Origin of the sequence: Streptomyces coerulescens (assembly GCF_042657965.1) — a bacterium.
Taxonomy (GTDB): Bacteria; Actinomycetota; Actinomycetes; order Streptomycetales; family Streptomycetaceae; genus Streptomyces; species Streptomyces coerulescens.
Genome location: NZ_JBHSKM010000046.1, coordinates 166243 through 269252, shown reverse-complemented (window position 1 = coordinate 269252; position 103010 = coordinate 166243). Strand labels below are relative to the sequence as shown.

The following is a 103010-nucleotide window of genomic DNA, read 5'->3' as shown; positions in this document are numbered from 1 at the left end:
CCCCACCCGCGCAGTCCCAGAGTCGCGAACTCACGGGACGCACTCAAGAAGGTAGGGCCGCGTGACCCGCCCCGGCACTGTTCTCGTCGCCAACCGCGGTGAGATGGCCCGCCGCGTCATCCGCACGGCCGGCCGGATGGGCCTGGCCACCGTCGCCGTCTTCTCCGACGCCGACCGGGCCGCCCCGCACGTCCGCGAGGCCGATCACGCGGTCCGTCTCGGTCCCGCGCCCGCCCGTGACTCGTATCTGCGCGGCGACGCGATCATCGGGGCGGCGCTCGAACACGGCGCCGGCATCATCCACCCGGGCTACGGCTTCCTCTCCGAGAACGCCGCCTTCGCCCGCGCCGTCGAGGAAGCCGGGCTGTCCTTCGCGGGCCCGACCGCCGACCAGATCACCGCCTTCGGTGAGAAGCACACCGCCCGCGCTCTGGCGAAGGCTGCCGGGGTGCCGCTGCTGGCCGGGACGGAACTGCTGGCGAGCGCCGAGGAGGCCGTCACCGCGGCCGAGTCGGTCGGGCTGCCCGTGATGGTCAAGGCCACCGGAGGTGGCGGCGGCATCGGCATGCAGGCCTGCGCCACCGCGGACGAGGTACGCGAGGCCTTCGCCCGCGTGGCCGCGCTCGCCGCGTCCCACTTCGGATCCGCCGGGGTGTTCCTGGAGCGCCTTGTGCGCCCGGCCCGGCACGTAGAGGTACAGGTCTTCGGTGACGGCGCCGGCCGGATCGCCGTCATCGGCGACCGTGACTGCTCGTTGCAGCGCCGCAACCAGAAGGTGGTCGAGGAGGCGCCGGCGCCGGCACTGCCCGACCGTGTCCGCGCACTGCTGCACGACTCCTCCCGCCGGCTGCTCGCATCGATCGGCTACCGAGGCGCGGGGACCGTGGAGTTCGTCTACGACCCCGTCCGCGAGGAGGCCGCCTTCCTGGAGGTCAACACCCGGCTCCAGGTCGAGCACCCGGTGACCGAGGAGGCGTACGGTGTCGACCTCGTCGCGCTCATGCTCACCCTGGCACGCGACGGCCGGGTCGACGACGCGGTGTTCGAGCGGGAGTGGACACCCACCGGACATGCCGTGCAGGCGCGGGTCTACGCCGAGGACCCCGGCAAGGACTCGCTGCCCTCGTCGGGCCTGATCACCCGGGCGGTCTTCCCCGGCCAGGGCACCGACACGATGCCCGGGGTCCGGGTCGACGGTTTCGCCGAGACCGGCCTGGACATCTCGCCGTACTACGACCCCATGCTCGCCAAGGTCATCGCACACGGCGCCGACCGCGACACCGCGTTCGACGTACTCGGGAAGGCCCTGAACGCGAGCCGGATCGACGGCATCGTCACCAATCTCGGCCTGCTGCGCTCACTGACCGTGCGCGGCGAGGTGCGCGAGGCCGTGCACAGCACCAGCACGCTCGCCACCACCGTCGACCCCGAGCCCCGCATCGACGTCCTGGTGCCGGGAGCGATGACCACCGTCCAGGACCGGCCCGGCCGGCTCGGCTACTGGCACGTCGGCGTGCCGCCGAGCGGCCCCTTCGACGCCGTCTCGTTCGCCGAGGCCAACCTGGCCGTCGGCAATCCGGCCGGGGCTCCCGCGCTCGAAGTCACCGCGGGCGGCCTGGCCCTGCGCTTCTCCGACGCCACCGTCGTCGCCGTCACCGGCGCCCCGGTCTCCGTCACCGTGGACGGCACCCTTGCGACCTTGTGGGAGCCGATACCGGTCCCCGCCGGCGCGACCCTGGTCCTCGGCAGCGCACAGGGCCCCGGTCTACGCAGCTACGTGGCCGTCCGGGGCGGCATCGACGTGCCCGAATACCTGGGCAGCGCCTCGACGTTCACCCTCGGCGGGTTCGGCGGCCACGGCGGCCGGGCGCTGCTCGCCGGTGACGTGCTGCGTCCCGCGGCGTCCATGGCCGGCCCCGGTGGCCCGACCCCGCCCGAGCGCCGTCCCGCGATCACGTCACACTGGCAGATCGGCGTGACCGAAGGGCCGCACGCCGCACCGGAGTTCTTCACCCGCGAGGACATCGACACCCTCTACGCCACCGACTACAAGGTGCACCACAACTCGGCCCGCACCGGCATCCGCCTGATCGGACCCCCACCGCGCTGGGCCCGCCAGGACGGCGGTGAGGCCGGACTGCACCCCTCCAACATCCACGACACGCCGTACGCCGTGGGCGCCCTGGACTTCACCGGCGACACGCCGATCATCCTCGGCCCCGACGGGCCGTCCCTCGGCGGGTTCGTCTGTCCCGCGGTGGTCGCCGGTGGCGAACTGTGGAAGCTCGGCCAGCTACGCCCCGGCGACACCGTCCGGTTCGTTCCGGTCAAAGAGGCCGAGGCGGCCGACCTCGACGCCCGTCGCGCCTCTCCCACGCTGATCAGCACAGGCGGCGACGGCGACGACGGCGTGCTGGGCCGTCTGGAGGCCACCGATGCCCGCCCGTCGGTCACCTACCGCCGAGACGGCGACGAGAACGTCCTCGTCGAGTACGGCCCCATGACGCTCGACCTCGGCCTGCGGATGCGGGTGCACGCCCTCCAGGAGACCTTGGCCGCGCACGCGCCCGACGGCATCGTCGACGTCACCCCCGGCATCCGGTCCCTGCAGATCCACACCGACGCCCGCCGGTTGAAGGCCCGCGACCTCACCGGCCTGCTGCGCGACCTGGAGGACGAGGTCCCACCCACCAACGAGCTGGTGGTTCCCTCCCGTACGGTACGGCTGCCGCTCAGCTGGGACGACCCGGCGACCCGCCTCGCCATCGAGCGGTACATGGCCGGTGTGCGCGACGATGCCCCGTGGTGCCCGTGGAACATCGAGTTCATCCGCCGCATCAACGGCCTGGGCAGCGCCGACGACGTCTACCGCACGGTCTTCGACGCCTCGTACCTGGTGCTCGGCCTCGGTGACGTCTACCTCGGAGCCCCCGTGGCCACCCCGCTCGACCCGCGGCACCGACTGGTCACCACCAAGTACAACCCGGCCCGCACCTGGACCGCGGAGAACTCCGTCGGCATCGGCGGTGCCTACCTGTGCATCTACGGCATGGAGGGCCCCGGCGGCTACCAGTTCGTCGGCCGCACCGTGCAGGTCTGGAACCGGTTCCGCAGGGGCGGCCTGTTCCAGGACTCCCCGTGGGCGCTGCGCTTCTTCGACCGCATCGAGTGGTACCCCGTCACGGCGGAGGAACTCCTCGAACTGCGCGCCGAGACCGACGCCGGCCGAGGCCCCTTCGACACGCGGGAGGGCACGTTCTCGATCGCCGACCACAACGCCTTCCTGACCGCGAACGCCGACTCGATCGCCGCCTTCCGGCAGCGGCAGAGCGCCGCGTTCGAGGCCGAGAAGGAACGCTGGCGGGCCGCAGGGGAGTTCGATCGCGACGACGACCCGCAGCCCCCGGCCGCCGACGCCGTTGTCGTCCCCGACGGCGCGATCCCGGTCACCGCGCCCTTCACCGCCACCGTGTGGCAGGCCGTGGCACAGCCGGGCGCCACTGTCGCCGAGGGCGACCCGATCCTCTCGTTGGAGGCGATGAAAATGGAGTCCAAAGTGAGCGCCCCAGTGGCCGGAACGCTCCTGGAGATCTACGTCAAGCCCGGTGAACAAGTCGCCCCGGGCCAGGTCCTCGCGGCGGTGCGGGCATGAGCGCGATGACCCCGGCCGAACGGGTCGAGGCCGCCTACGACCGTATCGGGTCCGTCGGCCGGCCTGAGATCTGGATCCACCTCAGGCGCCGGAACGAGGTGCTCGCCGAGGCCGCCCGAGTCGACCCGGAGCTTCCACTGGCCGGACTGGTCGCAGCCGTCAAGGACAACATCGACGTGGCAGGGCTGCCCACGACCGCCGGCGCACCGTCCTACGCCTACCGGCCGGACGCCGACGCGCCCGCGGTGGCCCGGCTGCGCGCGGCCGGCACGGTAATACTCGGCAAGACCAACCTGGATCAGTTCGCCACCGGCCTGGTCGGCACCCGCAGCCCCTACGGCGCGGTACGCAACGCATGGGATCCTGCCCGAATTTCCGGCGGCTCGTCCTCCGGCTCCGCCGTCGCCGTCGCGCTGGGCATCGCCGACATCGCGCTGGGCACCGACACGGCCGGCTCCGGGCGGGTGCCCGCCGCCCTCAACGGCATCGTCGGGGTCAAGCCCACCAAGGGCCTGGTGCCCGTGACCGGGGTGGTCCCCGCCTGCTACAGCCTCGACTGCGTGACCGTCTTCGCCCGCGACCTGCGGCTCGCCCGCACGGCCGCGGAGATCGTCGAGGGCCCCGACCCTGCCGACCCGCTCTCCCGCACCGGCAGTCAACTGCCGCCACCGCCCGCGCGCCCCAGGGTCGCCGTCCCGGCCGAGGAGAACCTGCGGGGCATGGCCGACGGCTGGCGCGAGGCCTTCGACACCACGGCCGTCCGACTGGCGAGCACCGGAGTGGAGATCGTCGAGGCCGATGTCACCCCGCTGCTGGAGGCCGCGCGACTGCTGTACGACGGCGCGTTCGTGGCCGAGCGGTACGCCGCCGTGGGCGGGCACCTCGACAAACACCGCGACCTGATCGGCACGGACCTCGACCCCACCGTCGCCTCCATCATCCTGGCCGGCCGGGAGAAGACCGCCGTCGACTGGGCCGTCGACACCGCCCGCCTCGCCACCCTGGGTGCCGCCGCACGCGCGGTTCTCGACGGCTGCGCCGCGCTCCTCACCCCCACCACCACCTGGCACCCCACGCTTGGCGAGGTGGCGGCCGACCCGGTGGGCGCCAACGCCCGCATGGGCCGCTTCACCAACTTCGCCAACCTGCTCGACTACGCCTCGCTCGCCGTTCCCGCAGGATTCGTGAACGGCCTGCCGTTCGGCGTGATGCTCACCGGTCCGGCCTTCTCCGACCGCGTCCTGACGGCCCTGGCCGAGCGGCTCGCCAATCCTGCGCTCGACCTGTTCGTGGTGGGTGCCCACCTCACCGGGCAGCCCCTCAATGCCCAGCTGGTCCAGGCGGGCGGCACGCTGGTGGGCCCGGCCCGCACCGCCGGCAACTACCGCCTGCACGCGCTGTCCACCGAGCCGCCCAAGCCGGGCCTGGTGCGGATCGCCGACGGTGGCCCGGGCACCGGTCCCGGAGCACACGGAAGTGCGGCGGCTGAGGGCGGCCCAGGCATCGAGGGCGAGATCTGGCGGCTACCGGCAGCAGGGTTCGGGGCACTGACAGCCGCCGTTCCCGCGCCGATGACCATCGGCACCGTCGAACTGGCCGACGGACGGCGCGTCAGCGGCTTCCTGGTCGAGCCGTACGCCGTCGAGAACGCGCCCGACATCACGCGCTTCGGAGGCTGGCGGGCCTATCTGGCGTCCCCGTGAGCCGATACGGAACCGGCGGGCTCCCGACGTCGGCGACAGCCGGGTGCCGACCACCCGGGTGGCAGGATGGGGGCATGAAGACCACGCGGCCGCGCCAAGGAAGACCCCGGCACACGCCGCCGTCCGACCCCAACGCCTCCGGTCGGGAACAGATCCTCGACGCCGCCGGTGCGCTCTTCGTCGAACACGGCATCGCCGCCACCAGCACCCGGATGATCGCCGAGCGGGTGGGCATCAGGCAGGCCTCGCTGTACTACCACTTCGCCACCAAGGACGAGATCCTCGCCGAACTGCTGGCCACCTCCGTCCGGCCGAGCCTGGAGATGGTGGACCGCATCCAGGCATGGGTCCCGGAGCGGGCGAGTGCGGCCGCGGCGCTCTACGCAGTGGCGGCGACGGACGTACGCACCCTGTCCCGCACCCCGTACAACATCGGCACGCTGTATCTGCTGCCGGAAGTGCGGGCCACACCGTTCGACGCCTTCCGCGCCGACCGGGGCCGACTGCAGCAGAGCTACGGGGCTCTGGGGTCCTTGGCGGCGACCGAGGCCGTCACCGGGAGCATGCAGCCCGACCGGATCGGGGAACTGCTGATCCAGTTGGTGGAAGTCGTCATCCAGATACGGCGTTCCCGTGATCCGGACGCGGCCGACACGGACGTCGTCGCGTCATCGTGTCTGCGCCTGTGCGGGCTCGACGAACCGACGGTGGCCGCCGCCAGGGACGAGGCACACGTCCTGCTGACCAGCCTGGCATGACCGGCGGCAGGCGATCACGAGCGGTGCGTACCCTCATGGATGAGGCCCGCGGTGAGTGCCCCGATGAGCAAGGCCCAGGCCGCCGCGGCAGGACCTATCTGGTGCCAGCCGAGCAGCACGGTGGCTGCTGCCACGATGACTCCGCCGGCCAGGGCGTTGCGATCGGTGGCAAAGGCCCAATGACGGCGGGCGCTGCCGGGACGGCGGAGTTCGCCGAACGCAACCTTGATCACCAGCGCGGCGATGACGATCGCCGGGACCAGCAGCGAGGTGCCGGTGTCCATCAGCCGGCCGTCCCGCGCCGCCGACCCGGCCGGTCTTCTCCGGCCGGGGTCGGAGCGGGTCGTTGGCAGATGTCGGGGATGACGTCCGCGTCCACGGTCTCCTCCTCGTACAGGCGTCGGTAAAGGCGTACACAGCGACGTAGCAACACGGTGGCCGGCAGTGCTGGCACCAGGAAGCCTACGAGTACGGCGGCGGCTCTGACGTGTCAGCCGAGTTCGGTGGCCCGGTGGGCGAGTCCGCCGATGGGCGAGGCGAGCGACGGTGAAGGCGATTCCGGCCGGGGGCGCCGGCAGCCGTATGCCTGGCGGCCGGCCACGTACCACGCACACGGGTTCCGGCACCGGCCGCCTGCCGACGTCCGGCACCGGAACCATCCGTGGTGCTCCCCGCAACCCATGATGCGCGCCCGGAGCCGCCCCGTGCATTGCCGCATCCCGGCAGCGTTGATTAGGGTCTGCATGCCGGTGTCCGTCAAGAAAGCGTCAACGGCACCGAGAACACACGGAGGGCACGGGTGAGCGAGCCGGACACGGCGACCCGCTATCTGGACGGGTACGCGGACATCCTGGCCGCCGTCGCCGCCACCGGACGTCGTCTGAGCCGGAACGAGCTGGCCACTCGCCGTGCACTCGGCGAGCAGGCGGCGGAGGACGGGCACAGCCTGCGCAGCCTCGTCCGCGACCACCTCGCGGCCACCCGGGCCGCCTGGCCCGGCACCGCGGGTTCGGCCGACGGCGTCCTGGCCGCGGTGGAGCAGGCCGTGGACGCCTTCGCCGAAGGGTACGAGCGGGCCCAGCGTCTGGCCGTACGCGAAGAGGAGGCCGCTCGGCGGGAGTTCATCGACGACCTGCTCTACGGTCGCAGTGATCTGGGGCGCCTGGCCGAACGAGCCGAACGCTTCGGCCTCGTGCTGTCCCACGCCCACGCCGTCGCCGTCGCCGAGGGGCCCGAGGCGTACGACGACACGGCGCCGGTGACCCGACAGGTGGAGGCGGCGCTGATAGCGCGCTTCGGCGACCGGCGCATACTGCTCGCCACCAAGAACGGACAGCTGGTCTGCATCGCGCCCGGCGACCAGGACGACGTCCTCACCTTCTTCGCCAAGCAGGCCCATGCCGCCACGGAAGGCAGCCGGGTCGCCGTCGGCCGGCCCCGGCCCGGCGCCGGCGGTGTGGTGCACTCCTATGAGGAGGCGCTGGGCACCCTCGAACTCGCGGACCGCCTGGAACTGGACGAGCCCGTCGTGCGCGCCGCCGACCTGCTGGTCTATCCGGTGCTGGCCCGGGACCGGCAGGCCATGGCCGATCTCGTGCTCAGCGCGCTCGGGCCGCTGAGGCACGCCCGCGGCGGGGCCGAACCGCTGCTGCGGACGCTTCAGGTGTACTTCGAGGCGGGCTGCACCGCGGCCGAAGCCGCCCGCCGGCTGGCGCTCAGTGTGCGCGCCGTGACCTATCGGCTGGAGCGCATCCACCAGCTGACCGGCGTCAACCCCGCCGACCCGATGCACCGGTACACGCTCCAGACCGCGGTCATCGGGGCACGGCTGCTGGACTGGCCCGCGCAGGAGATCTGAGCGCGTCAGGGGTGCTGCCGAGCCGGGTCAGGGGTGCTGAGCAGGGGGCGGCCCCGCCCACCGGACGAACCGTGAGCGGGGCCCTGGGAGTTCACCCAGTGATCTCGACCTTCCCGTTGTGCTGCGCCGCTTTCTCCGCGTCCGCCGCCGGCCGCCGCGTGACGCCCTTGAGCAGTTCGGCGAGATCGACGCCCGTGGTGGAGCCGAGGAGTTCCAGGCCCTGCGCGACGTTCTCCGCGACCGCGCGTGGGATCCGGCCGGCGCCGTCGGTGGAGATCACCGTCATCTTGTCCACCGCGCTCAGCGGCTCGGACGCCTTGGCCACGACCTGCGGCAGCACCTCGACGAGCATCTGCAGGATGGCCGCGTCGCCGTACTGCCCGAACGCGTCGGCCTTCTTCCGCATCGCCTCGGCCTCGGCCGCACCCTTCGCGCCGATCGCCGCCGCGTCGGCCTCGCCCTCCAGCCGTACCGCTTCCGCAATCGCCGCACGCCGGGACCGCTCGGCCTCACCCTGCTTCAGACCCTCGATGGCCTCCGCCTCGGCAAGCGCGCTACGGCGCTGCTTCTCGCCCTCACCGGTCAGCCGCGCCGTCTCGGCCTCCGCCTGCGCGGCCGCGATGCCCGCCGACTTCTCCGCCTCGGCCTGCTTGACCCGGGCCACCCGCCTGGCCTCGGCCTCCTGCTCGGCGGCGTAGCGCTGGGCGTCGGCCGGCTTGCGGCCTGTCGCTCGGCGACCTTCTCCTGCTCGGTGAGGATGTCCTGCTGCCGGGCCGCCTCGGCGAGCGGGCCCGCGGCGGCCGCGCGGGCCGCGGCCTCGTCGGTCTCGGCCTTGATCTCGGCCTGCTTGAGGTAGAAGGTCCGCTGGGCCACGGCGATCTCCTCCTCCGCCTTCAGCCGGGCCTGCTCGGCCGCCCGTCGCGCCACGGCCTCGGCGATGTCGGCCTCCTGCTTGGCCCGCGCGGCCTCTGGACGCCCGAGGTCCTCCAGGTAGGAGCCCTCGGTGGTGATGTCCTGGATCTGGAAGGCGTCCAGCACCAGGCCCTGCCCGGACAGGCTCGCCTCCGCCTCCTCGGCGACCTGCCCGGCGAACGCGGCCCGGTCACGGATGACGTCCTCCACCGACATCCGGCCGACGATCGCCCGCAGGGCGCCGGACAGCACCTCCTGGGTGAAGCCGACGATGCCGTCCTGCTGCATCAGGAACCGCTGCGCGGCGGCACGGATGGAGTCCTCGGTGCCGCCGACCTTGACGATGGCGACGCCGTCCAGGTTGGCCTTCACCCCGCGCAGGGTGACCGCGCCGCGCACCGCCACCGGGATGTGCCGGGAGGACAGGTCGAGGGTGAACTTCTGCTGTACGAACGGCACGACGAAGACACCGCCGCCGACCACGACCTTCTGGCCGCTGTTGTCGGTGAAGACCCGGCCGGTCTCCGGGTCGGTGGCCTTCTTGCCGCGCCGGCCGGTGACGATGAATGCCTCGCTCGGCCCGGCCACCTTGTAGCGAGTGACGACGACGAGCGCCAGCAGCACGAGGAGTACGACGACTCCCACGACAGCGATGACGACAGGACTCACGGCAGTGCCCCCGAATCACGTACGGAAATGAGCAGGAAAAGGTAGAGACAGCGGAAGAGAGAGCAGGAACAGAGCAGGAACTGAGCAGGAACTGAGCAGGATCAGAACAACGAGAGAGGCGGGCTCAGTGATCGACCGGGCGGACGACGACAGACGTGGGCGACAACGCCGCCTCCACCCACACCTCGGCGCTCCGTGCCACCGGCACCGCACTGCGGGCGGCGAACTTCACCGGCTGACCGGCGAGTCGTAGCAGCACCTCTCCATACCCGTCCGCGGGGATGGCCGTGACCACGTTGCCGGAGGTGCCCACCAGGTCGTCCCCGGTCGGAGTGAGGGCCGTCTGATCGCGCATCAGGGCGCGGCTGAAGCGATACGTCAGCCAGCCCGTGCCCGCTCCACACACCACTCCCACCGCGGTGGCGACCACGGGCCCCGCCCCCGCCGCTCCCATGGCGATGGCCCCGCCGAAGCCCGTCATCGCCAGGAACCCGGCGCCGACCGGCAGCGACAGCCACCCGTCGAGAACACCGTCCAGGGCACCGTCGAACACGCCCTCCAGCAGCCCGCCGAGGATCAGCGACAGGGCGAGCAGCACAACCCCCGTGATGCCGAGTCCGAGAAACCAGGCCATCCGTGCCGTCCCCCTCCCACCCGTCGCTGATCTCCGACGTGCCGGAATACTGACACGCGCGGGTGGACCCATTCATTGCCGTGTTCCGGCAATCTTTACGCGTCTTTGATGCCGCATCGGCCTCTCCTCGCCTCCAAGGTCACCGAGCCGCCGCGGATTCAACGGGGTGACCCCGGCAGTGTCGGGCGGATGGGAACGGATCATTCAGCCATGCTGAAGCGAGCGAGCGACACCCCTACCCGCGACAAGGAGCGCCGTATGACCACGGACCCGGTCGGACGATTCCTGACAGCGCTGTCTCCCGAGCAGCGCGAGGCTCTCTCTGCCCAGCCGCGCCAGGAGCTGGAACGCCTCGCGGCGGCCTGGGAACGGGAGCTGGAGGCGGATGACGAGCTCGACACGCTCGACGAGCTGTCACCGCCGGCCGCGGAGGCCGAGGCGGCCCGCCGCGTCCTGGACCGGGAGGCCGGTCAGTAGCCGCCCACGTGGTCGCCTACCGGAATGTCCCTGCCGGCCGGCGCGGTCCGCTGCCTGGGCCCTGGCACGTGGCTCCGTTACGGGCGGCGCCGCCCTGTAAAGGCCTTGGCGACGAGTTCGTAGGACCGTAGCCGGTCCCCCAGGGCGTAAACGGGTGTCACCAGCATCAACTCCTCGGCCCCTGTTGCCCCGACGAGTTCGGCGAGGCGCTGGGCGACGGCATCGGGAGTGCCGTAGGCCTGATGGGCGCGGAACCCGGCCAGGGCCTGAAGCTCCTGCTCGGTGAAGGTGTGTTCCGCGGCCTGTGTCGGGGTGGGGAAGGGAAGGTCGCCGCGGCCCTGCAGAAGCCCGGCCTTGACGACGTTCATCGGCCCCGCGAGCCACTCCGCGTCCTGCTGCGTGGGGGCACATACCGTCTCCACACACACGAGCACCCGCGGACCGGCGCACCAGCGCGACGGCTGGAAGCGGGCACGGTATTCGCCGATCGCGGCAGCGGTGTTGTCGGGTCGGATGTGGTGGGCGATCGCGACCGGCAGGCCCAGGTCCGCGGCCAGCGCGGCACCGGCGGTGCTGGAGGCGAGCAGCCAGACCTCGGGCAGGTCGTCGAGCGCCACCTCGTCCACGAGGAACCGCAACGTGGCCGCCACGTCGTCACGGTACTCGTCGCCGGTGGCCGGTCCCGCTCCGCGCCGCAGTGCCCGCGCCGTCGGCTCGTCCAGCGTTCCCGGGCCTCGTCCGATGCCGAGGTCGATGCGCTCCGGGTGCAGCCCGGCAAGCGTGCCGAACTGCTCGGCCAGCAGGATCGGACTGTGGTGGGGAGCGAGTACGCCTCCGGAGCCCACCCGGATCGATGACGTCGACGCGGCAGCGTGGGCGATCAGCACCACGGGTGGGAACGCACCGATGGCAGGTGAATGGTGATGCTCGGCGTACCACAGTCGCCGGTATCCCAAGGCCTCGACCTGTTGGGCGAAGGTGGTCGTGTCACGCAGGGTGTCGGCAGCACTGCTGCCGGCCTGAACCATCGCGACTTCCAGCACGGAGAGCGGCACAGCCATCATGTGATCATCATGGCTCAACCTTCCCGGCATGGCTGAGATTCTGAGCTTTCAAGCCACTTGCCCAGCGACAGTCAACGGCCGTCTCGCCCCAGGACCGAACACGCCCTACCGCCGCCTGACCCCTCCCGGCACAATGAGCGCGCCCGCCTTCGGATCCGCACCATCCGGCACGATCCGGCACGACACCAGCATCACGGCCCGCATCACGTCACGCAGCCCGGTACGCCCGGTGACCAGGAGGGCGTGCCCGAAAACCGACCGACCGTCCTCGGGGAGCATCGGGATGACGACACGCAGCAGAACGACCGGACGTTCTCAACTGATCTCCTACGCACTGAGTTTGCTCACCCTGGTCGCCCTCACGGTGTCCGGCACCAGCGCGACAGCGGCGCCCACCGCCCGGCCCGCACCGTCCTCGGTGTCCGGCCTCCCTTCGACCCTCGCGTCGCTGGCCGTCGAGGGGACGGCATGGGCCATGGACGAGCCCGGCGGGAAGCTACGAGTCCTCGCCGACTCGACCGTCACGGACACCGAACTGGCCCGACTTCGCCGCGTCACAGACCGGTTCGCCGGTGCCGTGACCGTTGAGCGGCTGAACGGCCGCCTGCGCACGCTCCTGTCCGGTGGCGACGGCGTCTACGCCGGAGGGCGGCGCTGCACGGCGGGCGTGAACGTGCAGAGCGGGTCCACGTACTACTTCGTCACCGCCGGACACTGCACCACGGACCTGCCCACCTGGTACACGGGCGCCACCATGGACACGGCCGTCGGCCCCACCACCGGCAGCAGCTTCCCCGGCAACGACTTCGGGGTCGTCCGCTACACCAACCCGGCCGTACCGCACCCCGGCACCATCGGAACGGTCGACGTGACGGGGACCGCGTCCGCCTACGTCGGCCAACGGGTCTGCACCCGGGGCGCGACGACCGGAGTCCGATGCGGCGTGGTCACCGCCCTGAACGCGTCCGTGAACTACGGCGGCGGCGATATCGTCCACGGGCTGATCCAGACCAACATCTGCGCCGAGCCCGGCGACAGCGGTGGTCCCCTCTATGCCGGCGACAAGGTCATCGGCATCCTCTCCGGCGGCTCCGGAAACTGCGCCACCGGAGGGACCACCTACTACCAGCCGATCGGGGAAGCGCTGAGCACCTACGGCCTCTCCGTCTACTAGCGGTCATTCGCCCTTTGTGGGTCCGCCGTTCGGGCTCTTGCCATCAGGTGGCCACGGCCGGTCAGCACTGTGCCTTCCTACGTCGACTTTTGTGACCTGGAGGGCAGATGAGCAACAGAGCAGAGCACCGGAGCCCGCTGGACAGACGCACACTGTTGCAGGCCGCGGTGACCATACCCGCGGCCGGCGCGGTGGTCACGGCGGCCGGAGCGGGCGCGGCGCGGGCCGACTCGACGACCGTGAGCGGCGGTCGGTCCGGGTTCGACGCCGAGAGTCCGCGGTTCGCGCTGGCCGTGCTTCCCGACACGCAGTATCTCTTCGACGCCGACAGCGCCGACCCGGCGCCGCTGCGTGCCACGTTCCGCTACCTCGTCGCGGAGCGGCAGGAGGCGAACATCGCCTTCATGACGCACCTCGGCGATGTCACGGAGCACGGCACCGAGGAGGAGATCGAGCTCGCCGCCGACACCTTCAGGGGCATCCACGGCAAGGTGCCGTACAGCGTCCTGGCGGGGAACCACGACATCCGCTCGTCCACGGACGACCAGCGTGGTGACTCCGCCTATCTGGCGGCGTTCGGCCCCGAGCGCTATGCGTCGATGCCGACGTTCCGCGGTGCGTCGCCCGACGGCTACAACAGCTACCACGTGCTGCGCGCGGCGGACCGCGGATGGCTCGTGCTCGCTCTCGACTGGCGGGTCTCGGACAAGGGGCTGCGGTGGGCGCAGGGCGTGCTCGACGCCCATCCGACACTGCCCGCCGTGCTCACCACACACGACATCGCCTGGTCGGACGACGAGGGCGCGGCGCAGCTGTCGGACCACGGCAAGCGGCTGTGGGAGGGGCTCATCCGCGGCAACGACCAGATCTTCCTCGCGCTGGGCGGCCACTACTGGCCGCCGGGGCGCACCGTTCTGACCAACGACGCCGACAACGATGTCCACGTCCACATCACCAACTATCAGGACCGCTACTACGGCGGCGCCGGCATGATCCGCCTCTACGGTTTCGACCTGGCGCGCGGGGTCATCGACGTCGAGACGTTCTCTCCGTGGTTCCTCGCCCGTGACCCCGAGCAGCGTTCGCCGCTGGAGGCCGAGACGATCGAACTGACCGGCCCCACCGACCGGTTCAGCCTCGGCATCGACTTCGACGACCGCTTCAAGGGCTTCGCGCCGGTCCCCGCGCCGAAGCCGCGCCCCGCATCCGCCGTCATGCCGCGCAGTACGGTCGCCTACTGGCGCTTCGACGCCTCCGGTACGACCGCCGCCGGCACCCCGGGAGCCCCCGTGGCCGACGGAGTGCGCGTACTTGACCTCACGGGCAACGGCAACGATCTGACGGTGAGCCGGCTGCACTCGAGCGGACCGGACGCCCTCACCTGGTCCGCCGACCACCACCCGGGCCAGCCTGCGCACGCCAGCCTCCGCTTCGACGGCGGAAAGAGCCCGGACCGCGGCGCCGTTCTCACGACCGCCGCGGGCGCTCCCGTCAACAGCGCCAGGTTCACCCGGGGTTACACCATCGAGACGCACATCAGGCTGCCCGAGCCCTTCGAGGGCGACCACGCCTGGATGGGCATCCTGAGCTGGGAGGGCCGCAACGGCGACGCCGGCAAGACCACCGGCTGGTCCCCGCTGGAGCCCACCTGCAGCCTCAATCTGTCCCCGGAGCGATTCCTCCAGTTCGTCGTCTATCCCTACGCGCAGGACGCCGACCCGACGTCCTGGAGCCACGCCGTGCCGGTCGGCCGCTGGATGCACATCGCGCTCGTCAACGACGGCCGACGCACCGTGATGTACGTCGACGGTTCGAAGATCGCCCGCAACCCGGCGCAGCCGTCGACCGGAATCACCACGCTGGGCAAGCCCTTCGTCATCGGCGCCACGCAGTTCGACGAGAAGTTCGGGCAGGGCTTCTACGGATGGGTCGGCGACACCCGCATCGTGAACCGGGCACTGGCCACGCATGACTTCCTGACGCCCTTCGAATGAGGGGAGGACCTGTATCCGGCTAGCGAGGGGAGAACCTGTATCCGGTGAAGTCCGCGACGTGGACGTATCCGATGCGCTGGTAGAGGGCGTTGCTGGTGCGGTTGGCCGGGTCCGTGAACAGGACGACGTCCGTCGCGCCCGCGGCCAGCGCGGCACGGCTCACCTCCACCGTCACGGCACCCGCGAAGCCCCGGCCCCGGAGGTGGGCCGGGGTGTAGACGGGGTCCACCCGGATCATGCCGGCGACGATCGAGGTGGCGGCCGCCATGGCGACGGGCGTGCCGTCCGGGGTCTCCCAGAACGTGAAGTGCCGGTCACCGAAGCGTGAGTCGGCCCAGGAGCCTGCGTCGATCAAGTCGATGGAGGACTCCTCCCCGACATCGACGCAGAACTGGCGGCACCAGCGCACCACTCGCGCATGGTCCGCCCTGCCCGCGATGCGCCCCCGGCCCGCTGGATGCGGCAGCGGTGGGGTGAGTGCGCCGAGACGGTGGAGATGAGTCCGCCAGAACGGTGTCGGCGCCTCGCCCGTGTGCCGCTGCCAGGTCTCGGCGAACGCGGTGGCGGTGTCGTGGTCCGCGATGACACCGGAGGGACGGTGGCCGAGGCCGGCCAACTGAGCGGCGAGGGTGCCGGCCTGGTCGGCGGAGAGGGGCGTAATACTCAGGTATCCGCGCGGGGTGCGATAGAAGACGGCACGGACCTCGCCGCCTGACTCCAGCCGGCCGAGGAGGGCGGCCGCGGCGCCGGGGGCGTCCGCCCCGCGCGTGCGCAGTTTCTCGATGTCGGTCAGTGGTGTGTTGTGCAGGGCGGGCCGCGAGCGCAGGAAGTCCCCCGCCCGCGCGACGAAGTCCTCGATGTCGTCGGTGAGTTGCCAGTCATCCGGGAGCATGGTTCATGGTCCCGGATGCGCTCGACTCCGTGCCCCCCGTCAGAGAGCCCCAGCCACCACCAACGAGCTGACGCGCGATTGAGGACGAGGATCCGGTATCGCTCGGCATCGGACGTGCTACGCCGAGGCGGGTTCGCGATCCGCCAGCGCGAGAGCAGGCGGCGACGGCTCGGACGGCGCTGCTCATGCGTTCCGCCACAACCGAAGCGGCTCGTCGGCCTTCATCAACTCTTGGCATCCCAACGGGCCATCGAACACCGCCTCGCGCCCGCTTAAAGAAGTCAGTGTCCTCCACCGCAAGGACAACGATTTCGACCTCAGTGCACGATTCCACCCGAGTCGGCGAAGGCGTCAACTTGTGGTGATATACGGCTTGTTGGCGACCCCGGCGCGGCACTGATCATCGCGGCCCCTCTTGCCACGGTGAGCGGGGCCGCCGCACAGGACATCACGCCGACCTCCGCGGCGACTGCCGCACACGGCACGGACTTCATCCCCAACCCTGACCCGAACGGTACGCCGTCGGCGAGGCCGGCAGCAGGACCGGAGAAGGGAACGCGTGCGGGGAGTCGTCCCGTGTCGGGCAAGACTCCCAAGCCGGCCCGGCCTCTACGCAGGTGAATGGGGCCAACCTGACCTTCGAGGTCTACACGACGGACGCCAACGGCAATCCGAAAACCCAGGTGAAGATCGCCGACAACGAGTTCGGCGTCTTGGTGTCCGACTACGTGGCATCTGGCAAGACCGCCGAGGTGAAGGTCGCGTACGACAAGCTGAAGCCGGGCACGACCTATGCCTTCCCCACCTCGGCCTACGACGGCAGCCTGTACGAGACCGAGTGGTCCCCCTGGGCCAAGTTCAAGATCCGTAGCCGGTCCGTCGACATCAAGCTGCCCGAGCCCAACAAGGACGCTCCGACCCTCAACCAGGACGGCCACCAGGAGCCCCAGAAGATCGCCCAGCCGTCACTGGCTCCGGTCGATCCGACCCAACCGCCCATCGGCCGCCGTGCTTCGGACGGGTGGAGCTGTGGCGAACTGAATGCGGGGACGGGGATCCAGCCGTGCTCGCGGCTGGTACCGGATGGCAGCAAGAAGACCCGCGACGCTCTCACCAAGGGGACAAGGGCGCTGCTGCCTCACTTGGTCGACTGGTGCGCCAACCTCGTCAACTCGCACATCATGCGGTACGAGGCGTGCATCGGCACCTTCAACTACGAGTACGAGGGCATCATCGTCAAGGACGGCAGGCCCACCGGTGAAGTCCTGAACGCCACCTGGGCGGTCGACCAAGAAGTGAAGCTGTCGGGTACCTGGGGGTCGTCGATGCCATCGCGGAGCCTGTACCAGGCTCGCAACGTGGGCGGAAACGTCACACCGATCGCCTCCTCGACGGCGGCGAGATCGGCGACACTGGCCGGAGGGCGCAGTAGTGCGGCGGACGCCGGCGCGTGAACACGCAGCCATTGCTCGATGCGCTCCCAGGCCACGGCCACCTGCTCGGCCGACTCATCTACGCTCCGTAGATCTGCCATACGGCCACCGTACAAGCGGGCACGAAGGCCCCTCTATGAGTCACGTCATGCTCACTCACCCACAGCCAGCATCGGCATCGCCGCCGCCGCATCGAACGGAGAGTATCCGGCGGCCCGGACCCCAACGAACTGCGGCAAGTGGGAATTGAAGGCGGAGTCAGGCAGGGGCCTGGGCAGGCCGTGACGACGGCCGAGGCAGGTGACGCGGCGCCACGCCGCCACGGACGCCTGTCGTGCGCGGCGGCGTGCCAGTGCGGACCCTCGTACGGGGGACTCCCGTGTTCGCATGACAGTGCGCGACCCCTCAGGGAGGGGTCGCGCACTAAGACAGGTCATTGCCGCACTGCAACGATGATGGCAAGTACGACGACCAAAGCGAAGGCAACTGTCTCCACCTTCCCACCTCCTCTCCCGGGGGTCCGAGCCCGGGCGCCCGATGGCGGGCACCCGGGCCCTCCCCACTGATCAGTGGAGGTGGTTCAGCACGAGTATCTATCAACTGCGCGCAGCGTGCAGGCGGTTCGGGGCAGTGCGGTGCTGTTGATGTACGCGGCTTTTGCCGAACCCACGGTGGGACTGGTCCAGGTTCCGTCCGGCGGATGATGAGGCCGTAGGGTCTGAGCATGATTGCAGGTCCGAGGCGAGAACGGAACGATCGAGGCCCGCGCGAAGCACGGTGTGGTCTGGGGTTCTGAGCTGGCTGGTCTTGATCAGTCAGTGTTTCCCATGCTCGGACACCTGCTGCCGTACGCGGACACCGTTTTCAACCACAGGCAGGTGTCCACCCTCTTGGAGGAGGTACCGCGGCTGCCTGCGGGCGTGCTCACTGATGAGTTCGCGCGCGAGTTGATCGAGCTGGGTCAGGTGGTTCTCGACGGACAGAGCCTCTACCTGTGGTTCCTCGGGGACTGAGACTGTAGGCCGGCTCAGCCACGGAGCCACAGTCGGACGGCCTCGGTGGTGACGGTGCCGTGGAGGACGTAAGCCGAGCGGCCGGGTGCGGGGGGCGACCGCCCTGGGGCCGGGGAACGCGGGTCCATTCGAGGACCTCGATCAGCCGCGGCGCGTCGCGTCACTGGCCGGGCGTGACGAGCCAGCGGCCTCATCACCGTGCGGCCCGCAAGGTGCGACGGCCCTCCCGCTCGCCTCCAACCCGGCCGAGCACCCCAGCTGTTCTGCGAACCGCAGCCCGTGCGGCATTGGTCCGAGGACCTCACCATCCTGGAAGAGGCCGGAGGTGTGGATCCGCGAGGCTCACGGGGTCGACGAGGTGCGGGCCGTGTCGCCGGCGCGTTGGTACAGCTCCCCCGCCGCCTCACCCAACCGTGGCCCCGCAAGCCAGGTGTTGTCGGCCGGGCCGATCGACGTGTTGCTCACCAGCGCGAGGTCGCCGTCCGGGTCTCGGGCGAACCAGCCTCCGCCGGAGGAGCCTCCGGTCATCGTGCAGCCGACGCGGTAGAGCACGGGTTGGTCGGAGCGGACCGACAGTCGGCCGGGCCTGTCCTGGCAGGAGAACATCCGCTCGCCGTCGAAGGGAGGCGCGGCCGGGTAGCCCCAGACCGCCATGACCGAGATGCGTGTCGCCGACGGTGCGCCGAACCAGACCGGGGCCGCCTGACCGATCGTCTCCTGCAGCGAGGCGCCGACCCCCGGGCGCTTCACATGCAGCACCGCGTAGTCGAACGGTGAGCCGGCACCGCCGGACGGTGCGCCTTCGGCAACCCATTCGGGCGCGACCTCCGCCCCGTCGGCCCACCAGGTTCCGAAGGGCGCGATCCGGTCCTGGTCCGCGGCCTGTCGGGCCCATCCGTCGAGGGCGAGATCGTTGTAGGAGGGCACGAAGACGATATTGCGGAACCAGTCGCCGCCGGCCCCGGCGTGCACGCAGTGACCCGCCGTCCAGACCAGCCCCGACTTGCCGGGGCGTGCCGGATCCTCGACCGCGGTGCCGGAGCAGACACTCGGCCCGTCGGGAGTGTCGAAGAAGATCTTCCCGATCACCGCCGCGTTGTCGCGGTAGGCCGCCTTCTCCGCCGTCGCGGGCACCGGATCGGGCTCGGGATCCGTGACGCCGACGTCCTCCCCGATGTCCTTCGGCACGGGGGTGTCCACGCTGCGCGCCCCCGCCATGCGCTCGGCGCTCCACAGCCCTTCGACAACGGGGTTGGAGAAGGCGGGCAGGAGCGGCGGACGGTCGCAGCCGGCGCCGGCGAGGACGAGCAGGATCGCGGTGACGCAGGCGGCGATCAGGGCGCGTTGTATCGGAGGCACCTCTGTTGTCCTTCGATTCGTAGGGAGTCCGGGGCGGACGGAGTGTGACGGGGGAAGTCCGCCCGCCCCGGAAATCAGGGGTCAGCCGCCGAAGCGGACCCGTTCGCGCTCAGTGAGCCGAAGGGGCTGCCCGCGGCTGACGTTCTGCCAGCCAGGGCCCGCGCCGCGGCGGCAGGAGCCTTGTCGCCGCCGGCGGCGCCGTTTCCGGTTCGCCACTGCAGGCAGACAGCAGAAGCATGCCGGCGGCAGTGGGCGCGCCGAGTACGGCGACACGTTGATGGTGGATGGGGAACCCCCGATGGAGAAGAGACGAACTGTTGCGGCGCGGGCCCCGAAGACGGGCCCGACAACCCCTGCTACGGCGCTGCTTCCGGCGGGGTTCTCCAGCAACGGCCCGAGACCCAACCGTGACATCCGCGGCCGCCCTGCCAGCGGTCCCGCCGACCCGTATGCCAGGGCGGGCCCCGCAACGCGGACGGCCGGAGAACCCGATCTGCCGAAGCTACGTAGGGAGGGATGTGACGGCCCTGCACGCCGTCGACCCGCACCCGCCAGGGATCCGAGCAGCGGAACCGTCCGGTACCGGGGGCAGGAGGCAGGACCTGACCGTCACCGCGATCGAGCCGGACGATCTGTGAATCCGGCGCCCCGGCAGCACCACTGACTGAGTATCAGAAAGCGATGGCGGGCCGATCGCTGGCCGCGAGCATGCGAGGCATTCGTTGTCGGGCGTCCCGACACGGCGGTCTCGCCGCAGACGTTCCCGGCTGTCATCTGTGCACCACCGCGGCCTTCGAGCCGAAGGTGTGCCCTGAAAGGCTCGGTCGATCCCTCATGCACATCACGTCGTCCTCGATCGCTGTGAGAGAAGACGAGAACCTGCCCGCGGTCGCCTCGCTGTCCGGCGGCGTCGCACACCCCGTCGCCGCCTGCTCGACGGCGACCCCGGACAGACGTCAGAGCTTCGTACGAGCCATCAGCACGACTCGGGAGGCCGAGTTGCTGCAGTTCGCGCGGACTCTCACCCTGGGCGACCTTCACAGCGCCGAGGACCTGGTCCAAGAGGCGCTGCTGCGCGCGTGGCGCCATGCGGACCGGCTCATCTCCACACCGGGACTGGCGCGTCCCTGGCTGTTCACCGTGGTGCGGCGGGTGGCCATCGACGGCTTCCGCGCCCGTGCTGCGCGTCCCCTCGAAGTGGGCTCGTCGGACCTCGACGTGGAGGTGGCGCCCGACGTCGACGAACGCACTCTCATGGCGCATGTGCTCAACAAGGCGATGGCGGACCTCGAGCAGCCCCACCGTGAGGTGCTCTTCCACCGGTACTACCTCGATCGGAGTGTCGAGGACACCGCGGCAGAACTGACGCTCCCGATCGGCACGGTGAAGTCCCGCACCAGCCATGCGCTGCGAGCACTGCGTCAAACCTTGAAGTCCCAAGGAATCCATACGTCGCGGCGCGCGTGACATCGGCCTCCAGGACACGGTGGCGTCCTGGAGGCCGATGTCGCCCCCGTAGGGCGAGCTTCACGTGCGAGATGGCGTATCCGCTGCCCCTTGCCCGGTCACCTTCCGTATGCCTGGCGGAACTTGCCGATGGTTTCCGCCGAGGCTGCGTTCGCACCGCACGGCGGGACGACACCGGCCGTGTCCGCGGCCACGAGGTAGTTCTCACCGTTCGAGAACCACAGCTGCTCCGGTCCGTCCGCGTTGCTGTCGAGCCGCACCTCGTCCTGGCCACCACCGCGCAGCCAGTGGGTGACGCGGAAGGTGACCGCGGAGCCCTTGACGGATGTGACCGTTCCGGCGAAGAGCGTCGGGTACTCGCGCAGATTCTCCGGGACGGGTTCGGCGCACTTGGCGACGGCCGCGCCCTTCGCCAGGGTGAGTTGCAGCGGGCCGGCCGCGGTCGCGGAGCCGTTGTCGTCGTTCGCCATGATTCCGGCGGTGAGTCCTCCGCCGAGCAGGAGCAGGCCCGCGGCCGCCGCGAGGGCGAAGCGACGACGGCGCCCACGACCCGGGGTCGTCTGTGCCCCGTACGTCGTCCTGTCAGGGGTGGTCGTAGCCGGATGGGACGTGGTGTCGGTGTGCACGGTGGCCTCCACGAGGTGGTCGATGTCGGGTGGCGGAGCACTCGCGGTCAGTGCCGGATCCGCGGCCTTCAGCCGGGCCAGCAACTCGTCGTCGTTCACTGACTGCTCCTTCCTTCATCGACTTCCTGTCCGGGCCTGGAGGGCTTCTTTCGTTCGAGGCGTGCGGCGAGCTTCTTCTTCGCCCGGTGGAGGCGAATGCTCACCGCGTTGGGGGTCGACTCGATCACGTCCGCGATCTGCCGCGGCGCGAGCCCCTCCCAGGCCCACAGCCGTACGATCTCGCGGTCCGGTGCCCCGAGGGCGTCCAGCGCGGCGTACAGGTCGCTGTGATCGGAGGGGTGCGCCGGAGGCCGCTGATGCTGGATCAGCCGCTCGACGAGGCGGAGCTTACGTCGGTCGGCCCGGTCCGCATTGGCCAGACAGCCGCGCGCCACCCCGTAGCACCATGGCAGCACGTCATCGGGGTCGGGTGCGTCCCCTGTGCCGAGTCCGGGGACATCGTCGATGCGCCGCCACAGCACCAGCATGGTCTCCGACAGGACGTCCTCGGCCATGCCGTCGTTCGTCCGTCGAAGCAGATACCGGTGCACCGGATCCGTCACCACGCGTGCCAGTCGTTCGAAACGCGCCTTCTGCTCCCGGCGCTGCTCCTGTTCACTCACGGATTCCACAAGCCTGTCCTGTCCGGCAGGGGGCCGGTCCTTTCGCTCAGAGCCAGTCGCCCGCGCAGGGGCTTCGTCCTCAGGCCAGGCTGAACTTCTCCGCGTGCACCTGCCGCTGGGGAACGTTCAGTTCTCGCAGCCCGCCCAGCACGGCCGAGGTCATGGCCGGCGGGCCGCACACATACACATCGCGTTCGGTGATGTCGGGGACCAGGGCCTGGAGGTTGTCCGGCTCGAACGGCCGTGTCCCGGCACTGGTCCGGCCGGTGAGCAGATGCAGTCGGCCGCCGCGTGCGGCGATCAGGTCTCGTACCTCGTCGATGAGCACGGCATCGTGTGCGCTGCGCACGCGATAGAGCACCACGACGTCACCGGTCGCTTCCTCCTCCAGCAGCGCCCGGATGGGTGTGATCCCGACTCCGCCCGCGATCAGCAGTGCATCCGGCCGCGTCCGCTGCAGTGAGGTGAAGGCTCCGTAGGGGCCTTCCATGAAGACGCGGGTCCCGACGGGAAGGTGCCGTAGTCCGGCGCTCGTGCTGCCGGCCGCGCGGACCGTCAGGCGCAGCGACTGGCCGTTGGGGGCCGCCGACAGCGAGAACGGGTTCGCCGGCCACCAGTGGTGGTGTCCGGGGAAACGCCAGATGGCGAACTGGCCTGCCCGAGCAGGCAGCCGGTCGAGGTGGCGGCCGGTGACGTGGATCGACACCACGTTGCCCGACTCGGGCACCACGGCCGCGACCTGGAACCGGTGGTGGACGTTGCGCCAGACCGGCACGACGACCCGCCCGGCCACGAAAGCGCCGAAGGTGAACAGCCACAGGGCCCACCAATAGATTCTCGCGAACCCGGAAGCCGTGAAGGTCGTGGTCTCCAGGAGCTGGTGGACGAACGACAGCCCTATGGCCAGATACAGCGTCAGATGCCCGCCGTGCCAGGTCTCGTACCGCAGCCGCCGGCGCAGGCTCCGGGTGGAGACCACCGCGACCACGATGACCAGCACGGCCGCGAGGATGCCCAGCAAGGAGGCCGGCACCCCACTCAGAGCGATGAGCGTTTTCAGCATCGACGCGTCATCGAGCCGGGCGTACCCGAGTACGACCAGCGTGCCGTGGGTGAGCAGGGTCCACACCAGCGTGAAGCCGACCCACCGGTGCCACCCCGTCAACCGGTCCATGCCGATACGGCGATCCAGCCACGGCAGCCGTGCCACCAGCAGCAGTTGGAAGAGCATCAGCAGCGCTGTGTGCAGGCCGAAGAACTTGGCGGCCGTGAGAGTGCCGTTCTTGCCGGCGCCGGCGGTGAGGAACAGGACCTCGACGATGACCACGTTGACGGTGACGAACGTCCACAGCGCCCGCTGCGCCACGACGTCTGGAAGTACGGTGCCTCGCCGCACCTGACAACTGTTCGCCATCCTCGCTGCCTCTCCTTCGCCGGTTACCGCGTTCCGCGCCCTGTCGCGGAACTCAATCGGGTCTACGGCAGCGGGCTCGGATCGGTTCTCGGCCGTGTCAGCGACGAGGTGGGTTCGTCACGAGGGTGTCGAGCTGGACTCGGACGGCGTGCCGGTCGGCATGGTCGAGTCGCTCCAGAACAGCGAGGGCCTGCGTCCATGCCGAGCGGGCCTGTTCCACGCGGCCTGAGGCGAGGTGGGTGTCCCCGAGGCGGCGCAGGGTGTCGGCCTCGGCCTGGGCGACACCGACTTCGCGGTAGAGAGCGAGGGCCTGTTCGTAGCCGGCGACGGCGTCGAGGTGTCGTCCCAGGTGGTGCTGGGCGAGGCCGATGCTGTCCCATATGTCTGCCGCGAGGTAGGGACGCCGGTGCACTTCAGGGATGGCCAGAGCTTCCTGGCAGTGGGCAAGGGCCTGTTGGTGGTGCCCGAGCAGGATGTGGCACCAGCCGACGGCGTTGAGTGCCGCGGCGATGCGGGGGCCCGGCTCGTCGGCGGCCCGATGCCGAGCGAGGGACTGCTCGGCGTGGGACAGCGCTGCCTCCAGGTCGCCCTGTTGCTCGGCCACCCAGCTCAGTTGCCGGTGGGCGTCGGCGCAGGCGGTGATCTCCCCTGCGGCGGTGAAGAGTTCCACGGCACGCTCCATGTGGGTGCGCGCCTGCACGACCCGGCCCAGACAGGTCGCGGCCCGTGCGAGGTTCTGGTGGACGTGCGCCTGGGCACTGGGGTCCTCGAGGCGCATGGCCGCCTCCATCGCCAGGTGCTGGGTCGCTTCGAGGTCGTGCCAGTGAGCCCTTCGGTCCAGGTGATGGCCGATCGCCCAGGCCAGTTGCCAGGTGTGCCGGTCACACCCGTGTGCGGCCGCTGTTCTGATGGCTGCCATCAGTACGGCTTGTTCGGTGTCGAGCCAGCCTGCCGCCGATCCGGTGCGTTCGGGGCCCGCGGGGAAATCCTCGGCTTGGACACCACAGGACGCGGCGGGCAGCGCGATGGCGTTTCGGTCAGGAGAGTACGCACGCCCTGCGCGGTGCGCACTGTGCAGATAGTGGTCCAGGACGCGCAGGCGGGTGGCGTGCCTCTCGTCCGGTGGGTCGGTGGCGTGGGTCAGCTCGTCGGCGTAGGCGCGCAGCAGGTCGTGGAGGGCGTACCGGCCGGGCACGGGTTCGTCCACGAGGTGAGCCTCGGTCAGTTCGGTCAGCAGCTGGTGGGTGTGCGGGACGGTGAGGCCGGCGAGGCTCGCTGCGGCGGCGAGCGAGGTGTCCGGGCCCGGGTGCAGGGCCATCAGCCGGAACAGGCGTGCGGCGGCGGGAGTGAGGGCGTGGTAGGACCATGAGAAGACGGCGCGGACGTCGGCCGCGGCGTCGCGGTCGCTCAGGGTGGTCAAGCGGCTTTGGTCCTGGGCCAGTTGGGCGGCCAGGGTCGCCAGGGGAAAGGCCGAGCGGGTCAGCGCGCGTGCGGCCACGATGGACAGGGCAAGGGGCAGGCGGGCGCAGTGCTCGATGATCTCGTCGACGGCCGCGGGCTCGGCGGCGGCCCGGTCGGCGCCCAGTCGGCGTGCCAGGACGTCACGTCCCTCGGCGATGCTGAGCGCGTCGAGGTGGACGGGGCGGGCGCCGTCGGTGGCGATCAGGCTGGACAGTCGGTTCCTGCTGGTGACGATCACCATGCAGCCGGGGTTCGCGGGCAGCAGCGGGCGCACTTGCCGGGCGTCGCGGGCGTTGTCCAGCAGGAGCAGCAGTCTCCGCCCGGCGAGGTGGGTGCGGTAGCAGGCCGCGAGTGCGTCGGAGTCCTGCGGCAGGCCGGTCGGTTCCGTGCCGAATGACTCGAGGACGGTGCGCAGTGCCTGGTCCGGGGAGACCGGAAGTCCGGACGGGTCGAAACCCCTGAGGTTGATGTACAGCTGGCCGTCGGGGAATCGTGCGGCGACGCGGTGGGCCCAGTGGACGGCGAACGTGCTCTTGCCGACCCCGGCCATACCGGTGATGACCGCGACGCCGACGTGGGCGGGTATTCCGTCGTCGCCGTCGAGCATCATGTCGACCTCGGTGAGCTCCGCCGCGCGCCCGGCGAAGGCCGGCAGATCGACGGGCAGTTGCGCCGGCGTCGTCGGGCGGGGCGTCTGTTGCGGTGGGTGTGCGGGTGCCGGTGGCGCGGTGAGTGCGTCGTCCGCCCGCAGGATGCGCTCGTACATGGTGCGCAGTTCAGGGCCTGGGTCGATCCCCAACTCTTCGGCGAGCAGCGAGCGGGCCTCGCTGTAGGTCATGAGCGCCTCGGCCTGGCGTCCCGACCGGTACAGGGCGAGCATCAGCAGCTCCCGGAAGCGTTCGTCCAGCGGGTGCTCGGCCACCAGCGCGGCCAGTTCCCCCGCGATGTCGGTGTGCTCTCCCAGGTCGAGCCGGACCGCGAAGCATGCCTCCAGGGCCGAAAGCCGCAGCCGTTCGAGCCGGTCGCGCTGTGCCTGGACGTACTCTCCGCGGAGGCCTGCCAGTGCTGTCCCCTGCCAGTGAGCGAGGGCGTCGTTCAAGTACCCGGCGGCGGACTTGCCGTCGTCGTCGCACCGGGCCTGCTCCGCCCGGCCGACGAGGTGCCGGAAGGCAGTCAGGTCGAGTGAGTCCGGACAGGTGGGGATCTGATAGCCGTCGCCCGCTGAAAGGATCGCGGGGGGACCGAGTTCCTGTCGCAGCCGGTACACGTAGGTGCGTAGGGAGCTCAGCGCGGATCCGGGTGACTCGGTCCCCCAGACGGCGTCGACCAGTGTCTGGACCGAGACCTGTGCGCCTTCGCCGAGCAGCAGCGTGGCGAGGACGGCACGCTGCTTCGGGGGGCCGAGATCAACCTCGTCCGGCCCCCGCCAGCCGCGGACAGGCCCCAGTACGGCGAAGCGAAGGTGCTCCCCCATTCACGTTCCCCCCTGCTCGTACCGCGTGCCGTGTCTTCCAACGGCGCGTGTTCCGGCCGTGGATGACGTCACTGCGGCCGTCGGCGCGGTCGACTGCGACGCTACGGCCCGCGGACCGGGTGGTCCATCGTCGGCCGTCCGGGAAATCTGCGCGATCGTCCACGGTGTCATCGGCCGCCTCGCAGCGCGGTGACAGCCTCGGCCGTGGACCAGGTGGCGCTCGCGAGGAAGCGGAAGTTGATGAGGGCGGCGAGATAGCCATCGCCTTCCGGCAGCCTCGGGCCGGCGGTGGCATCCCGCACGACGACCACTTCGAAGCCCTGCTCGACGAGTTCGCGCAGGTGGCTCTCGACGCAGAGATTGGCCGCCATGCCGGCGAGCAGGACCTGCGAGATACCGCGCTTGCGCAACTGCAGGGCGAGGTCGTTCGACTCGGGACCCACGATCTTGTGCGGCGAGGCGATGACGGTCGTGCCGTCGAGAATGAAGGGGCGGTAGGCGGGCAGGAAGTCGGCCCCTGAGCCGGCGAATCCGTCGAGTACCAGCGGGCCCTGGCGCCTGAACATGCCGACGCTGTGCATGTACTGCTCCAAAGGGCCGCCGAACTGCCAGGCGTCGTCGGACGGGTAGTAGTAGTGGGGCGAGATCGCCACGGTGACGCCGACGGTCTTGGCGGCCTCGAGAAGCTGTCCGATGTGAGCGACGGTGTCGTTGTCCCTGATGCTGGCGCCGAAGATCTCCCAGGTGACTCCTTGAGGACTGAGGAAGTCGATCTGCGGATCGGTGACGACCAGGGCCGTGCGAGCGAGGTCGAGCTGCAGACCGCTCGCCGGAAGAGCGGGCGTCGACGGTTCGGCGTAGAGGCTGGTCCGGGCGGACGTCATGGTCGGACTCCTGGTCAGGGATCGAAACGGGAGGGCGGCTGAAGCCTCTCAACAATAAGCGACCAGTCGTCTATTTATAAAGCCAACAAGGGAACGCGCCACGGCAGGGTGTCGGGCTGAACAGTGAAGGAGCAGGTCAATCGGCGGTCTCGGCGCGCGAATTGACGGCTGGACAGCGGTCTCGGCGCGCGAATTGACGGCTAGACAGCTACCCGGGCCATGTCCAGCAGGCGGGGCAGCGACACGGTGAGGAAGCGATCGAAGGGGACGCGGCTCCGGTCGACGCGACCACGCATGACCGCTCCCTCCCAGCACTCGATGATCATCGATGCCACTTCCGTCGCCTCCGCGGTCGCGATGGGGTCACCGGCGGTTCGTGACTGTGCCACACACGCGCCGATGAGCTCCGACCACTGGCCCATGATGTCCGCCAGCCGCTGCCGTGCTGCCCCGTTGTCGTCGGTCAGTTCGAGAGCGAGATTGCCGAGAAGACACCCGAGCTCGAATCCTCGCTCGGCATGCTCCTGGGTCAGGGACCCGAAGAACGCCACGAGACGGCTCACCGGCGGGGTCGACGTGTCGGTGAGGCGCAGACCGTGATCATGGATGACGGCGGACCAGTAGTGCTCGAGGACCGCTGCCACAAAGTCGTTCTTGCTGCTGTAGTAGCTGTAGAACGATCCCTTCGGGACGCCGGCCGAGTCCGTGATCTCCTTGATGCCCACCGCGTTGATGCCACGAGCATGGAAAAGGGTCAGTCCGGCGTCGAGGAGCCTCTCGCGGACGAGGGGATTGGCAGGTCGGGGCACACCCACAGCCTAACCCCAGGGCGCGGTCGGGCTGACTGGCCGGTCAGTTGAGGCAGTGCCGGGGCGGGTGGACGCCGCCCCGGCACCGACGTGTCACTCCTCGTCGCGCAGCCGCGCCGCCAGCGAGATCAACGCCTCGGCCTCCTCCTTGTGGCCCAAGGCCGTCAGGTGGGAGATCGCCGCGTCCAGGCGGATGAGGGCGGGGGCGGGGCGTTCCAGGTAGAGGCCCTCCACGGCGCCCGCGAGGCGGATGCACTCTGCCCACTCGCCGGCGTGGTCGTCGTCTCCGCCCGGCCGGCCGAGCAGAGTGAGGGCCTTGTCCAGGGCGGTGAGCGCGTCCTCGTACTCGCCGGCGTATGCGGCCACCCGGCCGTGTTCGTAGGCCAGCGCGGTGTCCAGGGAGCGGCCCTGCGCCTCGTATGCGGCGGTGCGGGCCTCGTCGGCGATCCGGCCGGCGTCGGTGAGGAAGGCGCGGGCGTCGTCGAGGCCTTCGCGACCCTGCTGCTGAGCCTGGAGGCGGGCGAGTTCGCGCAGGCAGTTGCTGAGCTGCTCGTAGCGCGGGGCCCGGGCGTGGGCGGCGAGTGCCTGGTCCGCGGCCTCGCGGGCCGGGCCGAACTCGCCGGACTCGCCGAGGAGTACGGCCGTCTCCGCGGCGATCATGGCATGGCTGCCCGGGTCGTCGTCCCAGTGGGCCGACTCGGCGGCGAGGGCGACGAACTCTGTCGTGGCGGCCTTGAGGTCCTCTCCCGCGTGCAGCGCGCGGGCACGGGTCAGACGCAGCTGCGCGACGACTCGGTCGTCCAACTTCCCCTCGACCACGTCCGGTTCGGCCAGGAGCGAGTCGAGCAGGGCTATGCAGTCCTCGATCCGGCCCAGGTCGAGGCTGAGCTGAGCGGCGTTGCTGTAGGTGCAGTACGCGTCCGTGCGGCTGCCGCGCCGGAGCTCCAGCTCAGCGGAGCGGGTCAGGTGGCGCAGGGCCTCGTCGGGGCGGCCCAGATGCATGACGGCTTCGGCCAGATCGCCGTGCAGGCGGGCGGTGTCGACCGCGTCGGCGGGCCAGTCGGCGGCCAGTCGCAGCCCCTCGGCCAGGTCCGCCTGCGCGGCCTGGGCATCGCGCAACGCGAGTTGGAGCCGGCCGCGCAGTCCGAGCGTGCGGGGCAGGTGCCAGGCGGGACCCTGTGTTTTCAGGCGGTCGAGGAGGGCGTCGATCTCGGTGACCGCGGCGGGCAGGTCGCCGGAGAGGGCGAGTGTGCTGGTCCGCAGCAGCAGGGCGCCGGAGACCTGTACGTCGATGTCGTGCCGGGTGGCGAACGCGAGCAGCACGTCCACTTCGGCGAGCACGGGCGCGGCGTGCTCCTCGCTCCGCGACGTCTGGAGCCGCAGGCCAAGGGCGGTGGCCCGCAGGCGCAGCAGACGGGCCTCCTGGAACGGAGTGAGGCCGGATGTCTCCTCGTGCAGGCGGACCATGGAGGCGTGGGCGGCGGTCAGCGCGGCGGCCTTCGCGCCGCCGCCGTCGGCTGCCTCGGTCCCATCGGCCGCCTCGGTTCCGTCGGCCGACTCGGCCCCGTCGCCGCCCTCCGCGCCGCCCTCCGCGGCGTTCTCCGCCGTGGCGAGGAGGGCGCAGGCGCGGGAGACCGCCGCATGCCCCGGCTCTCCGGCGTCGTCGTACAGGGCCGCGGCCTCCTCGTGGAGCTCGGCGGCGACGGTGAACTCGTCCTTGTCGCCCGCCCGGCTCGCCTCCTCGGCCAGCAGGTCCGCGCGCAACCGTACGAGCGGGCCCACGGCCGGGTCGTCGGGGTGGGTGTAGTCACGGGCGGCGACGAGCCTGCGCAGCCGCGCCCAGCAGGCCTGCGCGTCCGGGTGCCCCTGCTCGTCCAAGGTCCTTGCGTGGATGATCAGTTCGGGCAACGCATCGGGAACGGCGGCCACCGTGCCGGGGGCGGGCACGGCAGCCGGGGAGCCGGCGGCCGGGGCCACGTCGTCGAGGGCGCGGGCACGCAGGGTCAGTTCCAGTGCGTCCACGAGCGGGGCGCGCTCCAGGCGGACCCGGCGGCGGTCGGTGTGGGCCGTGGTTCTGTTGCGGGCGTCGAAGCGGGCGGCGAGGTCGTCGGCGCGGCCGCGCACCTCGGCGCGCAGGCCGGACACCGTCCAGGGGCGGCCCGCATACCCGGCGGCGGGCAGTTCGCCGTGGCCGAGGGTCTCGACGCGCTGGAGGAGGACCTCCACGCCGGTGAGGAAGCCGAGCAGGTCGAGCGGCGAGTCGACCTCCTCGAACAGGACCCGATTCTCGGCGAGCAGTTCCAGACCGCGGGCCTCGTTGCCGGTCAGCGCGCAGAACTCCAGGTGCCGGCCGACCTCGCGGGACATGGACGGGTTGCGGCGGCAGCTGCGGTAACCGGCGAGGTGCAGTTCACGGGCCCGGTCGGTGCGGCCGGTGCGCAGCAGGGGCACCAGCGCGTACGACACGGAGCGGGCCGGCTCCTCCTGGCAGGACTCCTTCCCGGCCAGCACGGGCTCCCAGATACTCAGCGCCCGCTCGTCGTCGCCCGCCTCGAGGTGGTACAGAGCGCGCTCGCAGATCTCGCACGCTTCGCAGTCGCTGAGCCGGGTGCGGGTGCGGCTCGCCCACAGCTCGTAGGCGAGGGCGGTGTCCTCGCCAAGGTGGGCGGCGAGTTGGTACGCCTGCCCGTAGTAGGGCTGGAGGCCGAGGCCGGCCTTCTCGTAGCGGTCGCGCATCTCCGTCAGCCACTGGCGCAGACCGGTGAGCGGGACCTCGGGGAGCTGGCGAAGGGCGTGGCCCACCCACTTGAAACGCCAGAACAGCATGTGGCGCAGGCGTTCGTCGAAGACGTCGGGCTGCTCGTCGAAGAGGTTGAGCAGGCGGGCGAAGACGACGGGCGACTTCCGGGGTTCGGAGCCGTAGGTGTACGCCTCCTGGAGTTCGAGGAGTGCGTGGATGAGCGCTACCGGGTCCTCGAACTGTTCGGCGGCGTCGACGAGTTCCTCGGCCGTGACGGTGCGGGTGCGGCCGTAGGGGCGCCGGTCGTTCTCCTGCAGCGCCTGGAACAGCCCGTCGGTGGTCTGGGGTGCGGTCGGCATCGTCAGCTGTCCTTGCGGAGGGCGTGGGCGAGAAGGTCGAGGAAGGAGCGGTTGATCAGGCTCGACTCGGCGGGCCTGAGCGGGCGCCGGGACAGCATCGCGGCCTGCCCGTAGAGGGCTTCGGCGCTGGTGCGGGCCAGTTCGGGCTCGTCGATGGCGACGGCGGTGCGCACCAGCGGGTTGAGCTGGTTGAGGATCAGCTGGGCCCGCGGTGCCTCCTGGTGCAGGGCGCCGAGGATGTCCCCCCACAGGCCGCCCTCCTGTTCGCGGGCGAGCCGGGAGCGGGTGCGCTCGTGCCGCGCCTCGCGGCTGTCGACGAGGAGGGCGGGGGCGGATGCCGGCTGGAAGGTGCGCAGGGCGACATCGCAGTCGAAGACGGCGAGCGCGTCGCGGGCCTGGGCCAGGTAGGACGCGGCGGCCAGTTCCGTCTCCCGGTCGACGGGGTCGAGATGGGCGGTGAGGGTCGCCGGGTCGAGGTCGGCGACGGTCACCTCCGGCCTGATCTCCGGGAGCCGGTGGACCAGTTCGCGGTTGTAGGTGTAGCCGCCGTTGACGACCCCGAGCCCGGCGGCCGACGCGATGGCGGCGACCTGCCGGAACTCCTCCACGCTGGACGTCACCAGCACGGTGCGGTGGGTGCGTGCGAACTCGTCGAGTGTGGTGTGTCCGTCGGTCGTCTCGAACGGCAGCCAGGGCAGCAGCATCCGCAGGATCTCGTCGTCGTGCACGGCGAGCGACTTCACGGCCAGGTGGTGGGTCTGGAGGAAGCGGCCGAGCAGGTCCGGGTCGCTGGCGGCGGCCCGGGCGATCCACGCGCGCAGCCGCTCGGCGAGGGCGTCGCGGACCGCGGCGAGGGTGTCGTCCTCGTACAGGGACTCGCGGGACGCCGTCGGGCGCAGGCTCTCCGCGTCGACGACACAGCGCACGAAGAACGCCCACTCGGGCAGGATCTCCTCGGCCTGCTCGGACAGCAGCATGCCTTTGACGTGCACGCGGTGGCCGTGGCGCCGTCCGGCCGGCACCGCCTCGGGCAGCACGCACGCGATGCCCTTCAGGCCGACGGCCGGCAGGTCCAGCTCGATGGTGTCGAGCGGGGTGAAGCCGAAGACCTCTTCGCCGTAGGCGGCCAGCGCGCGGGAACGGGCTCCCGGCGTGGGGAAGCTCCGCGCCCAGGGCGCCGGTTCAGGGTTGACGGTGGCGCCCGGGTCGCCCGAGCCGTCGTCGAAGGTCACCGGGTGGCGCAGCAGGGAGCCGAAGTGCCGGGCCAGCGCGTGCACCTGAGCCGGGCGGGTCCACTCTCCCGCGTCGGAGCGCGGCGTCAGGGTGACGGTGGTGCCCGGCCGGGGGCGGGCGGAGGCGGGCAGCGTACGGACGCTGTAGCTGCCGTCGCCGCGTCCGCGCCATTCCACGGCCGGGGCGTCGGGCGTGCGGGCGGAACGGCTCAGGACGTGGATCTCGTCCGCGACGAGGAAGCAGGAGAGCAGGCCGATGCCGAACTGCCCGATGAAGTCGCCCCGCTGCTCGGCGATCCGCTCGGCCCGCTTGCTGCTGCGCCCGATCGTGGCGAGGAAGGTGTGCACGTCGGCCTCGGTGAGACCGACGCCGTCGTCCTCGACGCGCACGACCTTGCCGTCGGCGTACAGGCGGATGCCGAAGGCGCCGTGGGGCTCGATGGCATGCCGGGCGGTGAGGGCGTCGACCGCGTTCTGCAGGAGTTCGCGGAGGTAGACGCGGGGGCTGGAGTAGAGGTGGTGGGAGAGGAGGTCCACCAGGCCGCGGAGGTCGACCTGGAAGGTGCGGTCGGTGGCGGCTTGGTGGGCGGAGGTGTCACGCAGGGGCATGGGGCAGTCCGGGGTGAGGGGAACGGCAGGGGTGGGCGGTGGTCCGCGGCCCCGGCCGGAGACGGGCGGTGACGGTGTGGGCCGGTGACTCAGAAGGCCTTGCGGAAGCGCGCGTACGCCTTCTCGGGGTCCGCCATGAAGGTCCACGGCCACTCGGTGATCACACCGTCCAGCTCGCGGAAGACGTTGGAGGCCTTGCTGCTGCCCGCCAGCGAGAGGGCCATGGCGAAGATGTTGTAGTCGCCCTGCCAGCCCAGGCGGCGCTCGTACGCGTGGTGCAGGATGCTCCGCTCCGCGGCCTCTCTCAACTCGGTCCGGATCCGCGGCTGTTGCAGACAGTCGCGGTCATCGGACTCCACCCACTCCTCGATCCGTGCCATGGCGATCACACAGCCGAGCCGGTGCCCGTCGGGGGCGGCGGCGAAGGCCTTCCGGGCGAACTCCAGGGCCTGGCCCGCCTCACCGCCCCAGCGGGGCTGCAGGTGCGACACCCACTCCAGGTGGAGGTCCAGGTTCAGCGGATCACGGCGCAGACCCGCCGCGAGCCGGGCGTCCTGGACGCTGTCGTCGAGGGACATACCGCGTCCCGAGGTGAGCAGATGGCGCCACGGTGTGACCCAGTCGGGCCGCAGCTCGGCGGCCTCAAGCAGGTGCTCCTCGGCGATGCGCAGCCGCTCGTAGAAGGTCTGCCACTGCTCGCGGCTGACGTCCACGGCACGGGCGGAAGTGCGCGCCTCCCAGCCCCAGTGGACATGGCGCGCACCCGAGATCAGCAGGGCGGTCGCCCGGAGCTCCTTGTCGTCCTTGTCCTCCTCGGCGGCCCGGACGATCCACTCCTCCACACCGTCCACAACGGCCAGTTGCCCCAGGACCGCCTGCTCGCGGCCGAGGTCGAAGGGGGCCAGCGCCGCCTTGACCGCCGGCCAGTCACCCTCGCCGGCCGCCTCGACCAGCGCGAGCACCCGGGTGTCCCCCAGCGCGCGCAGCGCGTACGTCCCGTGCTTCCGCCTGCCCGGGACGGGAAGGGCATGCGGATGCGCCGCCGTTCTCTCCGCACCTCTCCCGAACAACTTGCCCAGCATGCCGCGCCCTCCCCTGGTACCGCGTGATCATCGGGGTGCAGCATAAACGGCAGCACTGACACCGCTTCCACAGGGTTTTCACCTGGGCTTCACCACGGGAAGGGGCGGCGCCGGTCCAGCGCGCGCAGCGCCTCGTCGGCCGCTGCCGAAGCGCCTCGGACGCCGTCGGCCATCCGCCGGTCGACGTCAGCCGGTCGAGACGGGGAAGAGCATGCAGCTACTGGTGGCGTGGGCGAGCAAACGGCCCTCGGAATCGAGCAGTTCGGCCTGTGCCAGGGCCGTGCGGCGGCCGTGGTTGAGGACGGTGCCGACGGCGCGGACCTTGCCGGTGTCGACGGTGATCTGACGCAGGAACTTCACGCTCAGGTCGAGCGAGGTGTACCCCGTCCCGGCCGGAAGCACGGACTGCACGGCACAGCCCGCGGCCGAGTCCAGGAGGGTGGCGTAGACACCGCCGTGGACACTGCCGATGGGGTTGTAGTGCTCCTCCCCCGGCGCCAGCACGAAGACGGCGTGCCCGAACTCGACCTGCTCAAGGGTGAAACCGAGGGTCGCGGCGATGGGCGGGGCGGGCAGACGTCCGCTGAGCACGCCGCGCAGGAAGTCGAGGCCGCTCCCCTGACCGACGTCGGCCGCGGAGATGCGCGGATCCTGCCATTCGTACGTGCGCGACCTGGTCATATGTCTCTTCCTCCCCAGCTGGCTGCAACAATCGAAGCTAGCTGGGCGGAGAGCTGGCTGTCAATGGCGAAGCCAGCCTACGATGGCGATATGACCTGGCTGGAGACGAGCACCGAGAACTGCACGGTGCAGCGCACCCTCGACCTGATCGGCGAGAAGTGGTCGCTGCTGGTTCTGCGTGACGCCATGAACGGCGTGCGCCGCTTCGACGACTTCCGCCGGCATGTGGGGCTGTCGGAGGCGGTACTGGCGGACCGGCTGCGCAAGCTGGTCGCCGCCGGAGTGCTGGACACCGTCCCGTACCGCGAGGCGGGCCGCCGCACCCGGCACGAGTACCGGCTCACCCGCAAGGGCTGGGATCTGTGGCCGGTGATGATCGCTCTGAAGCAGTGGGGCGACCGCTACACGGCGGACGCTGAGGGGCCGCCCCTGGAGGTCCGCCACCGTGAGTGCGGTGAGACCGTGGAGACCGTCGTCGTCTGCTCCGGCGATCATGAGCCGCTCACGCCACGGGACGCCTACACGCGGCCTGGCGCCGCGGCACACGCCGTGTGACCCGACGACGAGTGGTCCGGCCCGTCGCTGAAGATCCTCAGATCCTCAGTCGAGACAGAATTCGTTGCCCTCGATGTCCTGCATCACGATGCACGACTCATTGACGCCATCGGCACGCAGCAGTCGCACGCGCACCGCGCCGAGCGCGACCAGTCGAGCGCATTCGGCCTCAAGCGCGGCAAGGCGCTCCTCGCCCACGAGACCGGTGCCGACCCGTACGTCGAGGTGCACCCGATTCTTGACGACCTTCCCTTCGGGAACGCGCTGGAAGTACATGCGCGGGCCCACACCCGAGGGATCCATGCAGACGAACGACGCGTCCTGGCGCTCGGCCGGCAGTGAGCGATTGAAGTCGTCCCAGGTGGCGAAACCTTCCGGCGGCGGCGGTACGACGTACCCCAACACCTCGCACCAGAAGCGAGCGACACGCTCGGGTTGCGCGCAGTCGAAGGTGACTTGGACCTTCTTGATCGATGGCATTGGCGCACCGTAGCAGGGGCTCCTGACGAGTGGCCGGGTCGCGGGCCATAGGCCATCTGTCGAGGCCGTCGGCCATCTGTCGGGGCTGTCGGCCGGATGTCGGGGCTGTCGGCCGGATGTCGGGGTGTCGGTCGGATGTCGGGGTTGTCGGTCGGGTGTCGGTCCGGCATCCCGCCGCCGCGAAGGCGGTGGGCGGCGGATCGATGATCGCGCCCTCGCCGGGCAGGGAGATCTTCGCTCACCGGGAGAGCGGAGACACCCTGCCCGTCTACGTGGCGCTGTCCGAGCCGCTGGACTGGTTCGCCGCGATCGACTTCACCGATCCCGTCGCGGCGACCGCACGTATCGCCGCGGAGTTCGCCGACTGGGCACCGGAGCTCACCGCGCTGATCACCGACAGCGATACCGCACCGGTTCTGCGCCCTCACTACGCCCTGTCGACCGAGCACCGGTGGGACCGGGTCCCGGGCGTGACGCTGCTGGGCGACGCCGCCCGCCTCGCCGTGCCGAACGGCGAAGGCGCCAATCTGGCCATGCTCGACGGCGCCGAACTCGGCCGGGCCATAGCCGCGCGCCCCGACGACATCGAGGCCGCGCTCACCCAGTACGAGCAGGTCATGCTGACACGCAGCGCCGAGGTCGCCAGGTCCGAGGATGCCGCGATCCATCGGATCGACTCGGAGGACAACACGGCCCGTGGTCTGGTCGGCATGTTCAACACGAAGGGGCAATGAGCCGCGCGAGCCACGCAGTGGTGCTCGCCGTCATCGCAAGGGCGGCGAGCACCGGCCGGAGTCAGCGCCGGGGTTCCTCCTCGGACTTCCATCCCCAGGCGGTGAGCATGCCTGCGGACAGCGCGGCGCACTCGTCCGAGTCGAGATAGCGCACCGCGGCCTCGACGTCCCCATCTTCGACCAGACCGGTGGCGAGCATCGCCGCACGGCTGCGCTCCCATGTGTCCGCCCAGAACCGGCTGATGGGACTGCCCGGCACCAGCGGCGGCACATGGATCTCGGCGGCCACGGACACAAGTCCCGCTCCGCGCAACAGCTGCGGGTACGACGGCACCCAGGAGACATCGGTGCCGATGGTGGCCCGCAGCCCTTCCCACATCGCCCGCATCACCCTCGTGTACGGCGTCGCGGGCGTCCGCTCGCTGGTCGGATCCACAGCGTCGCTCAGCACCAACACCCCGCCGGGCGCGACGAGTTCGGCCAGTGATGTGATCACGCGTTCGTGCTCCGGCAGGTGCATCAGCACGAAGCGCGCGTGGACGAGCCGGAATGGGCCGCGAATGGCATCCGGAGACGTGATGTCGGCTTCCAGCACGTCGAGCCCGGGACGCTCGGCGAGGAAGCGCACATCTCGGTCCACCGCGAGTACGCCGTCCACCCCGGCCTCGTCCAGCAGCCGGCGGGAGATGGTGCCGGTGCCTGCGCCCACATCGAGGCAACGCCACCCCGGGCCCACGCCGAGTGCACGCATCCTCGCCATGGTGATGTCGTCGTAGGCGAGGGCGCCGAAGTCGATCCGCTCGCCCTCCCCCGCCTGTTCGGGACGGAAGACGGCCTCGCCGTAGCGGCCGCCGCCCGGCGCGTCCTCGCGGGAAGCGGCCATCACCTGACTGCCGGCGTGACGCCGAGGGTGTCGTCGGGCCGGAGGGATCGGTGCTGCGGGCCGTCGAGGGGTGTCATGGCCGTACCTCTCCACGCGGTGGGCTGAGGCGGGCGCCCCTTCGTAGGGCCACCGCCCCATCGATCCTCCACCGGCCACCGCCGCGACGGCCGAGGCGCGCCGAATCTGAGCCGATCGGCCCAGGGGCGGCCGTCCACGCACATCAGCCCAGAGGCCGCCGCGCATGCACATCAGCCCGGGTCACCGTCCATGCACCTACGGGTGGTAGAGGGCTTGGACACGCGCCGCGTCGACAGGGTCGGCCTCCCCCAGAGGCAGGAAGTGCTGGACTTGCCACGCCTGGGAGGTGCTCGCCTGGCGACTGGTCGTGGTCACCCACGGCGGGTAGACGCGGAACCCTCGCTTGCCGCCGGAGCCATCGCGGGACACGATGCCGCGCCGGCGCAGCACCTCTCGTGGGAAGACGAACTGTCCGAAGTGGCCGCTGTCTCGGCTGCTGATGACGAAGAGGTCGACCCCGTCCTCGGCGTCGAAGGGCCGGATCGGGCCTTCGGTGGACCGCTGCCACACGGTGACGAACTGGCCGACCTTCGTCGGGGTGGTCTTGGCCACGCGGAACCTCACCGACAGACCGTCGAGCGTGAACCCGTGTGCCGCGTATTCGGCGCTCTCCGGTTCGGGCACCGGCTGCGAGCAGACGAAGCCACTCGGGTCGTACACCAAGGTCTTCGCCGCGAGCAGGTCTCCATGAAGCCCTGACCAGGGCTGATTCGCCGCCATCCGGTCATCCTGCCATCACGCCCGGCACGCGCCCGCCCTGGGGTCGAGCCGCCTCACCACGCCGGCAGCGTCACGGGGCGGTCGAGAGGAGCTGCGGGGAGAGGGTCTTGATCAGGGTGTTGGTCCAGCGCATCTGGCGCAGGGTCTGTGGGTGGCAGGCGGCGGTGAGGGCGAGGAGGTCGTCGTCTCCGGTGGCCTGGGCGACCTGGCCGGGCATCTCCCAGTGCAGGGAGTTCGCCGTCGCTGCGAGGTGGAGGTCTCGTAGGTCGCTCAGAAGTCCGAGGTGTATTCGGTGAGGTGAGCCACGGTGGGGTGCGGCGAGAACGGTTCGGCGGCGGCGTGGGCCAGTCGTTCGGCGTGTTCGTGGGACCAGCGGGCCGGGTCGAGCGCCACATGGTGGACTTCGTGCTCGGCACGATGGTGTACGGCGACGGCCAGGAGGTGCCGTTCGAGGGCGAGTTCACCGTCGTGGAGCGCCCGTAGGACGGACTGGACGTCGCTCATCGCCGCTCCCGGGTGTGCTGTTCGGCTACGGCCGATGGGCCGCCCGTGGTGGGTGGGACGGACCGTGGGTCGGCCGGGGCGGAGGCCGTGGTGGTCGGGCCGGGCTGGGCACTCCCCCGGCTCGCTCGATCAGGGTCAGTCGGCAGGCGGCGGTCTTGAACAGCGGCTGTTGGGAGACGGGGTCCCAGTCCGTGACGGTGGTTTCGTTCGCGGGCCGGCCACCGTCCTTTGCCGGGGTGATCGCCTTCCGGGGCGTCCCAATAGCCGTAGTGGAACGGCAGGAACACCATGCCGTCCCGGGTCCCGGTGATCCGCAGGCGTCCGCGCAGCGAACCGCGCGGACTGGTGAACTCGACCAGATCGCCCTCGTTCACGCCGTGCGCCAGCGCCTCCCGGGCGGAGGTCTCCCTCCACCCACACCTCGGGTGCGGCGGCGTTGAGTTGCAGTACACGGCCGGTCTTGGTCCGGGTGTGGAAGTGGTACAGGGTGCGGCCCGTGTTCAGCTGCAAGGGGTACGCGTCGTCGGTCTCCTCGTGGGGCGGCAGATACTCGGCGGCCTTGAGGACCGCCCTGCCGTCCGGGTTGAACGCCCGGCACTCGGTCTCCGACACAGACGCGCCGGTGACCAGGTCCCTGCCGTACATCGAGGTCCTTCGGCCCCAGACGGCCGCGATTGACCCGGTCCGCCGCGCGGCCACGTACCCCGACGATCCGTCCGTCGGCGACGGCGATGTCCATCGCGTCCCCGTTGGAGTGCAGAAGCGACGCCGTGGGGACCCAGCGATCGACTTTCTCCGCCGTCATACCGGCTTCCAGGTACGAGTCGACGCGCGCCGGCCAGGCTTCGCCGCGGTCGTGCGGAGTGCGCTCGCCCCAGGGCTGGGCGATCCGGTCCACCTCGGACTGCATGTACGACCTTCAGGGTTTCGTGTCCGGGGCGACGCGTGCCCTTGAGTCCCGCGGGTCACCTGCCGCGGTTCGACCACGCCGATCCGTCAGAGGGGCAGGGGGTCAGAGGGGAAGCGGGCCAGAGGGCGTGCCGGGAGGTCAGAGCACCGAACCCGGGTCCTCCGGCCGGATGCGTCCGCGCCAGCCGCCGCTGTCTGCGCCACCACTCTCGACGTAGTCCTTGAAGCGCCGCAGGTCGCCCTTCACCCGCCGGTCGATCAGGCCCAGCGCGTCCGCGCCCTTCTCGGCCATGCCGGTGGGCTCGACGTCCATCGTGAGCTCCACCCGGGTGTGCATGTCGTCAAGGGGCTCGAAGCGGACCGAGCCGCGCTGCCGGGTCTCACCGTCGATGGACCGCCAGGTGATCCGGTCGTCCGCCAGCTGATCGACGATCTCCGTGTCGAACTCGCGGCGCACCCCTCCGATGCTGGTGATCCAGTGGTTGTGCCGGTCGTCGAGCTGCGTGACCTCGTCGACGCCCTCCATGAAGTTCGGGAACTCCTCGAACTGGGTCCACTGGTCGTAGGCCTTGCGCAGCGAGACCTCCACCTCGATGGCTTCCTTGACCGTGCTCATGGATCCTCCTCGCTCGGTTCTCGGCGGGGGCCGGCCGCGCTGGGCGGGCCGGCGCTCCCCCTGTGTGCAGAGCCCCGGGTACCCGGGAGAGCGATCTCAATCAGGCCGTCCGGTGGCCGGAGGAGAGAAGTGGGCGAGCCTGCGCCACACCGGGCCTCGGCGCCCGGCGGCCCGCGTTTCCTGGTACGGCCACCGGGAACTCGGACAGCCCGATACGCACATGCGTCGCCCCCCGTCACCGGCACGTCCGGGGCGAGGACACGAGGACTGACCGGGGTTCGCTCGAACCCTCGACACCGGAGCAGCCGTGAAAGCACTTGTGATCAACTGCACCCTCAAGGAATCCCCCGAGCCCTCCAATACCGAGGCGCTGGCGGATGTCGTGACCGAGCGGCTGTCCGAGCACGGGGTGGAGGTGGCGCCCGTACGGGCCGTCGACCTGGCCATCGCCCCCGGAGTGGTCACCGACGCGGGAGACGGCGACGCATGGCTCCGCGTCCACGATCAGCTCCTGGAGTCGGAGATCCTGGTCATCGCCTCTCCCACCTGGCTGGGCCGGCCGTCCTCGGTCGCCCAGCGCGTGCTGGAACGCATGAACGCGATGATGGCCGAGACGGACGACGCGGACCGGCCCGTCGCCTACAACCGTGTGGCCGGAGTGGTCGTCACCGGGAACGAGGACGGCGCCCACCATGTCATCAGCGAGATCTCGGGCGCGCTCGCGGACATCGGCTACACGATCCCCGGTCAGGCCTGGACGTACTGGCACCTCGGCCCGGGACCGGGCCCCGACTACCTGGAGGAGGAGCGCGGCCGGGACTGGGCCCACGACACCGGACGCGCCATGGCCGACAATCTCCACGGGGTCGCCGTGGCCCTCGCGGCACTGCCGCTGAAGGCGCCGGGCTGACGGGGACGCCGATGACCTCGGACTGTCGCATCGCCACCACCCGGACGCGCTACTGGGCCCCTCGGGGTGTCTATCCACCCCAGACCGACACGCGGCTGCTGCGGCGGGCGATGCACCGCGAGGCGATCACCGAACGGACGGACGTGCTGGATCTGGGCACGGGCAGCGGGCTGCTGGCGATAGAGGCGGCGCGGCGCGGCGGCCGCGTCACAGCCGTCGACATCTCCTGGCGGGCTCTCGCCGTCGCCTGGTTCAACGCCCTGCTGAACGGACGGACTCTACGTGTACGCCACGGCGACCTGGCCTCGGCGGTCCCCGGCCGCAGCTTCGATCTGGTGCTCGCCAACCCGCCCTACGTTCCGGCTCCGGGCCATGCTCCCCCGCGGGGGATCGCGCGGGCCTGGGACGCCGGTCCCGACGGCCGTCGGCTGATCGACCGTATCTGCGACAGCGCCCCGAGGGTTCTGCGGCCTGAGGGAACGCTGCTGATCGTGCACTCGCACCTGTGCGGCATCGACGCCACGCTCGCCAGCCTCGCGAGGGCCGGGCTGCGCGCGGAGGTCGTCGACCGTTTCCGCCTCCCCTTCGGGCGTGTGCTGCGCTCGCGCCTCGGCTGGATGCGTGAGCGGGGGCTGGCGGTCGGCGCTACGACGGAGGAGCTGGTGGTGATCCGTGCCGCACACGCCTGATCGGCCCCGGAGGATTCGCGTCCAGCGCGACGGCCCTCTGCTCATCGAGGGGCCGGTGGAAGTGGTGGACGAGAACGGCGAGGTGACCGCCTCTCATCGGTTCGCCGTCGCCATCTGCACCTGCCGCCGCAGCCGTATGTTCCCCTGGTGCGACACCAGTCATCGCCGCCGCGGCAGGCGACCCTGCGAAGGCGGGCCCGAAGGCGGGCCGGTATGAGCACCACCCGCCCGCGGCCCCCGCGCCGGCCACCGCCGCTGCCCGTGCCACGTGGCCCGCTGTCCGCATCCGTCACGGCCCTGTTGCGGGGTTCGGATCCGGGTGACTCCCCCTCCCCGGACCGCTGTTCCCCGTACGGCGACGATCTGCAACTCGCTCTCTACGTCCTCTATGAACTGCACTACGACGGCTTCCGGGATGTGCCCGACGACCTCGAGTGGGACGGTGCGCTGCTGGCCCGCCGTGCCGCGATCGAGCACCGCTTCCTGGGCGCGCTGCGCGAGGACGTGCCCGCCGACGGCGCCGACACGGCGGTGCGGGCGCTGGACGAACTCCAGACCGAACCGGTGGACGCATCCGGCAGCGTCTCGCACTTCCTCCGCGACCTAGGCAGCCTCGGGCAGCTGCGTGACTACGCGGCCCTGCGCTCGCTCTACCACCTCAAGGAGGCGGATCCACACGCCTGGGTCATCCCCCGGCTGCACGGCCGGGCCAAGGCGGGCATGGTCGCGGTCGAGTTCGACGAGTTCGGAGCGGGCCGTGCCGATGAGATCCACGCCGAACTGTTCGCCGATCTCATGGCGGACCTGGAGCTGAACACGGCGTACGGGCACTACGTCGACGCCGCTCCGGCCGAGATGCTCGCCACCGTCAATCTGATGTCCCTGTTGGGTCTGCATCGGTCGCTGCGCGGCGCGCTCGTCGGGCACTTCGCGACCGTCGAGGTGACGTCGTCCCCCGCGTCGCGCCGGCTCGCGGAAGCGATGCGCCGCGTGGGCGCCGGGCCGGCGGCCGTGCGGTTCTACACCGAGCACATCGAGGCCGACGCGGTCCACGAACAAGTCGTACGGCAGGACGTCGTCGACGGTCTCCTGGAGGAGGAACCGGGCCTGGAGGCGGACGTGGTCTTCGGGATCCGCGCGACCACGTACCTGGAGGACCGCTTGGGGGCCGGGCTGCTGGCGGCCTGGCGGACCGGTTCGACGGCACTGCGCCCAGCGGCGCCGGTGGGCTGAGCCCGGCACAGGAGTACCGGTCGGCCGACGTGTGCCACTTGTGGGGGACGCCTCTGCGGTGTCCGGCTCCACGATAGGCGGGACGAGGGCGGGGAACCCGGCCCCCATGGGTGTGCATCGTGACGAGGCTCCGGTTCTGGAAGCGCTGGCCCGCTATCACGACTCCGGCGAGTTCGGCTTCGCTCCCCCGGGCCACAAGCAGGCACGGGGCGCGGATCCGCGCGCCCGCGCGGTGCTGGGCGACGCCGTCTTCCTCGGGGACGTCCTGGCCAACGGCGGACTGGACGACCGGCACGCCCGCAGCCGGGTACTGGAGCGAGCCGAGGATCTGATGGCGGACGCGGTGCACGCCGAGCACACGTACTTCTCGACCTGCGGCAGTTCCCTCTCCGTGAAGGCCGCGATGCTGGCGGTGACCTGCCCGGGCCACCGACTGCTCGTCGGACGGGACGCCCACAAGTCGGTCATCGCCGGGCTCATCCTGTCCGGCGTCGAACCGGTCTGGGTGGATCCGCAGTGGGACGCCGCCCGGCACCTGGCCCACCCGCCCGCCGCGACCGCCTACGACGAGGCGTTCACCGCCCATCCCGACGCCGACGGTGCTCTCGTGACCAGCCCCACGCCCTACGGCGCCGCGGCCGACCTGACGGGCATCGCCGAGGTCTGTCACCGCCGTGGTAAGCCCCTCATCGTGGACGAGGCATGGGGTGCGCACCTGCCCTTCCACGACGACCTTCCGTCCTGGGCGATGGACGCGGGCGCCGACATCTGCGTGACCAGCATCCACAAGATGGGCAGCGGGCTGGAGCAGGGCTCGGTCTTCCACCTCCAGGGCGATCTCATCGACCCCGTCGAGCTGGCCTCACGGGCCGATCTCCTCGGCACGACCAGCCCCAACGTCCTGATCTACGCGGGCATCGACGCCTGGCGACGCCAGATGGTGCAGCACGGCCACGAACTCATGGGCCGGGCACTGGAGTTGGCGGCACGCACCCGCAAGTCCATCGAAGGCATCGACGGGTTCCACGTCAACGACGCCGACGACTTCTGCGGTCCCTCCCTCGCGGCGGACTTCGACCCGCTCCCCGTCGTCATCGACACCACCGCCCTGGGCACCAGCGGCTATCGGGCGGCCGACTGGCTGCGCGCCCACCACCGCATCGACATCCACCTCAACGACCACCGTCGCATCGGCGCCCAGCTCACCCACGCCGACGACGAGGAGACCGCCGAACGCCTCGTCGCCGCGCTGCGCGATCTCGCCGCCCACGCCACCGATCTGCGCAACGCGCCCCCGGTCTTCGTCCCGCCCCCGTCCGACCTCCGGCTGGAGCAGGTACGGCTGCCCCGGGACGCGTACTTCGACCGCCACACGGATGTCCCCGTCGCCGAGGCCGCCGGCCGGACCGCAGCCGAGATGATCACTCCCTACCCGCCCGGCATCCCCGTCGCCCTGCCCGGCGAACGCCTGACGCAGCCGGTGCTGGAGTACCTCACGACAGGCGTACGGGCGGGAATGTTCCTCCCGGACGCGGCCGACCGGAACCTGGACACGGTGCGGGTCGTCGAGGAGGACACGGGCGACTGAAGGCGAACCCGGACAGCGAGTGGCGGTCGGCCGGCGAGAGCGTCACTCGAAAACCGGTGGAACAGCGCCGCTGTGCGCAACTACCGTGCGGCTGAGCCCCAGTTGTCCAGGCAAGGACGTGCCGTTGTACACCGTGTGAGACCTCCCGAGCGCTGATTTGTCGCGCGTCGCGCCCATGTGCGCGCCGCGCCGCCTTTTGCTGCGGACTTCTCACTGAGATCGGTGTACCTCTGTGCTCAATAGCTGGGTGGTCATGCCCACCTGCCTGCCGCTTGTCATCCGCCGTTGCCACGGCTGCGCGTCCGAGCGCTTCCGGGCGAACGGCAAGTTTCGCGTCAACGCACACCACAAACTGCTCGACGCCTGGCTCCTGGTGCTCTGCACCGTTTGCGGGGACACGGCGAAGCTCACGGTCCTTGAGCGGATGAACGTCCGCTCCGTACGGCTCGACCTGCTGGACCGCATGCACGACAACGACCCTGGCCTGGCGGGCGAGTTGCTCCAGGATCCGCTCCTGCGCCGCCGTAACCGCATCGCCCTCGACTGGGACGACGCCTGGCGTCTCGACACCGGCGGATCGGATCGTCCGGACCACGAGGTGATCGACGTCGCGGTCCGCTTCGCGGCGCGGATTCCGGTCCGGCCGGTGCGGCTGATCGCTGAAGGGTGCGGTCTTTCGCGGGCCGAGGTGGAGCGGTTGATCACGGAGGGGAAGCTCGTGTCGGCCGTCCGGCTGAGCAGCAGGCTCTCCGGCGACTTCACCTTCACGCTCAAGCGCTGAGCCGGACGACCCTGAGCAGGAGGAATGCCCTTGGGCGGGACTCGCCCTGCCCGGGGGCATTCCCATGACCACGCAGTCCGCGCGGTGCTCGGCATCGTGCTCACTCCGGTCTTCGCCGTGGCGTCCACTGCCCCGGTCACCGATCGCGATCAAGATTCACCTCTGAGATGGTGAGACCGGATGCGAAGCGACCCACCACCGAGCGCGACGACAGGTTTCCCAGAGTCAGCAGGAGGGATGGTGTCGATGAAGGCATTCGTGATGAAGGAAATCGGACGCGTTGCCTTCATGGAGAAGCCCGATCCCGAACCGGGACCGGGCGACGCCGTGATCCGGGCCACCCGAGCCCTCATCTGCACCTCCGACTCCCATACCGTCGCCGGCGGAATCGGCCCTCGGGAGGATCTGACACTGGGGCACGAAGCGGTGGGCGTCGTGCACGCTGTGGGAAGCGAAGTGAAGGAATTCAAGCCCGGTGACCGTGTGCTGGTCGGCGCCATCACCCCCGACTGGGGTGATCGCGCCGCGCAGAACGGATTCCCGTCCCAGTCCGGTGGACCCCTCGGCGGCTTCAAGTTCGCGAACATCAAGGACGGCGTCTTCGCCGACTTCTTCCATGTGAACGACGCCGACGCCAATCTCGCGAAGATACCCGAGGACATCAGCGACGACGTGGCGGTCTACTGCGCCGACATGATGTCCACCGGGTTCATGGGCGCAGAGAAGGGCGACATCCCGATCGGCGGCACGGTCGCCGTGCTGGCGCAGGGACCGGTGGGACTGATGGCGACGGCAGGGGCCAGACTCAACGGCGCCGGCCTGGTCATCGGGGTCGAATCGGTTCCCCAGCGTCAGAAACTCGCCCGCATGTACGGCGCCGACGAGATCGTCGACTTCTCTAAGGAGGACGTCGCCGAGCGCACGGAAGAGCTCACACAGGGCCAGGGAGTCGATACCGCCATCGAGGCCCTCGGCGCGGACGGGACCTTCCAGACCGCCGTCAGAATCACGAAGCCCGGAGGCACGATCTCCAACATCGGCTATTTCGGATCCGGGGAATTCGTACGCATTCCGCGCGTCGAATGGGGCGTCGGAATGGCCGACAAGACGATCGCGACGGGACTGTGCCCCGGCGGCAGACTCCGAATGGAGCGGCTGCTGCGGGTGTTGGGGTCGCACCGCGTCGATCCCTCGCACATGACCACCCATACGTTCGCCTTCGACGAGATGGAGCGGGCCTTCGAGGTCGCCGACAAGAAACTCGACGACGTGGTCAAGGTGTTGATCACCTTCTAGGTCGATCACCGTCCAGGTCGCATCACGGGCAGGCCGCTGTTCCGGATCTTGGAGGCGAGGCGTCATGGACGATCTCGGTACGCCGTTCAGGCCGCTCCAACGACGCGACGGATACCTGCCGTTGGAGGACCTCGGCCTCATCGGGGACGGTGCGACCGCCGCACTTGTCGGTCTGGACGGTTCCATCCCGTGGCTCTGCCTGCCGAGGTTCGACTCGGAACCGCTGTTCTGCGGTCTGCTGGACCACGCACGCGGCGGGCACTTCACCGTGGCGCCGCAGGACCTGACGGAGGCCCGGCAGCGCTACGAGCCCGACACCGGCGTCCTGGTCACCGAGTTGCGGTGCGCCACCGGGGTGGTGCGTCTGACCGACGCGCTCGTCGTACGGTCCGGCGCCGATCTCACCGACGACGCGCCGGCCGGCCGGAGCGAACTCGTCCGGTCGGCCGTCGTCCTGGACGGGCACGTCCGACTGCGCGTGGAGGTGGAACCGCGCGGCGGCGGGCGGACCAGGGCTCTGTTCAGCGGGCTCGAACTGCGCCCCGCGCGGCGTCCGGACCTCCGCCTGCACATCCGCGCCAACCGTCCCGTCACCGGCGCGCACACCACCCATGACCTGGCGCAAGGAGAGCGACTCGACGTCGTACTGTCCTGGGGCCGCTTCCACCGCCACCACCGGTTCGACGCGGACGCGATGCTGCGGGACACCGCCGACGCGTGGCGGCGCTGGATGAAGCACTTCGACTACGCCGGTCCCCAGGAGGAGTTGGTCCGGCGTTCGGCGATCACCTTGAAGATGTGCGACGACTGGGCCAGCGGCGCGCTCGTCGCGGCGCCCACCTCGTCCCTGCCCGCGCCGATCGGCGGCATCCGCAACTGGGACTACCGCTACGCCTGGATCCGCGACGCTGCCTTCGCCGTGTTCGCGCTGCGCCGCATCGGCTTCGGAAACGAGGCGGACGCCTTCCTCGGCTGGGTCCTCGACGCCTTCGAGCAGAGCCCTGGACCACGGATCATGTACGACCTCGACGGCCTCCCGGTACCCGACGAGGTCGAGGACCCCGAGTTGGAGGGGTACCGCCGCTCCGCCCCCGTGCGCTGGGGCAACGGCGCGACCGACCAGCGTCAGCACGACGTGTACGGCGAGATCCTGGACTGCGCCGGCCAGTGGCTGCGCACCGGCAAGGAGGTCCAGCCCGCGCTGTGGGGCGGCCTCGCACGGCTGGCCGACAGCGCGGAGCAGGCGTGGCGCCGGCCCGACCAAGGGATCTGGGAGGTCCGTAGCGAGGGCCGGGTCTTCACGTACTCGGCGGCGATGTGCCAGGTGGCCCTGGACCGGGCGGCGACCATCGGCGGGCAGCTCGGCCTGCCCGGACGGGTCGCACACTGGCGGCAGTCGGCCGACCACCTGCGCCGGCGCATTCTGGACCAGTCCTGGGACGAGGACGCGCGGACGCTGAGCGCCCATCTCGACGGCGGCGGCGCCCTGGACGCCAGCCTGCTGGCGCTTCCGCTGCGTGAGGTAGTCCCCGCGGATCACCCGAGGATGGCGGCGACCTGTGCGGCCGTCGCCGAGCGCCTCTCGGCCGGCGACGGCCTGCTCTACCGCTATCTGCACGAGGAGTCACCCGACGGGCTCGCGGGCGACGAGGGCGCCTTCGTCCTGTGCAGCTTCTGGCTGGTCGACAACCTGACGGCCCAGGGCCGGGTCGACGAGGCCGAGGAGCTGTACGCCTCGCTGTGTGCCCGTGTTAGCCCGCTCGGTCTGCTGTCGGAGCAGATCCACCCGTCCACAGGAGAGTTCATGGGCAACTTTCCCCAGGCATTCAGCCACATCGGGATCATCGCCAGCGGTGTCAACCTCGCACGGGCGAGGGCACGAGCGGAGGTCACTTCATGATCAACCATCTCGCCGTCCTCGGTGGGACGGGCGACCTCAGCGCACGTTTCCTGCTGCCGGCCCTGGCGGCTCTGCGGGCGGCGGGACGCCTCGACGACGGCTTCCGGTTGACGGCCGCCAGCCGCGAGGACTGGGACAGCGCACGGTTCCGGCAGTGGGCGGCCACGCAGCTCGACCGCCACGGCGGCACCTGCCCGGCCGACGCCCGGCAGGCGATCGTGGATGCCTCCCGCTACCAGCGGGCCGACGTCACCGACCCCTCCGACGTCTCGGCGCTCATCGCCACGGACGACCCCCTCGCCGTCTACCTCGCGCTTCCGCCTGCGCTGTTCCCCGCCGTGGTGACCGCCCTGCACCGGGCGGGCCTGCCGCAGGGCAGCCGGATCGTGCTGGAGAAGCCGTTCGGTGAAGAACTGGCCGACGCGGTGGCGTTGAACCGGCTGCTGGCCGGCACCCTGCCGGAGGAGTCGGTGTTCCGCGTCGACCACTTCCTGGCGATGACGACCGTCCAGAACGTACTCGGCAGCAGGCTCGCCAACCGCGTCCTCGAACCGATCTGGAACAGCACCCACATCGCCGAGGTGGACATCGTCTGGGACGAGACCCTCGCCCTGGAGGGCAGGGCCGGCTACTACGACGGTGTCGGCGCGCTCAAGGACATGCTCCAGAACCATCTGCTGCAACTGCTCTGCCTGGTGGCCATGGAACCGCCGATCACCCTCGGCGAACGCGATCTGCGCGACCGCAAGGTCGATGTGCTGCGGTCGATCCGGCCGCTGTCCGACGACGACGTCGTACGCCGTACCCGCCGCGCCCGCTACCTCGCGGGGCGGATCGGCGACCGGGACGTCCCCGCGTACGCCGAGGAGGAGGGTGTCGACCCCGGGCGGCTGACGGAGACCTTCGCCGAGGTCGAGCTGGAACTGGACAGCTGGCGCTGGTCGGGCACGACCTTCCGGCTCCGTTCCGGTAAGGCTCTCGCGGCGGACCGCAAACACGTGGCCGTGCACTTCCGCGCCGTGCCGCATCTGCCTTTCGGACACGGCGGAGAGGCACTGCCCAACTCGCTGTACTTCGGACTCGAACCGGAGGGTCTGACCCTGGACGTCACCGGCATCGGATCGAAGACCCACACCTTCGTCCCGCTCGAACTGGCGGCGCAGATGGATCCGCCCGAACTACCCGCCTACGGCAGGCTCCTGCTCGACGTCCTGAACGGCGATCCCGCCCTGTCCATCCGCGGTGACGAGGCCGAGGAGGCGTGGCGGGTCTTCGAGCCCGTGATGTCCGCCTGGTCGAGGGGCGTCGTACCGCTCGACGACTACCGGGCCGGTTCGGACGGGCCGGTGCCGGACGGTGGTCCGCGTCCCGCTCGGCGGGCGGCCACCGCGCGTCCCCGGGGAGCGCCGTGACCTCGCGAGGCGCTCGGTCACGCGGCCCGTGCATCGTGGTGATGGGGGTATCCGGCACCGGCAAGACCACGGTCGCCCGTCTGCTCGCGCAGCGCTTGTCCGTCCCTTTCGCGGAGGCGGACGAGTTCCACTCGCCGGGCAACATCGCCAAGATGTCCGCGGGAGTCCCGCTCGACGACTCGGACCGCCGGCCCTGGTTGCAGGCCATCGGCCGGTGGCTGCACGAGCACGCCATGACGGGCAGCGGCGGTGTGGTGACCTGCTCGGCGTTGAAGCGGCACTACCGTGACACGCTCCGCGAGGCCGCGCCCAGTGTCTTCTTCCTCCATCTGACGGCGGGTGAGGAGGTGCTGGCGCAGCGGATAGGCCATCGCACCGGGCACTTCATGCCGGGGTCGCTCCTCGCGTCGCAGCTGGCGACCCTGGAGCCTCTCGCTCCCGACGAGTCAGGAGCCGTACTGGACGCCGGACCGCCTCCCGACACGGTCGCCACCCGTGCGGTGGCCCTGCTGCCGCGGCCGACCGAGTCGGCCCACGAGTGACCACCGTGCCCGGCGCTACCGCGTTCCCTCGCGGAAGACCACGACCGGGCAGGCTGCGTGCTGGGCACAGTGCTGGGCGACCGACCCCAGCAGCAGTCCGGAGAAACCTCCGAGTCCCCGGCTGCCGACCACCAGCAAGGACGCCCCATGGGCGGCGTTGAGCAGCACGCTCGCGGGAGTGCCGTAGCGCACGGCGGTCCGTACCTCCACCGGTGGCCGGGATCCCACGACGTCCTCGACGGCGGCTTCGAGTTCCTGGCGTGCCCGGGCCTCCAGGGCGCCTTCGTCGCTGCTGGACGGCGGCAGCCAGGCGAGCGATCCGTGGAACTGAGGGATGTCCCAGGCCGTCACGGCCTCGACCGCACCACCGGTCAGTTCCGCCTGCCGCACCGCCCAGCGAAGGGCCCGCTTGGACGAGTCCGAACCGTCCACCCCCACGACGATGCGCCCTGTCTCCGCGCGCTGGTCACCCACGCTTCCTCCTCAGCTCGACGCCGGGCCCGGACTCCAGCGTCGTCCCGACCGCACCGCACCCGCAGCCCGGGCGGTCCGGACGGGCGCGCGGGCCGACCGAGCGTCAGGACAGCCGGGTGAGTCGGGTCACGAGCACGGTGGCGTCATCCGCGGAGTCTGCGGGGCGTACGGCGATGAGCGCGTCGCAGATCTCGTCCAGGGGTGTCTCCGTGTTGTGCACCGCACGGCGGAGCATGGCGATCCCCTGGTCGAGGTCCAGGAAGCTGCTGCGGTCCTCGATCATGCCGTCGGTGTAGAGGACGAGCAGGCTTCCCGACGGGACGGCGTACCGGACGCTCTCGTACACGTGGTCGAGCCCCATGCCCAGGGGCGGCCCGGGGTCGGCCGCCAGGATGTCCGCCGACCCGTCCGGGCGGACCAGCAGGGGCGGTGGGTGCCCGGCCAGTGCGAGCCGGAGGTCTCCGGTGGCCCCGTCATGGACAGCGCAGACACAGGTGGCGGGCAGGTCGTTGTCGGCCTCGTCCTCCAGCCCGTCCAGGCGGGTCAGGAGCTGGCCGGGTTCCAGACCCACGGCCAGCAGGGCGCGAGCGGAGGAGCGGTAGCGGCCCATGGCCGCGGCGGCCGCCAGTCCGTGTCCCATGACATCGCCGACGGTCAGCCCGACACGGCCGCCGGGCAGTCGGACGGTGTCGTACCAGTCGCCGCCGGCCAGGGTCCCGTCCTGGGCGGGGAAGTAGCGGTACGCCGACTCGGCCCAGGGGATGTCCGGCAGGCGTGCGGGCAGCAGACGGCGCTGGAGGACCAGGGTGGCCAGTCTTTCCCGCCGGTAGAGCAGGGCGTTGTCGAGCGCCATGGCGGCGCGAGCGGCGATGTCGCGCAGGGTGAGCACGTCGTCGGCGTCGAAGCCGCCGGGTCGGGAGAAGGTGATGGCGCCCAGAACATGTCCGGCGGCCGGCAGCGGCAGCGCGATTGCGTGGTGCGGCTGCTCCCGGTCGTCGTCGACGCGGAAGTGGACCGCATCGGCCGAGCGGATGCACTCACCGACCGGGGCCGATGCCGCACGGGCCTGTGGCAAGTCCCGTTCCGGTGCGGCGGGCCCGCTGCCCGCGGCGGCGCTCAGCGGGTGGACGCGCGGACCGGCAGCGCCGTCCGCGCCGCGCTCCTGCGGCCGGGTGCGCATCCGCGGGTCCGGGTCCCGCTGAACGGCCTCCTCCAGGAGGTCGACGGTGACGGTCGAGGCGAACGCCGGGGTGCAGACCGCCAAGAGCCTGGACGCCACGCTCGCCACGTCCAGCCCCTGGCTGAGACCGGCGCTGATCCGGCTGAGCAGGTCCAGCCGGCGCTGGTGCCGCGCGGTGTCCAGCAGCTCCGCCCTCGTGCCGCCCAGGTCGTGCACGACACCGGCCTGGCCCACGACGTTGCCGTCGGCGTCCCGGAGCGGGAAAAGGGTTCCCACGGCGGCGTACGGTGTGCCGTCGGGTCTGATCGCGGCCACGTGCAGGTTGTCGATCGTCTCGCCGGCGTCGGTCACACGGCGCACCATCGCCTCGTACGCCCGTGGATCGGGGAGATCGAGGACGTCCAGGATGCTGCGGCCCAGGTGTGCCTCGACGGGCAGTCCGTTGAGTCGCGCCAGGGCGTCGTTGATGAAGCGGTATCGCAGGTCCCTGTCGAGGACGGCCAGGCCGATCGGTGAGGAACGCAGAAGAAGACCGGTTGCCTCGGGATCGCACCAGTCGGTCTCCTGTGCGCCGTGAACCGCTACGGCCAACAGACCCGCACCGGCTTCGAGCGGTACCGGCACGGCACGCCACCGGACGCTGCGACTCCTGCCGTCGAAACAGCGCATCCAGTCCGTGCGGACCCCACCGCCGGCGCGGACCAGCCGATCGACGAGCGTCCGTCCGTCGGCGGCAGGGCCGTCCACGAGTACGGCCAGATCGCAGCCGACGATCTCGGTGGCGGGGTGGCCGGTCAGCGCCTCCGCCTCGGAACTCCACAGGCTGATCCGGCCCGCCGGGTCGACGAGCGCGATGGCCAGGCCGTCATCACCGCCTACCGTGCGCCGTCCTCCCGGCACGACATGCTCCCCTCACCAGCCGAAGCCCCCACTCCCGGCCCGGGTCGGGCACCCCCTCACGTTATGGGCCCCACCTCCGATTCTTCCGGGAGAGGCATGAAGTGCCACCCGGAGGAGGGACTCGGCCCGACGGCACCCCTCCGGAGGTGACTCTTCACGCGAAGGCGGGCCTCGGATGGCAATACGTCTGAGCCGCGTCCATGTGGGGAACACGGGGTGAATGAGCGAATACGAGGTTCCGCAAGGCGACGGACAGCCCGTGGAGGTGTACCTGGACCTCCTGCGTATCCGGATGGACACAGAGGACTACCGGCTCCTGCTGCGTGTGGTGGAACCGGTCCTCAAGGCGATCGACGAGGAACGCCTCTCCACCCTCGACTTCGCGCTCGACTCGGGCGGCGACGAGCTGCCCCAGCAGATCCGGGACGAGGCCGCTCTGGTCATCGCCACCGCCGTCACGGGCCGCCTGGACAACGAACTGGTCGAGATCGATGTCGATGACACCGGCCCGGTGCGGATCGTCACCGACGCGACCACCGCCTCCGACCCCGATCGCCTCGGTGAGATCGCCGACTACATCAGGGAACGGCACAGGCAGACGGAGGAACTGCGCGGCATCGCCGAGGTGAGCGGGTTGCCCACGGACTTCTGAGCGGCAGTCCGAGCGCCCCAGGGGGCCGGCCCTCAGGACACGGCCGACTCCCCGGTTCAGGCGTGGTCGAGCCCCGTGGCGGTCTCCCAGGCGAATCCGTCCGGATCTGTGAAGGAGGCCCCGGTACTGCCCAGGATCACGCGGTGCGAGCCCGAGCCATCGGTGGGGACGCCGAGGTCCTTGGCCAGACCGCGGCGCTTGTAGAGCGCCAGCTTGACGGGGCTTGACCCGTCGGCGGCGAACTCGGCGTACTTGCCGCCGAAGCTCCTGGCCACGGTCATGCCCTGGCCGACGTAGAACTGCTTGCCCGCCTTCACGTCCTCGACGCCCAGCAGCAGGACGACCTCGTCGATCTCTCGGGTGGCCGGGCCGGTGTCCTTCTTCGCCGAGGTCGCGACCTTGCAGATGGTGCCGTCGGGTGCCTGGACGACGCCGCCGTAACCCCAGAGGGACTTCGTGGCGGGCTTCAGGACCGTGGCGCCGGCGTCGACGGCGGCGCCCAGGAAGCTGTCGACGGTGGCCGGTCCGGACACGGTGAGTGCGAGGGTGAAGCCGCGGAATCCGGTGGAGTGCGCCTCGGACGCCCGCAGCCGGACGTACCGGTCCACTCCGAAGGCGGTGTAGAAGCGGCGGGCGGCCTCGATGTCGGTGACCTCGAGGGTGACGGATGCGAGGGACGTGGTGGATGCGGTGGTTTCCATGTCCTTCACGCTAGGTGCGGCCCGGCGGCCGGGGCTTCTCGATTCCTGACCGGTCTCGTCGGTTGCGGACGCGGACGGGTGGACCGGGGCGGCCCGGGGCACGGTTGAAGAGGCCGACCCGCGTCGGCCGCCGAGTCCGCGTCGCGGCCCGGGCGGTGGGCCGGGAGGAGGTGTACCTGGATGGAGTCAGGAACGGGCGGGCGGCCTGCAGGGCTGTTCGTCGGCCTGTGCACCTTGGACGTCATCCAGCTCGTCGATCACGTCCCCGGTCCCGATGAGAAGCTCGCCGCCTCCGAACAGACCGTGGCCGCCGGCGGCCCCGCCGCGAACGCCGCCGTGACCTTTGCCCACCTGGGTGGCACGGCCGGGCTGCTCACCGCCATCGGCTCCCACCCGTTGGCCCTCGCGGTCACGGCCGACCTGGACCGGGCCGGTGTGACCGTTTCGGACCTGGCACGAGACTCGGCCGAGCCTCCCGCCGTCTCCTCCATCCTGGTCACCGCCTCCACCGGACAGCGCGCGGTCGCCTCGACCAACGCCACCGCGCACCGGCTCTCCCCACCCGAGGATCTCGACGCGCTGGTGGACGCCTGCGACATCGTCCAACTCGACGGCCACCACATGGAACTGGCCACGGCAGCCGCCCGCGCCGCGCGTGCCGCCGGCCGTGTCACCGTCCTCGACGGCGGGAGCTGGAAGGCGGGCACGCAGAACCTGCTGCCGTGGATCGACGTGGCCGTCTGCTCCGCCGACTTCCACCCGCCGGGGACCCGCACCCCCTCCGACACCCTGCGCTTCCTCCGGCAGCAGGGGTCGCCTGGACTGCTGTCACGCAGGGCGAAAGGCCCATCGAGTGGGCCGGTCCCGACGGCGGTGGGACGGTCGAGGTGCCCTCCGTGCCGGTGGCGGACACGCTGGGCGCCGGGGACATCCTGCACGGATCCCTGACCCATCACCTCGCCGCCCACCAGCGGCGGTTGACCACGCAGGGCTTCGTGCAGGCCCTGCGGGCCGCCGCGCTCGTGGCCTCCCGGGCGTGTGCGTCGTTCGGCACCCGGACCTGGATGCTCTGACGCACCGTAGGGCCACTTGGTGAGGCGGCTGGGGAGTCGTGTGGGGTGTCGACAGGGCCACCCGTTCATCGGGTGTCCAGGCCCAGGGACGGGGCGGGTCGCGGGCGGCAGGATTCATGGCGTCGGAAACGAAGCGACGAAGAATCCACCAACGGACTTTCGGGGGACCCCCGATGAACGAGACCTTCGCCAGGCGCCTGACGGGGCTCGCCGGCATCGGCACCGCCACCGCGCTGATCATCGAGGTGCCGCTGTACTTCCTCTACTCCGGCCCGCCGCCGGACTCCAACGTCCTGGCCAGGCTGCTGATCGCGCTCATCGCGCTGGCGTTCCTGATCGTGTTCGTGACGGCGTTCCGCGAACTGGTGAAGCGGGTGAACCCGGCCTACGAGTGGGTGGGTTCGATGGCCTTCGCCGGCGGACTGGTCTACGCGACGGTCACCCTGGTCTCCAGCGGGCTGGAAGCCGGCGCGGTCATCGCCGCCGACCATGCCATCGATCCGACCATCACCGTCAGCGGGACGTACATCCTCTACGGATCGATCGGACGTCTGCTGCTGGCCCTGTTCCTGGCCTCGGTGGGGTGCGCCATCTCCCGTACGCATCTGCTGCCCCGCTGGACCAGCCGCTCCGCCCATGCCCTGGCCGGTCTCAATCTCCTGTTCGTGCCGTCCCTGTTCTTCGGCAACACCCCCGCGAACTTCTACGCGGCGAACGGCTGGGGCACCACCGCCCTGATGGGCGCGATCCTCAGCTACTGGCTGCTCGCCCTGGGCATCTCCCTCTACCGCGGCACCACCCGGCGTACGGCGGCGGCCGAGGCGACGCCGGTGCGGCACTGACACACCCTCATACTCGGATGGCGCGCCCGGCCAGACGCCGGGCACGCCATCCGACATGCGAGCGGTGCTGTGGTCAGGCCAAGGGACGGGCACCCCACGCGTTCTGGAGGCCGACCGAACGTCCTCCCCCAGAACGCCGTGCGTCCTCGGACGTTGCCTGTGGCGGAACGGGCCGCGGGTGGCCGGTCAGTGTTCCTGGAGTACGGAGAGTACGTTTCCGGCGGGGTCGGTGAACCAGGCGATGGCCGCGGGGCCGCCGTTGCCGACTCGGACAATGCCCTTCTCGTCATGCTCGAATCCGGGGTAGCGCTCCAGGGTCACACCGCGCCGCTGCAATTCGTCCACGGCGGCCTCGATGTCGTCCACCGGGAAGTTGAGGATCGTGAAGCTCGCGGGGGTGTGCGTCTCCTTGGGATAGACGAAGACCTGCGTGCCGCCACCGAGTCTGAGGGTGAGCATGCGCATGTCTCCCTCGCCGGTCTCCTCGACCCGGAGGCCGAGAGTCTCACCGTAGAAGCGGGAGGCCTCGCCGAGGTCGTCGACCGAGAAGCCGCTGAAGGCCTGCGACTGTCCGAGCATGCCGTGTGTTCTCCTTCATGGGTGAACCGTCCTGAGGCTTCTGACACTTCAGGGCACACCACGCGCGCCACCGGTCCGGCGCCCGCCACGCGGACGGCGCCCGGATGGTCGTGCGTCGTTCACCCTCCCGAACGCCCTCACTGACGTTCTCGGTCGCCGACCGGCCGTCGGCTGCCTGCTCCACGCACGGCCCGAGTCGTCTCTTCGGCGTCGTCACCACCGTGCTGCTGCCGGTCTTCGCCACCGTCCTCGCCGTGGAACCGCTCGCGGTGTGGCTGCGCCGGGTGGTGCGCTGACGGACGCCGCCCGACGGGATGTGTGCCGTTCCGCCGTCACCTGGGGCGATACCGTCACCCCATGGCTGACGTGCGGTTGACGACCTCCTCCTATCTCGTCCTCGGGATCATCGACAAGCTGGGCGAGGCGAGTGCGTACGACGTGAAGGGGGAGGCGGCGCGGACGGTGGCGCCGTTCTGGTCGGTGCCGCACGCGCAGGTGTACGCGCAGTGCGATCGGCTGCTGGAGGCGGGGCTGTTGACGCAAGTGCGGCAGGAGAGCGGGCGCAACCGACGGGTGCTGGCGCTGACGGACCGGGGGCGTGCCGCCCTTCGGGAGTGGCTCGGGGATCCGGAGTTCGTCCCCGTGGAGGCGAGGGAGCGGGGCATCCTCAAGCTGTGGTTCGGGGGGCGGCCGGACGTGCTGGCGCCGGTTCAGGTGGACGAGCACCGGCGTGCCCTGCGGTCGTACGAGGAACTCGCCGACGAGGTCGGGGAGTTGCTGACCCCCGGGCAGCGCGAGGCACTGGAGTTCGGCATCCGCTATGAGCGCATGATGGTCGACTTCTGGGCCTGGGTGCGGCAGCGGGAGGACCGCACATCCACGGATTCCTGACGACTTCCGACCGCCACGGACCGTTGACCTCGGCATTGGTCACCTCTACCTTCTCGATAGTCCAGTCTGGACTATCGGTTCGGCCGTGATTCGGCCATGAGCAGGAGGTCACCGTGGGCCGTCCGACGAGCAGTACCTGGCGCCGCGGCGCCACGATCGCGGTGACCGTCATGTGCGTCGCGTATGCGCCGGTCGCGATGACCGAACTGTGGCCGTACGCGAGCCCCGGTGCGCCCGCGTTCGGCGAGTGGCTGATGTCCCGGCTCGTCTCGCCGCGCTATGTCACGGATGCGCTGGCCACCCGTATCGAGCCCTATCGGCACAGCCTGGTGCCGATGATCGTGCACTCGGTGCTCGGCGGCCTGCTGATGCTCCTGGGGCCCGCACAGCTGCTGACGGCGGCCGGGCGGCGGATTCGGCTGCACCGCGTGCTCGGTGTGGTGTTCGCGGTGACGGTGTACGCCTCGATGGCGGGCGCCGGACTGTATCTGGCACGCACCGCGCCCGAGGACGCCTTCAGCGGGGCGGTGTTCTGGATCGTGCTCGCCACCATCCTGGTGGGCACCGTGATGAGCGTGACCTTCGGCATCCTGGCGGCCGTCGGCGGCTTCCCGGACCTGCACCAGCGCTGGATGCTGCTCTGCTACGGCTTTCTGCTGACCGCTCCCCTGCTGCGTCTGGAGTGGGGCGGTCTGCCGTTGCTGTTGCCGGGACTGTCGATGGCCGAGATCAACCAGGTGGCGATCATGCATCTGGGGTCGGTGGTCGCGTTCGGCGCGCTGATCGCCTCGCGTTCGCTCGACCGGCGCCGGGCGGTCGACGGGGTGTCCGGGTCGTGGGCCCCGCTGCCGGTGCTCGTCGCGGCTCACCTGGCCGGCGCCGCCGCTCTGGCCTGGATCGTGTACGCGTACCTGGAGTTCGGGGCGGTGGGGCACCGCCTGCTGGCCGGCTACCTGCTGCCGTACGCCGTCACCTACGCCGTCATGGCCGTCAGCGCTCGGCGCGCGGCGCGGCAGGGGCGGAGCTGGGCCCGGGAGGAGTGGCGGCTGCACCTGACGGCGCTGTGCCTGGCGCCCGTGCTGTCGGCCGGTGCGACCCCGGTCTTCGAGCGCACCCTCGGCCTCGACCACCACACGGCACTGGCCGCCGGCCTCGCCGTCGGCTGCGGTGTCCTCGCCACCGCGGCGACCGCGGTGGTGAGCCTGCGCGTGATGTACGCCCGTGAGCTGCGCAAGCGATCGACCACGGCCCCGGCCGCGCCGGCCTCCCGCGTCTCGTCCCCCGTCTCATAGCGGCGGGGTGCCGCGCGACCGCCCGCCGCGGTAGGCGGCCACCGGTCCGCCGTGCGACCCCGGGTCCCCGCACGTTCCCAAGCCCCGGTACGTCCCCAGGCCCGCACGCTCCCAAGCTCCCGTACGTCCCCAAGTCGCCGCACGTTCCCAGGTCCCCGCACGTTCCCAAGTCCGCGCTCCTCCCCAGTCGCTCCTCCCAGTCCCCCACCCGAAACGGAAACCTCATGGCACAGGCATCCGACGTCCCCGCCCGCGCAGCCTCCGGTGGGCGCCCGCTCTCGGCCGGCGCGGCCATGCTGGCCACCGCGGTGGCGGTGACCGGCCTGCTCGTCGGCGGGCTCCTGATGGCCGTGAGCCTCACCGGCCATGTCTTCGGCGCCTGGCCCTCCCCCGAGTCGGTGAACCCGGGGCTGGTCGGCGCCGCCATGCTGGGTACCGCGCCGGGCCTGTTCGCCGTCGGCCGGGCCCAGCACTGGGAGGAAGTACGCACCCTGCTCCACCCGTTGGCCGTCGTCCTGGCCGGCCTGTTCGCCGTGACCCTGCTCAACGCCGGCGGGCTGTATGTCGCCGAGGGTGGTCCGGTCCTGTCCGTGCTGTTCAGCCTGGGCTGGATCTTCGTCCTCGGCCTGCTGTGCGTATGGGCCGCGATCGCACTGGCCCTGCAACACCGCGTCCCAGCCGCCCAGCAGCGCAGCACTCCGGTCGCACCGCTGCCCGGCTGGTCCAAGCCGCCTCTGGCCGTACTGGGTTCGGCGTGGCTGGGCATCGGCACGGGACTGCTGATCCGCCCCGGTTTCTGGGCCGCATTCGTCCCCTGGGACACGCATCGCCTCGACGCGCAGGCACTCGGCGTATGGGCTCTCGCCCTCGGGGTCGGCATCCTGGGCGCCCTCGCCGAGGACGACCTGACCCGCACCCGCCCGGCCCTTCTCGCCCTGCCCTGCACCGCGGCCACCATGACGGTCGTTCTGTCCGCCCGCGCCGCCCATGTCGAGTGGACTTCCGGCCCGGCCCTCAGCCTCATCTGCATGGTGGCGGGCCTGCTGTGCGCGGGCGCGAGCGGACATGTCCTGCTGCGGAGGTCCGCTGCCACCGCCGGCTGACCGGCGCGGCGAAGGCTCCCGACGTCGCCGCGTACACCGCGAGTGGGACGGTTTCGGCGGCGAACTCATCCGCGCGGCGGGACAGGTCCCGACCGCTGACTGACGTGTGCGGGACGGGTGTTGAGCAGGATCGGTCGTGGCGGAGCGACGATGTCCTCGCTCCGAGGCCCTTCGGTTCCACGACCTCGATGGGAGTTCCACCATGCCCGGTTTCAAGCTGCCCCACCGTTCCGTCACGTTCCTCACGGCGACCGCTGTGGTGGCGGCGGCTGCGGGGATCGCCTCGGCGTCGACGGCTCCCGAGCCCGGGCCCGCCGGGTCCGCGCGGGCCTCCGCCTCGGACGGAGCCCTCGTCTCCAGCCTCAAGGGCCGGGGTCGTATGGACTACCCCGAGCCCGGTCACGACATCCAGGTCACCGTCGACGCACACGCCAGCTTCAAGGGCGAGGGCTGGACCATGCCCGACAAAGCGTGGGGAACCTTCCGCATCTTCCACCGCATGCCGGCGGCCAATGGTGCGCCCGAGCGCGTCAACTGGGGCGATTTCAAGGTCGACTGTCTGACCAGTGGCGGGCCCACCGCCACAGTGACCGGGCGGCTCGTGCACACCGGAGGCAACGTGGATGCTTGGGACGACTACCTCGAGCGGCATGTCCGCATGGGGATCAGCTTCTACGTGAGTGAGGGCGAGGCCGGCGGCCCCAGCCGCATCGGGCTCTCGGGCGGCACGCAAGCAGGCGAGCCGCTGCTGAGCAGGTGCATGGCGCCGGCCGCTGACGCGGAAGTGATCGAGGGCGGCTACAGCCTCACCGACAAGGGCCGACCCTAGGCGTCCCGGCACCGGTCCCGGACCTCGGAGCATGGCTCGAACCCGGCTGACCTGTAGGTGGCGACGGCGCCGGCATTCGCGCTCGGCGTGCAGACGACCGCCCTCGACGAGCCCAGCTCCCGGAGCGCTGCCGCCGCAGCGACGGTGATCGCCTTGCCGTGGCCGCGACCGCGATGGTCCCGGCCCACGCCCATCGGCTCCAGCAGACCGGGCTTGTCGGGACCGGCCGACCACACCGTCACCGCCGCCACGGCGTCGCCCCGGTCGTCGTACGCGACGAGACAGCGGGCGTCGGCGTACGGCAGTCCGGCCGCCATCGCGTGCCAGCGCTCGTCCGTGAACGACGAGTTGTCGAACGACGCCCGCTGTACGGCCGCCCGCAGCTGCGCCCGCTCCGGACCGACCACCTCGATCCGCACGCCCGGATCCTCCACCGGCTCCGTGAGGTCGCGGCGCAGCGGCGTCCACGGTTCGCCGACGTGCCAGCCGTCCTCGGCCAGGAGGTCCTGGACGAGCGAGGCCGTCGGCGCCTCGATGGCGGCTTTCCCGGCCGGGAGCACACCCCGTTCCGGCTCGGAGACGTCCTTCACCAGGTGCCGCGCCAGCTCCTCGTCCCGGTGGGCGTCCGACGCGATCGTCAGGCGCAGCAGACCGGGGCCGTCGAGGAGTCCGACGGCGAGGATCCTGCCGCTCCGGCTCCAGGTCCGTACCGCCTCGGCCGTCGCTTCCGGGCCGAACCGCCAGAACCAGCCCAGATCCCCCGGATGCAGTTGCATGGGCGCGCCGTCGTGCTGCCACTCCCGCAGCACGCCCACCGTCTCACCCAACCCGCCGACTCCCGGCTTGCCCATCGCGATCGCCATGCCCCAGATCACACACCACAGCGCCGACAGCCCGCACCCCGTTTCCGGCCACACCCGCGGTCCCGCGGCATGGGGCGGGCACCCACCCTCTGCCATGGACGGCCGTGCAGGAGTTGGAACGCCGGTTCGTCGTCCGGCCGACCCAGGACGGTTGGGTGGAGCGGGCGGGCCGGGTGGCCGGCCCGCTCCCCGATCGTCGAAGGAGAGCCTGCGGGGGTCGTTCCGAAGCACAGGATCACAGGGTCGGCTGCGTCTGCCGGAGCCCGGGACTCGCCGCCCAGAACGCACAACCGACCCTCAACCGCCGCCCGGCACGCGCAGCCGACCTCAACCGCCGCCCGGCACGCGCAGCCGGACCTCAACTGCCGCTCGGGCCACGGCGCATCCGGATCACGGGTGCGGCCGCGGTCAGGATGGCGCACACGACCAGCGCCACCGGTAGTACACCGGCCCACCCCGGTGCCTCCCGCAGCAGCAGCATGGACACCCCCGCTCCCACCATCAGGGCGGCCAGCTGAGCGGGCACCCAGCGATTCGGGCGGCCCGCCCCCACTCCCCGCACGATGTAGGTGGCGAGCGTGCCGGTCAGATAGGTGGTCGGTGCCGCGGCCCGCCCGGCCGCCACCATGGCCGCCGACTGCACGCCCATCGTCGCGGCGGCACCGAACTGCAGGGCGTCCCGTGCCGTTTGCCCCGGCGTTCCGCCCATCGCGGCCCAGATCACCGCACCGGCGGCCAGCACGACCGCCTCGCCGGTCAGGCAGTACATCACCGGCGCCGGCCACCCGGGGCCCGCGTCCCCGCTCCGACGGGTCAGCCGGGCGGTCACCGCCGCGCCCAGGGCGAAGCCGGTCAGCGCCAGCACCGCCGCGGTCACGCCCGTCGCCTGGCCCCGGCCGATCGCCATCCCGAGCAGGGCGAGGTTGCTCGTCATGACTCCGGCGAAGACGTGTTCCAGCGCGGTGAAGGAGATGGCTTCCACCGCCCCCGACGCCGCCACCAGCAGGACGAGGGCGAGGTGCAGGGCCGTCCCCGGTTCCGTAGGAGGCTGCACCGGGTGCTCGCCGGCCGGCTCGCGGCGCTGATCACTCACAGTGCCCGAGCATAACTATCCGTACGGGGAGCAGGCCGTGTCTACCTGTACGTCGCTTCCGGCGCACCCGACAGGCTCTCGCGCAGGCACTGCGCCTCCCGGAAGAGGCGGTTCGTGTGCTTCGCGAGGACACCGCCCAGGAGCAGTTGAGGGGTGTAGAGGGAACCGGCCGCGTCGGCGACTTGACGTGCGGTCAGGTCGATCTGTTTGACCCCGGTGCCGCGGATGTCGTCGATCGAGCTGGCCCAGACGACGCGCCGCAGGTCGGCCCACGCCATCGCGCTCATGCACATCGAGCAGGGCTCGCCCGTGGTGTAGAGGGTGGTGTCGGCCCAGCCCTGGTTTCCCTGCCGGCGCACGTAGTCGTTCATGGCCACCACCTCGCCGTGCAGCAGCGGGCTGTCGTCGCCGGTGTTGACCCCGCTTCCCAGGATCTCGCCGGTGCGGGTGTGGACGATGACGGCGCCGAACGGCCACTCGGGGTTCTTGCGGGCCTGCTCGATGGCCCGCCACATGAACCGCTCATGGCCGGCGCCGGCCCCCCGTTCCGTCACGGCGCCCGCCTCGCCGTCCGGGGCCGGTTGGGCGTGCCCCTGCTGGAGCATGTCCTGCGGCAGGGCCAAGGGCGCCGCGGCACCCGCGAGCACGACTCCACACCTGCCGAGGAACTGACGCCTGCCCGAGTCCATACGCTTCCCTTCCCTTGACACCTACGACTCCGCAACGTGGCTCGATCATCACAGATGGTGTCCAGGGACCGGCGCTCTCATGCGTCGACGGCCAGGAGTGTGCGCTTTCCGCCTGCCCGTCGGGGCGCGGTGGGTCAGTCGGCGGCCCGCACCGCAGCGAGGCACCGGTCGTAGAGGTCGGCCAGGTCGAGTTGTCCGTCGCTCCTGGCCCAGAGCTCGCTCGCCGTGTCGACGCAGGCGAAGACCGTCGCGACGATCGCCTTGGCCCGGGGGTCCGCGGCCGGGTCGGCGGAGGTGCCGGCGGTGAGCCGCTTGTGGACGACCGGGACGAGTTCGGCCTGCCAGCGCAGCCGCTTCTCGATGTAGCGGGCGTGCAGGGAGGGCGTGTCGAAGATGAGGCGGGACAACTCCAGGACCCGCTCAGGGGTGTGACGGGCGGTCAGGACGACCTCGAATCCGGCACGCAGGGCATCCCAGGCGGAGACGTCGGCCGGCTGCTGTTCGACGGTCTGGCGCAGCAGTTCGCCCAGCGCGTCCTGGTCACCGCAGACCAGGTCCTCCTTGGTGCCGAAGTAGCGGAACAGGGAGCGTTGCGAGATCCCCGCCTCCCGGGCGATCTGGGCGATCGTCGTCTGCTCGTAGCCCTGCTCGGTGAACAGACGGACCGCCGTGTCCAGGATCGCCTCGACGGCGACCTGTCGCGAGCGGTCCCACAAGGTCGTCATGCGCGTCAGGCTACCCCACTGGACAGCGACCGCCTACTTGGCATTAACTGCCAGGAAGGCAGCAACTGAAAGAAGGGCATGCGATGTCAGCCGTCGACTATCACGGACAGACCACTCTGATCACCGGCGCGAGTGCCGGTCTGGGCGCCGAGTTCGCGCGTCAGCTGGCCGCTCGCGGGTCCGACCTCGTCCTGGTCGCCCGACGTAAGGACCGCCTGGAGGCACTGGCCGCCGAACTACGGGCAGCGCACCGGGTCCACGTCCACGTCGTGGAGATGGACCTGGCCACGGACCGTCCCGGGCAGGCGTTGACGACGCGGGTGGAGCAGCTCGGCCTGCGCGTCACGAGCGTGATCAACAACGCCGGCTTCGCCACGTTCGGCCCCTTCCACCAGGCCGATCCGGTGCGGCTGCGCAAGGAGATCGCCGTGGATGTGACGGCGGTCGCGGACATCAGCCGCGCCTTCATCGGGCCGCTGCGTACGGCCGGCCGCGGGGTGCTGGTGAACGTGGCGAGCATGGCCGCCTACCAGCCCAATCCGCGCATGGCCCTCTACGGGGCGACGAAGGCGTTCGTCCTGAGCCTCACCGAGGCGTTGTGGGAGGAGTCGCGCGGCTCCGGGCTGCGGGTGCTGGCCCTCTCCCCCGGCGCCACCCGAACCGAGTTCTTCGACGTCGCGGGAACCATGCAGGCCGCCGGAGGGAGCCGCCTCGCCTCACCCGCCGACGTCGTCCGCACCGCGCTGGCCGCCCTGGACCGCAGAAACCCGCCGCCCAGCGTGATCGCCGGCCGGCTGAACCGGACGATGGCCTTCCTCGCCCGCCGCCTGGCGAGCCGACGGCAGGTCATCCGGGTCATCGGGCGGCTCACGGCCGAGGGGGCGTGACGGTCGGAGACGCCTTCGTCCGGGTACGGGAAGGCGGCCGGATCGGCCGCCCCCGGTTCGCCGCGCAGGCCCGCCGCGCCGGAGCCCCTCTCCCGACCTGATCCACATGCCTCAGCCCCCGCTCGGGCTTAGCGTTCTTGATATGGGCGTTAGGTTCTGCGCCGCATGACCGGGGCCGGTGAGACGCCAGGTCCAGCTGATCCGCTCGGTGAGGCCCTGGCTGCGGCTGTGCATCGCACCGGTGCCAGGTACGGGGGCGTCTACGTACTGGACCCGGCCGAAGAAGTGCTGGGGCTGATCGCGCTGTGCGGGATACCGATCGACGCCTTCGCGCCCTGGTGGCGCACCGCGTATGCCGCACATGGTCCCGCCCAGGATTCGGTGCGCAACGAACGCATCGTCTGGGTGAGTTCCCTGGAGGAGCTGGCGCGCTGCTACCCGCGCGTCGCGACGAGCCTCCCGTACGAGATCGCGTTCGCGCTCGTGCCGCTGAGAGGGGTGCGGCACTGCCGGGGCACGATGCTGCTGTTGTGGGCCCCCGACCGTTCCCCCCGGCTCAGTCCTCGTGAGCGCGGACGCATGGCCTCGGCCGCGCGGCGGATCGCCCGGGTTCTGAACTCAGCGCCCTCCCCTCCCGAGATTCCGGACCGCCCTCGCTTCGTCCGCCCCCACCACACGGACACCAGCTCGCAGTCCGCGCACGAGGCGGCCACCCTGGTCGAACGCCTGCCCGTCGGCACCCTCTCCCTCGATCTCTCGGGGCGCATCACCTACGTCAACACCGCTGCCGCCAGTCTGCTGGGCAGCCCCCTGGAGCAGCTGCTGGGAACCGAGCCCTGGATGTCGCTGCCGTGGCTCGACAACATCGCGTACATGGACGCGTACCGCATCGCGATGAGCAGCCGTGAACCCCTCGGCCTGACCGTGCTGCGTCCCCCGGACCAGTGGCTCGATCTGCGGCTGCACACGGACGACACCGGGACCAGCATCCTGGTCACGCCCGACCACTCGTCCCGGCCCATCGGCACGCGGCCCGCCTCCACCGGCGCTCCGCCGGACAGCCGTATCCATCTCCTGATGGGCCTGGCCGCCGCGCTCACGGAGACCGTCGGTGTCCAGGACGTCGTCGATCTCGTCGGCGACCAGATCCTGCCCGCCTTCGGCGCCCACGGCATGATCATGTCCACCGCCGACGCCGGCCGGATCCGGATCATCGGTTACCGCGGTTACGAGCCGAACGTCATCGACCAGTTCGACGGCATGCCCACGGACGCCGACCTCACGCCCGCCGGCCACGCCCTGGCCACCGGCGCCTCCTCGTTCTTCGCCGACCGCGCCGAACTGGACCGCCTCTACCCCAGGGCACCGCAGCTCAGCGACAAACAGGCGTGGGCGTTCCTGCCGCTCCTCAGCTCCGGACGCCCCATCGGCTGCCTCCTGCTGGCCTACAACCATCCGCACCCGTTCCCCGTCGCCGAGCGGTCCATCCTCACGCCGCTGGCCGGTCTCATCGCCCAGGCCCTGGACCGCGCGCGTCTGTACGACGCCAAGCACGGACTCGCGCTCGCCCTTCAGCAGACCCTGCTGCCGCAAGCGCTGCCCAGTGTCACCGGACTCGAGGTCGCCGCCCGCTACTTCCCGGCCGGGCAGGGCATGAACATCGGCGGCGACTTCTACGACCTCATCCGCCTGACCGGGACCACCGCCGCGGCGGTCATCGGGGACGTGCAGGGACACGACATGATGGCGGCCGCCCTCATGGGCCAGGTCCGGATGGCCGTCCACTCCCATGCCACCGCCGGGGCCGCTCCCGACGAGGTACTCATCCGCACGGACCGCGACCTGGCCGACCTGAACAGCAGCCGTTTCGTCTCCTGCCTCTACGCCCACCTCGACCTCGCCCGCCAAGAGGTGTCCCTCGCCAGCGCCGGGCACCCTCCCCCGCTGCTGCGGCACGCCGACAACCGGGCCCAGGTCGTCGACATCACCCCCGGTCCCCCGCTCGGCGTCGGCGCGGGCGCCCCCTCGTACCCGGTCACCACGCTGCCCCTGGTGCCGGAGACGCTTCTCGCCCTCTACACCGACGGCCTCGTCGAGGATCCCGGCACCGACATCACCCGGACCATCGCCGACCTCGCCCGCCACCTGGGCGAGTCGGGCGACCTGCCGCTGCACCAGCTCGCGGACAGCCTGGTGCGCCACACCCGCCGCACCAACCAGCCCATCGACGACATCGCCCTGCTCCTGCTCCAGCCGAACCGTCTCGCCGAGTCGGCCGACCGGGGGTGACGACCATGGGTGACTACGTCCAGCTTCCCGGCGTCAGGACCTGGTACGAGACGGACGGCGCCGGCGACCCTTTGGTGCTCCTGCACGGCGGCCTCTGCACCAATGAGACATGGGAGCCGCAGCGAGCCGAATTCGCGACGCGCTTCGGCCTGTTCCTCCCGGAGCGGCGGGCGCACGGGCACACACCCGACGTCGACGGCCCCCTGTCGTACCGGGACATGGCCGACGACACCGTCGCCTTCGTCGAGTCGGTCGTGGGCGGTCCCGCGCATCTCGTCGGATGGAGCGACGGCGCGATCGTCGCCCTGCTCGTCGCCATCGCCCGCCCCGACCTGGTCAGGAAGGTCGTGGCCGTGGGAGCCAACTTCCTCCCGAATCCGCAGAGCGGCGCGGTGCCCGAGCTGCTCGATCGGCTGACGCCGGACGACCCCGACATGGCCGTCTTCCGTGAGAGGTACGAAGCCGTGTCACCCGACGGCGCGGCCCACTGGCCGGTCGTCGTACGCAAGCTGATCGCGATGTTCCGCACCGAGCCGGTCATCTCCGAGGCGGAATTGGGGCGCATCGGCGCTCCCACGCTGGTCCTCGTCGGGGACGACGACATGATGACGCTGGAGCACACGATCGCGCTGTATCGCGCGATCCCGGACTCCCAACTGGCCGTCGTGCCCGGGACGTCGCACGCACTGCCGATGGAGAAGCCCTCGGAGGTCAACCGGATCGTTCTCGACTTCCTCGCCCATGAGCCGGTCGCCACGATGATGCCCGTACGCCGGGCCCGGCCGGCAGCCCTCGCCGACGGCGACCCGGCCTGAGCACCCCGGGGCCGGGGCGGTCACGGCAGGATCGAGTCGACGTAGCCGCCGTCCACCCGCAGCGCGCCCCCCGTGGTGGCCGAGGCCTGGTCGGAGCTGATGTAGACCACCATGTGCGCGATCTCCTCCGGTTCGATCAGCCGTTGCAGCAGGCTCTGCGGCCGGTGCCGGCGCATGAAGGCGCGCTGGGCCTCGTCCCAGGGCAGGCTGCGGTCGACCAGTTCGTACACGAAGTCCTCCACCCCGCCCGTGTGGGTGGGACCGGCGATGACCGAGTTCACCGTCACGCCGGTGCCGGCGGCCTGCTTGGCGAATCCCCGGCTGACCGCGAGGAGCGCCGTCTTGGACATGCCGTAGTGGATCATCTCGGCCGGTGTGACGATCGCCGAGTCACTCGCGATGTACTGCACCCGGCCCCAGCCGCGCTCGGTCATGCCCGGAAGGTACAGCCGTGTCAGCCGTACGGCGGAGAGCACGTTCACCTCGAAGTAGCGCCGCCATTCCTCGTCGCTGATCTCCAAGGGGTCGGCGGCGCCGAAGACGCCGAGGTTGTTCACGAGGATGTCGACGTCCGGGAGCATCTCGGCGACCTGGTCCGCGCCCTCTTGAGTGGTCACGTCCGCGGCCACGGGCACCCACGTGGCGCCCGGCACCTCCTTGGCCAGTCCGGCCACGCTCTGCTCCACTCGCTCGGGGCTGCGGCCGTTCACGCCCACGCGGGCACCCGCGCGGGCGAGTCCCGCGGCGATCGCCGCGCCGATGCCCTGAGTGGAACCGGTGACCAGCGCGGTGCGCCCCTTCAGATCGACCTGCATGCCGAGCAGCCCCTTTCACGTGCGGTCGCACGGATGGATGTGCTTCTTGGGTACCCAGGAGATCAGATGCATACGCGCTCTACATGCAGACGCCGTAATTAACCGTGCGCGCGCTACTGCCGGGTGTTGAGGAGCGGGCCGGAAGGCGCTCCGCGGACATGCAGGGGGTCGGGCCCAGTGCTGCAATGTCTGAGGACGCCGATCGGGCCCGACACCACGCTTGAGGAGTGGCCATGTACCAGGAGACGGGGGCGTGGGGCCCAGGGAGAGCCTCCTCGGGACTGCGGCCGACGTGGGAGGAACGGGGTCGTGCCTGAGGCGGGGTCCGCGGCCGAACCGGCTGCCCGTACGCAGCCCGAAGAGGCCGACCGATTGCGTGAACTGCTGTGGAGCCCGGCCTACCAGAAAGCGCTCGTCTTCTCCGCGCTGATCGGTGTCCCGGTCTCCCTGATCGCGTTCTGGTTCCTGGTCGCCGTGCATCAACTGGAGCACGCGCTGTGGGCCGACCTGCCCGCGGAGTTGGGGTGGGACACCCCTCCCTGGTGGTGGCCGCTGCCGCTGCTGGCGGTCGCCGGTGTCGCCGTCGCTCTCGTGGTCAGGCACCTGCCGGGAGCCGGCGGTCATGTCCCGGCCGTCGGTCTGCACTCTCCGGGGCAGGGCGCGTCCGCCTTGCCGGGGGTCGTGATCGCGGCCTTCGCCAGTCTGCCGCTCGGCGCGACGCTCGGCCCCGAGGCTCCCCTGATCGCGCTCGGCAGCGGTCTGGCCCTGCTCTTCGGGCAGTTGGCGCGTGCTCCCATGACGCCGAAGAGCACCCCGCTCCTCGCGGCGGCCGGTGCCGCCGCCGCGCTTCCCGCGATCTTCGGCAACCCGCTGATCGGCGCGGTGATCCTCATCGAGGTGGCCGGAGTGGGCGGGCCACAACTGTTCGCCGTCATGCTGCCGGCGCTGCTGTCCAGCGGGATCGGCTCACTGGTGTTCACCGGGTTCGGCCGCTGGACCGGCCTCTCGACCGGCAGTCTGTCAGTGGAGTTGAGCGCGCCGACACCCCGGCTGGACGCCGGGGACGTGCTCTGGTCCGTTCCAATGGCCGTCGCGATTGGATTCGCGCTGCACGTGGTCATGAACACCGGGCGTCTGGCCGCGATGTTCGTCTCCCGGCGGACCATCGTCCGCACGACGGCCTGCGCACTGGCGGCGGCAGCGTGCGGGGCGGTGTACGCGCTGGTCACCGACCGGTCGCCGGTGGATGTGGCGTCGTCCGGCCAGGCCACGCTGGGCCAGTTGGCCCAGGATCCCCACTCCTGGGGCGTCGGTGCGCTCATCGCCGTCCTGCTGTTCAAGGGGACGGCATACGCGCTGTGCCTGGGCAGTCTGCGCGGTGGCCCCATCTTTCCCTCGCTCTTCCTGGGGGCCGCGGTGGGCGTGCTGCTCGCGCCGTTGCCGGGGTTGGGGCTCGTGCCCGCAATGGCGGCGGGCATGGCGGCTGCGGCAGCCGCCGCGCTGCGGCTGCCGGTGAGCAGTGCGGTACTGGTCGTCCTGGTCATGGGCAGCACCGCGATGACTCCGGTGGTGATGCTGTCGGCCGTGGTGGCGTTCGTGACGGTCCAGATGCTGCCGCCGGGTCGTGCCGTACCCGTGCCGGGCACACCGGCTCAACCACCGCCCGACCCGGACTCCGCCCGGCCGGGCAACGGTCCCGCGCACGCCTGACCGCCGTAAGGGGCCGGGTCCGGCCGGAGGTGCGGTGGTCCGGCCGGAGGTGCGGCGGTCCGGCCGGAGGTGCGGTGGTCCGGCCGGGGGTGCCGTGGTCCGGCTCCTCGCGCACTCTTGAGGTGGGAAGGAGCGGCTCAATGGAGACTTCGGCCGGGGGGCAGTCGGCGGCGGGGGTCCAGGCACCCTGCCCCGGCTGCGCCCGCACCGGCGTCTGATGAACCACGGGGGTTCGGACGAGCGGCCCTCCTCCGGTACGCCGCCAAGTCGCCCCGATGGCGTACGACGCGACGCCCGCGCCCGTCCTCGGATCCGGTACCTGCTGCGCCCGTCGTGGTGGCGCGAGGGAACCCGGCGGCTGACGGCGTGGCTGCATGCTCTCCACGCGCGCCTGGAGAGTCGTTTTCCGGTGGTCACCGGACTCGTCGACCGACTGGTGTCCGTGAACGTCTTCGACTCGGCGACCCGCATCGCGGCGCAGTGCTTCCTGACCGCCGTTCCCCTGCTGTTCGTGCTCAGCGCCTACGCGCCGGAGGCGGTGCAGGACCAGGTCATCACCTCGATCAACCGGGTATTCGGTCTGACGGGACAGGCGAAGGCACAGCTGGAGCAGGCGTTTCATCCCCCGAACGACGAACTGCGGCAGGCGACCGGCCTGGTGGGCACGCTGATGGTGCTGCTGTCGGCCACCGCGGTGAGCCGGGCTGTGCAGCGGCTGTGCAGACGGGCCTGGTTGCTGCCCCGGACGGAGGCGAAAGTCGCCCCGTGGCGGTGGCTTGCGTGGATCGTCCTGTGGCTCGGCGCGCTGATCCTGCAGGGGACCCTGCACAACGGGTTGGGCCGGGGAGCGGAGCTGGGGGCGCCGGTCATCTTCGTCATCCAGGTGGCCATGTGGTGGTGGACCCAGCATCTGCTGCTGGGCGGTGCCATCCGCTGGCCGCCCCTGCTGCCCGGCGCGGTCATCACGGCGCTCGCGGTCAGCGCCCTGTCCGTGACCGCGCACTTCTACATGCCCCGCGCGCTCGACCGGGCACTGACCGGCTACGGTCCCGTCGGTTCGGTCTTCGTCCTGCTGTCCTGGCTGATCGTGGTGTGCGTCGCCGTCGCCATCGGGCTGAGCGTGGGCGCCGTACTGTCCCAGGAGCCGTTCCTGAAGCGGAACCTCGGAACTCCCATGTCGCGTCCGGGCGCCGCCGAGGGCGACGACCGCGGGTCCTGACCGCGCACCTCGACCGTCCCCCCGTCCGCTAGCCGCCCGCGGTCACGGCCTTGAGCTTCTCCAGGGACTCCCGCATCGCCTGCCCGAGAGTCAGGTCCTCGGGCGCCGCGGTCCATCTCTCGAAGCCGACCTTGAACACGGCGACACCGGCTTCGGCGGTCAGGCTCGCGGCCGGTTCGGCCACACCGCGGCGACGCAGGGCGCCGGCGAGCGCGGCCGACAGCGAGGCGAGTTTGATGAGCTCGCGCTCCTGGAGTTCGGCGTTCGCCACGATGACGGCCTGGCGTCGCCGGGAGTGCTCACGGCGATCGACGAACACTGTCGACACGGCCTCGAGACCGGCCGCCATCGCATCGATCGGCGCCGCGGAGTGGGGGGCTTCGGCGACGGCGTTCACGAACAGTTCCTGCAGCGCGCCCGAGCCGTCGAACAGCACCTCGCGCTTGTCGGCGTAGTGCCGGAAGTAGGTCCGCTCGGTCAGGCCCGCACGTTTCGCGATCTGCGCCACGGTCGTCTGCTCGTAGCCCCGCTCGCTGTAGAGCTCCAACGCCGCTTTCGCCAGGCGTTCGCGCGCGTTCGGCTCCCATCTACCCATGCGCAGATCCTACGCGATGACAGTCACTGACATCAGATGGTAGCGTCGATGACAGTCACTGCCATCAACCGTTGGGGGACTCTCCCATGCGCATCTTCGTCACCGGCGCGTCCGGCTGGATCGGCTCCGCCCTCGTGCCCGAACTCATCGACGCGGGGCACCGGGTCGTCGGACTCGCGCGCTCCACCGCCTCCGCCGATGCCCTGGTCGCCGCCGGGGCCGAGGTGGTCCGCGGCACCGTGGACGACCTCGACGTCCTGGGCACGACCGCCGCCGCCTCGGACGGGGTGGTCCATCTCGCCTTCAAGCACGACATCGCCTTCACCGGCGACTACGTGGGCGCCGCCGAGGCCGACCGCCGCGCCGTCGACACCTTCGGCGACGCGCTGGCCGGCAGCGACCGCCCCTTCGTCCTCGCCTCGGGGCTGGCCGGTCTGAAGCCGGGTCAGGTGTCGACGGAGCGGGACCGACCCACGGTCGACGGCTCTCCCGCGTCCCTGCGCGCGAGGACCGCCACCACGGCTCTGGCGCTCGCCTCGCGCGGAGTTCGCTCGTCCGTGGTACGCCTCTCCCCGACCTGCCACGGAGAGGGGGACAACGGGTTCATGGCGACGCTGGTGGGCATCGCCCGCACCCGAGGCGTCTCCGGCTTCGTCGGCGACGGCACCAACCGCTGGGCGGCCGTGCACCGCCTGGACGCCGCACGACTGTTCCGCCTCGCGGTGGAGAAGGCCCCCGCCGGGGCCGTGCTGCACGGCACCGCCGAGGAGGGCGTCGCCCTCCGCGACATCGCCGAAGTGATCGGCCGTCACCTCGATGTGCCGGTGACCTCCGTGGCCCCGGAGGCGGCCGGCGAGCACTTCGGCTGGCTGGGCGCCTTCCTCGCCATGGACGCGCCGGCGTCGAGCGTGCTGACGCAGGAGTCGCTGGACTGGCGGCCGACCCGGCCGGGCCTCCTGGAAGACCTGGACAAGGGACACTACTTCAGCGGCTCGGCCACCGGCTGGTGACCGAGCACCGGGTCACCTCCGTGGCCGGGTCATCGCCCCCGCAGTGAACTCGCCGTCTCCCCGGTGCGCTCACGGAGCAGGATGCGCAGGGTGTTCGGGTGCTCGTAGCCGACTTTGCGGGCGATGACCTCCAGCGGCAGATCCGTGGCCCGCAGCAGATGGGAGGCCTGCTCGACACGCAGGTCCTGGACGAAGCGCACGGGTGAGGTGCCGAGCGTGCGGCGCACGGCACGCTGGAGCGTGCGCTCGCTGACGCCGACGGCGCGTGCCGCGTCGGCGATCGAGATCGGCCCGTCCAGGTGCACACGGACCCAGCGCTCGAAGGCCTCCAGGGTCGGATCGCTCTGAGCGAGTGCCGAGGAGATCGTGTACGCCGCCTGCGACGGGCGCTCGTCGACGACGAGATAGCGCGCGACCAGATCCGCGAGCGCCGGGCTGCTCATCCGCACGATCGCGAGCGCGAGGTCGACGTGCCCGAACGCCGCCCCGGCCGTGGTCACCCCCTCCGATGTGGTGACCATGCGGCTCTCGTCGACCGTGACCGCCGGGTAGCGCTTGCGGAAGTACGGTGCGAGCCACCAGCTCGTCGTGGCCCGGCGCCCGTCGAGGATCCCCGACTCGGCCAACAGGAACGTGCCCGTGCAGGCGGACGCGACGGGGGTGCGGCGGGCTCGGGTCGCGGCCACCAGACGCCGTACGGGCTCGGCGTCCGGGCCGGAGACATGGGCGATCAGGGCATCGGGCCGCCGTTCGGCCAGCGCCGGGACCAGCAGCAGGTCCGCGTCCTTCGCCGTGGCCACGGGCAGCGTCTCGACCAGGTGCCCCGCTCCCGTACGGATCCGCCGGCGGAAGCCGATCGTGGACACCTGCCAGGCGGGCGGGGGCTTGGGCAGTTCCTCGCGCATCGCGTTCGCCCCGTCCAGCACGTCGAGCAGGGCAGAGAGCCCGGAGTCGAAGACGCCGTCGTACGCCAGCACAGCCACATCCATGACGGAAACGATATCGGAAGCGTCGTTTCCGACACTGGGCACGTCGGGTGGGGCCGCATAGCTTTTCGGTGTCCGGACGACAGACGGTGCCCGGTACCAGCACCGCACGTTCACCCCGTTCACCGATGACCACAGACAGGAGTGCGGCATGACGAAGCTGGGACTGCTGGCCCGGATCGAGGCCAAGCCCGAGTACGCCGAGAAGGTGGAGAGCCTGCTGCGGAACGCCCTGGAGCTGGCGCGGCAGGAGGACCACACCGTCACCTGGTTCGCGTTCCGGCAGGGCGAGAGCACCTTCGGCGTCTTCGACACCTTCGAGGACGAGGAGGGGCGTCAGGGACACCTCCAGGGGCGGATCGCCGCGGCACTGATGGAGGCCGCCGGGACCATGCTCAGTGAGGCACCGGACATCCGGCCGGTCGACCTGCTGGCGGTCAAGCTTCCCTGATCCCGGCGCCGGGTGGCAGCGCGAGGAACCGCGCTGCCACCCGGCACCCCACCCGTCGACCACGGCCCCGCACAGGCCGGCCGAGGAGAGACAAGACATGGCACAGCCCGCCGCCGCACAGACCCGCCACGCCTCGCCCACCGCGTCCCGCTCCCGCACCGGCAGCCCACTGCGAGCTACGCGGACGCCGGCGCCCGTACCGGCACGGCACCGCCACCAGCGCCGTGCTCGCGCTGCCCGGCACGGAACTGAGGGGGCACCATGAACGGCATGAAACGGACCACGGTCGTCAACATGAAGGGTCATCGTGACGACCCGGACTACGCGGACGTCGTCTACGTCGGCCGCGCGATGCACCGCGGTGGCTGGGACCTCGCGGGCTCCCCACTCGCGAGTCCCTTTCGGCCGGGCCGGAACGGCACTCGGGAAGCGGTGGTCGAGAAATACCGCGCCCACCTGCTGAGCCGCCCCGACCTGCTCGCCCTGGTGCCCGCCCTGCGCGGTCGCAGACTCGGCTGCTGGTGCGTCCCGCAGGCGTGCCACGCCGAGGTCATCGCCGAACTGGCGGACTCGCTCGGGGAGTAGGGGGCGCCTGTCCCTCACCCTTCCGGCGCGAAACGCCGGGCCACACCCAGGGCTGCCGCCATGATGCTGAGCTGCGGATTCACCTCCGGGCAGCTCGGTAGTACGGACCCGTCGGCGATCAGGACGCCGTGCACGCCCCGCAGGCGTCCCTCCGGGTCGGCCGGGGAGCGCTCGGGGTCTGCCCCCGCTGCGACCGTGCCCGTGGGGTGGAACGCGGACACATGGAGCTGACGTGCCGTCACCGTGTCCAGCAGCGCGTCCAGTTCGTCCGTGGAGCGGGCGCGTGGGGCGTGCGGGACACCGGTCAGTACCTCCTCGGCGCCGGCGGCGAACAGCAGGCGGCCCATGGCTCGTTGGGCACGCAGCAGTCGTTGGGCGTCGTGCGGCGCGAGGTCGTAGCGGAGCAGGGTGCGGTCGCGGCCGATGACCCGGCCGGAGGGCCGGTCGGCGATCATCGCGCCGAGTGTGGCCAGTTGCTCGGTCCCGTCGATCTCGCGGCGCAGCTCGCGTCCGATGCCCGGCAGGACGAACGAGCTCATCCCCGGGGGTGCGGAGGTGGCTTCGATCAGGATGCCGTCGGCGTGCAGCTCCTCCACTCCGACGCTCTGGAGGACCCCTTTCCAGCCGGTGACGGGGCTGCTGAAGCGGCCCGCGACGCTGATGGCGGGGTGGACGCTGAGGTTCCGGCCGATGCCGGGATGCCGGCCGAGGCCCGAGCGGCGCAGCAGCTGCGGGGCCTGGAGGGCGCCGGCGGCGACCACGACCAGAGGGCTCAGGATCTCCAGTCGGCTGCCGTCGGGGCGGGTCACGACGACTCCGGCTGCCCGGGGACCGTCCGGCCGGTCGCGGTCGGTGAGGATCCGCAGGACGCGTGCGCCGGTCACGATCGTCGCGCCCGCCGCGCAGGCATCGGGGAGCACGGACAGCTGGACGCTCTGCTTGGCGCCGGTGGGGCAGCCGACGACACACTGGCAGGAGCCCCGGCAGCCGGGGGCGTTGCGGCGCAGGGGCGCGGCGGCCCAGCCGAGTTCCTTGGCGCCGGCCAGCGCCAGGAGTCCGTTGTTGCCGAGGACGTCGAGTGGCTGGCGCGCCACGCGCAGGGTGCGTTCGACCTCGTCGAGGTGGCTGCCGAAGCCGTCGGCGACATCGAATCCGTGGTCGTCCAGCCAGCGGGTGACGACATGGTCGGGGGTGCGGTAGCAGGTGCCGGAGTTGACGACGGTGGTGCCGCCGACCGCGCGGCCGACGGGCAGGACCAGCGGAGGGTTGCCGAGGGCGATCGTGGCGCCGCCGTCCCGGTAGAGGTCGGTGAAGCGGTCGAGCGGAGCCCTGCGCGCGAACGAGGCGGTGGTGTGGTGTTCGCCCTCCTCCAGCACGATCACGCGCATGCCCGTCCGGGCGAGGGTCCGGGCGGCCATGGCGCCCCCCGCGCCGGATCCGACGACCACGGCATCGGCGGTGGAACGGGTCGGCCAGTCCCGGGACGGGGTGCAGTCGAGCGGCGGATCGTCGGGGGCGGACGCGGAGGTGCCGTCGTGCGCCGTGCGTGCGGTCCCGGCGGCCAGCAGGACCGGTACCTTCACGGCGTCGAGGAGGGGCAGCAGGGCCTGGTGGGAGGCGAGTGACACCATGACGTCCTCACGTTTCGCGGCGCCGAGTGCCGGCAGTCGGCGGCCGGTTCGGGCGAGGGCATAGACGTCGATCGCCGCGGCCGCGCCACGCACCGCCACGCGAGCGTGGCCGGGCATGGCACCCAGCAGCGCCTCGACCCGCCCCGGCACCGCCCGGACCCACTCAGCGGTCCCGTCGTCCGCGAGCAACGCCTCGGCAAGCGCCGTGAGGCCGGGGGAAGTCGATGTGCTCATCGGTCGCCGACCTCCGCGTGGGCCGTGCCGGAGAGGTGCCAGGTGGCCTCCTGGCGCCATCTGCCCCACCAGCGCTCCAGGCTGATCACCGCGTCGGCTGTCTCGCTGTTGCGGCAGACCGCGGGCGAGCCGTCGGGGTCGGTGTAGTCGAGGGCCAGGGTCCGCTCGGGAGGCTGGGTCACCGTCACCCGAATGCGGCGCCTGCCCGCGCGGCCGGACACGCTCCACTCGGGCAGGCCGATGTCCGCCCGGAACCGGCCGAGTCCCGCCCAGCCCACGGCGGTCCGCTCGGCCCGGCGGGGCCAGGTGCGTCCGTTGCGCAGCAGGCGCAGGAACACCAGCGGCGGCAGTCGGTCGAGTCCACGGCGCATGGACACCGCGGCCACGATCTCCAGGATGTCGCCGCCGCCCAGGTCGGCGTGGAGCCAGGCCCAGCGTCGGGCGTTGCCGTGGCCGTAGATGCGGGCGCTCGCGCCGACGGCGTCCTGGAGCCGCAGTTCGTCGTCGCCGTACCGGACGGTTCCGTCATAGTGGCAACGGGCGGCGGGCAGCATATGGCTGGCCGGCAGCCAGGGGCGACGCCATGACCAGCGGGGGAAGGTGTGGACAGGTTCGCCGCCCGGCTTCTCGGTGAGCGACCAGGTGAACGTTCCCGCGGCGCCGGCGAGGCGGCCGGGCCGGGCGTCGATGCCCTCGGCGGCGTAGCCCTGTGGGTGCTGCGTCCACGGTACGGGACCGAAGCGCACGTGTTCGGCGGGGCCGTCCTTGGGGAAGACGGCGACCCAGCCATGTGCGTAGGCCCCGGAATCGTCGGTGGGGGCGACGACTTCGTGGTGCAGCCAGACTCCGCTGCCGGTCGCGGGGTCGGTGAGGGTGGTGTACCAGACCTCCGTGCGGCCCGGCTGCCCGTCCCAGCGCGGCGCCAGATGACCCTCGCCGGCGGTCTCGGTGCCGCCCGCGCGCGGGAAGCGGAAGCTGGCGAGGAAGGGCAGCAGGCCGGTGGTGAGGGGGAAGCGCAGGGTGCCCTCGCCCACGCGTTCACCGTCCTCGTAGAGCGTGAACGGCAGCACGGTCAGCGAGGAGAGCGGACGTGCGGGCGAGACGGACTTCCAGCCGTCCAGCACGAGACTCCGGCCCTCCAGGGTGAAGGTGATGCGGTAGCGGATCCTGCGGCGGGCCAGGGGCGAGATCTCCATCTCCCCCACGGCTTCGGCGTCGTCCGCCCGCCCGGCGATCCGCACCCGCCCGGTCAGCCGCGCCCGCGTCGTGCGGTGCGGCAGCAGCACGGCGTCCGCGCGGACCACGAGGTCGAGGCGTACGGCACGCTCGCGCTCCTCGTCGCTCAGCCGCGCCCGGCCCAGCATCGTCTCCTGGAACACCGTCCCGCGGGAGGTCACTGGGCACCGTCGCGGCGTTCGCGGGAAGCGGCCAGCCCTTCGAGCATGATGCGTTCCGTCGCCGACAGATAGGCGCCCGCCGCGACGCGGGCGGCTTCCTCGTCGCTGGCGGCCACGGCCTCGACGACCGGGGCCAGCCGGTCGTGGGCGACGCCGGCGTCGAGGAAGGGTGCGACGAGTGCCGCGCGGACCGGCAGGTAGGCGTTGAACAGGGTGTTGGTCAGCAGGACGTAGACCCGGTTGCCCGTGGCGCGGGCGAGCGCCCGGTGCACCTCGGCGTCCGCGAGCTGCACGTCCTCCCCGCCGTCCGCGTCCCCGACGGCCGTCATGAGCGCCCGCAGTTCGGCGACCTGGGCGGCCGTGGCGCGGGCGGCGGCGCGCTCCGCGATCAACGCGCCGATGGTGCGGCGCACTTCGAAGATCTCGCCGATCCAGTCCGGGCTGTGCCGCACCAGCATCGGCAGCAGATCCGCTCCGCCGAGCCGCAGGTAGTCCCGTACGCGGGTCCCCACCCCGTGCCGCGTCTCCAGCAGCCCGGAGTGCACGAGCCGACCGAAGGCGTGCTTCAGTGTGGTGCGGTTGACCCCGAACCTGTCGGCGAGTTCACGTTCGGGCGGCAGCATGCTCCCGGCCGGATGCCGCCCGGCGAGAATGTCCTCGCGCAGCCGCTTCTCCAGGACATCGACGGTCGTCTCGCGCGGCAGTGCTTCCATCCCGGTCTCCCGGCCTCTGAGTGGTTGAGTGACTGAGCCACTGAACCACTGGAGTGACATCGCGTCAATAAGCCGCGCTTCGCCGGGCGTTCACGGCATGCTCAGCCGGTGTCCCACGTCCGCCGATCCCAGAGGTGGCCACGCTGAACATCACGCTCTCCGTCGTGTTCGCCCTCTGCGCCGCGTCGAGCAACGCCGTCGCGACGGTGTTGCAGCGCAAGGCGGCGCTCACCGTGCCGCGATCCCAGGGGTTCCGGGCGGGGTTGATGCTCGATCTGCTGCGGCAGCCCGTCTGGCTGGCCGGGATCCTCGCGGTGATCGCCGCCGCCGTCTGCCAGGCGCTGGCCCTGGTGACCGGACCGCTGACGGTCGTACAGCCGCTGTTCGTGCTGGAGCTGCCGCTCACCCTGATCGTGGCCTCGCTGCTGATGCGCCGTCACCTGGCGCGCAACGGCTGGCTGGCCGTGGCGGTGGTCGTGGCGGGCCTGGGCGTCGCACTCGCCGCCGCCTCCCCCACGGGCAATCGCACCCATGTGGAGCTGGACCGCTGGATCCCCGCGCTCGCGGTGTGCGCGGGGATCGTCACCGCGCTCACCCTGGCCGCCTTCCGACGCCCCGAAGGCCGCGCCCGGGCGGCCTGTCTGGGTGCCGCGACGGCGATCAGCTACGCGGTGACCGCGGCGCTGATGAAGGCATCCACGCACATCCTCGACGAACAGGGACTGGTGGGCTTCTTCTCCGCCTGGCAGACGTACGGCTTCGCGGCGACCGGAGTGTGCGCGCTGTTCCTGCTGGAGCACGCGATGCAGGCCGGACCGCTGGTCGCCTCGCAGCCTGCGCTCACCCTCGGCGACGCGCTGGTGAGCCTCGCCCTCGGCATCACCCTGTACGAGGAGGAGGTCCGCTCCGGGTGGTGGCTGCTCCCCCAGCTCTTCGGCGTCGCACTGATCGCCGCCGGGGTCCTCGCACTGTCACGGATTCCGCTCACCCGGTCGCTGGTGGCACCGGACGAGGAGAGCCGGACGATGTGACGCGGCTCAGCGGTGCTCGGGGTTCTCCGCACCCGGACGGCAGCCGGCGTCCCACTGCGAGCGCTGGTTGCCGTGGGCGGGGATGCCGCCGCCGCGCTTCAGAAGGGCGGCGATGTGCATCAGGTTCCAGGTCATGAAGGAGGTGTTGCGGTTGGTGAAGTCGTTCTCGGGGCCACCCGATCCCGGGTCGAGATACGACGGGCCGGGGCCGGCCACGCCGATCCAGCCGGCGTCCGCCTGGGGCGGGATCGTGTAACCGAGGTGCTGGAGGCTGTAGAGCACGTTCATCGCGCAGTGCTTCACGCCGTCCTCGTTCCCGGTGATCAGACAGCCGCCGACACGGCCGTAGTAGGCGTACTGGCCCTCGGAATTGAGCAGGGACGAGCAGGCGTAGAGGCGCTCGATGACCCGCTTGGTGACGGAGCTGTTGTCGCCGAGCCAGATCGGGCCGGCGAGCACCAGGATGTCCGCCGCCATCACCTGCTCGTACAGCGCGGGCCACTCGTCGGCCGCGAACCCGTGCTCGGTCATGTCCGGATACACACCGGGGGCGATGTCGTGGTCCACGGCCCGGATCTCGGAGGTGGTGACCCCGCGCTCCATCATGATCGCCGCGCTTCTGTCGATCAGGCCCTGGGTGTGGCTGCGCTGGGAGGACGGCTTGAGGGTGCAGTTGATGTAGAGGGCCGTCAGGTCGTCGAAGCGGTACGTGGTCTCGCTGGAGGATGGGTTCGCCATGGGGAAAGCGTCTCGCGCACAGTCCCCTTTACCCTGGTCCGACACCGTACAGATTTCATCCAAGCGGTCCCACTTCATTGACATGTCCTTGACTCAGCGGGACTCTGAGAGCGCTCTCAAGAACCCGCACAAGAACAGCACCAGCCAAGCTCCGTCCCCCCACTGACACGGAGGTTGAGAGTGTTACGGAGACTCAACAAGCCCCTTGTGGCCATCGCCGCGGCATCCGCACTGCTGGGCGGGCTGCTCAATCTCGCCGCACCGGCACCCGCGCAGGCGGCCGTACCCGACACCATCCCGCTGAAGATCACGAACAGCTCCGGCCGCAATGAGCCGGTCTACGTCTACAACCTCGGTACCCAGCTCTCGTCCGGCCGGCAGGGCTGGGCCGACGCGGGCGGCACCTTCCACGCCTGGCCCGCCGGCGGCAACCCGCCGACGCCCGCGCCGGACGCATCGATCGCAGGCCCGGCCCCCGGGCAGTCCACGACGATCCGGGTTCCGAAGTTCTCGGGTCGGATCTACTTCTCCTACGGCCGCAAGCTGGACTTCCGCCTCACCACCGGCGGACTGGTGCAGCCGGCCGTGCAGAACCCGAGCGACCCCAACCGCGACATCCTGTTCAACTGGTCGGAGTACACGCTCAACGACGCCGGGCTGTGGCTCAACAGCACCCAGGTCGACATGTTCTCCGCGCCGTACGCGGTCGGCGTACAGCGCGCGGACGGCAGCACGGCGACCACCGGCCATCTCAAGTCCGGCGGCTACAACGCGGTCCTCAACGGGCTGCGCGGCCAGTCGGGCGGGTGGGCCGGCCTGATCCAGACACGTTCCGACGGCACCGTGCTGCGGGCCCTGTCCCCCGGCCACGGACTGGAGACCGGCGCCCTGCCCGCCTCCGTGATGAACGACTACGTCAACCGGGTCTGGCAGAAGTACGCCACCACCACGCTGACGGTCACGCCGTTCGCCGACCAGCCGAACACCAAGTACTTCGGCCGCGTCTCGGGCAACGTCATGAACTTCACCAACAGCGCGGGCGCGGTCGTCACGAGCTTCCAGAAGCCCGACGCGGACAGCATCTTCGGCTGTCACAAACTGCTCGACGCTCCCAACGACCTGGTCCGCGGCCCGATCTCCCGCACGCTGTGCGCGGGCCTGAACCGTTCGACCCTGCTGTCGAACTCCAACCAGCCCGACACATCCGCGGCGAACTTCTACAAGGACGGTGTGACCAACCACTACGCACGGGTCATCCACGCGCAGATGCAGGACGGCAAGGCCTACGCCTTCGCCTTCGACGACGTCGGCAACCACGAGTCGCTCGTCCATGACGGCAATCCGCAGCAGGCGTATCTGACGCTGGATCCCCTCAACTGATCAGGCGCACACACCGGGGCGGTACGCGGGCGGCACCGCGCGCCTGCGAACCGCCCCCGGTCCAAATTCCGTGGTGCGTCACGGGAGTTGACCGCTAGCCTCGGGCTGAGCGCAGCGACGTGGGTGACCGCGAGGGGAGCCGGGCATGGGGACCGAGCGCGTGCGGATGGACCGTCTGAGGCTGCTGCTGGAGCAGTTCGACTGCGCCAGGGAGCGGGCCCAGGTGCGGCTCACGGGGCTCAGCGACGAGGAGTACCTGTGGGAACCGGTACCCGACGGCTGGTCGATCCGACGCCGCGACGAGGCCGTGACGCCCAGGGCGTTCGGACCGGGCGACTGGGTGCTCGACCAGGGCGCCCCGTACATCCCGGCGGGCGAGTACGCGGAGGTCGCCCGGCAGGTCGCCGACGGCATGTCCGTGGCCAAGATCGCCGAGGACTGGAGCGTGAGCGTCGAGCGGGTCGAGGAGATCCTCGCCCACACCGGCCCGCCGGAGCCCGAGGTGACCCCGGTGACGACGATCGCGTGGCGGCTGGGACACCTGCACTACTGCTTCGCGGGCGAATGGGAGTGGACCTTCGGCGAACGCCGGCACGATCCGAAGCTGCTGGTCGACTTCACCCCCGACGCCACCCTGGCGCTGGAGCGGTTCTGGGCGGCGATCGACCGCTGGCGCGACAGCGTCGGCACGGTGACCGACGAGCAGCTCGAGACCATCGGCTTCTCCCAGTACCCGTACGGCTCCGACGCCGACGAGCCCTACCACGACGTGCTGTCGGGAGCCAATCTCGAATTCATCCACCACATGGCGGAGATCGCCCTCCTGCGCGACCTGTGGCAGGCCCGCTTCGGGGCAGGCGGGTAGAAGCGATTCGGTCGGGACCACGGGTTCCGCCGAGGTAATTCCCTGGCGTGCGGTCGGAAGGGAGCGGAGACTCGTCTCATGGCGGACATGGGGGCGTTCCGGGAAGCGGTCACCGCGTGGGCGGCCGGGGGTACCGGCGGCCCCGCACGCGAGCTGGCCACTCGACTGCCCGTGCGGGCGGCCGTGCTGCTCGAGGGGCCGAGCGACGTGGCGGCGGTCAACGCACTCGCCGAGCGACGCGGCCGGGACCTGGAGGCCGAGGGAATCTGCGTCCTGGCGATGGGCGGGGCGATGAGCATCGGGCGTTACGCCCGGCTCCTGGGCCCGTCCGGTCTGGGTCTGCGTCTCACGGGGCTGTGTGACGAGCGGGAGCGTCGCTACTACACCCGGGGCCTGGCGGACCCCGACGGCCCGCAGCCGAGCTTCTTCGTCTGCGCGGCGGACCTGGAGGACGAACTCATCCGCGCGCTGGGTGTCGGCCGGGTGCAGGAGCTCGTACGGGCGGAGGGCGATCACCGCGCGCTGCGGACCTTCCTGTGTCAGCCGGCTCAGCAGGGGCGTCCCGCACAGCAGCAGTTGCGGCGCTTCCTCGGCACGAAGAAGGGCCGCAAGATCCATTACGGCCGTGTACTCGTCGAGGCCCTCGACGCCGACCGGGTACCCGCGCCGCTGGACGACCTGCTCACCGGTCTCTGACCGGAGCCGGCGCGGCAGGGTGAAGGTGGCGCTGTGATTGCTGAAAGATCGAGTGGCTTCCTAGGGTCGACCGCATGACCTCGACGAGCCCCTCCACCGCCGCGGCCGGCGCGTCCCGCCGCACCGTGACCGCCGCCGTCGTCCAGGCGGCCGGCCCGCTGTTCGACACGCAGGGCGCGCTCAGCCGGGCCGAGGAGCTCATCCGGGAGGCCGTCACCGACCGCGGGGCGGACGTCGTCGTGCTGCCCGAGGCGTTCCTCGGCGGCTACCCCAAGGGCCTGGACTTCGGCATCACCGTCGGCAGCCGCACGCCGGCCGGCCGTGAGTTGTTCCGGCGCTATCACGCTGCCGCCATTGACGTACCGGGCCCCGAGGTCGACACCCTGGCGACGCTCACCCGGGATCTGGGCTGTCACGCCGTCGTCGGCGCGGTCGAGCGTCAGCGCGGCACCCTCTACTGTGTGGCGCTCTTCTTCGGCCCGGACGGCTATCTGGGCCTGCACCGCAAGCTCATGCCGACGGCCGCCGAACGCTTCCTGTGGGGACAGGGCGACGGCTCCACTTTCCAGGTCGTCGACACCGGCGCCGCCCGGCTCGGTGCGGCCATCTGCTGGGAGAACTACATGCCGTTGTTCCGTACGGCGATGTACGCCAAGGGGGTCGACCTGTGGTGCGCGCCGACCGTGGACGACCGCGACGCCTGGCAGGCCACGATGCGGCACATCGCCCTGGAGGGCCGCTGCTTCGTCCTGAGCGCCAGTCAGTACCTGCGCCGCGACGCCCTCCCCGCCGACCTCCACCCCGTCCAGGGCGACGAGCCCGACACCGTGCTCATCGGCGGCGGCTCCGTCATCGTCTCGCCGCTGGGCGAGGTCCTGGCCGGTCCGCTGCGCGACGGGGAGGGCATCCTGACGGCCGAGCTCGACCTGGACGACCTGGCCCGAGCCCGCTTCGACTTCGATCCGACCGGCCACTACGCCCGCCCCGACGTCTTCACCCTTCACGTCGACGAGTCGGCGCGCGCCACGGTCACCGGCGGCTGACGGACGGCCGCGGGGCCATGCCTCCCGCCGGTCAGTCGGCGTACACCCGGCCTTCCTTCACCAGGTAGTGCACCGGGTCGGAGCAGCCGATGGAGGGCGTGATCAGCAGGCTGACCGTCAGTGGGGCCGGCTCCGTGCTCGCGGTCGCGAAGTCGCAGACGGCGCCCTTGCCCGTGAGCGGATACCAGAACCAGCCGTCGACGTCGCCCACGGTGACGCGGTCGGACTCCTTCCAGGCGCCGTCGCCCCGGGTGAACACCTGGAGCCGCACGGAGGCGGCGAGGTCGTCCTCGGGCGAGCGCAGTGCGGTCAGTGTGATCTTGTAGTCGCTCCCGAGGACGGACGAGGCGATCTGCCGTGTCTGCGGCGCCGCCGTACCGGCGTTGGACGTACCGGCGTCAGGGGTTCCGGCGTTGGACGTACCGGCCCCCGCGGCCCCGAGTGCGCCCGCCATGAGGATTGTGACGGCGGCCGTGGCGGCGCGGGCGGTGCGGTCGCGCCGGTGCTTGCTGGACAGGCTCATGTGTTCCCCCGTTGAACCGAGTTGTACCGAAGGTCTGATTGGTTCGTACGGTGGTGGAGACCAGTCACCCGGCTTCAGGGTTGTACGCGGGTGCGGAGCGGCACCGGCTCAGTGCGACTCCCGCGTCACCTCCGAACCGCTCGACCCCACGAGGAAGTCGAGATCGGCGCCGGTGTCGGCCTGGAGGACATGGTCGACGTAGAGGCGTTCCCAGCCGCGCCGTGGGTTGGTGTAGGCGTTGGCCGTGGGCTCGCTCGGGGTTCTGCGGGCGAGTTCGTCGGCGGGTATGTCGATGTCGATGCGGCGGGCCTCGACGTCGAGGGTGATGAAGTCACCGGTCCGCACGAGGGCGAGGGGGCCGCCCGCGGCGGCCTCGGGGGCCACGTGCAGGACGACCGTGCCGTACGCCGTACCGCTCATCCGGCCGTCGCAGACGCGCACCATGTCGCGCACGCCCTGTTCGAGGAGCTTCTTCGGCAACGGCATGTTCGACACCTCTGGCATCCCCGGGTACCCCTTGGGGCCGCAACCGCGCAGGACGAGGACAGTGTCGGCGTCGACGTCGAGGCCGGGGTCGTCGACGCGGGCATGGAAGTCCTCGATGGAGTCGAAGACGACGGCCCGGCCGCGATGGCGCAGCAGGTGCGGGGAGGCGGCCGCCGGTTTGATGACGGCGCCGTCGGGCGCGAGGTTGCCGCGCAGTACGGCGATGCCGCCCTCGGCGACCAGGGGTTCGGCCCGGGTGCGGATGACCTCGCCGTCCCGGATGGGGGTGTCGTCGAGCGCGTCCACCAGCGGTTTGCCGGTGACCGTGAGGGCGTCGGGGTCGAGCAGGTCGCGGACCTCGCACAATACGGCGAGCAGGCCGCCGGCGCGGTGGAAGTCCTCCATGAGGAAGCGTCCGGCGGGCTGGAGGTCGACCAGGACCGGGACGTGGGAGCCGACGCGGTCGAAGTCGTCGAGGGAGAGGTCCACGCCCAGGCGGCCGGCGATGGCGAGGAGGTGGACGACCGCGTTGGTCGAGCCGCCGACGGCGGCCAGGGCGACGATCGCGTTGTGGAAGGAGGCCTTGGTGAGGAACGTGCCCGGACGGCGGTCGGCGGCCACCATCTCCACGGCCAGGCGGCCGGAGTGGTGCGCCGCTTCCAGCAGGCGGCTGTCGGGCGCGGGGGTTCCGGCCACACCGGGGACGACCGTGCCCAGCGCCTCGGCGACCAGGGCCATGGTGGAGGCGGTTCCCATGGTGTTGCAGTGGCCCCGGCTGCGTATCATCGCCGACTCCGAGCGGGTGAACTGCTCCTGCGACAGCGAGCCCGCGCGCACCTCCTCCGACAGCCGCCACACATCGGTGCCGCAGCCCAGCGGCCGACCGCGGAAGGTCCCGGTGAGCATCGGCCCGCCGGGCACCACCACGGCGGGCAGATCCACGGAGGCGGCGGCCATCAGCAGCGACGGGATGGTCTTGTCGCAGCCGCCCAACAGGACGACGCCGTCTATGGGGTTGGCCCGCAGCATCTCCTCCGTGGCCATGGCCGCCATGTTGCGCCAGAGCATGGCGGTGGGCCGCACGTTCGTCTCGCCGAGCGACACCACCGGCAGGTCCAGCGGGACACCGCCGGCCTCGTACACGCCGTTGCGCACGGAGGCCGCGACCTCGTCGAGATGGGCGTTGCAAGGGGTCAGGTCGGAGGCCGTGTTGGCGATGGCGATCTGCGGCCGGCCGGTGAAGGCATCGCCGGGGACGCCTCTGCGCATCCATGCCCGGTGGATGTAGGCATTGCGGTCCTGACCCTCGTACCACTGTGCGCTGCGCAGCCTCACGATGGGACCTCTTCCGGCAGTCGGTACGGAGGTCTACAGTCTGGAACGCCGTGACACCTCCCCGGAACAGCTCCGGAGGCATCTCGTGTCGGCGGTGCGTGGCACGTCGCCGCCCTCCGTAACTGACCACGCTGGAGAGCACCTTGGTGGACCTCATGCGCGCCTTCGTCCTGACCGCCCCGGGTGCGTACGAGGTGCGGGACGTGCCGGCGCCGGTGGCGGTGCCGGGGGAAGTCGTGGTCGAGGTCGAGCGGGTCGGGGTGTGCGGTACCGATGTCGAGTTCTTCACCGGTGCCATGGCCTATCTCCACCAGGGGCATTCCGTTTATCCGATGCGGCCGGGGCACGAGTGGGCCGGGCGGGTGGTGTCGGTCGGCGTGGGGGTCGACCCGGGGTGGGCGGGCCGGCGTGTCATGGGGGACACGATGCTCGGCTGCGGCAGTTGCCGACGTTGTCTGAGGGGTCGTCAGCATGTGTGCGAGAAGCGTCAGGAGGTGGGGATACGCGGTGCGCGGGACGGCGCCCTGGCGGAGCGGCTCGCTGTACCGGCGACCTCGTTGCACGTCCTTCCCGACTCGGTCGACGCCGTGCTCGGCGCGCTCGTGGAGCCTGGCGGGAACGCGCTGCGGGCCGCGCGGGCGACGGCGGCGCGTGCCGGAGACCGTGTTCTGGTGCTGGGGCCCGGGACGATCGGTCTGCTGGTCGCGATGTTCCTGCGGGCGGCGGGCGTGGACGTGCATCTGCTGGACCGTGCCGGGCACTCCCCCGCGTTCGCTCATGCCCTGGGCTTCGAGCAGGTGTGGGACGAGGGCTCGCTGCCGGAGCTGCCCTTCGACGCGGTCGAAGACGCCTCGAATGCCGGGCATCTGCCGGACAGGGCACTGGAGTTGGTCGAGTCGGGCGGTCGGCTCGTGTGCATCGGGCTGGCCGCCGAGCCGAGCCGGATCGACACCCGTACGCTCGTGTTGAAGGACGTGACGGCGGTGGGTGTGCTGTCCGCGTCGCCAGGTCTGGACGCCACCATCGAGGCGTATGCGTCCGGGGCGGTCGATCCCAGGCCCCTCGTCGCGGCCACGGTGGGCCTGGACGAGGTCGGTCCGGTCCTGGCGGGCGGGCGGCCGGAAGGCGCCGGTTCCGGTCCCAAGATCCACGTGGACCCCCGTACCGCCGCCCGTTGAAATCGCCGACCACCGATATCGAGGGGGTTGTGGCTGTGTACGATCGGCCGGTTCGGGTAGGCCCCTGCACTGATGCAGCTCAGGCCGGAGTCGACCGCGGTCTTCGAAGGATGACGGACCATGTGCCGCGAACAGGAACCCGACAGCCCCTCCCACGTCGTCGGGCGGCAGCTTGCCGAGGCAGTGAAGAACCTGGTGGCGCTGTGGTTCTCAGCCGTCGACGATGTGCGTCCGCGCCTTCCGCCGCGGCAGATACGCGCCTTGGAGGCGATAGCCCGCCGTCCGTCCCTCAATGTCACCGCCCTGGCCGAGCAGTTGGGCATGGGGCTGCCGAGCGCCAGCCGGCTGTGCGACCGGCTCGAAGCGGCGGGCCTGCTGCGGCGGTACGTCCGCCCGGGCGACCGGCGCGAGGTGCGTCTGGAGGTCACCGAGCAGGGCCGCAGACTCCTCGCGGACGTCACCGAGCGGCTGTCCCTGCACCTGGCCGGGGCCCTGGACGCGGTTCCGCCCGACCGGCGTCCGCGGCTCGAACAGGTCCTGCGTGCCGTGCACGAGGCAGGAACGCCCGCCGATACGACACCCGGCCCCGACCTCCGTACCGGGTCCGGTGCGGACGGCGAGGATCCCGCTCAGGTCTGAGGCGACCGTGGCCCGCCCGCCTCGCCGTGCACATGGCACAGCAACAGGCATACGTCGTCGTCGTGTTCGGAGTCGTGCAGGAGAGGGTGCAGCAGGCGGTCGGCCGACGCCTCCAGGTCGTCGTCGAGTTCGGCCCGGCCGAAGCCGCCGAGTGCGTCGGCGAGGCGCTGGATGCCCGGGTCTATCCCATGGGAACGGCGCTCCACCAGGCCGTCGGTGTAGAGCGCGAGCGTCGAGCCCGGCGGGAGGGCGACGGTGTGGTCGTCGATCTCCTGTTTCAGCGGGATGCCGAGCATGGCGCCGGGTCTGGCGTCGAGCGTGTGCACGCGGCCGCCGGGGTCGCGCAGCACCGGTGGCGGATGACCGGCGGCGGCCCAGGTGAGCGTGTCCTCGTGCGGGTGGATGCGGGCTATCACGGCGGTGGCGTACAGGTCCAGGCGCAGACGGTGCAGGAACTCGTGCAGCCGGGTCAGGAGCCGGCCGGGGCTGCTGCCGTCGACGGCGTAGGCGCGCAGGGCGGTGCGCAGTTGGCTCATCATCACCGCAGCGTGCAGCCCGTGCCCGGTGACGTCGCCGACGACGGTGATGAGGCTGCCGTCGGGCTGGCGGATGGCGTCGTACCAGTCACCGCCGATGTTCAGGCCCCGGGTGGCGGGGAGGTAGCGCGCGGCCAGGCTCAGGCCGGCGGTCGTGGGCAGCTCGGTGAGCAGGGCGCGTTGCAGGGTCTCGGCGATGTCCCGGTTGTGCTCGAAGCGGCGGGCGTTCTCCAGGGCGATGCTCGCCCGCCGGGTGAGCTCGATCAGCATGACGGCGTCATCCGCGTCCCAGCGCCGGTCGGGTGGCGAGAGGGTGAGGACGCCCTGGGGTGCCCGGCGGGTGAGCAGCGGGATGCAGAGCAGGGGCCGGCCGGAGTCGAGCGCGGAGGGCGGCTGGTCGTCGACTCCGGGCAGGCCGCCGGGGTGGTCGGCGGCGTACTGGGGGCGGCCCCGGCGGGCGGCGAGGACGGCGGCGGCGGGCCGGGGGCCGCCGCGCAGCGCGTCGTCCACGTCGTCGAAGAGCCAGACGTCGACGGTGCGGGCGTAGCGCGGGACCAGCAGCGTGGGGAGCAGCCGCACGATGGCCTCGTGGTTGAGGGAGGCGGTGAGTGCGGCACTGGCATCGGCCAGGAAGGTCAGCCGGCCGCGGGCCTTCTCCGCTTCCTTGCGGGCCTTCTGCTCGGCGTCGAAGAGTTCGCGCTGGGCCCGGCCGGCGGCGTCCAGTTCGGCGTGGAGCGCGAGGACGCCCTGGTTGGTCTGGTGGAGTTCCTCGCGGTGGAACGCGACGAGCGACTCCTGTTCGTCGAGGCGGTCCAGCAGCAGGGCGGCGTCCTCGTCGGCGCCGAACAGGGCCTCGGCCAGGGCCGTCGGGTCGTCGGCGGCGGGTTCGGTCCCGGAGACGTCCGCGTCCTCGGCACAGGGGACGCGGGCGTGCCACGGAGGCTGCCGGTCGTCCGGGCGGCGCTTCGCGGGAGCCACTTCGATGTGGAACTCGCCCCCGCCGGGCGACAGGGCGACGCGTGCTTCGACCCGCCACTCGCCTCCCTTGGTGAGGCACTGCCGCAGCTGGGCGGTCAGCGCGGTCACCAGGCGCGTGCGCTCGACGGTGGTCACTGCGCACGCGGCGGCCAGCCGGGCCGTGGCGATGCGGACCTGCGCGGCGTCGGTGACGGTGCGGACGTTCCAGGTGCGGGTCATGAGGGGTGGTCCGTCGGAAGGGGGCCGAGCACGGCGACGGCGGTGTCGTCGCGTACCGGCCGGGCCGGGCTGCTGGCGTCCCGCACGATCGAGGCGGCGATCACGGCGGGGTCGAGGGGCGAGGGGGTTTCGGTGGCCGGGCCGGGAGTCCAGCGGCTCGGCAGGCCGTCGCTGTGCAGGACCAGGAGGCTGTCGCGGGTCCAGCGCTCCTGGTGCGGGGGCAGGCGCGCGGGGAGGTGGGCGCCGACGATGCCGGGGCAGGAGACCAGGCCCTGCCAGCGGTCGCCGGCGCGCAGCCGGGCCCCCACATTGCCCACCCCCGCGAAGTGCAACTGACCGGCGCCGAGGTCGAGTTGGGCCACGGCCACGGCCGCGCCCCTGGTGTCACGCAGGACGGTGTGCATGCGCCGCAGCAGGTCGGTCGGGGGCAGATGGGGATCGGACCGCAGTGCCGCCACCGCGGCCGAGGAGGCGCGGGCCGCCTGGGGGCCATGGCCGAGACCGTCGGCCAGCAGCAGCGTCACCCGGTCGGCCGCGCGGACACAGGCCCACGCGTCGCCGGAGAACTCGCCTCCCGCGAGGGGGATGTTGACTCCGCCGGCCCGTACCGGAGGCGGCGCCGGGTACGGTCCCGCGGTGTCGCGGTGAGGGCCGATCCTGGCCATCGCCGTGGTCCCCCGGCCGGGTGTGCTGTGCAGGCTGAAGTCGTCCGCGATGCGCAGACAGGTCCCGAGCCCGGCGCCCAGTGAGGCGGTGGTCGTGTACCCGTCGCGCAGGGCGGCGGCGGTGTCGGCCATGCCGGGGCCGTGGTCGACGGCCATGATCTGCACCAGGAGCAGCCGCTCGTCACCGTGGACCGGCACGGTCGGGCCCACGAGGTCGAGGAGGACCTGTCCGCCGCCGGCGTGCTTGAGCAGGTTGGTGGCGAGTTCCGTGGCCACGAGTTCGGCCGTGGCGACCCGGTCGTCGGCGAGCCCGGCGTGGCGGGCCGCGTCCCGGGCCGCCAGGCGGACGTCGCGCACCCGGGTCGAGTCGTGCACGGGAACCTCCCAGACGCGTGGCATCAGGGCGCCTCGCGCGGGTGCGGCGGCCCGGAGATCCAGGACGTCACCGTCACGGTGGTGCCGGAGCCGCGGTGGCTGTCCAGGGAGAACTCGTGGACCAGGCGGCGGGCGCCGCCCAGCCCCATCCCCAACCCCTCACCGGAGGTGTAGCCGTCGGACAGTGCCTGCTCCAGGTCGGCGATGCCGGGCCCCTCGTCGCTGAAGACGAGCCGCAGTCCCCGTATCCCGCCGCGGGTGACCTCGGTGCACTCCATCCGGCCGCCGCCGCCGTGCACGAGGGCGTTGCGCGCCAACTCACTGGCGGCGGTGACGAGTTTGGTCTGTTCCACCAGCCCGAACCCGAGGGTGGCCGTCATCTGCCGCACATGCTGGCGCACCCGGACCAGGTCGAGGTCCGAGCGGATCGGCAGGCGGGCGGAGACGCTGCCGGTGCTGTGGGTCACGGGCTCTCCCGGCGTGCGCGCCCGTCGCGAGGCAGGGTCGAGACCTCGGCGCCGAGCAGGCGCAGGGCTTCCTCGGTGTGCAGAGCCGTGCGCAGCCCCGGCAGGGTCAGGCCGAGTTCGACGAGGGTGATGGCCACCGCCGGGCGCATCCCCGCCACCACGGTCTGCGCGGCCAGCAGCCGGGTCATGGCGGCGACGTCGCTGAGCACCCGGCCCATGAAGGAGTCGACGATCTCGACGCCGGAGAGGTCGATGACCACTCCGCTGATCGCGCTGTCGGAGACGGTCTCGCCGATGTCCTGCCGGAGCCGCTCGGCCGTGCTGTCGTACAGATCGCCCTGGAGGGTGACCAGCAGCACCTTGCCCAGCCGCAGCACGGGGACATGGCCTTCGTACGGGAAGGTGGCGGCGCCGGTCACCGGGGCTCCGGGGCGGCGGGGTTCGGCACGATGTGCGCGCCCTGCTGCTGGAGGGCGTAGGCGAGCGCGTCGGCGAGGCTGGCGCGGGTGAGCACCGAGCTCAGGTCGATGCCGAGGTGCACGATGGTCTGCGCGATGGCCGGCCTGATCCCGGAGACTATGCACTCGGCGCCCATCAGCCGCGCGGCCGCGACGGTCTTCATCAGATGCTGTGCCACCAGTGAGTCGACGGTCGGCACTCCGGTGATGTCCAGGATCGCGATCCGGGCGTGCTGCTCGACGACGGCGTCCAGGAGCGTCTCCATCACCACCTGGCTGCGGGCGCTGTCGAGCGTGCCGATCAGCGGCACGGCGACGATGCCTTCCCACAGCTTGATCACGGGAGTGGCGATCTCGAGCATTTCGAGCCGCTGGCGGTTGATGAGTTCCTGTCCGGAGATCGTGGTCGTCTCCAGCATGACCAGGCGCAGGGTGCCCATCAGCACGGCGAGGGCCGTGGCGCACTCCCGCCGGTGCTCGGCGCTCCCGTCGCTGAGTTCGTCGAGCAGGAGATCGGTCACGGGGGCCCGCAGCGCGTCCATCTCCGACGAGATCTGCCCCATGGTGGCTCCGGCCCGGGCCCGTGAGTGCGCGGTGCGCGCCAACTGCTCACGTACGACGGTGAATCCGTCGGCCTCCGAGTCCTCCACGCGCCCCGATGCGGCCACCGCGGCGAGCGCCTCGACCACGGCGCGCCCGGCTTCCACCGCCTCGTCCCGGGAGACGGTGAACACGGTGCGGAACACCGCCGCGTCGGCCCAGCGCTGGGCGATCTGCTCGCGACGCAGCCGCAGGAAGTCCGCCACCTCCTCCGCCGGGCCGGTACGGCCTTCTGCCGTCTGCTGCTCCGGCACTTGCTTCCCTCCTTCTGTGGTGCGCGCCGCCCCGGTCGTGCGGGCGGCGCCGGGTGGTTCGCTCAGGGCGCCTGGCGCGGCCCGAACCAGTCGAGGCAGACCACGAGCGCGTCGTCGTCGGCCACGGGTGTGCCGCGGTGACCGGAGAGTTCTCTCAGGACGGCACGTGGCACCTCGGCGGCGGGCAGCAGGCTGGTCGACACGAGGGCACGGGCCAACGCGCGCTCGCCGTACGGCTCACCGCCGGGCGCGACGACGGCGTACACCCCGTCGCTGGCGAAGACGAGCCGGTCGCCGGGCTCGATCTCCAGCTCATGGGCGACGTAGTCCGTCTCCTCGAACATGCCGAGCGGGAGCTGTGCCTCCAGGTCGAGGGCGTCGACGCCGCGGCCGCGCAGCCGCAGCATCCGCGGGGAGCCGGCGTCGATGATCCGGAGCCTGCCGGTGCTCAGTTCGAGGTCGAGCAGGAGCACCGAGAGGTAGGAGTCCCCGCGGTACTGGCCGTAGACGGCCTGGTCGGCGAGGGCGGCCTGGTCCGCGATGGACAGGCCCGCACGGCGGGCGTTGCGCAGGGCGTTGATGCCCAGGTTGGTCAGCAGGGAGGCCTCGATGCCCTCGCCCATGCCGTTGGTGATGTAGAGCATCAGGCGGTCGGCGGACGCCGACCAGTCGAAGTTGTCGCCGTGGATCGCGTAGGCGGGCTCCAACTGGGCGCCCAGCGCGTACTCGGGGCGTGCGCAGGCCCGGCCGGGCAACAGCTGCCATTGCATCTCGGCGGCCAGGGTGAGGCGGTCGGTACGGCGTGCGCGCAGGTAGAGGTCGGTGTCCCGGTCGGCGACGATCACCTCGTGCGCCAGCACCTGGGCCACGTCGCAGAGCTCGTCCAGGCATTCCTCGGCCTGGTCGGCGGAGGGCATCGTGACGGCCAGCACGCCGAGCCGGTCGCCGCGTACGGTCACCGGCAGGTGCAGGCGCACCTCGCCGTCGGTCAGCTTCTCGACGAACGGTTCCTGGGAACCGAAGGCCCGTCCGGCCGGGCTGCCGTGCGCCGGCATGGAGTCGGGCACGCTCGCGGCCGGGTGCACCGGCTGAAGCGTGGCCAGGCCGTAGTCGGCCAGCAGGAGCTGGACGGACTTCGCCGCGTAGTCGTTGCACAGGGCTTCGCGCACCGCGTCCACCAGTTGGTGCGGGGCCGCGGAGCGAAGCGCCCGCTCGGCTGCCACGAATCTGTTCACGATGTTGGATACGCCATTCTTGTCACAGTGACGGCGTCGGAGCCGCTGCTGCGGACGCCGTCCGCCTGGTCCTTCTTGCCCGTATCTAGTGTTCTGTACGTATTGCCCGAACCGGCGGGCTGACAGCGCCCTCGAAGCCTGGAAAGGTGGAGCCGTGACTTCCCCGTACTCGCAACCGCGGCCGGACGAGGTGGCGCGAGTGACCTCCGAGGCCGCCGAGTTGCTGGAGGTCCTGTGGGGCCGCGCCTCGACGGCGCCGGTGTCCGCCTCCCAGATCCGCGTGCTGTTCATCCTGGAGCACAGCGACGGCATCAATCTGCGCATGCTCGCCGAGACCCTCGGCTCCACACCGCCGTCGACCAGCCGGCTGTGCGACCGCCTCCAGGCGGTGGGGTTCGTGGAGCGCGCGCCCAGCACCTCCAGCCGCCGCGAACTGCGGCTGCATCTGAGCCGGCGCGGCCGGACCTTCCTTGCGGAGTTGCGGGCACGACGCGAGGCCGCGCTCCAGTCCGTGCTGGAACAGATGCCCGCCACGAAGCGGCACGCACTGCGGGAGGGCCTGGAGGCGTTCTGCGCGGCGGCGTCCGCGGAGATCCACGAAGGCGACGAGGCCGAGGAGGCCGCCGGCGCCAGGAGCGCCTGAGACGCTCCCGCGCCCCGGTTCGGCGCCGGGGCGGTAACGCGTGGGCACCGCTGCCCGGCGACGCGGGCCGTCCTCGTTGCTGACCGGCACGTTGCACACCCCTCCCGCGCTTGACCCGCTCACTCTGTTGCCTGATGGCCATAGTTGTCAAACGGCAACTGTTGTCGACGCGAGTGCGGGTCTCGATCGGTGAACTGCCCCTTGGCGAGGGCGTCTTCGCTTCCGGGGCAGCCGGCCGCCGCGGCTACGGTTCCGAGTCCACCGGCTGGGCGTCGGCGGTCGCGAGCGCCTCCTCGACGCTTCCCACGATGGGGACGGTGATGCTGACACCGGTGAGATCCATGATCCGCCGGACGGCGGGGGTCGGGGAGATGACGTACACCCCTCCCGGGATCTCGCGCACCTCCTGGTACGCCCGCAGAACGATGTTCATGCCGGAGGAGTCCATGAAGGGGACCCCGGCGATGTCGAGCAGGAAGTGGCGCCGACCGTGGTGGAGCTGGTTGGCCAGGTGATGCTGCAACTCGGTTGCCGTATCCATGTCCAGGTCACCTTCGACCGTCAGCAGCACGGCGTCCTCCCGGGGCACTTCCACCTTGATCGACAGGGGATTCTGGGCAACGGACACAAGTACCTCCCACAGGGTTCGGCGACGGTGACGGGTGCCCCGGCGGCGGGATTCGATGCCTCGCCGATGCGAGGAAACCTCGCGCGGCGGCCCGTCGATGCGTTCGCCCGCCTACCCCCGAACCTCCGCAGCACACAGGGCACGTGCGAACGAGCCGTACGCCGTCGGGACTCCGGCCGCTTTCGCGCCCCATTGCGGACGGGGCGGTTTGGCAACCGGCGGAGCGGTCACGCGAAGAGGGAGAAGGCCCTCACGCGATGGGGAGAGGAACAGGGGACTCGGGCCTGGTCGGGAGTCGCCAAGGACATTCGGCGGGTCCTTCCGCCTCCCCGCCTTTGTCAGGGAGCGAAAGGATGAGTGAGAACCACCGGACCGGCGTCACCCAGTGCTCGACCGCCGTGGGCCGTGGCCGGCCCGAGCCGCGGAGTCCGGCCTCACCGGCCGAGGCACGCAGGACCGTGCGGCGGGTCCTGTCCGAGCAGACGCGTGCCCGGGGCGCCGACTGCGCGCCCGACGCCCTCTCGGACGCCCTGCTGGTGGCGTCCGAGCTGACGACCAACGCGATGCTGCACGGCGGCGGCATCACCGGCTTCGACGTCGAGGTCGTGGGCCAGAACCTCTACCTGTCCGTGAGCGACCGCGAGCGACGACGGCCGGTGACTCTGGACCCCGTCGACCGGCAGGGACGGCATCGCTGCGGAGGCCGCGGCTGGCCCATCGTGTGCCGGCTGTCCCGCACGGTGATGGTGTCGGACCTTCCGGCCGGCGGAAAGCGCGTGACCGCGGTGATCCCCCTGGCGGCGGTGTGACCGCGAGGAACCCCCTGACGGCAGTGTGACCGCGATGAACCCTCTGACGGCGGGGTGCCGGCACACGGGTGGCGCCGACAGGGCGTGACCTGTCGGCGTGTGACCGGTCGAGGAGGGGTGGGGAGTGGGCCGGTCAGGCGACCCCGGGCTCCAGCAGGCCCGCCCGCAGTTGCTTGAGGATGCGGCTGATGAGGCGCGAGACATGCATCTGGGAGACGCCGATCCGCTCGGCGATCTGCGCCTGGGTGAGTTCCTCGACGAAGCGCAGATGGATGATGCGGCGCTCGCGCTCGTCCAGCCCGGCGATCAAAGGGGCCAACGAATGGAAGTCCTCGACGAGTTCCAGCGACGGATCCTCCTCGCCGAGCAGGTCGGCCAGGACGGACTCGCCGTTCTCGGCGTCCCCGGTGACGGCCGCGTCGAGGGAGGTGGACTGGTAGCCGTTGGACGCCTTGCGCGCCTCGACGACCTCTTCCTCCGACAGCGACATCAGCTCGGACAGCTCACGCGTGGTCGGCATACGACCCAGGCGGGAGCTGAGTTCCTCCGTCGCCTTGGCCAGCTCCGTGCGAGCCTCCTGCAAACGGCGCGGTACGTGGACCGCCCAGCTCGTGTCACGGAAGAACCGCTTGATCTCACCGACGATGTACGGGACGGCGAACGTGGTGAACTCGACCTCCCGGGACACCTCGAAGCGGTCGATGGCCTTGATCAGCCCGATGGTCCCGACCTGGACGACATCCTCCACGGAGTCCCCGCGGGCCCGGAAGCGGGATGCCGCGTACCGCACCAGGGACAGGTTCATCTCGATCAGCGTGTTGCGTACGTACTGGAATTCCTGCGTGCCCTCTTCAAGCATGACCAGTCGGTCGAAGAACTGACGCGACAACTCCCGTGCGTCCTTGGGGCTCACCCGCGTCGGATCCTCGATCAGCGGCAGTTCCGCCTCGTCCGTCGTGACCGCCTTCTGTGCCGTGGCCGTCGCCTGCACCACCGTCACGGCTGTCATGCCGCCCTCCCCATAGCCGGAGCCGATTGTCAAAGGCCCGCGTGCCCGGCCTCGCGCCGCTCACTCCTGTTCCGTGGCAGGGATCACTCGACGAGCAGGGGTTCTGGCTTGAAAACGCCCCCGGACGTGGCGATCCGGACACCTCGCGCAGGAAAGCCCTCACCACCGGGGGCTGATGTCTCTCGAACCCCGGCCGGCGTCGTCCTGCGCCGCCCCCTGTTTGCGTCGTCGGTCGTGGGGCATGCGGGAGTTCGTGCTTCGGACCGGAGGCGCAACCGGTGCGACAACCGAGACCGCTGCGGGGCCCTTGAGCCCCCTCCGGGGCTTTGAGCCCCGTGCACCGTTTCCCACGGAGACCCCCTGAGATCGTCCCTTCAGGAGTTGTTCCCTCATGTTGGTCGAGACGTCCGCACAAGCTTCCGACAACCCCACCCGCCCCCGTGTGTCCGGCCGACGCGTCCACGACGACGCCCCCGACACCGGCTCCGACTTCGCCCGCCTCGCCGCTCTGCCCGACGGGCCCGAGCGAGAGGCGATACGCGATGAACTGACCAAGGCCTGGCTGCCCATGGCCCATCGCATCGCCGGCCGCTTCCGCAACCGCGGCGAGTCCCTGGAGGACCTGCGCCAGGTCGCGGCCCTCGGCCTGGTCAAGGCCATCGACCGGTACGAGCCCGGCCGCGGGGCCTTCGAGAGCTACGCCGTGCCCACGATCACCGGTGAGATCAAGCGGCACTTCCGCGACCGGATGTGGGCCCTGCGGGTTCCCCGTCGCGTCCAGGACCTTCGCAACAAGGTCCGGGTGGCGCGCCGCGATCTCACCGCCTCCGACGGCTCGAACCCGTCGGTGGCCCACATCGCCGCGCACACGGGACTCACCGAGGACGAGGTCAACACGGGCCTCGAGGCGCTCGACAGCTTCAGCACCCTGTCCCTCGACGCCGAGATGTCGTCGAGCGAGGACGGCTTCAGCCTCTCCGACACGATCGGCGCATGCGACGAGGCGTACGACGTCGTCGTGGACCGGGAGGCGGCGAAGGAAGGGCTGCGGCGCCTGCCCGAACGCGAACGCACCATCCTGTACCTGCGCTTCTTCGAGGACATGACGCAGAGCCGGATTGCCGACGAACTCGGCATCTCCCAGATGCACGTCTCCCGGCTCATCAGCCGATGCTGTGCGCGGGTGCGCAACGAGGCGCTCGGTGCCGGCTGCGACGACCACTCCCAGGAGGGCTGACCGGTGCTGATGCCCCATCCGGCGATGCTTCGCGGACTGGTCGAGGAGTACGAGGCGCTCATGGCGGACCGGGGCGACGGGCCGGCCGCCGACCGCCGCCGCCGCCAGGTGCGTGTGCAGGACCTGGCGTACACGCTGTGCGTGTCGACCGGCACGCGCGAAGTGGGACAGGCCCTGGAGCGGGCCCGTCAACTGCTCGCCGCGGCGAGAGAGTCGGCGAGCGTCGCCTGACCGGCCCGGACCACCACGAGAACCGGCGACACCGAGAAGACCGAGAAGGAAGTCGATGTGAGCACCGACAGAATCTGGTCGTACGCGCCCGGGATCGGTCACAAGGAAGGGCAGACGCTCACCGGGTACACCGTCGAGGCGAGCGACGGGACCATCGGCCATGTGGACCGCCAGGCCGACGACACTCCCCCGCGGCATCTGATCGTGGACACGGGCGCCTGGGTGTTCGGCAGAAGTCTGCTGATCCCGGTCGGCATGGTCACCCGGATCGCCGAGAGGACCAGGGTCATCACCGTGCGCTGTACTCGTGCGGAGGCCAAGGCGGCTCCGCGCTTCGGCACCGATCGGGAGACCCTCGATCCGGAGTACTTGTCCGCCGTTGGTGGCTACTACGCCTCTTTGCCCCATGAATCCGGCGCGGCCGGGTAAGCGGAGCCTCAGGAGCACGCACGTACGAGGACGACGAGGCGCGCGGACGACAGCGAGCGAGGAGTGGTGAAGTGACGGCAACCGCAGTCCACTTGGTGCGCGCCCGAGATGCTCGGCACCAGATGCGCATCCCGCAGGCGACCGACGAGCGGCCATGATGCCGGCCGAGCGCCGTCCGGAGCGGGACAGCCCCATGGCGCGGACGCGGTCCGTCCCGATCACCAGCGCGGCGGCGGCGCGCAGCTATGTCCGGTCGGTCGTCGAGGAGCGTTGGCGTCCCGGGTCCGGCACGGCCGGCGAGAGAGCCGTCATGGATCTTCTGCTGGTCGTGTCGGAGCTGGTCGCCAACGCGATCCGGCACGGCGGCGGTCTGGCGGGGTTCGAGGTCACCCCGCTCACCGAGGGGGTGCGGCTGAGCGTGCACGACTACAGCGACGCCGTCCCCTCGGCCGCATACGGGCCCGGGACCCTGCCCCTGACGCACGAGGGCAGCGGCTACGGCTGGCCGCTGATCATCCGGCTCTCCCGCGACATCCGGATCGACCGCCGCCGGGAGGGCGGCAAGACGGTCAGCGTGTTCGTGCCGCTCATGTGAGCCCGCTGTGGTCTGCGGGCGGCGGCTCACCAGGGCAGGAACGCATGCACGTCCTTGCCGTCCGCCCGCACCACCACGGTGACCTCGTCGCACAGGGTCTGTATCAAGTACCAGCCGATGCCGCCGCCACGACCGGTGCCGGGGTGGAAGGGCCGCGGCGCCGGCTCCGTCGTGCTCGTGTCACTCAGCGTCACGTGTACACCGTCGAACGTCCTGCGCAACGCCAGCCCGATCGGCCCCGGCGCGTACTGGATGGCGTTGGCGGCGAGTTCGGTGACGACCAGCACGATGTCGTCCCGATATTCGGGCGTCGCCGGCGGCGAGGCCCGCTCCAGTGTCATCAGGAACCGCTCCGCGCTCAGGCGGGCTCTGGTCACATCGCCGACGCCCCCGTCGAATGTGCCCTGCCACTTCTGGGTCTCCTCGGACGACGGTTTGTCGCCGTCATGCGATTCGGTCGCCATCACACCCTCTTCGGCCGGTCCGCGCTGTGGCCGTGGTGACTGGTTGTTCCTTCCACCGCTGCTGGTTCCCAGGCAGAGCGGGACTACGCGTACGGAACCTATGCGATCCGCAGTGACGTGGCGGAAGCGTGGGGTCACGGGTGCCCCTTCGGGCGGGGCGGCCCCTCCGAGGAGGGCCGCCGGAACTTTCGTCCAAGACAGGGCGTCCGAAGTCGGCGACCGTAGGGGTATGCGCACACAGCAGGCGGGCCCCGCCCGCACGGGACGCGATGCCGGCGCCGGCTGGGAGGTCGCCCACCCTCTCGGCGGCACGTCCCTCGAAGGCGTCGCGATGGCCGGCTTCCGTGACCACGCGGGAGCGGGGCTGGACATGCGGGTGCTCCCGCAGCCGGCCGTGATCGTCGTCATCGGGTTCGGGGATGTCGCGCTCGCCGTGGACGGTCCCGGCGGGCACCGGCCCATGGCGAACCTGGTCGCCCCGATGACGCCCGGTCCGGTCCGCATCCGCGGGGAGCGGGTCGAGTGCGTCGAGGTGCGCCTCTCGCCCCGGGCCGCGTACGCGGTCCTGGGTGTGGCCCCGCATGAGCTGCATGGGTCGGTGACGAGCCTGGAGGACCTCTGGGGGCCGCCGGCGCGACGCCTCGACGAACGGCTCGCCGACGCCGGGAGCTGGTCCGAACGCCTGGCCCTGACCGACGCCTTCCTCGCCCGGCGGGCCGCCGCCGCACCGGCCATGTCGCCCGAGGTCGCCGGGGTCTGGGACACCATCGTGGCCCGGCGCGGGCAGGTACGGATCACCGATCTCGCCGCGTCCTGCGGCTGGAGTCGCAAGCGGCTGTGGTCCAGGTTCGGCGCGCAGATCGGCCTCACGCCCAAGCGGGCCGCCGTGCTGGCGCGTTTCGATCAGGCGGCCCGGGCCCTGAGCTCGGGCGAGAACGTCAGTGACGTGGCTCTGGCCTGCGGATACGCCGATCAGTCCCATCTCCATCGCGACGTTCTGGCGCTCACCGGGTTCACCCCGAGTGCCCTGGCCGCGATGGACACGTCCGCGGGCTGAGCAACGCCCGGAACCACACGGCAACCACCCCTTACGCGGGAAGGACAGCACCTGTGACGAGC

At 71.2% G+C, this 103010-nt stretch carries 95 protein-coding genes and 5 pseudogenes; 52 read left to right on the top strand and 48 right to left on the bottom strand.

Annotated elements, in window-relative coordinates; genetic code table 11:
- Positions 1-61: 61 nt before the first annotated feature.
- The 3 genes from uca (at position 62) to ACFPQ9_RS41715 (ending at position 6113) form a co-directional block, all read left to right on the top strand.
- Positions 62-3652, top strand: a complete 3591-nt coding sequence (gene uca, locus ACFPQ9_RS41725) for an urea carboxylase (protein WP_380864979.1) — start codon at positions 62-64, stop codon at positions 3650-3652.
- A gap of 5 nt (positions 3653-3657) precedes the next feature.
- A complete protein-coding gene (locus ACFPQ9_RS41720) occupies positions 3658-5355 on the top strand; it encodes an allophanate hydrolase (protein ID WP_380864999.1) in 1698 nt (565 codons plus the stop codon).
- Positions 5356-5429: 74 nt separating this feature from the next.
- Positions 5430-6113 carry a TetR/AcrR family transcriptional regulator gene (locus ACFPQ9_RS41715; RefSeq protein WP_380864977.1) on the top strand — a complete coding sequence of 228 codons (684 nt, stop codon included), beginning with the start codon at positions 5430-5432 and terminating at the stop codon, positions 6111-6113.
- A gap of 14 nt (positions 6114-6127) precedes the next feature.
- Here the strand turns inward: ACFPQ9_RS41715 and ACFPQ9_RS41710 are convergent, their stop codons facing one another.
- Positions 6128-6397: a hypothetical protein gene (locus ACFPQ9_RS41710; protein ID WP_380864975.1), complete on the bottom strand. Its 270-nt coding sequence runs from the start codon at positions 6395-6397 to the stop codon at positions 6128-6130.
- Between the two features lie 515 nt (positions 6398-6912).
- Between ACFPQ9_RS41710 and ACFPQ9_RS41705 the strand changes: the two genes are divergently transcribed.
- Positions 6913-7971 carry a PucR family transcriptional regulator gene (locus ACFPQ9_RS41705; protein ID WP_380864973.1) on the top strand — a complete coding sequence of 353 codons (1059 nt, stop codon included), beginning with the start codon at positions 6913-6915 and terminating at the stop codon, positions 7969-7971.
- Positions 7972-8062: 91 nt separating this feature from the next.
- On the opposite strand, the pseudogene ACFPQ9_RS41700 reads toward ACFPQ9_RS41705, so the two are convergent.
- Both ACFPQ9_RS41700 and ACFPQ9_RS41695 read right to left on the bottom strand, forming a co-directional pair.
- A pseudogene (locus tag ACFPQ9_RS41700) lies at positions 8063-9552 on the bottom strand (flotillin family protein).
- A gap of 124 nt (positions 9553-9676) precedes the next feature.
- Positions 9677-10186, bottom strand: coding sequence for a hypothetical protein (locus tag ACFPQ9_RS41695; protein WP_380864972.1), 510 nt, complete (start codon positions 10184-10186; stop codon positions 9677-9679).
- A gap of 258 nt (positions 10187-10444) precedes the next feature.
- On the opposite strand from ACFPQ9_RS41695, the gene ACFPQ9_RS41690 reads away from it, so the two are divergent.
- Entirely contained in the window at positions 10445-10663 is a 219-nt protein-coding gene (locus tag ACFPQ9_RS41690; protein ID WP_380864997.1) for a hypothetical protein, read from the top strand.
- A gap of 77 nt (positions 10664-10740) precedes the next feature.
- On the opposite strand, the gene ACFPQ9_RS41685 is transcribed toward ACFPQ9_RS41690, so the two are convergent.
- Complete coding sequence (locus ACFPQ9_RS41685) at positions 10741-11727, bottom strand: LLM class flavin-dependent oxidoreductase (RefSeq protein WP_380864970.1); 987 nt, start codon at positions 11725-11727, stop codon at positions 10741-10743.
- Between the two features lie 283 nt (positions 11728-12010).
- Here ACFPQ9_RS41685 and ACFPQ9_RS41680 point away from each other — a divergent pair, with 283 nt between their 5' ends.
- Positions 12011-12901: a S1 family peptidase gene (locus ACFPQ9_RS41680; protein WP_380864968.1), complete on the top strand. Its 891-nt coding sequence runs from the start codon at positions 12011-12013 to the stop codon at positions 12899-12901.
- Positions 12902-13008: 107 nt separating this feature from the next.
- Positions 13009-14895 (top strand): LamG-like jellyroll fold domain-containing protein, encoded by a 1887-nt coding sequence (locus tag ACFPQ9_RS41675; RefSeq protein WP_380864967.1) that lies wholly within the window; start codon positions 13009-13011, stop codon positions 14893-14895.
- 19 nt (positions 14896-14914) lie between these two features.
- Here the strand turns inward: ACFPQ9_RS41675 and ACFPQ9_RS41670 are convergent, their stop codons facing one another.
- Complete coding sequence (locus ACFPQ9_RS41670) at positions 14915-15787, bottom strand: GNAT family N-acetyltransferase (protein WP_380864965.1); 873 nt, start codon at positions 15785-15787, stop codon at positions 14915-14917.
- 617 nt (positions 15788-16404) lie between these two features.
- Here ACFPQ9_RS41670 and ACFPQ9_RS41665 point away from each other — a divergent pair.
- On the top strand, positions 16405-17241 hold the full coding sequence (locus tag ACFPQ9_RS41665) for a hypothetical protein (RefSeq protein WP_380864963.1): 837 nt from the start codon (positions 16405-16407) through the stop codon (positions 17239-17241).
- An 806-nt stretch (positions 17242-18047) separates the two neighbouring features.
- Positions 18048-18233, top strand: coding sequence for a hypothetical protein (locus tag ACFPQ9_RS41660; protein WP_380864961.1), 186 nt, complete (start codon positions 18048-18050; stop codon positions 18231-18233).
- 342 nt (positions 18234-18575) lie between these two features.
- Here the strand turns inward: ACFPQ9_RS41660 and ACFPQ9_RS41655 are convergent, their stop codons facing one another.
- Positions 18576-19592: a trypsin-like serine peptidase gene (locus ACFPQ9_RS41655; protein ID WP_380864959.1), complete on the bottom strand. Its 1017-nt coding sequence runs from the start codon at positions 19590-19592 to the stop codon at positions 18576-18578.
- Positions 19593-20453: 861 nt separating this feature from the next.
- Here ACFPQ9_RS41655 and ACFPQ9_RS41650 point away from each other — a divergent pair.
- Positions 20454-21059, top strand: coding sequence for a sigma-70 family RNA polymerase sigma factor (locus ACFPQ9_RS41650; RefSeq protein ID WP_380864957.1), 606 nt, complete (start codon positions 20454-20456; stop codon positions 21057-21059).
- A gap of 98 nt (positions 21060-21157) precedes the next feature.
- Here the strand turns inward: ACFPQ9_RS41650 and ACFPQ9_RS41645 are convergent, their stop codons facing one another.
- From ACFPQ9_RS41645 to ACFPQ9_RS41600, 10 genes are all read right to left on the bottom strand, one after another.
- Entirely contained in the window at positions 21158-21784 is a 627-nt protein-coding gene (locus ACFPQ9_RS41645; RefSeq protein ID WP_380864955.1) for a hypothetical protein, read from the bottom strand.
- Positions 21781-22347 carry an RNA polymerase sigma factor gene (locus ACFPQ9_RS41640; RefSeq protein ID WP_380864953.1) on the bottom strand — a complete coding sequence of 189 codons (567 nt, stop codon included), beginning with the start codon at positions 22345-22347 and terminating at the stop codon, positions 21781-21783. Before ACFPQ9_RS41640 ends, ACFPQ9_RS41645 begins: the two co-directional genes overlap by 4 nt.
- Before the next feature lie 79 nt (positions 22348-22426).
- Positions 22427-23761 carry a ferredoxin reductase family protein gene (locus ACFPQ9_RS41635; RefSeq protein ID WP_380864951.1) on the bottom strand — a complete coding sequence of 445 codons (1335 nt, stop codon included), beginning with the start codon at positions 23759-23761 and terminating at the stop codon, positions 22427-22429.
- Between the two features lie 97 nt (positions 23762-23858).
- Positions 23859-26696 carry an AfsR/SARP family transcriptional regulator gene (locus tag ACFPQ9_RS41630; RefSeq protein WP_380864950.1) on the bottom strand — a complete coding sequence of 946 codons (2838 nt, stop codon included), beginning with the start codon at positions 26694-26696 and terminating at the stop codon, positions 23859-23861.
- Between the two features lie 167 nt (positions 26697-26863).
- Positions 26864-27580, bottom strand: a complete 717-nt coding sequence (locus ACFPQ9_RS41625; protein WP_380864949.1) for a cysteine hydrolase family protein — start codon at positions 27578-27580, stop codon at positions 26864-26866.
- A 200-nt stretch (positions 27581-27780) separates the two neighbouring features.
- Positions 27781-28389 (bottom strand): TetR/AcrR family transcriptional regulator, encoded by a 609-nt coding sequence (locus tag ACFPQ9_RS41620; RefSeq protein ID WP_380864947.1) that lies wholly within the window; start codon positions 28387-28389, stop codon positions 27781-27783.
- A 93-nt stretch (positions 28390-28482) separates the two neighbouring features.
- The gene (locus tag ACFPQ9_RS41615) at positions 28483-31488 is read right to left on the bottom strand and encodes a hypothetical protein (protein ID WP_380864945.1); all 3006 of its coding nucleotides are present in this window, start codon (positions 31486-31488) and stop codon (positions 28483-28485) included.
- Between the two features lie 2 nt (positions 31489-31490).
- Complete coding sequence (locus ACFPQ9_RS41610) at positions 31491-33329, bottom strand: HSP90 family protein (RefSeq protein ID WP_380864943.1); 1839 nt, start codon at positions 33327-33329, stop codon at positions 31491-31493.
- A gap of 89 nt (positions 33330-33418) precedes the next feature.
- Positions 33419-34411, bottom strand: coding sequence for a hypothetical protein (locus tag ACFPQ9_RS41605; RefSeq protein WP_380864942.1), 993 nt, complete (start codon positions 34409-34411; stop codon positions 33419-33421).
- A gap of 186 nt (positions 34412-34597) precedes the next feature.
- Complete coding sequence (locus ACFPQ9_RS41600; protein WP_380864940.1) at positions 34598-35092, bottom strand: PaaI family thioesterase; 495 nt, start codon at positions 35090-35092, stop codon at positions 34598-34600.
- Positions 35093-35182: 90 nt separating this feature from the next.
- Here ACFPQ9_RS41600 and ACFPQ9_RS41595 point away from each other — a divergent pair, with 90 nt between their 5' ends.
- Positions 35183-35647: a winged helix-turn-helix transcriptional regulator gene (locus ACFPQ9_RS41595; protein WP_380864939.1), complete on the top strand. Its 465-nt coding sequence runs from the start codon at positions 35183-35185 to the stop codon at positions 35645-35647.
- A 45-nt stretch (positions 35648-35692) separates the two neighbouring features.
- Here ACFPQ9_RS41595 and ACFPQ9_RS41590 read toward each other — a convergent pair whose 3' ends face one another.
- Positions 35693-36127: a VOC family protein gene (locus ACFPQ9_RS41590; RefSeq protein WP_380864937.1), complete on the bottom strand. Its 435-nt coding sequence runs from the start codon at positions 36125-36127 to the stop codon at positions 35693-35695.
- 164 nt (positions 36128-36291) lie between these two features.
- Between ACFPQ9_RS41590 and ACFPQ9_RS41585 the strand changes: the two are divergent.
- Positions 36292-36861: pseudogene (locus ACFPQ9_RS41585) on the top strand (FAD-dependent oxidoreductase); the annotation flags it as partial.
- 61 nt (positions 36862-36922) lie between these two features.
- Here ACFPQ9_RS41585 and ACFPQ9_RS41580 read toward each other — a convergent pair.
- The 5 genes and pseudogenes from ACFPQ9_RS41580 to ACFPQ9_RS41560 all read right to left on the bottom strand — a co-directional run bounded on the left by ACFPQ9_RS41580 (position 36923) and on the right by ACFPQ9_RS41560 (position 40571).
- Complete coding sequence (locus ACFPQ9_RS41580; RefSeq protein ID WP_380864935.1) at positions 36923-37744, bottom strand: class I SAM-dependent methyltransferase; 822 nt, start codon at positions 37742-37744, stop codon at positions 36923-36925.
- A 273-nt stretch (positions 37745-38017) separates the two neighbouring features.
- A complete protein-coding gene (locus ACFPQ9_RS41575) occupies positions 38018-38542 on the bottom strand; it encodes a MepB family protein (RefSeq protein WP_380864933.1) in 525 nt (174 codons plus the stop codon).
- Between the two features lie 70 nt (positions 38543-38612).
- A pseudogene (locus ACFPQ9_RS41570) lies at positions 38613-39046 on the bottom strand (hypothetical protein).
- Positions 39043-39688, bottom strand: a pseudogene (locus tag ACFPQ9_RS41565) (molybdopterin dinucleotide binding domain-containing protein); the annotation flags it as partial. The pseudogenes ACFPQ9_RS41565 and ACFPQ9_RS41570, both read right to left, overlap by 4 nt.
- A 406-nt stretch (positions 39689-40094) precedes the next feature.
- Positions 40095-40571: an SRPBCC family protein gene (locus tag ACFPQ9_RS41560; protein ID WP_380864932.1), complete on the bottom strand. Its 477-nt coding sequence runs from the start codon at positions 40569-40571 to the stop codon at positions 40095-40097.
- A gap of 307 nt (positions 40572-40878) precedes the next feature.
- Here ACFPQ9_RS41560 and ACFPQ9_RS41555 point away from each other — a divergent pair, with 307 nt between their 5' ends.
- From ACFPQ9_RS41555 to ACFPQ9_RS41510, 10 genes are all read left to right on the top strand, one after another.
- The gene (locus ACFPQ9_RS41555) at positions 40879-41481 is read left to right on the top strand and encodes a flavodoxin family protein (protein WP_380864930.1); all 603 of its coding nucleotides are present in this window, start codon (positions 40879-40881) and stop codon (positions 41479-41481) included.
- A gap of 11 nt (positions 41482-41492) precedes the next feature.
- Positions 41493-42170: a HemK2/MTQ2 family protein methyltransferase gene (locus tag ACFPQ9_RS41550; RefSeq protein WP_380864928.1), complete on the top strand. Its 678-nt coding sequence runs from the start codon at positions 41493-41495 to the stop codon at positions 42168-42170.
- Entirely contained in the window at positions 42154-42387 is a 234-nt protein-coding gene (locus ACFPQ9_RS41545) for a CDGSH iron-sulfur domain-containing protein (protein ID WP_380864926.1), read from the top strand. Before ACFPQ9_RS41550 ends, ACFPQ9_RS41545 begins: the two co-directional genes overlap by 17 nt.
- The gene (locus ACFPQ9_RS41540) at positions 42384-43403 is read left to right on the top strand and encodes an iron-containing redox enzyme family protein (protein WP_380864924.1); all 1020 of its coding nucleotides are present in this window, start codon (positions 42384-42386) and stop codon (positions 43401-43403) included. Before ACFPQ9_RS41545 ends, ACFPQ9_RS41540 begins: the two co-directional genes overlap by 4 nt.
- Before the next feature lie 106 nt (positions 43404-43509).
- Entirely contained in the window at positions 43510-44991 is a 1482-nt protein-coding gene (locus ACFPQ9_RS41535) for an aminotransferase class I/II-fold pyridoxal phosphate-dependent enzyme (RefSeq protein WP_380864922.1), read from the top strand.
- Between the two features lie 232 nt (positions 44992-45223).
- Positions 45224-45772 (top strand): DUF1062 domain-containing protein, encoded by a 549-nt coding sequence (locus ACFPQ9_RS41530; protein ID WP_380864921.1) that lies wholly within the window; start codon positions 45224-45226, stop codon positions 45770-45772.
- A 246-nt stretch (positions 45773-46018) separates the two neighbouring features.
- A complete protein-coding gene (locus tag ACFPQ9_RS41525) occupies positions 46019-47068 on the top strand; it encodes an NAD(P)-dependent alcohol dehydrogenase (protein ID WP_380864919.1) in 1050 nt (349 codons plus the stop codon).
- Positions 47069-47132: 64 nt separating this feature from the next.
- On the top strand, positions 47133-48968 hold the full coding sequence (locus ACFPQ9_RS41520) for a glycoside hydrolase family 15 protein (RefSeq protein WP_380864918.1): 1836 nt from the start codon (positions 47133-47135) through the stop codon (positions 48966-48968).
- Positions 48965-50380, top strand: coding sequence for a glucose-6-phosphate dehydrogenase (locus ACFPQ9_RS41515; RefSeq protein ID WP_380864917.1), 1416 nt, complete (start codon positions 48965-48967; stop codon positions 50378-50380). Before ACFPQ9_RS41520 ends, ACFPQ9_RS41515 begins: the two co-directional genes overlap by 4 nt.
- A 41-nt stretch (positions 50381-50421) precedes the next feature.
- The gene (locus ACFPQ9_RS41510; RefSeq protein WP_380864915.1) at positions 50422-50922 is read left to right on the top strand and encodes a gluconokinase; all 501 of its coding nucleotides are present in this window, start codon (positions 50422-50424) and stop codon (positions 50920-50922) included.
- Between the two features lie 15 nt (positions 50923-50937).
- Here the strand turns inward: ACFPQ9_RS41510 and ACFPQ9_RS41505 are convergent, their stop codons facing one another.
- Both ACFPQ9_RS41505 and ACFPQ9_RS41500 read right to left on the bottom strand, forming a co-directional pair.
- Positions 50938-51396, bottom strand: a complete 459-nt coding sequence (locus tag ACFPQ9_RS41505) for a universal stress protein (protein WP_380864913.1) — start codon at positions 51394-51396, stop codon at positions 50938-50940.
- Between the two features lie 103 nt (positions 51397-51499).
- Entirely contained in the window at positions 51500-53476 is a 1977-nt protein-coding gene (locus ACFPQ9_RS41500) for a SpoIIE family protein phosphatase (protein ID WP_380864911.1), read from the bottom strand.
- Positions 53477-53696: 220 nt separating this feature from the next.
- Between ACFPQ9_RS41500 and ACFPQ9_RS41495 the strand changes: the two genes are divergently transcribed.
- The gene (locus tag ACFPQ9_RS41495) at positions 53697-54128 is read left to right on the top strand and encodes a hypothetical protein (protein ID WP_380864910.1); all 432 of its coding nucleotides are present in this window, start codon (positions 53697-53699) and stop codon (positions 54126-54128) included.
- 56 nt (positions 54129-54184) lie between these two features.
- Here ACFPQ9_RS41495 and ACFPQ9_RS41490 read toward each other — a convergent pair whose 3' ends face one another.
- The gene (locus ACFPQ9_RS41490; RefSeq protein ID WP_380864909.1) at positions 54185-54829 is read right to left on the bottom strand and encodes a glyoxalase; all 645 of its coding nucleotides are present in this window, start codon (positions 54827-54829) and stop codon (positions 54185-54187) included.
- A gap of 180 nt (positions 54830-55009) precedes the next feature.
- Here ACFPQ9_RS41490 and ACFPQ9_RS41485 point away from each other — a divergent pair.
- A pseudogene (locus ACFPQ9_RS41485) lies at positions 55010-55902 on the top strand (PfkB family carbohydrate kinase).
- A gap of 173 nt (positions 55903-56075) precedes the next feature.
- Positions 56076-56744 (top strand): hypothetical protein, encoded by a 669-nt coding sequence (locus ACFPQ9_RS41480; protein ID WP_380864907.1) that lies wholly within the window; start codon positions 56076-56078, stop codon positions 56742-56744.
- A 186-nt stretch (positions 56745-56930) separates the two neighbouring features.
- Here ACFPQ9_RS41480 and ACFPQ9_RS41475 read toward each other — a convergent pair whose 3' ends face one another.
- Positions 56931-57323: a VOC family protein gene (locus ACFPQ9_RS41475; protein WP_380864905.1), complete on the bottom strand. Its 393-nt coding sequence runs from the start codon at positions 57321-57323 to the stop codon at positions 56931-56933.
- Between the two features lie 110 nt (positions 57324-57433).
- Between ACFPQ9_RS41475 and ACFPQ9_RS41470 the strand changes: the two genes are divergently transcribed.
- The 5 genes from ACFPQ9_RS41470 to ACFPQ9_RS41450 all read left to right on the top strand — a co-directional run bounded on the left by ACFPQ9_RS41470 (position 57434) and on the right by ACFPQ9_RS41450 (position 61438).
- The gene (locus tag ACFPQ9_RS41470; protein ID WP_380864903.1) at positions 57434-57619 is read left to right on the top strand and encodes a hypothetical protein; all 186 of its coding nucleotides are present in this window, start codon (positions 57434-57436) and stop codon (positions 57617-57619) included.
- A gap of 61 nt (positions 57620-57680) precedes the next feature.
- Positions 57681-58214: a PadR family transcriptional regulator gene (locus ACFPQ9_RS41465; protein ID WP_380864901.1), complete on the top strand. Its 534-nt coding sequence runs from the start codon at positions 57681-57683 to the stop codon at positions 58212-58214.
- A gap of 113 nt (positions 58215-58327) precedes the next feature.
- A complete protein-coding gene (locus ACFPQ9_RS41460) occupies positions 58328-59506 on the top strand; it encodes a DUF2306 domain-containing protein (RefSeq protein ID WP_380864900.1) in 1179 nt (392 codons plus the stop codon).
- A gap of 224 nt (positions 59507-59730) precedes the next feature.
- Positions 59731-60609: a hypothetical protein gene (locus ACFPQ9_RS41455; protein WP_380864899.1), complete on the top strand. Its 879-nt coding sequence runs from the start codon at positions 59731-59733 to the stop codon at positions 60607-60609.
- 202 nt (positions 60610-60811) lie between these two features.
- Positions 60812-61438, top strand: a complete 627-nt coding sequence (locus ACFPQ9_RS41450; protein WP_380864897.1) for a hypothetical protein — start codon at positions 60812-60814, stop codon at positions 61436-61438.
- Here the strand turns inward: ACFPQ9_RS41450 and ACFPQ9_RS41445 are convergent.
- The 4 genes from ACFPQ9_RS41445 to ACFPQ9_RS41430 all read right to left on the bottom strand — a co-directional run bounded on the left by ACFPQ9_RS41445 (position 61435) and on the right by ACFPQ9_RS41430 (position 64808).
- Positions 61435-62301 (bottom strand): GNAT family N-acetyltransferase, encoded by an 867-nt coding sequence (locus tag ACFPQ9_RS41445; RefSeq protein WP_380864895.1) that lies wholly within the window; start codon positions 62299-62301, stop codon positions 61435-61437. The genes ACFPQ9_RS41450 and ACFPQ9_RS41445 overlap by 4 nt on opposite strands.
- Before the next feature lie 358 nt (positions 62302-62659).
- Complete coding sequence (locus ACFPQ9_RS41440; protein WP_380864893.1) at positions 62660-63394, bottom strand: YoaK family protein; 735 nt, start codon at positions 63392-63394, stop codon at positions 62660-62662.
- A 41-nt stretch (positions 63395-63435) separates the two neighbouring features.
- Entirely contained in the window at positions 63436-64083 is a 648-nt protein-coding gene (locus tag ACFPQ9_RS41435) for a nucleoside deaminase (protein WP_380864891.1), read from the bottom strand.
- Between the two features lie 134 nt (positions 64084-64217).
- Positions 64218-64808, bottom strand: a complete 591-nt coding sequence (locus ACFPQ9_RS41430) for a TetR/AcrR family transcriptional regulator (RefSeq protein WP_380864890.1) — start codon at positions 64806-64808, stop codon at positions 64218-64220.
- An 83-nt stretch (positions 64809-64891) separates the two neighbouring features.
- Here ACFPQ9_RS41430 and ACFPQ9_RS41425 point away from each other — a divergent pair, with 83 nt between their 5' ends.
- The 3 genes from ACFPQ9_RS41425 (at position 64892) to ACFPQ9_RS41415 (ending at position 68799) form a co-directional block, all read left to right on the top strand.
- The gene (locus tag ACFPQ9_RS41425) at positions 64892-65695 is read left to right on the top strand and encodes an SDR family NAD(P)-dependent oxidoreductase (RefSeq protein WP_380864888.1); all 804 of its coding nucleotides are present in this window, start codon (positions 64892-64894) and stop codon (positions 65693-65695) included.
- A 165-nt stretch (positions 65696-65860) separates the two neighbouring features.
- Positions 65861-67984, top strand: a complete 2124-nt coding sequence (locus ACFPQ9_RS41420; protein ID WP_380864887.1) for a SpoIIE family protein phosphatase — start codon at positions 65861-65863, stop codon at positions 67982-67984.
- Positions 67985-67989: 5 nt separating this feature from the next.
- On the top strand, positions 67990-68799 hold the full coding sequence (locus tag ACFPQ9_RS41415) for an alpha/beta fold hydrolase (RefSeq protein ID WP_380864885.1): 810 nt from the start codon (positions 67990-67992) through the stop codon (positions 68797-68799).
- Positions 68800-68819: 20 nt separating this feature from the next.
- Here ACFPQ9_RS41415 and ACFPQ9_RS41410 read toward each other — a convergent pair whose 3' ends face one another.
- Positions 68820-69614 carry an SDR family NAD(P)-dependent oxidoreductase gene (locus ACFPQ9_RS41410; protein ID WP_380864883.1) on the bottom strand — a complete coding sequence of 265 codons (795 nt, stop codon included), beginning with the start codon at positions 69612-69614 and terminating at the stop codon, positions 68820-68822.
- A 309-nt stretch (positions 69615-69923) separates the two neighbouring features.
- Here ACFPQ9_RS41410 and ACFPQ9_RS41405 point away from each other — a divergent pair, with 309 nt between their 5' ends.
- Both ACFPQ9_RS41405 and ACFPQ9_RS41400 read left to right on the top strand, forming a co-directional pair.
- Positions 69924-71324 carry a chloride channel protein gene (locus ACFPQ9_RS41405; RefSeq protein WP_380864882.1) on the top strand — a complete coding sequence of 467 codons (1401 nt, stop codon included), beginning with the start codon at positions 69924-69926 and terminating at the stop codon, positions 71322-71324.
- A gap of 217 nt (positions 71325-71541) precedes the next feature.
- Complete coding sequence (locus ACFPQ9_RS41400; RefSeq protein ID WP_380864880.1) at positions 71542-72543, top strand: YhjD/YihY/BrkB family envelope integrity protein; 1002 nt, start codon at positions 71542-71544, stop codon at positions 72541-72543.
- Between the two features lie 28 nt (positions 72544-72571).
- On the opposite strand, the gene ACFPQ9_RS41395 is transcribed toward ACFPQ9_RS41400, so the two are convergent.
- Positions 72572-73138 (bottom strand): TetR/AcrR family transcriptional regulator, encoded by a 567-nt coding sequence (locus ACFPQ9_RS41395; protein ID WP_380864879.1) that lies wholly within the window; start codon positions 73136-73138, stop codon positions 72572-72574.
- Positions 73139-73224: 86 nt separating this feature from the next.
- On the opposite strand from ACFPQ9_RS41395, the gene ACFPQ9_RS41390 reads away from it, so the two are divergent.
- Entirely contained in the window at positions 73225-74148 is a 924-nt protein-coding gene (locus tag ACFPQ9_RS41390) for an SDR family oxidoreductase (protein ID WP_380864877.1), read from the top strand.
- A gap of 29 nt (positions 74149-74177) precedes the next feature.
- On the opposite strand, the gene ACFPQ9_RS41385 is transcribed toward ACFPQ9_RS41390, so the two are convergent.
- Positions 74178-75137: a GlxA family transcriptional regulator gene (locus ACFPQ9_RS41385; RefSeq protein ID WP_380864875.1), complete on the bottom strand. Its 960-nt coding sequence runs from the start codon at positions 75135-75137 to the stop codon at positions 74178-74180.
- 148 nt (positions 75138-75285) lie between these two features.
- Here ACFPQ9_RS41385 and ACFPQ9_RS41380 point away from each other — a divergent pair, with 148 nt between their 5' ends.
- Positions 75286-75585, top strand: a complete 300-nt coding sequence (locus ACFPQ9_RS41380) for a putative quinol monooxygenase (RefSeq protein ID WP_380864873.1) — start codon at positions 75286-75288, stop codon at positions 75583-75585.
- 270 nt (positions 75586-75855) lie between these two features.
- Entirely contained in the window at positions 75856-76170 is a 315-nt protein-coding gene (locus ACFPQ9_RS41375; RefSeq protein WP_380864871.1) for a DUF4326 domain-containing protein, read from the top strand.
- Between the two features lie 14 nt (positions 76171-76184).
- Here the strand turns inward: ACFPQ9_RS41375 and ACFPQ9_RS41370 are convergent, their stop codons facing one another.
- Genes ACFPQ9_RS41370 through ACFPQ9_RS41360 form a run of 3 tightly spaced genes read right to left on the bottom strand, consistent with a single transcriptional unit; the run spans position 76185 to position 80145 of the window.
- Positions 76185-78035 carry a GMC family oxidoreductase gene (locus ACFPQ9_RS41370; protein WP_380864870.1) on the bottom strand — a complete coding sequence of 617 codons (1851 nt, stop codon included), beginning with the start codon at positions 78033-78035 and terminating at the stop codon, positions 76185-76187.
- A complete protein-coding gene (locus tag ACFPQ9_RS41365) occupies positions 78032-79432 on the bottom strand; it encodes a hypothetical protein (protein WP_380864869.1) in 1401 nt (466 codons plus the stop codon). Before ACFPQ9_RS41365 ends, ACFPQ9_RS41370 begins: the two co-directional genes overlap by 4 nt.
- Positions 79429-80145 carry a FadR/GntR family transcriptional regulator gene (locus ACFPQ9_RS41360; protein ID WP_380864868.1) on the bottom strand — a complete coding sequence of 239 codons (717 nt, stop codon included), beginning with the start codon at positions 80143-80145 and terminating at the stop codon, positions 79429-79431. The genes ACFPQ9_RS41365 and ACFPQ9_RS41360 overlap by 4 nt, the downstream gene beginning before the upstream one ends.
- A gap of 134 nt (positions 80146-80279) precedes the next feature.
- Here ACFPQ9_RS41360 and ACFPQ9_RS41355 point away from each other — a divergent pair, with 134 nt between their 5' ends.
- Positions 80280-81176 carry a DMT family transporter gene (locus tag ACFPQ9_RS41355; RefSeq protein ID WP_380864866.1) on the top strand — a complete coding sequence of 299 codons (897 nt, stop codon included), beginning with the start codon at positions 80280-80282 and terminating at the stop codon, positions 81174-81176.
- Positions 81177-81182: 6 nt separating this feature from the next.
- On the opposite strand, the gene ACFPQ9_RS41350 is transcribed toward ACFPQ9_RS41355, so the two are convergent.
- On the bottom strand, positions 81183-81914 hold the full coding sequence (locus ACFPQ9_RS41350; RefSeq protein ID WP_380864864.1) for a flavodoxin family protein: 732 nt from the start codon (positions 81912-81914) through the stop codon (positions 81183-81185).
- Between the two features lie 180 nt (positions 81915-82094).
- Here ACFPQ9_RS41350 and ACFPQ9_RS41345 point away from each other — a divergent pair, with 180 nt between their 5' ends.
- From ACFPQ9_RS41345 to ACFPQ9_RS41330, 4 genes are all read left to right on the top strand, one after another.
- Positions 82095-83294 carry a glycoside hydrolase family 64 protein gene (locus ACFPQ9_RS41345; RefSeq protein WP_380864863.1) on the top strand — a complete coding sequence of 400 codons (1200 nt, stop codon included), beginning with the start codon at positions 82095-82097 and terminating at the stop codon, positions 83292-83294.
- Between the two features lie 145 nt (positions 83295-83439).
- Positions 83440-84159, top strand: a complete 720-nt coding sequence (locus ACFPQ9_RS41340) for a DinB family protein (protein WP_380864861.1) — start codon at positions 83440-83442, stop codon at positions 84157-84159.
- A gap of 78 nt (positions 84160-84237) precedes the next feature.
- Complete coding sequence (locus ACFPQ9_RS41335; RefSeq protein ID WP_380864859.1) at positions 84238-84855, top strand: TOPRIM nucleotidyl transferase/hydrolase domain-containing protein; 618 nt, start codon at positions 84238-84240, stop codon at positions 84853-84855.
- A gap of 74 nt (positions 84856-84929) precedes the next feature.
- Positions 84930-85898 carry a nitrilase-related carbon-nitrogen hydrolase gene (locus tag ACFPQ9_RS41330; protein WP_380864858.1) on the top strand — a complete coding sequence of 323 codons (969 nt, stop codon included), beginning with the start codon at positions 84930-84932 and terminating at the stop codon, positions 85896-85898.
- Between the two features lie 31 nt (positions 85899-85929).
- Here ACFPQ9_RS41330 and ACFPQ9_RS41325 read toward each other — a convergent pair whose 3' ends face one another.
- Together ACFPQ9_RS41325 and ACFPQ9_RS41320 are read right to left on the bottom strand one after the other, a co-directional pair.
- The gene (locus ACFPQ9_RS41325; protein ID WP_380864856.1) at positions 85930-86421 is read right to left on the bottom strand and encodes a hypothetical protein; all 492 of its coding nucleotides are present in this window, start codon (positions 86419-86421) and stop codon (positions 85930-85932) included.
- 108 nt (positions 86422-86529) lie between these two features.
- Positions 86530-88242: an IlvD/Edd family dehydratase gene (locus ACFPQ9_RS41320; RefSeq protein WP_380864854.1), complete on the bottom strand. Its 1713-nt coding sequence runs from the start codon at positions 88240-88242 to the stop codon at positions 86530-86532.
- Positions 88243-88397: 155 nt separating this feature from the next.
- Between ACFPQ9_RS41320 and ACFPQ9_RS41315 the strand changes: the two genes are divergently transcribed.
- A complete protein-coding gene (locus ACFPQ9_RS41315) occupies positions 88398-89420 on the top strand; it encodes a zinc-dependent alcohol dehydrogenase (RefSeq protein ID WP_380864853.1) in 1023 nt (340 codons plus the stop codon).
- 120 nt (positions 89421-89540) lie between these two features.
- On the top strand, positions 89541-90059 hold the full coding sequence (locus ACFPQ9_RS41310) for a MarR family winged helix-turn-helix transcriptional regulator (RefSeq protein WP_380864851.1): 519 nt from the start codon (positions 89541-89543) through the stop codon (positions 90057-90059).
- Here the strand turns inward: ACFPQ9_RS41310 and ACFPQ9_RS41305 are convergent.
- The 6 genes from ACFPQ9_RS41305 to ACFPQ9_RS41280 all read right to left on the bottom strand — a co-directional run bounded on the left by ACFPQ9_RS41305 (position 90050) and on the right by ACFPQ9_RS41280 (position 95846).
- Entirely contained in the window at positions 90050-91792 is a 1743-nt protein-coding gene (locus ACFPQ9_RS41305; RefSeq protein WP_380864850.1) for a PP2C family protein-serine/threonine phosphatase, read from the bottom strand. The genes ACFPQ9_RS41310 and ACFPQ9_RS41305 overlap by 10 nt on opposite strands.
- The gene (locus ACFPQ9_RS41300; protein ID WP_380864848.1) at positions 91789-92856 is read right to left on the bottom strand and encodes an ATP-binding protein; all 1068 of its coding nucleotides are present in this window, start codon (positions 92854-92856) and stop codon (positions 91789-91791) included. The genes ACFPQ9_RS41305 and ACFPQ9_RS41300 overlap by 4 nt, the downstream gene beginning before the upstream one ends.
- A complete protein-coding gene (locus tag ACFPQ9_RS41295; protein ID WP_380864847.1) occupies positions 92856-93299 on the bottom strand; it encodes an anti-sigma regulatory factor in 444 nt (147 codons plus the stop codon). Before ACFPQ9_RS41295 ends, ACFPQ9_RS41300 begins: the two co-directional genes overlap by 1 nt.
- On the bottom strand, positions 93296-93718 hold the full coding sequence (locus tag ACFPQ9_RS41290; protein ID WP_380864845.1) for an STAS domain-containing protein: 423 nt from the start codon (positions 93716-93718) through the stop codon (positions 93296-93298). Before ACFPQ9_RS41290 ends, ACFPQ9_RS41295 begins: the two co-directional genes overlap by 4 nt.
- Positions 93715-94611, bottom strand: a complete 897-nt coding sequence (locus ACFPQ9_RS41285) for an STAS domain-containing protein (RefSeq protein ID WP_380864843.1) — start codon at positions 94609-94611, stop codon at positions 93715-93717. Before ACFPQ9_RS41285 ends, ACFPQ9_RS41290 begins: the two co-directional genes overlap by 4 nt.
- 62 nt (positions 94612-94673) lie before the next feature.
- Complete coding sequence (locus ACFPQ9_RS41280; RefSeq protein WP_380864842.1) at positions 94674-95846, bottom strand: PP2C family protein-serine/threonine phosphatase; 1173 nt, start codon at positions 95844-95846, stop codon at positions 94674-94676.
- Positions 95847-96000: 154 nt separating this feature from the next.
- Between ACFPQ9_RS41280 and ACFPQ9_RS41275 the strand changes: the two genes are divergently transcribed.
- A complete protein-coding gene (locus ACFPQ9_RS41275; protein ID WP_380864840.1) occupies positions 96001-96489 on the top strand; it encodes a MarR family winged helix-turn-helix transcriptional regulator in 489 nt (162 codons plus the stop codon).
- A 244-nt stretch (positions 96490-96733) separates the two neighbouring features.
- Here the strand turns inward: ACFPQ9_RS41275 and ACFPQ9_RS41270 are convergent, their stop codons facing one another.
- Complete coding sequence (locus tag ACFPQ9_RS41270; RefSeq protein WP_380864838.1) at positions 96734-97117, bottom strand: STAS domain-containing protein; 384 nt, start codon at positions 97115-97117, stop codon at positions 96734-96736.
- Between the two features lie 353 nt (positions 97118-97470).
- Here ACFPQ9_RS41270 and ACFPQ9_RS41265 point away from each other — a divergent pair, with 353 nt between their 5' ends.
- On the top strand, positions 97471-97926 hold the full coding sequence (locus tag ACFPQ9_RS41265) for an ATP-binding protein (RefSeq protein WP_380864836.1): 456 nt from the start codon (positions 97471-97473) through the stop codon (positions 97924-97926).
- Positions 97927-98059: 133 nt separating this feature from the next.
- Here ACFPQ9_RS41265 and ACFPQ9_RS41260 read toward each other — a convergent pair whose 3' ends face one another.
- Positions 98060-98935: an RNA polymerase sigma factor SigF gene (locus ACFPQ9_RS41260; protein WP_380864834.1), complete on the bottom strand. Its 876-nt coding sequence runs from the start codon at positions 98933-98935 to the stop codon at positions 98060-98062.
- Between the two features lie 391 nt (positions 98936-99326).
- Between ACFPQ9_RS41260 and ACFPQ9_RS41255 the strand changes: the two genes are divergently transcribed.
- The 4 genes from ACFPQ9_RS41255 (at position 99327) to ACFPQ9_RS41240 (ending at position 101427) form a co-directional block, all read left to right on the top strand.
- Positions 99327-100172, top strand: coding sequence for a SigB/SigF/SigG family RNA polymerase sigma factor (locus tag ACFPQ9_RS41255; protein WP_380864833.1), 846 nt, complete (start codon positions 99327-99329; stop codon positions 100170-100172).
- 9 nt (positions 100173-100181) lie between these two features.
- Positions 100182-100403, top strand: a complete 222-nt coding sequence (locus ACFPQ9_RS41250) for a DUF5133 domain-containing protein (protein ID WP_380864995.1) — start codon at positions 100182-100184, stop codon at positions 100401-100403.
- A 57-nt stretch (positions 100404-100460) separates the two neighbouring features.
- Positions 100461-100832 (top strand): PRC-barrel domain containing protein, encoded by a 372-nt coding sequence (locus ACFPQ9_RS41245; RefSeq protein WP_380864831.1) that lies wholly within the window; start codon positions 100461-100463, stop codon positions 100830-100832.
- Positions 100833-100989: 157 nt separating this feature from the next.
- Complete coding sequence (locus ACFPQ9_RS41240; protein ID WP_380864993.1) at positions 100990-101427, top strand: ATP-binding protein; 438 nt, start codon at positions 100990-100992, stop codon at positions 101425-101427.
- A 26-nt stretch (positions 101428-101453) separates the two neighbouring features.
- Here ACFPQ9_RS41240 and ACFPQ9_RS41235 read toward each other — a convergent pair whose 3' ends face one another.
- Positions 101454-101891 carry an ATP-binding protein gene (locus ACFPQ9_RS41235; protein WP_380864829.1) on the bottom strand — a complete coding sequence of 146 codons (438 nt, stop codon included), beginning with the start codon at positions 101889-101891 and terminating at the stop codon, positions 101454-101456.
- Between the two features lie 229 nt (positions 101892-102120).
- Here ACFPQ9_RS41235 and ACFPQ9_RS41230 point away from each other — a divergent pair, with 229 nt between their 5' ends.
- Entirely contained in the window at positions 102121-102948 is an 828-nt protein-coding gene (locus ACFPQ9_RS41230) for a helix-turn-helix domain-containing protein (protein WP_380864827.1), read from the top strand.
- Positions 102949-103010: the final 62 nt, after the last annotated feature.

Coding starts and splice junctions, on each gene's coding strand:
- ACFPQ9_RS41720 (WP_380864999.1), top strand. CDS start 3,658: ATGACCCCGGCCGAACGGGTCGAGGCCGCCTACGACCGTATCGGGTCC.
- ACFPQ9_RS41715 (WP_380864977.1), top strand. CDS start 5,430: ATGAAGACCACGCGGCCGCGCCAAGGAAGACCCCGGCACACGCCGCCG.
- ACFPQ9_RS41710 (WP_380864975.1), bottom strand. CDS start 6,397: ATGGACACCGGCACCTCGCTGCTGGTCCCGGCGATCGTCATCGCCGCG.
- ACFPQ9_RS41695 (WP_380864972.1), bottom strand. CDS start 10,186: ATGGCCTGGTTTCTCGGACTCGGCATCACGGGGGTTGTGCTGCTCGCC.
- ACFPQ9_RS41690 (WP_380864997.1), top strand. CDS start 10,445: ATGACCACGGACCCGGTCGGACGATTCCTGACAGCGCTGTCTCCCGAG.
- ACFPQ9_RS41685 (WP_380864970.1), bottom strand. CDS start 11,727: ATGATGGCTGTGCCGCTCTCCGTGCTGGAAGTCGCGATGGTTCAGGCC.
- ACFPQ9_RS41680 (WP_380864968.1), top strand. CDS start 12,011: ATGACGACACGCAGCAGAACGACCGGACGTTCTCAACTGATCTCCTAC.
- ACFPQ9_RS41675 (WP_380864967.1), top strand. CDS start 13,009: ATGAGCAACAGAGCAGAGCACCGGAGCCCGCTGGACAGACGCACACTG.
- ACFPQ9_RS41670 (WP_380864965.1), bottom strand. CDS start 15,787: ATGCTCCCGGATGACTGGCAACTCACCGACGACATCGAGGACTTCGTC.
- ACFPQ9_RS41660 (WP_380864961.1), top strand. CDS start 18,048: ATGCTCGGACACCTGCTGCCGTACGCGGACACCGTTTTCAACCACAGG.
- ACFPQ9_RS41635 (WP_380864951.1), bottom strand. CDS start 23,761: ATGGCGAACAGTTGTCAGGTGCGGCGAGGCACCGTACTTCCAGACGTC.
- ACFPQ9_RS41630 (WP_380864950.1), bottom strand. CDS start 26,696: ATGGGGGAGCACCTTCGCTTCGCCGTACTGGGGCCTGTCCGCGGCTGG.
- ACFPQ9_RS41625 (WP_380864949.1), bottom strand. CDS start 27,580: ATGACGTCCGCCCGGACCAGCCTCTACGCCGAACCGTCGACGCCCGCT.
- ACFPQ9_RS41615 (WP_380864945.1), bottom strand. CDS start 31,488: ATGCCGACCGCACCCCAGACCACCGACGGGCTGTTCCAGGCGCTGCAG.
- ACFPQ9_RS41610 (WP_380864943.1), bottom strand. CDS start 33,329: ATGCCCCTGCGTGACACCTCCGCCCACCAAGCCGCCACCGACCGCACC.
- ACFPQ9_RS41605 (WP_380864942.1), bottom strand. CDS start 34,411: ATGCTGGGCAAGTTGTTCGGGAGAGGTGCGGAGAGAACGGCGGCGCAT.
- ACFPQ9_RS41600 (WP_380864940.1), bottom strand. CDS start 35,092: ATGACCAGGTCGCGCACGTACGAATGGCAGGATCCGCGCATCTCCGCG.
- ACFPQ9_RS41595 (WP_380864939.1), top strand. CDS start 35,183: ATGACCTGGCTGGAGACGAGCACCGAGAACTGCACGGTGCAGCGCACC.
- ACFPQ9_RS41590 (WP_380864937.1), bottom strand. CDS start 36,127: ATGCCATCGATCAAGAAGGTCCAAGTCACCTTCGACTGCGCGCAACCC.
- ACFPQ9_RS41580 (WP_380864935.1), bottom strand. CDS start 37,744: ATGGCCGCTTCCCGCGAGGACGCGCCGGGCGGCGGCCGCTACGGCGAG.
- ACFPQ9_RS41575 (WP_380864933.1), bottom strand. CDS start 38,542: ATGGCGGCGAATCAGCCCTGGTCAGGGCTTCATGGAGACCTGCTCGCG.
- ACFPQ9_RS41560 (WP_380864932.1), bottom strand. CDS start 40,571: ATGAGCACGGTCAAGGAAGCCATCGAGGTGGAGGTCTCGCTGCGCAAG.
- ACFPQ9_RS41550 (WP_380864928.1), top strand. CDS start 41,493: ATGACCTCGGACTGTCGCATCGCCACCACCCGGACGCGCTACTGGGCC.
- ACFPQ9_RS41540 (WP_380864924.1), top strand. CDS start 42,384: ATGAGCACCACCCGCCCGCGGCCCCCGCGCCGGCCACCGCCGCTGCCC.
- ACFPQ9_RS41535 (WP_380864922.1), top strand. CDS start 43,510: ATGGGTGTGCATCGTGACGAGGCTCCGGTTCTGGAAGCGCTGGCCCGC.
- ACFPQ9_RS41525 (WP_380864919.1), top strand. CDS start 46,019: ATGAAGGCATTCGTGATGAAGGAAATCGGACGCGTTGCCTTCATGGAG.
- ACFPQ9_RS41520 (WP_380864918.1), top strand. CDS start 47,133: ATGGACGATCTCGGTACGCCGTTCAGGCCGCTCCAACGACGCGACGGA.
- ACFPQ9_RS41515 (WP_380864917.1), top strand. CDS start 48,965: ATGATCAACCATCTCGCCGTCCTCGGTGGGACGGGCGACCTCAGCGCA.
- ACFPQ9_RS41510 (WP_380864915.1), top strand. CDS start 50,422: ATGGGGGTATCCGGCACCGGCAAGACCACGGTCGCCCGTCTGCTCGCG.
- ACFPQ9_RS41495 (WP_380864910.1), top strand. CDS start 53,697: ATGAGCGAATACGAGGTTCCGCAAGGCGACGGACAGCCCGTGGAGGTG.
- ACFPQ9_RS41490 (WP_380864909.1), bottom strand. CDS start 54,829: ATGGAAACCACCGCATCCACCACGTCCCTCGCATCCGTCACCCTCGAG.
- ACFPQ9_RS41480 (WP_380864907.1), top strand. CDS start 56,076: ATGAACGAGACCTTCGCCAGGCGCCTGACGGGGCTCGCCGGCATCGGC.
- ACFPQ9_RS41475 (WP_380864905.1), bottom strand. CDS start 57,323: ATGCTCGGACAGTCGCAGGCCTTCAGCGGCTTCTCGGTCGACGACCTC.
- ACFPQ9_RS41465 (WP_380864901.1), top strand. CDS start 57,681: ATGGCTGACGTGCGGTTGACGACCTCCTCCTATCTCGTCCTCGGGATC.
- ACFPQ9_RS41455 (WP_380864899.1), top strand. CDS start 59,731: ATGGCACAGGCATCCGACGTCCCCGCCCGCGCAGCCTCCGGTGGGCGC.
- ACFPQ9_RS41450 (WP_380864897.1), top strand. CDS start 60,812: ATGCCCGGTTTCAAGCTGCCCCACCGTTCCGTCACGTTCCTCACGGCG.
- ACFPQ9_RS41445 (WP_380864895.1), bottom strand. CDS start 62,301: ATGGCGATCGCGATGGGCAAGCCGGGAGTCGGCGGGTTGGGTGAGACG.
- ACFPQ9_RS41435 (WP_380864891.1), bottom strand. CDS start 64,083: ATGGACTCGGGCAGGCGTCAGTTCCTCGGCAGGTGTGGAGTCGTGCTC.
- ACFPQ9_RS41430 (WP_380864890.1), bottom strand. CDS start 64,808: ATGACGACCTTGTGGGACCGCTCGCGACAGGTCGCCGTCGAGGCGATC.
- ACFPQ9_RS41425 (WP_380864888.1), top strand. CDS start 64,892: ATGTCAGCCGTCGACTATCACGGACAGACCACTCTGATCACCGGCGCG.
- ACFPQ9_RS41420 (WP_380864887.1), top strand. CDS start 65,861: ATGACCGGGGCCGGTGAGACGCCAGGTCCAGCTGATCCGCTCGGTGAG.
- ACFPQ9_RS41415 (WP_380864885.1), top strand. CDS start 67,990: ATGGGTGACTACGTCCAGCTTCCCGGCGTCAGGACCTGGTACGAGACG.
- ACFPQ9_RS41410 (WP_380864883.1), bottom strand. CDS start 69,614: ATGCAGGTCGATCTGAAGGGGCGCACCGCGCTGGTCACCGGTTCCACT.
- ACFPQ9_RS41400 (WP_380864880.1), top strand. CDS start 71,542: ATGAACCACGGGGGTTCGGACGAGCGGCCCTCCTCCGGTACGCCGCCA.
- ACFPQ9_RS41395 (WP_380864879.1), bottom strand. CDS start 73,138: ATGGGTAGATGGGAGCCGAACGCGCGCGAACGCCTGGCGAAAGCGGCG.
- ACFPQ9_RS41390 (WP_380864877.1), top strand. CDS start 73,225: ATGCGCATCTTCGTCACCGGCGCGTCCGGCTGGATCGGCTCCGCCCTC.
- ACFPQ9_RS41385 (WP_380864875.1), bottom strand. CDS start 75,137: ATGGATGTGGCTGTGCTGGCGTACGACGGCGTCTTCGACTCCGGGCTC.
- ACFPQ9_RS41380 (WP_380864873.1), top strand. CDS start 75,286: ATGACGAAGCTGGGACTGCTGGCCCGGATCGAGGCCAAGCCCGAGTAC.
- ACFPQ9_RS41375 (WP_380864871.1), top strand. CDS start 75,856: ATGAAACGGACCACGGTCGTCAACATGAAGGGTCATCGTGACGACCCG.
- ACFPQ9_RS41370 (WP_380864870.1), bottom strand. CDS start 78,035: ATGAGCACATCGACTTCCCCCGGCCTCACGGCGCTTGCCGAGGCGTTG.
- ACFPQ9_RS41360 (WP_380864868.1), bottom strand. CDS start 80,145: ATGGAAGCACTGCCGCGCGAGACGACCGTCGATGTCCTGGAGAAGCGG.
- ACFPQ9_RS41350 (WP_380864864.1), bottom strand. CDS start 81,914: ATGGCGAACCCATCCTCCAGCGAGACCACGTACCGCTTCGACGACCTG.
- ACFPQ9_RS41340 (WP_380864861.1), top strand. CDS start 83,440: ATGGGGACCGAGCGCGTGCGGATGGACCGTCTGAGGCTGCTGCTGGAG.
- ACFPQ9_RS41335 (WP_380864859.1), top strand. CDS start 84,238: ATGGCGGACATGGGGGCGTTCCGGGAAGCGGTCACCGCGTGGGCGGCC.
- ACFPQ9_RS41330 (WP_380864858.1), top strand. CDS start 84,930: ATGACCTCGACGAGCCCCTCCACCGCCGCGGCCGGCGCGTCCCGCCGC.
- ACFPQ9_RS41325 (WP_380864856.1), bottom strand. CDS start 86,421: ATGAGCCTGTCCAGCAAGCACCGGCGCGACCGCACCGCCCGCGCCGCC.
- ACFPQ9_RS41315 (WP_380864853.1), top strand. CDS start 88,398: ATGCGCGCCTTCGTCCTGACCGCCCCGGGTGCGTACGAGGTGCGGGAC.
- ACFPQ9_RS41310 (WP_380864851.1), top strand. CDS start 89,541: ATGTGCCGCGAACAGGAACCCGACAGCCCCTCCCACGTCGTCGGGCGG.
- ACFPQ9_RS41305 (WP_380864850.1), bottom strand. CDS start 91,792: ATGACCCGCACCTGGAACGTCCGCACCGTCACCGACGCCGCGCAGGTC.
- ACFPQ9_RS41300 (WP_380864848.1), bottom strand. CDS start 92,856: ATGCCACGCGTCTGGGAGGTTCCCGTGCACGACTCGACCCGGGTGCGC.
- ACFPQ9_RS41265 (WP_380864836.1), top strand. CDS start 97,471: ATGAGTGAGAACCACCGGACCGGCGTCACCCAGTGCTCGACCGCCGTG.
- ACFPQ9_RS41260 (WP_380864834.1), bottom strand. CDS start 98,935: ATGACAGCCGTGACGGTGGTGCAGGCGACGGCCACGGCACAGAAGGCG.
- ACFPQ9_RS41255 (WP_380864833.1), top strand. CDS start 99,327: ATGTTGGTCGAGACGTCCGCACAAGCTTCCGACAACCCCACCCGCCCC.
- ACFPQ9_RS41250 (WP_380864995.1), top strand. CDS start 100,182: ATGCCCCATCCGGCGATGCTTCGCGGACTGGTCGAGGAGTACGAGGCG.
- ACFPQ9_RS41240 (WP_380864993.1), top strand. CDS start 100,990: ATGCCGGCCGAGCGCCGTCCGGAGCGGGACAGCCCCATGGCGCGGACG.
- ACFPQ9_RS41235 (WP_380864829.1), bottom strand. CDS start 101,891: ATGGCGACCGAATCGCATGACGGCGACAAACCGTCGTCCGAGGAGACC.
- ACFPQ9_RS41230 (WP_380864827.1), top strand. CDS start 102,121: ATGCGCACACAGCAGGCGGGCCCCGCCCGCACGGGACGCGATGCCGGC.